The 114,728-nt window shown below is 61.3% G+C and carries 105 protein-coding genes (2 of these 105 only partly in view); 49 read left to right on the top strand and 56 right to left on the bottom strand.

Going from position 1 to position 114,728, the window contains the following annotated elements:
* From KKO72_RS01045 to KKO72_RS01010, 8 genes are all read right to left on the bottom strand, one after another.
* A protein-coding gene (locus tag KKO72_RS01045) for a YDG domain-containing protein (RefSeq protein ID WP_214934546.1) crosses the window boundary here: on the bottom strand, positions 1-2,939 show its 5' portion. Its footprint begins 2,425 nt before the window's first position; the window shows 2,939 of its 5,364 coding nt (coding positions 1-2,939); it begins with the start codon at positions 2,937-2,939; its stop codon lies off the left edge, out of view.
* Between the two features lie 392 nt (positions 2,940-3,331).
* The gene (locus tag KKO72_RS01040) at positions 3,332-5,380 is read right to left on the bottom strand and encodes a TonB-dependent siderophore receptor (RefSeq protein ID WP_371736793.1); all 2,049 of its coding nucleotides are present in this window, start codon (positions 5,378-5,380) and stop codon (positions 3,332-3,334) included.
* A 268-nt stretch (positions 5,381-5,648) separates the two neighbouring features.
* Positions 5,649-6,179 (bottom strand): DNA-deoxyinosine glycosylase, encoded by a 531-nt coding sequence (locus KKO72_RS01035; RefSeq protein ID WP_214934541.1) that lies wholly within the window; start codon positions 6,177-6,179, stop codon positions 5,649-5,651.
* Entirely contained in the window at positions 6,176-7,399 is a 1,224-nt protein-coding gene (locus KKO72_RS01030; protein ID WP_214934538.1) for an ROK family transcriptional regulator, read from the bottom strand. The genes KKO72_RS01035 and KKO72_RS01030 overlap by 4 nt, the downstream gene beginning before the upstream one ends.
* Positions 7,396-7,848, bottom strand: a complete 453-nt coding sequence (locus KKO72_RS01025; protein WP_214934535.1) for an RbsD/FucU family protein — start codon at positions 7,846-7,848, stop codon at positions 7,396-7,398. The genes KKO72_RS01030 and KKO72_RS01025 overlap by 4 nt, the downstream gene beginning before the upstream one ends.
* Before the next feature lie 22 nt (positions 7,849-7,870).
* Positions 7,871-8,668, bottom strand: coding sequence for an ATP-binding cassette domain-containing protein (locus tag KKO72_RS01020; protein ID WP_214934532.1), 798 nt, complete (start codon positions 8,666-8,668; stop codon positions 7,871-7,873).
* Entirely contained in the window at positions 8,668-9,624 is a 957-nt protein-coding gene (locus KKO72_RS01015; protein WP_214934529.1) for an ABC transporter permease, read from the bottom strand. The genes KKO72_RS01020 and KKO72_RS01015 overlap by 1 nt, the downstream gene beginning before the upstream one ends.
* Before the next feature lie 153 nt (positions 9,625-9,777).
* The gene (locus KKO72_RS01010) at positions 9,778-10,764 is read right to left on the bottom strand and encodes a substrate-binding domain-containing protein (protein WP_214934526.1); all 987 of its coding nucleotides are present in this window, start codon (positions 10,762-10,764) and stop codon (positions 9,778-9,780) included.
* Positions 10,765-10,926: 162 nt separating this feature from the next.
* Between KKO72_RS01010 and KKO72_RS01005 the strand changes: the two genes are divergently transcribed.
* Together KKO72_RS01005 and KKO72_RS01000 are read left to right on the top strand one after the other, a co-directional pair.
* Entirely contained in the window at positions 10,927-11,922 is a 996-nt protein-coding gene (locus tag KKO72_RS01005; RefSeq protein WP_251140364.1) for a PfkB family carbohydrate kinase, read from the top strand.
* A 141-nt stretch (positions 11,923-12,063) separates the two neighbouring features.
* Positions 12,064-12,711 (top strand): nucleoside/nucleotide kinase family protein, encoded by a 648-nt coding sequence (locus KKO72_RS01000; RefSeq protein WP_251140363.1) that lies wholly within the window; start codon positions 12,064-12,066, stop codon positions 12,709-12,711.
* Positions 12,712-12,714: 3 nt separating this feature from the next.
* Here KKO72_RS01000 and KKO72_RS00995 read toward each other — a convergent pair whose 3' ends face one another.
* From KKO72_RS00995 to tsaE, 3 genes are all read right to left on the bottom strand, one after another.
* Complete coding sequence (locus tag KKO72_RS00995) at positions 12,715-13,269, bottom strand: hypothetical protein (RefSeq protein ID WP_214934520.1); 555 nt, start codon at positions 13,267-13,269, stop codon at positions 12,715-12,717.
* Between the two features lie 111 nt (positions 13,270-13,380).
* A complete protein-coding gene (locus KKO72_RS00990; RefSeq protein ID WP_214934518.1) occupies positions 13,381-14,802 on the bottom strand; it encodes an N-acetylmuramoyl-L-alanine amidase in 1,422 nt (473 codons plus the stop codon).
* 62 nt (positions 14,803-14,864) lie between these two features.
* Positions 14,865-15,380, bottom strand: coding sequence for a tRNA (adenosine(37)-N6)-threonylcarbamoyltransferase complex ATPase subunit type 1 TsaE (gene tsaE, locus KKO72_RS00985; protein WP_214934515.1), 516 nt, complete (start codon positions 15,378-15,380; stop codon positions 14,865-14,867).
* On the opposite strand from tsaE, the gene queG reads away from it, so the two are divergent.
* The 19 genes from queG to KKO72_RS00890 all read left to right on the top strand — a co-directional run bounded on the left by queG (position 15,360) and on the right by KKO72_RS00890 (position 36,879).
* Positions 15,360-16,457 carry a tRNA epoxyqueuosine(34) reductase QueG gene (queG, locus tag KKO72_RS00980; protein WP_371736792.1) on the top strand — a complete coding sequence of 366 codons (1,098 nt, stop codon included), beginning with the start codon at positions 15,360-15,362 and terminating at the stop codon, positions 16,455-16,457. The two genes, tsaE and queG, sit on opposite strands and share 21 nt — an antisense overlap.
* An 86-nt stretch (positions 16,458-16,543) precedes the next feature.
* On the top strand, positions 16,544-17,650 hold the full coding sequence (locus tag KKO72_RS00975) for a dipeptide epimerase (RefSeq protein ID WP_214934512.1): 1,107 nt from the start codon (positions 16,544-16,546) through the stop codon (positions 17,648-17,650).
* Positions 17,643-18,653 (top strand): succinylglutamate desuccinylase/aspartoacylase family protein, encoded by a 1,011-nt coding sequence (locus tag KKO72_RS00970; protein WP_214934510.1) that lies wholly within the window; start codon positions 17,643-17,645, stop codon positions 18,651-18,653. The genes KKO72_RS00975 and KKO72_RS00970 overlap by 8 nt, the downstream gene beginning before the upstream one ends.
* Before the next feature lie 74 nt (positions 18,654-18,727).
* Positions 18,728-20,344 (top strand): ABC transporter substrate-binding protein, encoded by a 1,617-nt coding sequence (locus tag KKO72_RS00965; RefSeq protein ID WP_214934507.1) that lies wholly within the window; start codon positions 18,728-18,730, stop codon positions 20,342-20,344.
* 46 nt (positions 20,345-20,390) lie between these two features.
* On the top strand, positions 20,391-21,407 hold the full coding sequence (locus KKO72_RS00960) for an ABC transporter permease (protein ID WP_214934503.1): 1,017 nt from the start codon (positions 20,391-20,393) through the stop codon (positions 21,405-21,407).
* On the top strand, positions 21,404-22,339 hold the full coding sequence (gene nikC, locus KKO72_RS00955) for a nickel transporter permease (protein WP_251140362.1): 936 nt from the start codon (positions 21,404-21,406) through the stop codon (positions 22,337-22,339). The genes KKO72_RS00960 and nikC overlap by 4 nt, the downstream gene beginning before the upstream one ends.
* A complete protein-coding gene (locus KKO72_RS00950; protein ID WP_214934500.1) occupies positions 22,336-23,193 on the top strand; it encodes an ABC transporter ATP-binding protein in 858 nt (285 codons plus the stop codon). Before nikC ends, KKO72_RS00950 begins: the two co-directional genes overlap by 4 nt.
* Positions 23,190-24,002 (top strand): ABC transporter ATP-binding protein, encoded by an 813-nt coding sequence (locus KKO72_RS00945; RefSeq protein ID WP_214934497.1) that lies wholly within the window; start codon positions 23,190-23,192, stop codon positions 24,000-24,002. The genes KKO72_RS00950 and KKO72_RS00945 overlap by 4 nt, the downstream gene beginning before the upstream one ends.
* Positions 24,003-24,244: 242 nt before the next feature.
* The gene (locus tag KKO72_RS00940) at positions 24,245-24,874 is read left to right on the top strand and encodes a response regulator (RefSeq protein WP_214934494.1); all 630 of its coding nucleotides are present in this window, start codon (positions 24,245-24,247) and stop codon (positions 24,872-24,874) included.
* Between the two features lie 3 nt (positions 24,875-24,877).
* Positions 24,878-25,363 carry a two-component system response regulator gene (locus KKO72_RS00935; protein ID WP_251140361.1) on the top strand — a complete coding sequence of 162 codons (486 nt, stop codon included), beginning with the start codon at positions 24,878-24,880 and terminating at the stop codon, positions 25,361-25,363.
* Positions 25,360-26,490: a sensor histidine kinase KdpD gene (locus tag KKO72_RS00930; protein ID WP_214934491.1), complete on the top strand. Its 1,131-nt coding sequence runs from the start codon at positions 25,360-25,362 to the stop codon at positions 26,488-26,490. The genes KKO72_RS00935 and KKO72_RS00930 overlap by 4 nt, the downstream gene beginning before the upstream one ends.
* A 92-nt stretch (positions 26,491-26,582) precedes the next feature.
* The gene (locus tag KKO72_RS00925; RefSeq protein WP_214934488.1) at positions 26,583-26,828 is read left to right on the top strand and encodes a TIGR04438 family Trp-rich protein; all 246 of its coding nucleotides are present in this window, start codon (positions 26,583-26,585) and stop codon (positions 26,826-26,828) included.
* A 132-nt stretch (positions 26,829-26,960) separates the two neighbouring features.
* Complete coding sequence (gene ilvD, locus KKO72_RS00920) at positions 26,961-28,820, top strand: dihydroxy-acid dehydratase (protein WP_214934486.1); 1,860 nt, start codon at positions 26,961-26,963, stop codon at positions 28,818-28,820.
* A 21-nt stretch (positions 28,821-28,841) separates the two neighbouring features.
* Positions 28,842-29,654 carry a prolipoprotein diacylglyceryl transferase gene (gene lgt / locus KKO72_RS00915; protein ID WP_214934484.1) on the top strand — a complete coding sequence of 271 codons (813 nt, stop codon included), beginning with the start codon at positions 28,842-28,844 and terminating at the stop codon, positions 29,652-29,654.
* 92 nt (positions 29,655-29,746) lie between these two features.
* The gene (locus tag KKO72_RS00910; protein ID WP_214934483.1) at positions 29,747-30,565 is read left to right on the top strand and encodes an enoyl-CoA hydratase/isomerase family protein; all 819 of its coding nucleotides are present in this window, start codon (positions 29,747-29,749) and stop codon (positions 30,563-30,565) included.
* A 46-nt stretch (positions 30,566-30,611) separates the two neighbouring features.
* A complete protein-coding gene (locus KKO72_RS00905) occupies positions 30,612-31,268 on the top strand; it encodes an AMP-binding protein (protein WP_251140360.1) in 657 nt (218 codons plus the stop codon).
* Positions 31,269-31,398: 130 nt separating this feature from the next.
* On the top strand, positions 31,399-32,547 hold the full coding sequence (locus KKO72_RS00900; protein WP_214934481.1) for an FIST signal transduction protein: 1,149 nt from the start codon (positions 31,399-31,401) through the stop codon (positions 32,545-32,547).
* Positions 32,544-35,765, top strand: a complete 3,222-nt coding sequence (locus KKO72_RS00895; RefSeq protein ID WP_214934479.1) for a PAS domain-containing protein — start codon at positions 32,544-32,546, stop codon at positions 35,763-35,765. Before KKO72_RS00900 ends, KKO72_RS00895 begins: the two co-directional genes overlap by 4 nt.
* Before the next feature lie 70 nt (positions 35,766-35,835).
* The gene (locus KKO72_RS00890; RefSeq protein WP_214934476.1) at positions 35,836-36,879 is read left to right on the top strand and encodes an HD domain-containing phosphohydrolase; all 1,044 of its coding nucleotides are present in this window, start codon (positions 35,836-35,838) and stop codon (positions 36,877-36,879) included.
* Between the two features lie 61 nt (positions 36,880-36,940).
* Here the strand turns inward: KKO72_RS00890 and KKO72_RS00885 are convergent, their stop codons facing one another.
* Positions 36,941-37,384 (bottom strand): universal stress protein, encoded by a 444-nt coding sequence (locus KKO72_RS00885; RefSeq protein ID WP_214934472.1) that lies wholly within the window; start codon positions 37,382-37,384, stop codon positions 36,941-36,943.
* A gap of 77 nt (positions 37,385-37,461) precedes the next feature.
* On the opposite strand from KKO72_RS00885, the gene KKO72_RS00880 reads away from it, so the two are divergent.
* The 7 genes from KKO72_RS00880 to KKO72_RS00850 all read left to right on the top strand — a co-directional run bounded on the left by KKO72_RS00880 (position 37,462) and on the right by KKO72_RS00850 (position 43,621).
* Positions 37,462-39,813 (top strand): cation-translocating P-type ATPase, encoded by a 2,352-nt coding sequence (locus tag KKO72_RS00880; RefSeq protein WP_214934469.1) that lies wholly within the window; start codon positions 37,462-37,464, stop codon positions 39,811-39,813.
* Entirely contained in the window at positions 39,813-39,947 is a 135-nt protein-coding gene (gene ccoS, locus KKO72_RS00875; RefSeq protein ID WP_078365925.1) for a cbb3-type cytochrome oxidase assembly protein CcoS, read from the top strand. The genes KKO72_RS00880 and ccoS overlap by 1 nt, the downstream gene beginning before the upstream one ends.
* Before the next feature lie 89 nt (positions 39,948-40,036).
* Entirely contained in the window at positions 40,037-41,473 is a 1,437-nt protein-coding gene (ccoN, locus tag KKO72_RS00870; protein WP_180130968.1) for a cytochrome-c oxidase, cbb3-type subunit I, read from the top strand.
* Positions 41,474-41,485: 12 nt separating this feature from the next.
* Positions 41,486-42,112, top strand: a complete 627-nt coding sequence (gene ccoO, locus KKO72_RS00865; protein ID WP_214934466.1) for a cytochrome-c oxidase, cbb3-type subunit II — start codon at positions 41,486-41,488, stop codon at positions 42,110-42,112.
* Between the two features lie 14 nt (positions 42,113-42,126).
* Positions 42,127-42,270 carry a cbb3-type cytochrome c oxidase subunit 3 gene (locus KKO72_RS00860; RefSeq protein ID WP_207160680.1) on the top strand — a complete coding sequence of 48 codons (144 nt, stop codon included), beginning with the start codon at positions 42,127-42,129 and terminating at the stop codon, positions 42,268-42,270.
* Between the two features lie 24 nt (positions 42,271-42,294).
* The gene (ccoP, locus tag KKO72_RS00855; RefSeq protein WP_214934463.1) at positions 42,295-43,197 is read left to right on the top strand and encodes a cytochrome-c oxidase, cbb3-type subunit III; all 903 of its coding nucleotides are present in this window, start codon (positions 42,295-42,297) and stop codon (positions 43,195-43,197) included.
* A gap of 142 nt (positions 43,198-43,339) precedes the next feature.
* The gene (locus tag KKO72_RS00850; protein WP_214934460.1) at positions 43,340-43,621 is read left to right on the top strand and encodes a nitrogen fixation protein FixH; all 282 of its coding nucleotides are present in this window, start codon (positions 43,340-43,342) and stop codon (positions 43,619-43,621) included.
* A 3-nt stretch (positions 43,622-43,624) separates the two neighbouring features.
* Here KKO72_RS00850 and fnr read toward each other — a convergent pair whose 3' ends face one another.
* Entirely contained in the window at positions 43,625-44,335 is a 711-nt protein-coding gene (gene fnr, locus KKO72_RS00845; protein WP_078366994.1) for a fumarate/nitrate reduction transcriptional regulator Fnr, read from the bottom strand.
* Between the two features lie 146 nt (positions 44,336-44,481).
* Between fnr and hemN the strand changes: the two genes are divergently transcribed.
* From hemN to KKO72_RS00810, 7 genes are all read left to right on the top strand, one after another.
* Positions 44,482-45,879, top strand: coding sequence for an oxygen-independent coproporphyrinogen III oxidase (hemN, locus tag KKO72_RS00840; RefSeq protein WP_214934458.1), 1,398 nt, complete (start codon positions 44,482-44,484; stop codon positions 45,877-45,879).
* Between the two features lie 9 nt (positions 45,880-45,888).
* The gene (locus KKO72_RS00835; protein ID WP_214934455.1) at positions 45,889-46,569 is read left to right on the top strand and encodes a sulfite exporter TauE/SafE family protein; all 681 of its coding nucleotides are present in this window, start codon (positions 45,889-45,891) and stop codon (positions 46,567-46,569) included.
* A gap of 72 nt (positions 46,570-46,641) precedes the next feature.
* Complete coding sequence (gene dusA, locus KKO72_RS00830) at positions 46,642-47,631, top strand: tRNA dihydrouridine(20/20a) synthase DusA (RefSeq protein WP_214934452.1); 990 nt, start codon at positions 46,642-46,644, stop codon at positions 47,629-47,631.
* Positions 47,632-47,866: 235 nt separating this feature from the next.
* A complete protein-coding gene (smc, locus tag KKO72_RS00825) occupies positions 47,867-51,391 on the top strand; it encodes a chromosome segregation protein SMC (protein WP_214934449.1) in 3,525 nt (1,174 codons plus the stop codon).
* Positions 51,388-52,425, top strand: coding sequence for a cell division protein ZipA C-terminal FtsZ-binding domain-containing protein (locus KKO72_RS00820; protein ID WP_214934446.1), 1,038 nt, complete (start codon positions 51,388-51,390; stop codon positions 52,423-52,425). Before smc ends, KKO72_RS00820 begins: the two co-directional genes overlap by 4 nt.
* A 6-nt stretch (positions 52,426-52,431) precedes the next feature.
* Entirely contained in the window at positions 52,432-54,687 is a 2,256-nt protein-coding gene (gene ligA / locus KKO72_RS00815; RefSeq protein ID WP_214934444.1) for an NAD-dependent DNA ligase LigA, read from the top strand.
* The gene (locus KKO72_RS00810; protein WP_214934441.1) at positions 54,684-55,277 is read left to right on the top strand and encodes a peptide deformylase; all 594 of its coding nucleotides are present in this window, start codon (positions 54,684-54,686) and stop codon (positions 55,275-55,277) included. The genes ligA and KKO72_RS00810 overlap by 4 nt, the downstream gene beginning before the upstream one ends.
* 83 nt (positions 55,278-55,360) lie before the next feature.
* On the opposite strand, the gene KKO72_RS00805 is transcribed toward KKO72_RS00810, so the two are convergent.
* Entirely contained in the window at positions 55,361-57,961 is a 2,601-nt protein-coding gene (locus tag KKO72_RS00805) for a [protein-PII] uridylyltransferase (protein WP_214934439.1), read from the bottom strand.
* A 28-nt stretch (positions 57,962-57,989) separates the two neighbouring features.
* Entirely contained in the window at positions 57,990-58,799 is an 810-nt protein-coding gene (map, locus tag KKO72_RS00800) for a type I methionyl aminopeptidase (RefSeq protein WP_214934437.1), read from the bottom strand.
* Positions 58,800-59,121: 322 nt separating this feature from the next.
* Here map and KKO72_RS00795 point away from each other — a divergent pair, with 322 nt between their 5' ends.
* The 6 genes from KKO72_RS00795 (at position 59,122) to pssA (ending at position 65,574) form a co-directional block, all read left to right on the top strand.
* Entirely contained in the window at positions 59,122-59,412 is a 291-nt protein-coding gene (locus KKO72_RS00795; RefSeq protein WP_214934434.1) for a hypothetical protein, read from the top strand.
* The gene (locus KKO72_RS00790) at positions 59,396-59,809 is read left to right on the top strand and encodes a hypothetical protein (protein WP_214934431.1); all 414 of its coding nucleotides are present in this window, start codon (positions 59,396-59,398) and stop codon (positions 59,807-59,809) included. Before KKO72_RS00795 ends, KKO72_RS00790 begins: the two co-directional genes overlap by 17 nt.
* 127 nt (positions 59,810-59,936) lie before the next feature.
* Positions 59,937-64,031, top strand: coding sequence for a phosphoribosylformylglycinamidine synthase (gene purL, locus KKO72_RS00785; protein WP_214934428.1), 4,095 nt, complete (start codon positions 59,937-59,939; stop codon positions 64,029-64,031).
* Between the two features lie 60 nt (positions 64,032-64,091).
* The gene (locus tag KKO72_RS00780; RefSeq protein ID WP_214934425.1) at positions 64,092-64,427 is read left to right on the top strand and encodes a hypothetical protein; all 336 of its coding nucleotides are present in this window, start codon (positions 64,092-64,094) and stop codon (positions 64,425-64,427) included.
* Between the two features lie 24 nt (positions 64,428-64,451).
* Entirely contained in the window at positions 64,452-64,889 is a 438-nt protein-coding gene (locus KKO72_RS00775; RefSeq protein ID WP_214934422.1) for a GNAT family acetyltransferase, read from the top strand.
* A gap of 55 nt (positions 64,890-64,944) precedes the next feature.
* Positions 64,945-65,574, top strand: a complete 630-nt coding sequence (gene pssA / locus KKO72_RS00770) for a CDP-diacylglycerol--serine O-phosphatidyltransferase (protein ID WP_214934419.1) — start codon at positions 64,945-64,947, stop codon at positions 65,572-65,574.
* A 2-nt stretch (positions 65,575-65,576) separates the two neighbouring features.
* On the opposite strand, the gene KKO72_RS00765 is transcribed toward pssA, so the two are convergent.
* Together KKO72_RS00765 and KKO72_RS00760 are read right to left on the bottom strand one after the other, a co-directional pair.
* Entirely contained in the window at positions 65,577-66,626 is a 1,050-nt protein-coding gene (locus KKO72_RS00765) for a PHB depolymerase family esterase (protein WP_214934416.1), read from the bottom strand.
* 55 nt (positions 66,627-66,681) lie between these two features.
* The gene (locus KKO72_RS00760; protein ID WP_214934413.1) at positions 66,682-67,530 is read right to left on the bottom strand and encodes a DMT family transporter; all 849 of its coding nucleotides are present in this window, start codon (positions 67,528-67,530) and stop codon (positions 66,682-66,684) included.
* 191 nt (positions 67,531-67,721) lie between these two features.
* On the opposite strand from KKO72_RS00760, the gene KKO72_RS00755 reads away from it, so the two are divergent.
* Together KKO72_RS00755 and rlmB are read left to right on the top strand one after the other, a co-directional pair.
* Positions 67,722-68,882: a dienelactone hydrolase family protein gene (locus KKO72_RS00755; protein ID WP_214934409.1), complete on the top strand. Its 1,161-nt coding sequence runs from the start codon at positions 67,722-67,724 to the stop codon at positions 68,880-68,882.
* A 62-nt stretch (positions 68,883-68,944) separates the two neighbouring features.
* Positions 68,945-69,715 carry a 23S rRNA (guanosine(2251)-2'-O)-methyltransferase RlmB gene (gene rlmB / locus KKO72_RS00750; RefSeq protein WP_214934406.1) on the top strand — a complete coding sequence of 257 codons (771 nt, stop codon included), beginning with the start codon at positions 68,945-68,947 and terminating at the stop codon, positions 69,713-69,715.
* A gap of 73 nt (positions 69,716-69,788) precedes the next feature.
* Here rlmB and KKO72_RS00745 read toward each other — a convergent pair whose 3' ends face one another.
* Genes KKO72_RS00745 through KKO72_RS00725 form a run of 5 tightly spaced genes read right to left on the bottom strand, consistent with a single transcriptional unit; the run spans position 69,789 to position 75,764 of the window.
* The gene (locus tag KKO72_RS00745) at positions 69,789-70,256 is read right to left on the bottom strand and encodes a CreA family protein (RefSeq protein ID WP_214934401.1); all 468 of its coding nucleotides are present in this window, start codon (positions 70,254-70,256) and stop codon (positions 69,789-69,791) included.
* A 44-nt stretch (positions 70,257-70,300) separates the two neighbouring features.
* The gene (locus tag KKO72_RS00740) at positions 70,301-73,537 is read right to left on the bottom strand and encodes a PAS domain-containing hybrid sensor histidine kinase/response regulator (RefSeq protein ID WP_214934398.1); all 3,237 of its coding nucleotides are present in this window, start codon (positions 73,535-73,537) and stop codon (positions 70,301-70,303) included.
* A 9-nt stretch (positions 73,538-73,546) separates the two neighbouring features.
* A complete protein-coding gene (locus KKO72_RS00735; protein ID WP_214934396.1) occupies positions 73,547-74,143 on the bottom strand; it encodes a chromate transporter in 597 nt (198 codons plus the stop codon).
* Complete coding sequence (locus KKO72_RS00730; protein WP_251140381.1) at positions 74,140-74,808, bottom strand: chromate transporter; 669 nt, start codon at positions 74,806-74,808, stop codon at positions 74,140-74,142. Before KKO72_RS00730 ends, KKO72_RS00735 begins: the two co-directional genes overlap by 4 nt.
* A 5-nt stretch (positions 74,809-74,813) precedes the next feature.
* On the bottom strand, positions 74,814-75,764 hold the full coding sequence (locus KKO72_RS00725) for a triacylglycerol lipase (RefSeq protein ID WP_214934393.1): 951 nt from the start codon (positions 75,762-75,764) through the stop codon (positions 74,814-74,816).
* Positions 75,765-75,873: 109 nt separating this feature from the next.
* Between KKO72_RS00725 and KKO72_RS00720 the strand changes: the two genes are divergently transcribed.
* Entirely contained in the window at positions 75,874-76,452 is a 579-nt protein-coding gene (locus KKO72_RS00720; RefSeq protein WP_214934390.1) for an MOSC domain-containing protein, read from the top strand.
* An 18-nt stretch (positions 76,453-76,470) separates the two neighbouring features.
* Here the strand turns inward: KKO72_RS00720 and KKO72_RS00715 are convergent, their stop codons facing one another.
* From KKO72_RS00715 to KKO72_RS00700, 4 genes are all read right to left on the bottom strand, one after another.
* Entirely contained in the window at positions 76,471-77,637 is a 1,167-nt protein-coding gene (locus KKO72_RS00715) for a hypothetical protein (RefSeq protein WP_214934387.1), read from the bottom strand.
* A gap of 195 nt (positions 77,638-77,832) precedes the next feature.
* A complete protein-coding gene (locus KKO72_RS00710) occupies positions 77,833-78,111 on the bottom strand; it encodes a hypothetical protein (protein ID WP_214934384.1) in 279 nt (92 codons plus the stop codon).
* A gap of 56 nt (positions 78,112-78,167) precedes the next feature.
* A complete protein-coding gene (locus KKO72_RS00705) occupies positions 78,168-79,073 on the bottom strand; it encodes an acyltransferase (protein ID WP_214934381.1) in 906 nt (301 codons plus the stop codon).
* Positions 79,074-79,212: 139 nt separating this feature from the next.
* Positions 79,213-80,787 carry a methyl-accepting chemotaxis protein gene (locus KKO72_RS00700; RefSeq protein WP_214934378.1) on the bottom strand — a complete coding sequence of 525 codons (1,575 nt, stop codon included), beginning with the start codon at positions 80,785-80,787 and terminating at the stop codon, positions 79,213-79,215.
* A gap of 317 nt (positions 80,788-81,104) precedes the next feature.
* Here KKO72_RS00700 and crcB point away from each other — a divergent pair, with 317 nt between their 5' ends.
* The 3 genes from crcB (at position 81,105) to KKO72_RS00685 (ending at position 84,368) form a co-directional block, all read left to right on the top strand.
* The gene (crcB, locus tag KKO72_RS00695) at positions 81,105-81,482 is read left to right on the top strand and encodes a fluoride efflux transporter CrcB (RefSeq protein ID WP_371736797.1); all 378 of its coding nucleotides are present in this window, start codon (positions 81,105-81,107) and stop codon (positions 81,480-81,482) included.
* A 27-nt stretch (positions 81,483-81,509) separates the two neighbouring features.
* Positions 81,510-81,833 (top strand): DUF190 domain-containing protein, encoded by a 324-nt coding sequence (locus KKO72_RS00690; RefSeq protein ID WP_214934373.1) that lies wholly within the window; start codon positions 81,510-81,512, stop codon positions 81,831-81,833.
* 129 nt (positions 81,834-81,962) lie between these two features.
* Entirely contained in the window at positions 81,963-84,368 is a 2,406-nt protein-coding gene (locus KKO72_RS00685; protein WP_214934370.1) for a YgiQ family radical SAM protein, read from the top strand.
* Between the two features lie 36 nt (positions 84,369-84,404).
* On the opposite strand, the gene kdpE is transcribed toward KKO72_RS00685, so the two are convergent.
* From kdpE to KKO72_RS00630, 11 genes are all read right to left on the bottom strand, one after another.
* A complete protein-coding gene (kdpE, locus tag KKO72_RS00680; RefSeq protein ID WP_214934367.1) occupies positions 84,405-85,121 on the bottom strand; it encodes a two-component system response regulator KdpE in 717 nt (238 codons plus the stop codon).
* Entirely contained in the window at positions 85,118-87,865 is a 2,748-nt protein-coding gene (locus KKO72_RS00675) for a DUF4118 domain-containing protein (RefSeq protein ID WP_214934365.1), read from the bottom strand. The genes kdpE and KKO72_RS00675 overlap by 4 nt, the downstream gene beginning before the upstream one ends.
* On the bottom strand, positions 87,849-88,439 hold the full coding sequence (gene kdpC / locus KKO72_RS00670; protein WP_214934362.1) for a potassium-transporting ATPase subunit KdpC: 591 nt from the start codon (positions 88,437-88,439) through the stop codon (positions 87,849-87,851). Before kdpC ends, KKO72_RS00675 begins: the two co-directional genes overlap by 17 nt.
* Positions 88,440-88,566: 127 nt before the next feature.
* Positions 88,567-90,624, bottom strand: a complete 2,058-nt coding sequence (gene kdpB, locus KKO72_RS00665) for a potassium-transporting ATPase subunit KdpB (RefSeq protein ID WP_214934359.1) — start codon at positions 90,622-90,624, stop codon at positions 88,567-88,569.
* A 31-nt stretch (positions 90,625-90,655) separates the two neighbouring features.
* A complete protein-coding gene (gene kdpA / locus KKO72_RS00660; protein WP_214934356.1) occupies positions 90,656-92,455 on the bottom strand; it encodes a potassium-transporting ATPase subunit KdpA in 1,800 nt (599 codons plus the stop codon).
* A complete protein-coding gene (locus KKO72_RS00655; RefSeq protein ID WP_214934352.1) occupies positions 92,455-92,553 on the bottom strand; it encodes a potassium-transporting ATPase subunit F in 99 nt (32 codons plus the stop codon). The genes kdpA and KKO72_RS00655 overlap by 1 nt, the downstream gene beginning before the upstream one ends.
* A 319-nt stretch (positions 92,554-92,872) precedes the next feature.
* Positions 92,873-94,243, bottom strand: a complete 1,371-nt coding sequence (locus KKO72_RS00650; RefSeq protein WP_214934349.1) for a sensor histidine kinase — start codon at positions 94,241-94,243, stop codon at positions 92,873-92,875.
* Positions 94,244-94,257: 14 nt separating this feature from the next.
* Complete coding sequence (locus KKO72_RS00645; RefSeq protein ID WP_214934347.1) at positions 94,258-95,709, bottom strand: nickel-dependent hydrogenase large subunit; 1,452 nt, start codon at positions 95,707-95,709, stop codon at positions 94,258-94,260.
* Positions 95,706-96,719 (bottom strand): HupU protein, encoded by a 1,014-nt coding sequence (locus tag KKO72_RS00640; RefSeq protein WP_214934344.1) that lies wholly within the window; start codon positions 96,717-96,719, stop codon positions 95,706-95,708. Before KKO72_RS00640 ends, KKO72_RS00645 begins: the two co-directional genes overlap by 4 nt.
* On the bottom strand, positions 96,712-98,190 hold the full coding sequence (locus KKO72_RS00635) for a sigma-54 dependent transcriptional regulator (RefSeq protein ID WP_214934341.1): 1,479 nt from the start codon (positions 98,188-98,190) through the stop codon (positions 96,712-96,714). Before KKO72_RS00635 ends, KKO72_RS00640 begins: the two co-directional genes overlap by 8 nt.
* Before the next feature lie 107 nt (positions 98,191-98,297).
* Positions 98,298-98,474, bottom strand: a complete 177-nt coding sequence (locus tag KKO72_RS00630) for a hypothetical protein (protein WP_214934338.1) — start codon at positions 98,472-98,474, stop codon at positions 98,298-98,300.
* A gap of 24 nt (positions 98,475-98,498) precedes the next feature.
* Between KKO72_RS00630 and KKO72_RS00625 the strand changes: the two genes are divergently transcribed.
* Both KKO72_RS00625 and KKO72_RS00620 read left to right on the top strand, forming a co-directional pair.
* Positions 98,499-98,792 (top strand): type II toxin-antitoxin system Phd/YefM family antitoxin, encoded by a 294-nt coding sequence (locus KKO72_RS00625; RefSeq protein ID WP_214934337.1) that lies wholly within the window; start codon positions 98,499-98,501, stop codon positions 98,790-98,792.
* Between the two features lie 11 nt (positions 98,793-98,803).
* Entirely contained in the window at positions 98,804-99,211 is a 408-nt protein-coding gene (locus KKO72_RS00620) for a type II toxin-antitoxin system VapC family toxin (RefSeq protein WP_214934334.1), read from the top strand.
* Between the two features lie 15 nt (positions 99,212-99,226).
* On the opposite strand, the gene hypE is transcribed toward KKO72_RS00620, so the two are convergent.
* The 19 genes from hypE to KKO72_RS00525 form a co-directional block, all read right to left on the bottom strand.
* Positions 99,227-100,285, bottom strand: a complete 1,059-nt coding sequence (hypE, locus tag KKO72_RS00615; protein WP_214934331.1) for a hydrogenase expression/formation protein HypE — start codon at positions 100,283-100,285, stop codon at positions 99,227-99,229.
* 9 nt (positions 100,286-100,294) lie between these two features.
* Positions 100,295-101,470, bottom strand: coding sequence for a hydrogenase formation protein HypD (gene hypD / locus KKO72_RS00610; RefSeq protein ID WP_214934328.1), 1,176 nt, complete (start codon positions 101,468-101,470; stop codon positions 100,295-100,297).
* Positions 101,467-101,727, bottom strand: a complete 261-nt coding sequence (locus tag KKO72_RS00605; protein WP_214934324.1) for a HypC/HybG/HupF family hydrogenase formation chaperone — start codon at positions 101,725-101,727, stop codon at positions 101,467-101,469. The genes hypD and KKO72_RS00605 overlap by 4 nt, the downstream gene beginning before the upstream one ends.
* Positions 101,718-102,353: a hypothetical protein gene (locus KKO72_RS00600; RefSeq protein ID WP_214934322.1), complete on the bottom strand. Its 636-nt coding sequence runs from the start codon at positions 102,351-102,353 to the stop codon at positions 101,718-101,720. The genes KKO72_RS00605 and KKO72_RS00600 overlap by 10 nt, the downstream gene beginning before the upstream one ends.
* Before the next feature lie 34 nt (positions 102,354-102,387).
* Positions 102,388-103,524, bottom strand: a complete 1,137-nt coding sequence (locus KKO72_RS00595; protein WP_214934319.1) for a carbamoyltransferase HypF — start codon at positions 103,522-103,524, stop codon at positions 102,388-102,390.
* A gap of 5 nt (positions 103,525-103,529) precedes the next feature.
* Positions 103,530-104,552 carry a hydrogenase nickel incorporation protein HypB gene (gene hypB / locus KKO72_RS00590; RefSeq protein ID WP_214934316.1) on the bottom strand — a complete coding sequence of 341 codons (1,023 nt, stop codon included), beginning with the start codon at positions 104,550-104,552 and terminating at the stop codon, positions 103,530-103,532.
* Positions 104,553-104,581: 29 nt separating this feature from the next.
* On the bottom strand, positions 104,582-104,923 hold the full coding sequence (locus KKO72_RS00585) for a hydrogenase maturation nickel metallochaperone HypA (protein ID WP_078365877.1): 342 nt from the start codon (positions 104,921-104,923) through the stop codon (positions 104,582-104,584).
* Positions 104,916-106,088, bottom strand: a complete 1,173-nt coding sequence (locus tag KKO72_RS00580) for a nickel-dependent hydrogenase large subunit (protein WP_214934313.1) — start codon at positions 106,086-106,088, stop codon at positions 104,916-104,918. The genes KKO72_RS00585 and KKO72_RS00580 overlap by 8 nt, the downstream gene beginning before the upstream one ends.
* Positions 106,085-106,591 carry a [NiFe]-hydrogenase assembly chaperone HybE gene (gene hybE / locus KKO72_RS00575; protein ID WP_214934310.1) on the bottom strand — a complete coding sequence of 169 codons (507 nt, stop codon included), beginning with the start codon at positions 106,589-106,591 and terminating at the stop codon, positions 106,085-106,087. Before hybE ends, KKO72_RS00580 begins: the two co-directional genes overlap by 4 nt.
* Positions 106,588-106,830 carry a rubredoxin gene (locus KKO72_RS00570; protein WP_214934307.1) on the bottom strand — a complete coding sequence of 81 codons (243 nt, stop codon included), beginning with the start codon at positions 106,828-106,830 and terminating at the stop codon, positions 106,588-106,590. The genes hybE and KKO72_RS00570 overlap by 4 nt, the downstream gene beginning before the upstream one ends.
* Positions 106,812-107,696 carry a hydrogenase expression/formation protein gene (locus KKO72_RS00565; protein ID WP_251140358.1) on the bottom strand — a complete coding sequence of 295 codons (885 nt, stop codon included), beginning with the start codon at positions 107,694-107,696 and terminating at the stop codon, positions 106,812-106,814. The genes KKO72_RS00570 and KKO72_RS00565 overlap by 19 nt, the downstream gene beginning before the upstream one ends.
* Before the next feature lie 34 nt (positions 107,697-107,730).
* Entirely contained in the window at positions 107,731-108,195 is a 465-nt protein-coding gene (locus tag KKO72_RS00560) for a hydrogenase (protein ID WP_214934304.1), read from the bottom strand.
* A 25-nt stretch (positions 108,196-108,220) separates the two neighbouring features.
* Entirely contained in the window at positions 108,221-108,532 is a 312-nt protein-coding gene (locus KKO72_RS00555) for a HypC/HybG/HupF family hydrogenase formation chaperone (protein ID WP_214934302.1), read from the bottom strand.
* On the bottom strand, positions 108,532-109,167 hold the full coding sequence (locus KKO72_RS00550) for a HyaD/HybD family hydrogenase maturation endopeptidase (protein WP_214934299.1): 636 nt from the start codon (positions 109,165-109,167) through the stop codon (positions 108,532-108,534). The genes KKO72_RS00555 and KKO72_RS00550 overlap by 1 nt, the downstream gene beginning before the upstream one ends.
* A gap of 5 nt (positions 109,168-109,172) precedes the next feature.
* Entirely contained in the window at positions 109,173-109,916 is a 744-nt protein-coding gene (gene cybH / locus KKO72_RS00545) for a Ni/Fe-hydrogenase, b-type cytochrome subunit (protein ID WP_214934297.1), read from the bottom strand.
* 37 nt (positions 109,917-109,953) lie between these two features.
* Positions 109,954-110,556, bottom strand: a complete 603-nt coding sequence (locus KKO72_RS00540; protein WP_214934295.1) for a HupE/UreJ family protein — start codon at positions 110,554-110,556, stop codon at positions 109,954-109,956.
* A gap of 35 nt (positions 110,557-110,591) precedes the next feature.
* The gene (locus KKO72_RS00535) at positions 110,592-112,448 is read right to left on the bottom strand and encodes a nickel-dependent hydrogenase large subunit (protein ID WP_214934292.1); all 1,857 of its coding nucleotides are present in this window, start codon (positions 112,446-112,448) and stop codon (positions 110,592-110,594) included.
* A 26-nt stretch (positions 112,449-112,474) separates the two neighbouring features.
* Positions 112,475-113,551, bottom strand: a complete 1,077-nt coding sequence (locus KKO72_RS00530; protein WP_214934289.1) for a hydrogenase small subunit — start codon at positions 113,549-113,551, stop codon at positions 112,475-112,477.
* A gap of 247 nt (positions 113,552-113,798) precedes the next feature.
* On the bottom strand, positions 113,799-114,728 hold the 3' portion of the coding sequence (locus KKO72_RS00525; RefSeq protein WP_214934286.1) for a sensor histidine kinase. 465 nt of this gene lie beyond the right edge of the window; 930 of the gene's 1,395 nt are visible here — the last part of the coding sequence; the start codon falls outside the window, past its right edge; it ends in the stop codon at positions 113,799-113,801.

Below are 114,728 nucleotides of genomic sequence, written 5' to 3'. Positions count from 1 at the left end.
TTGGCCTTGGTGATCGAGGCAGTCAGGCCGGTCGGTTGCGCAACGACGTAGTTGCCCGCATCGGCACCGCTCAAGCTGTAGCCCGATACCGTCACCGTTTTATTGGTGCCGACATCCTTGGTCGCAAAGCTGCCGGACCCACTGCCACCCAGCGAAACATCATCGCCATTGACCATGCCGGAGTAAGCCACATTGGCGGTGTTGAGGGTGGCCGACGTGGTGGCGTCGTAGGTTTTGTCGGCGGCCGTGATGCCTGTCAGCGTGATGCCTTTGGCCGTCACGGTGTAGCTGCTGCCGCTGGTGCTCAGTACGTTGTAATTACTGCTCAGGCCACCGTTGTTGCTGCTACCCAAGCTGAGGCCGGTGATGCTGCCCAGCGTCGTACCGCTTTGCACGTTCTTGCTGGACAGATTGGATGCATCGCCTGAACCGCTGACCGTGAAGGTCTGTCCGGCCACGCCGGTGGCCGTCAGCGTGCTGCCTGCCACAGAGGTGGTGCCGTCATAGACCTTGGTACCGCTCAAGGTCAGGTCGGCCTTGTTGATGGTGGCCGTCAGGCCGGTCGGCTGGGTCAGGATGTAGTTACCGGCATCGGTGCCGCTGAGACTGAGGCCAGTAACGGTGACGACCTTGCTCACGCCGGCATTGGCATTGTCAAAGGTAGCCGTGCCGCTGCTAACTGAGACGCTGTCGCCGCCGATGATGCTGGCGGCGACACTACCGCTGTTGGAGAGCGTGGCCGTCGTAGTGCCGTCATAGGTTTTGTTGTTGGCCGTTACACCACTGGCGCTGATGGTTTTAGCAGTGATGGTGGCGGTCTTGCTGTCGAGACCGTTGATGTAGTAGTCGTTGTTGTTGTAGCTGACGACAGTGGCGCCGTCGCTGTTCGAGCCGGTGGCGGCACCGTTACCTGAGGCAGTAACGCCAGTGATGGTCACAACTTTGTTGGTGCCGACGTTCTTGTTGGCAAAAAAGCCCACCGCACTGCCGGTATCAAGCGTCAACCCGTTTGGCAAGGTCTGCGAGGAAGCCAGGCCAGATAAGGTCGCCGTCGTACTGCCATCGTAAATCTTTGAGGCAGCCGAGCCGGTCACATTGATGGCCATGTAGGCATTATATTGTTGAGCGAGTACGTAGTTGCTATAGTTCGTCGGCGTGAGATAGCTGGTTGGGTTGTAATAAATAGAAGCGGTGCTTGCACTCTCGGTAAGAATAACAAAATTGTAATTAGAATCATCAAAAATGACTGTGCCTGTGCCCGTGGCGCTGTTGTCTGCCCTCAGTACGACGTTCCCGGCCCCGCCGCTACTGGACACGATTGCCCCACCGGTATAGTTGCCGTTGATATATTTAAAATGAATATCGCGATAGGCACTCAGTGTGAGCGTAGAGCTGCTGTTCCAATTAGTGGTCGTGCTATTAATGGCGCCGATGCTATCAAGAACGATGATATCGCCATTGCCAGACGTTCCTGTACACGTCGTGCCCGTGCAACTGGCCGAAGACCCGGTGGTCTTGATGGTCACATTGCCGTTATTGAGCGCATTCGTCAGAACAGTCGTATCGACATTGATAGCGTAGGAATTGCCCCAGATATTGGTATCGCCGATCGTAATATCATCCGGGTCCAGCAGCCAGTTTCCGCGCTTGCCATGGGTTGCAGCCGTATTGACTGAAGCGCTGGCCTTGATATTCAAGAGCTTGCCTGAGGTCTCCACCTCGCCGCCGTTGCCAGAAGTGCTGCCGCCGCGTGCCGTGATGGTGCCGTTGAACTGCGTGGTGCCGTCCGACCAGACCGCGACATTGCCGCCATTGCCGGTGGTGATGGCATCAGCTTTGATCGAGGCGCCGGCTTCGACCGTGGTCTTTTTGGCATTTTGCTCGGTGCCGGTGCCGAGGAAATTCCCTCCGACCAGTGACGTGCCGCCGCCGCTATCGCCAGACACATCAATGACACTGCCTGCCGCCAGCTTGACCGTGCCGCCAAGCACCTTCACGGTGCCGCCGGTTTCGCCAGCATTGGCACCGGTGGCAGCAAGTGTGCCGCTATTGGTCGCGGAGCCAGCACTGCCCGCCTCCAGCACAATGGCGCCATTGACATTCTGGACGCTGCGCGCCTCGATAATGCCGGTGTTATTGACCACACTGGCCAGCACCGCATCCTTGGCACCGGCTGAGAGCCATACCGCGCCGCCGTCGGCCTTGATCAGGCCGCCATTTTCGGCCAGATTATTCAGCGTACTCTGGTTCACTTGCAACTTGACCAGGCTATCGCCCGAAAACGACAGCGTGACATCATTGCCCGCACCCAGCGCGACCGCACCCGCCGTCGCATTGATGGTGCCCGCGTTGCTGACTGTATTGCCGATCAAGGCAACATAACCGCCATTGGCAGCATTGATGGTGCCTTGATTGATGATGCTGCCACTACCGGTGCCGCTGAAATTGCGCGTTGCGCTGGTCAGGCTGGCATCGCTGATATTGAGCGTCGATGCCACCAGGCCACCGACGTTGATTTGCGATCCGGCACCAAACAGGATGCCGTTGGGATTGATCAGGTAGACCTGGCCGTTGGCATTGAGCTGGCCGTAGAACTGGGTGGCACTGGTGTCGCTGATGCGGTTGACTGCAATCGAGCTGGTGGATGGCTGGATGAAATTGACCGTTTCATTGCTGGTGGTGTTGAAGGAGCTCCAGCTCAGCGACAGGTTCTGGCTCGATTGCGTCACCGTGGTGGTGGTGCCGCTCTGGCTGACGCTGCCGCTGCCGGCCGTCACTTGGCCGCCGGTCGGTGCCGCCATGGCAATATGCGTGGCGGCCAGCAAGGCGCTGGCGATGAGCTTGCGACTGGTCGCCTTGCCCTTGCCCTTGGTACGTTCCGAGACGATTACCCAGGTCTGGTGCACATGGCTCCAGATGAGTCGATAGATTCTGTTCATGGATGCATGGTGCATGCTGGCTTTCCTTGGCTGACGGTTATTAACTTGAGGCATCAATGGCATGCCGCTTTACAAAAGTATATGAACTAATTGGCATGCCGTTTGGCTCAAGGACATCCGTCAATTGGCAGTAAATCTGCCCAGAAATCCAGAAATCCAGAAACCCTGCGATCAAGCTCCGGCTTTTAGTGGTGGCTTTGACAGCGCTCAGTGTCAACGGCCGCTCTAAGATTTGTAACGCCACGCCGATTCGCCGTGCACATTCGGGTTTTGTGGAAAACCTGCGCAGCTTGGGTGCGCAGGTTGAGTGGACCAGCGAAGAGTGAGCCACTCGTTCGCTATCCAATAAATAGCTACTAGCCCAGGTTATGAAAGGGCTAGAGGCATTTTTCTTATAAATCCATCTTGAACATCAGCTTGGCTGTGCGCGGTGCGCCCGCAGCCAGTCGGGTGCCCCCGGCGGCCCAGTATTCCTTGTCGGCCACGTTGTCCATGTTGAATTGCCAGGTGGTCTGATGGCCCCACAAACGGGTGGTGTAGCGCGAACCGATGCTGAAGGTGGTCACACCGCCCAAAAAGGCTTCATTCGCGTTGTTCACTGGTCGCGGACCGGTGTAATAAGCCCCCCCATTGATCGACAGCCCGGGCACACTGGTCAGCGCGTAAGACAGGAAGGCGCTGCCGGTTCGCTTGGCGGTGTTTTCCGGGCTTTTGCCGTTGAGGTTGGCGCTTGTGTCCTGGAATTCAGCATCCAGCCATTGGGTGGATGCCTGCCAGGCCAGCTGTTGGGTGAACTGCCCCTGAGCCGACAGCTCTAAGCCCGTATAGTTTTGCTTGCCATCGGCGGTGTGGATGTTGCTGGCGTTGGTGTAGTAACCTGGTTGTTGGATGTCAAACAGTGCGGCCGACACCAGCATGCCGCCACCTGAGCGCCAGCGCATGCCCACTTCTTTTTGACGGCTCATGCCCGGCGCCAGACGCTCGCCTTCGTTGGCAGTTTTCGCGGGTGCGGTGTCGCCTTGTTCGAGCCCATTGGCAAACGAGGTGTAGGCCGACAGCGACGGCGTGACCTTGTAGACCAGTGCCGCCATGGGGGTGGTTTTGCCATCGTCGTAATGGGTGCTGCCCTGGTCACTCTTGTAGTTGCTGTGGCGCAAGCCAAACATGGCCAGCCATTGTGAGGACAGTGTCACCTGGTCCAAGGCATACACGCCTGTGTCTTCGGTGGCGAGCCCCAGCGTGTTGGGGCTGGTCGGGACAGCACCCAAGGTCACCGTGGTGATCGGGATCGGGTTGTACAGGTTTTGCGAAGCGATGGTGTAGCTGCGCTGGTAAATTGGGTCCTGGTTGTAACGGGTACGCGTCGCCCCTAAAGTGAGGTTGTTCTGGAACCCGGCGGTGGTGAAGCTGCCAAACAGCTCAGCCCGCAGCAAATCGGTGGTGGCCTGAAGGGTCTGGATGTTGCCCCTGATGCTGCCGCTGCCCGTCGCCACATTGCTCAAGGTGAAGATCGGGAGCTGCCGGTCACGCTCAACCTGGGACTGGCCAGCTTCCAGCGTCAACACCCAGGTGTCGTCCAACACGTAATCGGCGCGCACCTGTACGTTGCGGGTGTCTGTTTCAAAACTAGACCAATCCGGGCCCACCAGCTGTTTCGCGTTCACCGCACGCGGCAAGGTGATGACACCGTTGACTGCGGTCGGCAGGTTCACACCCACTTGCTCGGTGGTTTGGCGGTGCTCGTAGTCCACGTCCATTTTCAGCGTCAGACGGCTGTTGACCCGCCAGTCAAACGCGGCGGAGACAAAGCTGCGTTCACCGTCGTCCACGCCATTCAGGTACGAGCCCAGTGCGCCACCCGCCGCGTTGACGCGCAGGCCGTATTGCTGCTCGTCGCCAAACCGGCGGCCCAGGTCCATCGTGGCCAGGGCGGTGCCGTATTGGTCGACCTCCATACCCACGGTCGTCACCGGTGTTGCACCGGCACGTTTGGTCACAAAGTTGACAACACCCGACGGTGTGGTGAAGCCGTAATACAAGGCCGAGGCACCCTTGAGCACCTCCACACGCTCTTTGTTCTCCATCGGGATTTGCGAAAAGTTCAGCACCGGCACGGAACCATTGATGCGGTAGTTGGTGCGGTTTTCAACGCCAACGCCGCGAATCACCAGCTGGTCCCAGGTTTCGCCGCCGTTTTGCTGGCGTGTCACGCCGGCGGTGTTGCGCAGTGCGTCGTACACACCATCGGCACCCTGCAGGTCCAGCACATCACGTGTCACCACATTCACGGTGGACGGCACCTCCATGATGTCTGAGCCACGGAAGCTTCCGGCTTCTACCGTCTCTGGCACAAAACCATCGGCGGTGATGGCGATCACGGACACGGTTGACAGGTTTGATTCAACGGCTTGCTGGGCGTGGACGGTGTGGGCGCCATACATCACAGACAAAAGCAGGGGGATTTGGCGGAGCCGGCAAGTGCAAAACATGGTTGAAAAGAGCGCGAAGATTAAAAAATTATGAACGGCGGATTCTATCCATGCAAATGACAATTGTTTGCATTTGACGCGAGATCACCCTTTGGCCGTATCCGAAGCGCTTGTTGATGGCCTCAGACGTGTGATGGCTCACAAGGCCGTGTCTGGGCCTGCGTTGGTCAAGTCTGAATGAGGATGGGGTTGGTGTGGGCGTCTGTGTTGACGCCGCCGTTCACAACAGATCGGCCAGGCCGATCACCTCGCGCCACACGGCCAGTTTGCGCTCAAACGACCAGCTGGCGTTGGCCGGGCTGGTGGAGGGCAGCCGGTAAACAGGCAAACCCAGGCTGCGGGTCAGCCGCGCATGTTTGAAACTTTCGCCGCCGTTGTGGGCGATCACCTGCAGCTGTGGGCAACGCTGCATCAGTCCGGCCAGGTCGTTGGCCTGGGGCTGCTGGATGGCACTGTCCAGGCTGCCCGAGCGTTCACAGGAGGCATACACGTCCCACAGCCCGATGCCTTTGTCGAGCATCCAGTCAATGCGATTTTGATAGCTGTCTGCCCTTATTTCATAAGGGCTAGATGGCCAAATCGCTTGAAGAATACGCCAGAAGGCATTTTGCGGGTGGGCGTAATACTGCTGGCGCGCCAGCGAGGTGGCACCCGGAAAACTGCCCAGCACCAGCAGCCGGGTGTGGGGCGCCACCAGGGGCGCCAGGCCCAGCAGCCGTGTGGGCTGTGCCAGGGGTTCGTCGCTGGTCAATTCCCCACCTTGAGGAACAGGTCGCGGTCCGGCGCGAAATTGGCATGCAAGGGCAGCAGGGCGCCACCGAGCGCGCGGGCGTCGGGGCCGACTTCACCGGCGATCACGTTGGCGCTCCACAAACCTTCCCAGTTGTAGTGGCGCAGCGCGTCCTGGGTGGCGGCGATCAGCTCAGAGAGCAGGGTGCGGCTGAACGAGCCGTCGATCACCACCGCGTCAATGTCCAGAAAGGCGGTGCCGCTGATCACCGTGTGGGCCAGGGCGTTGGCAGCGTGCTGGATCCAGCCGCGGGTCTCGGACTCGAACGGCGTGCTCAGCGCCCGCTCGTCGTAGGCCGCATGCGGGTCGAGCTGTTGGGCTGACAGGCGCTGTTCCAGCTCCCACAACGAGGCATGGCCGATCAACTGCTCGGGGGTTTTGGCCAGCCGCGCCAGCCCCATCGGCAGCGAGGCCACCGCACCCGCGTTGCCGTGCACACCCCCATGCAGGTGGGAGTTGATCACCAGCCCGCCACCCACAAAGGTGTCGACAAACAGGTACAAGAAATTCTTCAGATCGCGCCCGCGCCCGGCCACCAGTTCGGCCACACAGGCGGCTGAGGTGTCTTTGGTGAAACTCACCGGCACCTCGGTCATGGCCTGCACCTGGGTCTGCAGGTCGGTCTGGTTCCAGGCCTCGGCCTGCGCCTCGGACAAACCCAGCATGCGGTACCAGCCACCCATCTGAAATGGTGCTGCCAGGCCAATCCCCACCAGCCGGTGTTTGAACGGCCCGAGTGAGTTGTGCAAGGTGCGCATGTGCTTGGCTACGGTGGGCAGCAGGGTGCTGATGTCGGGAAAGGCATAGTCCAGCCGCCGCCGCTCACGCACCTGGCCGGTGAAGTCCACCAGCATCCATTCCGCGTTGCGACGGCCGATCTTGATGCCCATCGAAAACGCGCCGTCCGGGTTCAAGGCCAGCGGAATCGAGGGCTGGCCGATGCGCCCGCGCACCCGGCTTTGCTTGAGCACCAGACCATCGTCTTCGAGCCGGGTGGTGATCAGGCCAATGGTTTGTGCCGTCAGCCCGGTCAGACGGGCCAGGTCGGCCTTGGGCAGGCAACCGTTGAGCCGGATCGCCTGCAACACCACCCGTTCGTTGAACTGGCGCATGCCCACATGGTTGGAACCACGGGGGCGCAGCAGCGGCGGGGTGGCTGTGTCGGTCTTGTCGGGTGTCATGGCCTCAGGTCTTCGCCGAGCACCCCTTTGCGCAAAATGAAGTTGCCAAAAGGCTGCAGTTCACCGGTCAGCACCACCGCATGGGCCGTGCGGGTGCGCTCGTAAAAGGCGTAGCGCTCGATGTGTTCCACACTCTGGTGCGCCAGCAAGTCGGGGTTGATGACCTCGATCACCTCGCGCTGCAGCGCCGAGCGGTAATCTGCGGGCTGGTCACTGACCCCCATGAAACCCACAGGATGGTCCACGTCGGCCGCCAGCGGAAAGAGGGCTGTCACAGCGCGCACCACCTGCAGCATGGAGCTGCCCGGCAAGCGAATGACGGGTTTGCCGGCGGCAAAGCGGGTGGCGCTGAAGTTGGCGTCTGCCAACACCAGGGCCTCGTCGTGGCCCATTTCCATCAAGATTTTCAACAGCTCAGGGGTGAGCAGCGGGTCGATTCCTTTTAGCATGCAAGTCTTTCTGTGGGTGTGATCACGCAAGTGCTTCGGCGGGTAACTCGTCCACCGTTTTGGCACCGGTCATCACCGCCACCGTGTCACTCATGCTGATGGTTTTGGGGTTGACCACGGCGGCGCGTTTTCCCAGGCGCTGGATATGGATACGGTCCGCCACCTCAAACACATGGGGCATATTGTGGCTGATCAAAATCACCGGTAACCCCTTGTCACGCACCCGGCGGATCAGCTCCAGCACCATGTTGCCCTCCTTCACACCGAGAGCCGCAGTGGGTTCGTCCATGATCACCACATGCTGGGCAAACGCCGCCGCACGGGCCACGGCCACACACTGGCGCTGGCCGCCTGACAGCGTTTCCACCGCCTGCGTCATCGAGCGGATGCCGACCTTGAGGTCGTTCATGCGTGCAATCGCCTGATTCAGCATTTCTTTTTTATCGAGCAGGCGCAGCAACTGTCCGATGAAGCCGGGTTTGAGGATCTCGCGGCCCAGGAACAGGTTTTCGGCAATGCTCATGGCCGGGGCCACCGCCAGGTCCTGGTAAACGGTTTCAATCCCGGCCCGGCGTGCGTCGATGGGTGACCTGAAATGCACCTGCTTGCCGTCGAGCAGCACCTCACCCTCGTCGGGTGTGTTGGCGCCCGACAGCACTTTGATCAAGGATGACTTGCCAGCGCCGTTGTCCCCAATCACCGCCATGATTTCCCCGGCGCGCAACTCGAAGTCGACACCATCGAGCGCCACCACTTGACCAAAGCGTTTGACAACGCCCTTGGCCTGCATGACCAGGGGCTGTGATGTGTTGATGGTCATTACCGAGCTCCTTTGCGGGACATCTGGTCGGCGGCAACGGCGAGGATGACCAGCACGCCGGTGATTAAGGTCTGGTAGACCGAGGCCACACCCATCAGGGTCAGACCGTTGCGGAACACACCCACAATCACCGCACCCACCAGCGAGCCCAGAATGATGCCGCGCCCGCCAAACAGGCTGGTGCCGCCCAGCACCACGGCGGTGATCGCGTCCAGGTTTTCGGTGGTGCCCGCATTGGGGTCGCCCACACCGGTACGTGCCACCGAGAGCAGGGCGGCAATGCCGTAAAACGTGCCCGCCAGTGCATACACCACCACCAGCACCTTGTCCACGCTGATGCCGGTCAGGCGTGCCGCCTCCGGGTTGTTGCCCACCGCATACAGGTGGCGACCCGGCGCGGTTTCGCGCAACACAAACCAGGCCAGGCCGTACAGTACCAGCATGGTCACCGTGCCCAGGCTGACCTCGGTGCTGCCGATGTTGAAGGTGTTGCCCAGGAAGGTCATGGCCGGGGGCAGGTTGGTGATGGTCTGCGCCTCGGAATAAATCTGGGTGATGGCAAACGCGATGTTCAGGGTACCCAGCGTCACGATGAAAGGCGGGAGTTTCACACGTGTCACCAGCAGGCCATTGAGCAAGCCTGCGCAGGTGGTCACCAGCAGACCACAGACGATGGCCAAGTAGGGGTTCATGCCGTAGTCCACGGCAAATTTGGTCATGACCACGCCGCCCAGGGCCATCACCATGCCACAGGACAGGTCAATGCCCGCCGTCAGGATGATCAGCGATTGGCCAATCGCGATCACACCCACCACCATCACCTGCTGCAGCACCAGCGAGAGGTTCTCACCACTCAAAAAGCGGCTGGACTGGGTGGTGAAAAACAAACAGGTGACTGCCAGCGCGATCCAGGGCCCGAGGGCGCCCCAGGGAATGGTGGGCTTGGATGAATTCATGGGCAATGCCTCAGCGAATAAGGAAAGGGGTGAGATCGGTCACACACAACAAGGCATGTTCAGGACAGCAGCCGGAAACCGGGCCGGTTTGGCCCAGGCATCCAGACCGGCTGCATGGCGTCACGCGTCCGCCATGCTGCTGTCACAAGTGGCTTACTTGTTGCCCCAGCACAGGTCCAGGCCAACCTTGGTGTCCTTGCTGTCTACGCCTGCAATGGCGTTCTTGGCGATCAGGGTCACGCCGGTGTCCACATAACCCGTGGCCTTTTTGCCGGTCTTGGCGTATTCCACCCCGGCGGCCACACCCATCGAGGCCATCTTGAGCGGGTATTGCTGAGAGGTCGCGGTGATGATGCCCGCGTCAGTGTCCTTGATGCCTTGGCAGCCGCCGTCCACCGAGAGGATCAGCACACCTTTTTCCTTGCCAGCCTTTTTCAGCGCGTTGTAGGCGCCGGCCGCAGCAGGTTCATTGATGGTGTAGACGACATTGATGCCGGGGTCTTTTTGCAGGCAGTTTTCCATCGCGGTCTGGCCCTTGGCGCGGTCACCGTTGGTGTCGTTGGCGCAGACGATCTCGGGTGCGGTGGAGAGTTCATTGGACTTGGCGTCATTGGCTTTCAGACCAAAACCACTCATGAAACCGTTGTGGCGTTGCGCCCCCACCGGGTGGCCCGGGAACAGGTCGAGCATCGCGATCTTGACCGGTTTGCCCGCCATCGCGGCCTTGGCGTATTGGCCAATGAGCACCCCGGCTTTGTAGTTGTCGGTGGCAAATAACGCGTCAGCACCGTCAAACGGGCTGTCCAGTGCAATCACCTGCACGCCTTTGGCCTGGATTTTTTTAACGGTCGGGATGATCGCGTCACCGGCCGAGGTGATCATGATGGTCTTGGCTCCGGCCGAGGCCATGTTCTCCAGCGCGGTGATCTGGCCAGCTGTGTCACCGTCGATCTTGCCCGCCGCAGACATCAGCTTGGCGCCGGCTTTCTCAGCCTCGGCCTTGGCACCCTCTTTCATCTTGACGAAGAAGGGGTTAGTCTCGGTCTTGGTGATCAGGCCGATCACCGGGGCGTCGGCAGCAAAGGCGCTGCCCACGGCCAGGGTCAGGGCGCTCAGGATCAGGGGGGTGGAGAGTTTCATGGTCTTCCTTCAGAGAGTGACCATGCGGTCGGGTTGGGTTGTCTTCACTGTGTTGGCCCCGGATGTGTCCCCGGGTAAGCACGCTTGTTGAACCAGCGTGGCTGGAATATAGTCCTGTCAAAGTTATTAAATCAAGTTGTTTTAGTTATGGAAAACCCTAACATGCAGCAAATACATGCACAGATCCAGGTGGCCACCGCCGGGGAGGCGTTGATTGACCTGATTGCGGCGGACGATGGCCGTTTTGAGCCTTGTCTGGGGGGCGCGGTGTACAACCTGTCGCGGGCGTTGGCGCGCCAAGGCATTGCAACGATGTACCTCAACCCGCTCTCCAAAGACCGCTTGGGTCGCCAGCTGGCTGCCGCCCTGGTCCAGGACGGGGTGGTTCTGGCGCAGCCCAAACCGGTGCAGCAGGTCACCTCTTTGGCGGTGGTGAATCTCGATGCCAGCGGCCACCCCAACTACGCGTTTTACCGCGAAGGTGTGGCGGACCGCGCCACCAATGCCGTGACCCTGACCCAGGCCTGCAGCCAGGCCGAGAGCCTGGCGCTGGTGTGCACCGGTGCACTGGCGCTGTCACCGGACGATGCCGAGACTTACCTGCCCTGGCTGGCTGCCCAGCGCCAGGCTGGGCGCACCGTGGTGATTGACGCCAACCTGCGTCCCTCGGTCATGCCCAACCTGGAGCTGTACCGCCGCCATGTGCTGGCTGCCCTGCAGTTTGCCGATGTGATCAAGGCCAGCGACGAAGACCTGAACTGCCTGGCCCTGCCCGGCGACAGCCCCTTGGCACAGGCGCGCCACCTGCTGCAGGCGTGCCGTGCCAGTGTCATCGCCCTGACTCTGGGCAGCCAGGGCGCGGCCTTGTTGACCCGCCATGGCCAGCTGTTCACCGCCCGGGAGTCGGAGCCCATCAGCGTGGTCGATACCGTGGGGGCAGGGGACTGTTTTCTGGCGGGGTGGGTGGTGACCCTGTTGCAGCACCACCTGCCAACCGACTGGGGCTCTGGCGCCGTCTCGCCCGAGGTGGCTCGGGACCTGTTGTGCAGTGCCATCGCCAGCGCCAGCCTGTGTGTGATGCAGCGCGGCTGTGTGCCACCAACCCGCTCCGAGGTGCTGGACCGGCTGGAGACGGTGGCGCTGGATTTTGCTGGCTGATGTGTGTTTGGCTGAGCCCCCGCTCATGACCGGGCGGCCGGGCTCTCAACTTGCGCAGGAATCCTGGTAAAAACAGATAGGAAATAGGCCTCTAGCCCTTATGTAACAAGGGCATCCAGCTATTTTTTTTGAAAAGTGACCATGCTTGCCAATCCCCCCATGTTTTCCATTACCTTGCCCGACCTTGTCCAGCAACGCATCCGCCACTTGCTGGCCAGCGGCAGCCGCAAGATCCTGGGCATCGTCGCCGCCCCAGGTGCAGGCAAATCTACCCTGGCCCAGGCCATCCAGACCCAGTTTGGGGAGGCCGTGCAGGTGGTGCCGATGGACGGTTTTCATCTGGCCAATAGCGAGTTGCTTCGCCTGGGGCGCCGCAGCCGCAAAGGCGCGCCTGACACCTTTGACGCGGCGGGTTATGTCAACCTGATACGCCGCATCCACAGCCAGCGCCCGGACGAGCTGGTGTATGCCCCCGAGTACCGGCGCGAGGTTGAGGAGGCCATTGCTGGTGCCATTGCGGTGCTGCCACAGACCGAGCTGATCGTCACCGAAGGCAATTACCTGCTGCTCGACGATGACCCATGGTGCCAGCTCCCCGAGGTGCTGGACGAGACCTGGTATCTGGATGTGCCCGACGACCTGCGCGAAGGCCGCCTGCTGGCGCGCCACATGCGGTTTGGCCGCACCGAGCAGCAGGCGCGCGACTGGATCGCCAGCACCGACGCGCCCAATGCGCTGCGCATCGCCCAAGGCCGGGCGCGAGCGGATGTGTGTGTGCCCTGGTGGTGAGTCTTACAGCACCCGAAACAGCTTGTCCTTGAGGGTTGGCAGATCCTTGGCTGCGGCCATGGTGCTCAGCCACAGGGGGTAGACCTGGCGCAGCTCTGTCGCAGTGTTGCTCTCGCCGACCGCTTTGACGAGCGACATGCGCATGTGCTGGCCAAACTCCATGTTGACGGTGTTGATCATGAAGTTGCGTGCCATCACCAGCTCCAGGGCGCTGCGCTTCTCTGGTGGTGGCAAGGTCGCGAGATCGGCCTGGGCACCTGTCGACGCTGTGGCTGCTTGCGGCGTGCCAGACCTGGCAGTGGGTGGTGCCGTCAACGCGCCGACCACCTCGATACATTGTCGCTGCAGCAAATCCCCCAGCAGTTCAGCCACCGGGTGACCCGCCACAAACATCGCCAGCTCCTGACCGCTGCGTTTGCCGTCCACCAGGATCAGCAGGCGCCGCGTCAGGGGTGGCAGACCCAGGGTGCGGGTGGCCACCTCGTGTTGCCCCAGCGCGGTTTTGGCCAGGACGGCGGTGAGGAGATCGATGTTGGCAGGAGGCTGGGTGTTGGGCATAAACAGGGCAGGCGCTCTCAAGAACATGAAAGATCACCCACATTGTGTGGCTGTTTCCCAAATTCGGGGTTAACCCTGAACCCAGCGCCCCGGCTCAGCCCGGGTTGAAGCTCACATGCTGCGGTTGCGCGCCAGCGGCGGGTTTCTGGCGAAATAACCCTCAATGCCTTTCATCAGCGCATCGGCCAGCTGCTCCTGGTAGGCATCGCTGTTGAGTTTGGCCTCTTCGACCGGGTTGCTGATGAAGGCCGCCTCCACCAGCACACTCGGGATGTCGGGCGCCTTGAGCACCGCAAACGCGGCCTGTTCCACCTTGGGTTTGTGCAACTTGCCGACACGTTTGATCTCACCGAGCATGGCGCCGCCGAGTTGCAGGCTGTCCTTGATCTGGGCGGTAGTGCTCATGTCCAGCAGCGCACGGCGCACCTGGACATCTTTGGCCTTGACGTTGAGGCCACCAATCAAGTCGGCCTTGTTCTCCTTGTCAGCCATCCAGCGTGCCGCCGAGCTGGAGGCGCCGCCCTGGCTCAGCGCAAACACGCTGGCGCCCTGCGGGTTGGGGGTGAAAAACGCGTCGGCGTGCAGGCTGATGAACAGGTCGGCCTGTACCCGGCGGGCCTTGTCGACCCGCACACCCAGCGGCACAAAAAAGTCGGAGTCGCGCGTCATGAAGGCGCGCATCGCGTTGCCGTTGACAGTGCTGTTGTTGATGCGTTCACGCAGCCGGTGCGCCAAGCGCAGCACCACGTCTTTTTCACGCGTGCCACCCGGGCCGATGGCGCCCGGGTCTTCGCCACCGTGGCCGGGGTCGAGCGCAATGATGATCAGCCGGTCGGTGACTTGTGGGCGTGGCACCGACATGTACGGGCCATCCTGGTTTGACAAACCTTTTTGGCCGCTAACCCCTGTAGATGAAGGGCTGCCAGCTACGGTAGTGCTAGCGCCAGGGGTCTGGCTGCTGCCGGGTTTGGGGGGCAGGGCGACGGGTTTGGTTTTGTCGGTTTTTTGGGCAATCAGCTCACCCAGCGGGTCGGCAGCTGCGCTGGCTTTGGGGCTTTGTGGCGACGGGCTGGTGGCGTCTTTCATACGCTCGGCAATCAGCTCTTCGAGCGGGTCTTGCACCACCGTGGGGTACAGGTCAAACACCAGCCGGTGTTTGTAGGCGGCCACGGGTTGCAGGTTGAACACCTGGGGTGCCACCGGCTGTTTCAGGTCCACCACCAGACGCACGACACCCGGGCCAAACTGGCCGACACGGATGCCGTTGATGGTCGGGTCGGTTGGGCCGACCTTGGCCACCAGTTCCTTGAGTGCGGGGTTCAGGTCGATGCCGCGCACATCCACCGCCAGACGTGGCGGGTTGGGGATGAAGTTCTGCGTGAACGTCAGCAGTGCGTCGGACTCGATGGTGACCCGCGAGTAGTCTGGCGCCGGCCACACCCGCACCGCCAGGATGGTGGCGCCACGCGCCAGCTGCTGCGCACCCAGCAGCAACACCAGCGCGCCACTCTGGACAAAATCACGGCGCTTCACAGATCGTCCTCATGGCGGGTAGATCTACCCGGCTTCACCACGGTTCTAAGAAAAATAGCCATCTAGCCCTTGTCCTGATTGGGTATATTGCTATTAAAAGTAGATAACAGGGCCCGTCCGATGGCGCTGTGTGCGGTGGCTGTGACCTGGCGTGAGCTGTCTTCCTGCGCCTCCAGCTGCAGCACCAGATCGGCCCGTGGCAACTGCCCGGCCACCTTGTCAGGCCACTCGGCCAGCTTCAGACCCGGGCTGGCAAAGATGTCGCGAAACCCGGCGTCTTCCCATTCCTGCGGGTTGCTAAAGCGGTAAAAGTCAAAGTGCCACACCGCCAGCTCGGGCAGTTCATAAGCCTCCACCACCGCGTAGGTCGGGCTTTTGATGCGGCCCACCACGCCCAGCGCACGCAGCAGGTGGCGCACCAGCGTGGTTTTGCCCGCACCCAGGTCACCGCGCAGCTCGATGAAGGCCTGGCGCAGCGCGGGCTGCTTGACCAGCGCGTGCGCAAAGTCTTGTGTGGCGGCTTCATCGGGCCAGACCAGGGTTTTTACAATCGGCAGGTGAACAGTTTCAGAACACATAACAAGGGTGATGACTGGGTCTCCAGGATCCGGGGCTGGGCACGTGAGCTGGGATTTTCCCAAATTGGCGTGACCGGGGTCGATTTGTCCTCGGCAGAGCCCGGATTATCGGCCTGGCTGGAGGCAGGCTGGCATGGCCAGATGGCCTACATGGCGGCACACGGCCTCAAGCGCGCGCGACCGGCCGAACTGGTGCCCGACACACTGAGTGTGATCACCGCACGCATGGACTACTTGCCCAGCAACACACCCGCTGGCTGGCAGAGGGTGGAACTGGACCGATCTAATCAGCCAACACAAGGCATTGTGTCGCTCTACGCCCGAGGTCGTGACTACCACAAGGTGATGCGCCAACGCCTGCAAAAGTTGTGTGAGCAGATGGTGCTGGAGTTTGGCCCGCTGGGTTACCGCGTTTTCACCGACTCGGCGCCGGTACTCGAGGTGGAGCTGGCCAGCCGCAGCGGCCTGGGCTGGCGTGGCAAACACACGCTGGTGCTTAACCGCGAGGCCGGGTCGATGGCGTTTCTGGGTGAGATTTTTGTCGATATGGCCTTGCCACCAACTGAGCCGGTCAGCAGCCACTGCGGCAGCTGCAGCGCGTGCCTGGACGTGTGCCCGACCCAGGCCATCGTTGCGCCGTATAGGCTCGATGCCCGCCGCTGCCTGTCCTACCTGAGCATCGAACACGCCGGGCCGATCCCTGAGGAACTGCGTGTACCGATGGGCAACCGCATCTACGGCTGTGACGACTGCCAGCTGGTCTGCCCGTGGAACAAGTTCGCCCAGACCAGCCCCTTGCCCGACTTTGACGCTCGGCCACAGCTGGTGGAGCAGCCGCTGGTGGCGCTGTTTGCCTGGACTGAAGACGCGTTTTTACGCCACACCGAAGGCAGCCCGATCCGGCGCATTGGCCATGAGCGCTGGCTGCGCAATCTGGCGGTGGCCCTGGGCAACGCCTTGCGGGTGGCCTCCTCAGAGCTTGATCAACAGCTCTTGTCAGAGGCTTTGCGCAGCCGACTGGCGCATCCCAGTGAACTGGTGCGTGAACACGTGGCCTGGGCGCTGGCGCAGGCCTGACACTGTGACAGGCTGACTACAATTTGCTGACAACAGTCTTGTCCCCAAGCTCTGCCCGTTCAAGACAGCTCAACCCAGGAAAGCCCATGCTGATCAAGCGCATCACGGTTGGTGAGATCAAAGTTCCGCTCAAAGTCCCGTTCAAAACCGCCGTGCGCACTGTCACCGAGGTGCATGACCTGGTGATCACCATCGAGACCGACACCGGCCTGGTCGGTTATGGCGAGGCGCCTGCCACCGCTGTCATCACCGGTGATCTGATGGGCTCGATGCGTGCCGCGCTGGACCTGCTGGCGCCGCGCCTGCTGGGCCGCAAGTTGATGGACTTCAACGCTTTGTTGCTGATGATTCAACGCAGTGTGATTCACCACAGCAGCCTCAAGGCCGCTCTCGAAATCGCTCTGTATGACCTGCGCGCCCGAGCTCTTGGGGTGCCGCTCTACCAGTTGCTCGGTGGTGGTGACCCGCAGCTCAAGACCGACATCACGATCAGCGTCAATGATGTGGATGTGATGGTCAAGGACGCGCTGCGGGCGGTGGCTGAGGGTTTTGACTGCCTCAAGGTCAAGGTCGGCGGCCACACCTGGCAAGACGATGTTGACAGTGTGCTGGCAATCGAGCGCGCGGTTGGCCCGCATGTGGCGCTGCGGCTTGATGCCAACCAGGGCTGGACCGCCAAACACGCGGTGCTGGTGATCCAGGCCATTGAAAAAGCCGGGGTGGCCTTGGAGCTGGTCGAGCAGCCAGTCAAGGCCGACGATGTGGCGGGCCTCAAGTTTGTCACCGAGCACACGCTGACCCCTGTTCTGGCCGACGAGGCGGTGTTTTCCACGCGTGACGCGCTGCATATTCTGACCACCGGTAGCGCCGATATCGTCAACATCAAACTCATGAAAACCGGTGGCATCAGCCAGGCCATCGAGGTGGCCAGCCTGGCGCGCCTGCACCAGCGCACCTGCATGGTCGGTTGTATGCTGGAGAGCGCCATCAGTGTCACCGCTGCCGCGCATTTTGCGGTGGCGTTTGACGATGTGGTGTCCTACATCGACCTGGATGGCCCGCAGCTGTGTGCCAGCAGCGCGGTGGACGGTGGCATGCGCATGAACGGCCCCTGGATCACCTTGCCGGATGCGCCAGGACTGGGCATCACGGCTGTGCATGGTTTGACACATATGAAGGTTTTTGATGTCTGATTCTCTGAAACACCCTGCCGCGCAGGTGTATCCCACCAGCCAGTTGCGCATCCACCAATTTGCCGCGCTGGCACCCGGCCCGCGCCTGATCGTGCTGGGCGCAGTGCACGGCAACGAGGTGGCTGGCAGCCGCGGTATCGAGCGTGTCGTGGCTGAACTTGATAGCGGTGCCCTGCAACTTGCCCGTGGCTCGGTTACCTTGGTGCCGGTCACCAACCCTTTGGCCTACCAAAAGGTGCAGCGCAACGGGGATCGCAACCTGAACCGCAATCTGCGCCCCAACGATAGCCCGCAAGACTACGAGGACGGAATAGCCAATGTGCTCTGCCCCTTGTTGGCCGGGCATGAGGTGCTATTAGATTTGCATTCTTTCCAGGCGCCGTCACAAGCGTTTGCGATGCTCGGACCACAAGACAACAGCGGTGATCTGGAACCCTTTGCCCACGCTGCCCAGGAGCAGGCGCTGGCGGTGCGCCTGGGCGTCAACCGGGTGGTGGAGGGTTGGTTGTCGACCTATGCGGTGGGTGTGCAGCAGCGTCTGGCTCGCACCCCGGTGCAGGACCGGGCTGGGTTGCTCAGCACCGACCCGAGTTACGGTGTCGGCACTACCGAATACATGCGCAGCCAGGGTGGCTACGCGATCACCCTCGAATGTGGTCAGCATGATGACCCGGCCGCGCCCGGTGTGGCCTACCGTGCCATTCGCAATACGCTGGCGCATCTGGGGCTGGTCGACGAAGTAGCACCACCACCTTGCCAGGAACTGGAGTTCTTGCGGCTGACCCAGGTGGTGGATCGTTTTCACGTGGACGACAGCTTTGTGCGCGCCTGGTCCAGCTTTGATCCGTTGCGTGCTGGCGATCTGGTCGCGACCCGCCACGACGGCACACCGGTACTGGCTGCCACCGACGGCTACATCGTTTTTCCCAATGCCAAAGCCACCCCCGGCAACGAGTGGTTTTACCTGGCACAGCCCAGCGCACGTGATCTTGGCGCCGCGTGAGCCTGCGCACTTGTTCAGGCCTACTGGTCCGTTTGTTGCTTGATGCGTTTACCTCTAACTTGAAAGTCTGATTCATGAACAGTTCTCTTCCTGTCTTGACCCGTCGGCAACTCGGTACGGTGGCGGGTGCTTCTGCGCTGGCCTTGAGCCTGGGCTCGGTCTCTGCACTGGCTGCCACGCCGGTCGACACCTTGGTGGTGGCTTTTGCCATTGACGACATGATCACCTTGGACCCGGGTGAAACTTTTGAGTTGTCCACCTCCGAGATGATTGGTAACACCTACAGCCAGCTGGTGCGATATGAGGTGACTGACCCGACCAAGCTGTACGGTGATCTGGCCAAAAGCTGGAAGGTCTCGGACGATGGCAAGACCTACAGTTTTGAGCTCAAACCCGGCCTCAAGTTTGCCTCGGGCAACCCGCTGAGCGCCGAAGACGTGGTGTGGTCCTTGCAACGCGCGGTGATCATGGACAAAGGTCCGGCTTTTATCCTGGGGCAATTTGGCTTTACCAAGGACAACGTCAAGGACAAGATCAAACAGACCGGCCCTTTGAGCCTGACCATCGACACCGACAAAGCCTACGCACCGACCTTTGTGCTCAACTGCCTGACGGCTACCGTGGGCTCGATTCTGGACAAAAAGCTGGTCTTGTCCAAAGAGGTCAATGGCGACCTGGGTGCCGCCTGGATGAAGACCAACTACGCTGGCTCCGGCCCGATGAAGGTGCGTGAATGGCGCCCCAACGAAGTGCTTGTGCTTGAGCGCAACGACAACTACTACGCCGACAAGGCAAAACCAGCGCGTGTGATCTACCGCCACATCAAGGAGTCCGCCACCCAGCGCCTGATGCTCGAAAAAGGTGATGTGGACATTGCCCGCAACCTGACGCCGCAGGATCTGGCAGCGGTGACGGCCAACAAAGACATCAAAACCACCGCCAGCCCCAAGGGCACGGTGTATTACATCAGCTTGAACCAGAAAAACCCGATCCTGGCCAAACCCGAGGTGCGCGAGGCGCTCAAGTGGCTGATGGACTATTCGGCCATTGGTGACACCATCCTCAAGGGCATTGGTGTGATCCACCAGAACTTCCTGCCGGTGGGGATGCTTGGTGCCAGCACAGTGAACCCGTATAAGCTCGATGTGGAAAAGGCCAAGGCCTTGCTCAAGAAGGCCGGTTACCCCAATGGTTTCAAGATCACCATTGACATGCGTACGGTGCAGCCGGTGCAGGGCATCACCGAGGCTTTCCAGCAGACGGCCAAACGTGCGGGCATCGACATCGAGATCATTCCCGGAGATGGCAAACAGGTACTGACCAAGTACCGCGCCCGCACCCATGACATGTACATTGGCCAGTGGGGCACCGACTACTGGGACCCCAATTCCAATACCGACTTTGTGCGCAACGCCGACAACTCGGACAACGCCAAGGTCAAGTCACTGGCCTGGCGCAACGCCTGGGATGCACCAGCCCTGTACATGCAGGCCGATGCTGCGGTGCTGGAGCGTGATCCGGCCCGGCGCAAGGCGATGTACGAAAAAATGCAGGCCGAGTTCCGCGCCACCAGCCCCTTCATCATGATCTACCAGATGACCGAAGTGGCGGCGTACCGCAGCAATGTGAGCGGCTTCCGTATCGGTTCCACCTCGGACACCAACTACGTCTACCGCGCTGCCAAGCGCTGATGTCTGACCTGAGTGGCGTCACCCTGCGGTGGCGCCAATTGATGCCATGAAATTCTCCCGAGCCCTGGGGCGGTTTGCCCTGGCCATTGTGCTGACCTACCTGGGTTTGCTGGCGGTCACCTTTTTTATTGGCCGCGTGATTCCGGTCGACCCGGTGCTGGCGGTTGTGGGTGACCATGCACCCGAGGCGGTGATGGCGCGGGTGCGTGAGGAGATGGGCCTGAACAAGCCGGTGCTGGAGCAGTTTGGCATTTACGTGGCCAAGGTGCTTCGCGGTGATTTTGGCACCTCGGTGCTGACCTCGAACCCGGTGCTTGACGATATTCAACGCACCTTTCCCGCTACCTTTGAGCTGGCCACACTGGGCATCCTGATTGGCGCTGGTTTCGGTGTGCCGCTGGGTGTGTGGGCGGCGGTGCGCCGGGGCGGGCTGGCCGACCAGCTGGTGCGGGTGATGGGCCTGATTGGGTATTCGGTACCGATCTTCTGGCTGGGTCTGATGGCGCTGGTGCTGTTTTACGCCAAGCTCGACTGGGTGGCCGGGCCCGGGCGGGTGGATGTGACCTATGAGTACATGTTCACACCCAACACCGGCATTCTGCTGCTTGACACCGCCATGCAAGGCCAGTGGGAGGCATTTCGAAATGTGTTCTCGCATTTGATCCTGCCAGCAAGTCTGCTGGGCTATTTTTCGCTGGCCTACATCAGCCGCATGACACGCTCCTTCATGCTCAATGAACTGAGCCAGGAGTATGTGGTGGCGGCGCGCGCCAAGGGTTTGTCCGAGGCGCGCATCATCTGGCGCCACGCCTTGCGCAATGCGATGGTGCCGCTGGTCACCGTGATCACTTTGTCGTATGCCGGGCTGCTGGAGGGCTCGGTGCTGACCGAGACGGTGTTCGCTTGGCCGGGCCTGGGCCTGTACATCACCAATTCGCTGCAAAACGCCGACATGAACGCGGTGCTGGGCGGCACCATTGTGGTGGGCTCGGTGTTCATTGGCTTGAATTTGCTGTCCGACCTGTTGTACCGCACGCTGGACCCCAGGACCCGTCAACGATGAGCCGCCCACCCGAGATGACTATTGCGCAAGCCGGTGGCTTGCATGCCTGGCTGATGTCGGAACACCCAAGCTCGCGCCGACAGGCGGCGTTGGGCCGAGCCTATGGTGGCTGGCGCAGCTTTGCACGCAACCGGCTGGCTTTGCTGGGTCTGTTGATTGTGCTGGCGCTGGTGGGTGTGGCGTTGTTTGCCAACCAGCTGGCACCGTTTTCCCCGTTTGAGGGTGACTTGCGCAGCACGCGGCTGTTGCCACCATCCATGGTGAATTGGCTCGGTACCGACGACCAGGGGCGCGACATCCTTTCACGGCTGATTTTTGGCTCGCGCATCACCTTGTTTGTGGTGTTCCTGGTGGCGGTGCTGGCCGCGCCGATTGGCCTGCTGGTGGGCACTGTAGCCGGTTATGCGGGCGGCTGGGTGGATGCGACGCTGATGCGCATCACCGACATTTTTCTGGCGTTTCCGCGGCTGATCCTGGCGCTGGCGTTTGTGGCGGCTTTGGGACCTGGGATTGAAAACGCGGTGATCGCGATTGCCATCACCTCCTGGCCCGCCTACGCCCGCCTGGCGCGCGCCGAAACCCTGACCATCCGCCAGACCGATTACATCGCTGCGGTGCGGCTGATTGGTGCCTCACCCTGGCGCATTGTGTTTCGGCACATCATGCCGCTGTGTGTGTCCTCGGTGATTGTGCGGGTGACGCTGGACATGGCGGGCATCATCCTGACCGCTGCGGGTCTGGGATTTCTGGGCCTGGGGGCGCAACCGCCCAGCCCGGAATGGGGCGCGATGATTGCGAACGGCCGCCAGTATGTGCTGGACCAATGGTGGGTGGCAGCTGCTCCTGGCGCGGCCATCTTCCTGATCAGCCTGGCGTTCAATTTGTTGGGTGACGGCCTGCGCGATGCGCTGGACCCGAAAGGTGTCAAATGAACCAGACCAACTCATTCCAAGAGCCGATGCTGGTGGTCGATGACCTGCGCGTGTCCTTCCCGAACCGTGATGGTGGTTGGGTCGAAGCGGTGCGCGGGGTCTCGTTCACACTCGGGCGCGAGCGCCTCGGCATTGTGGGCGAGTCCGGCTCCGGCAAGTCACAGACCGGGCGCGCCATCCTGGGGCTGACCGCGCCTGAGGGCCGGGTTAGCGCCAAACGACTGGCCTTCAACGGGGTTGATCTGCTGAAATGCTCGCCCAAACAGCGGCGTGAGCTACGGGGTGGTCGTATTGCCATGGTGTTACAAGACCCCAAGTTTTCGCTGAATCCGGTGATGACCATCGGCAAACAAATCATGGAAACCTTGCTCGCGCACACCCACGTGTCGGCGGCCGAGGCGCGGGTGCAGGCGCTGGCAGCGCTCCAGTCGGTGCAGATTGACGATCCTGAACGCGTCTTCAAGCTCTACCCGCACGAGATCTCCGGTGGTATGGGCCAGCGCGCCATGATTGCGATGATGCTGATTGCCAAGCCGGATTTGCTGATCGCGGATGAGCCCACCTCTGCGCTGGATGTGACGGTGCAGTTGCAGGTGCTCTCCATCCTGGACAAGCTGGTGGTGGAGCGTGGCATGGGTCTGGTGTTTGTGTCACACGACCTGCGGCTGGTGTCGAGCTTTTGTGACCGCATTTTGGTGATGTACGCAGGCAAGGTGGTCGAGGAGTTGCAAGCCGGGGGCCTGGCCAAGGCACAACATCCGTACACCCAAGGCCTGCTCAACTGCCTGCCCAAGCTCGGCGACGACCGCCATCCCTTGCCAACGCTGGATCGCCAACCGGAGTGGGCTTTATGAGTGTGACCTTTGAGGAGCAGGTGGTGCCTAGCTTGACAAGTCCTGGCCAGTCGGTCGGTCTGGAAGTGCAGCACCTGCACGTTCAGTACGGTGAATTTGTTGCCGTGGCGGACACCAGTTTTCAGGTTTTGCCCGGTGAGAGTTTTGGCATCGTGGGCGAGTCAGGCTCGGGCAAGTCCACGGTGTTGCGCGCGATCTGTGGCCTGGCGCCCAAAACCGGCACGGTACAGCTGCTGGGCCAGGCCGGGCAAAGTTTGCCCGCACCGGGTAGCAAGCCTTTCAGGCGACTGGTGCAGATGGTGTTTCAGGACCCCTATGGCTCCTTGCACCCGCGCCACACGGTGGACCGGATTCTGGCTGAGCCGCTGGCTATTCACGGTATGGATGATGAGCAGGCCCGTATCGAGCGGGCCTTGGACGAGGTGGGCCTGGGCCGGGGTTTTCGCTTTCGTTACCCACACCAGCTCTCTGGCGGCCAACGCCAGCGCATTGCGGTGGCGCGTGCGCTGATACTGGAGCCACAGATTCTGCTGCTGGACGAACCGACCTCGGCGCTCGACGCTTCGGTGCAGGCCGAGGTGCTGAACCTGCTCGAAGACCTGCGCCGCCAGCGGGGCTTGAGCTTCATCATGGTCAGCCATGATCTGGCGGTGGTGACCCATTTGTGTGACCGCCTGATGGTGATGCAGCGTGGCAAAACTGTGGAGCTGCTCAGCTCAGACGATCTGGCCGCGCACCGCGTCAAAGACCCGTACACCCAAAACCTGATGCTGGCCTCAGGCGGCTTCAGGCGCAGCGCTGTGTGCTGAGGCCGTTGGTGCCGTGTTTTGAGCATGAAATGACCTTTTGACCCTTATTCAATAAGGGCTGGTTGCTATATAAATTGCGTTATCGTAGGCGCTTGTGTTGTAGATCAGCAAAGCATGGATGGCTGGCCTGCTCTCTGGCATCTACGGCTGAGTAGCTAGAAAATGTTGATTTCGTCAATTGTCATCTGGCGGAATATATAAAAATATGCTATTATTTAACAATAATTTCAACAGGAATCAGCATGACAGAGGGCACAGTCAAAAAGTCGTTTTGCACAACCCGCGAGGCAGCGGTTTTGCTCGGCGTGTCGGTCGGCACGGTGCAGCTGTGGGTGGAAAGTGGTCTGTTGCAGGCCTGGAAAACCTCGGGTGGTCACCGTCGGGTGCTGCGTGATTCGATTGACGGTTTGCTGCACAAAGGGGTGGATGTGTTATCCCCCGTCAGCATCGACCCGGCGCCTGCTGCGACAGTCCGCCCGCTCAATGTGCTGGTGGTCGAAGATGACGACAACCTGCTGCGTCTGTACAAGGCGCGTTTGACCCTCTGGCCGATCAAACCTGTGGTCAGTCTGGCCGACAACGGCGTGACCGGTTTGCTCATGATGGGGCGCAGCAACCCGGATTTGCTCATCACCGATCTGGACATGCCGGGGCTGGATGGGTTCAACATGCTGCGGGTGTTGCACCAGACCCCGGAGATGCGCCACGCCACCATCGTGGTGGTGACCGGCCTGGACCCGGCCGAGGTGGAGCGGCGTGGTGGTGTGCCTCCCGGTGTCGAGGTCTTGCCCAAACCGGTTCCCTTTGATCGGCTGCTGGCGATTGCCACCGCCGTGAGCAAACAACGTCTGAGTCCGGGTCAGGTCGCTTGAGCCATGGGCCGCAAGATCGAGCAGGTGACCATGCTCCATCCTGCGGACAGCCCCTTGGCTACAGGGCCTGACGGGCCAGGGGGTGGAGTCACCCCCACCATTTTGATGGTGGATGATCACCCGGACATTCGGCGCTTGTTGAGGGTGGCGCTAGGCAACACCTTTCGCATCATCGAGGCTGAGAGTGGTGTGGACGCGCTGGCAGCGATACAGCGCGAGCACCCCAGGCTGGTCCTGCTGGATGTGATGATGCCCGGTGAGCTGGATGGTCTGCAGGTGCTCGATGCCATCCGGGCCGACCCCAGCCACCGTGACACGGTGGTGGCCATGCTGTCAGCGCGAGGGCAGGCGCAGGACAATGACAGCGCACGTTGCCGCGGTGCAGACGCCTACTTTGTCAAACCCTTCAGTCCCTTGCAGGTGGTGTGTTGGGTCAAGGACAAACTCAAGCAGTCTGAGACACGACTTGGTTTGAAGGAGACACCATGAGCACACATCAGCCGCGCAGCCGGCGTGAGAACAAGCCAAGCGTGATGCCACCCGGTGCTGAAGCCATGGCGCAGGTGTTGGCCGATGTGTTGGCCTTGGCGCCTGAGGCTTGGGTGGCTTTTGACCGGCGGGGTTGTGTGAACCAGGTCAACGCCAAGTGGGTGTCTTTGACCCAGCTCCCGATCAAACAGATACAAGGCCTGGATGAAGCGCAGTTTTGGCAGCTGCTGTCCAGCCGGTGTGCCTCACCCCTGGACCAGGCGCAGCTGCAGCGGCGCCTGGCTGAGCCCGATTCACATGTGCCCCTGGTGCTGGACTTCGTCCAACCGCCGGGCGCGGTATTGCAGGTCACGCAGACCGGCAGTGATAACGGCACGGTGGCCAAGCTGCTGTGTTTTCGGGATGTGTCACAAGTGGTGGCGCGCGAGCGGCGCTTAACGGCTTTTTTGGCCAAGGCCGCCCATGAGTTGCGCAACCCGCTGGCCAATATCCAGGGTTTTGCTGAGGTATTGCTCCAAACCGACAACGACGAGGCCAGCCGCCGGGAGTTTGTGGGCATCATCCACCAGCAATCGCAGCAGTTGACCGAGCTGCTCAACGAAGTGTTCACCCTGGCGCACATCGAGGCGCACGGCTACACCCGTCTGCTGCCGTCGGTGGTTCCCTTGCCTGAGTTGCTGCAGTCGGTGCTGGATGCGCTGGTGCTGCCCGAGGGGCGTGATAAACCCCGTGTGACCCTGCCAGATGCTGATCTCTGTGTCCGGGTGGACGCCAAAAGAGCCAGCCAGGCGATTTTGCAGGTGCTCTCCAACGCCTACAAGTTTTCTCCCGCAGGGGGCGCAGTGACGGTTCATCTGGAGCCGGTGAAAGACGCTTCGGCGCGCTCTGAAGTGGCCATCCACATCAGCGATCACGGTGTGGGCATGAGTCCTGAGCAGCTTGCGCACCTGGGCCAGCGCTTTTATCGGGCACAAGTCTCTTCTAAACTGCCTGGCAGCGGTTTGGGCTTGTGTATCGTCCAGGAAATTTTGCGGGTGCTCGATGGCCGCCTGGAGGTTCAAAGCACGCCCGGCCAGGGCACCCGCGTCAGCCTGTATTGGCCAGCCGCTCAGGACAGATCGACCTAGCGCGTTTGACGCAGAACCGTGTTCTCTGCTGAGAGATCGCTGTTTGGGGGTACGCTCAGGGTTTGACGTGTTGTTGTGAAGGAGTGTTGGCCATGTATCTGTTGGGTTTGGGCTTGATCTTGCTGGTGCTGAAGTACATCGAGTGGGGCCCGGTGGCCTTGTGGTCCTGGTGGCTGGTGCTGGCGCCGTTTGCGTTGGCCGTGGCTTGGTGGGCCTGGGCCGACGCATCGGGCTACACCAAGAAAAAAGCCATGGAGCGCGATGACAAGCGCCGTGACGAACGCCGCGCCCGCACCAAAGAGGCGCTCGACGCCACCTACCAGAAGCGCCGCCGCTGACGCTCAGACCACGGGGCAGGGCGCTGACCCCTCTGGCCGGATGGCCTTGGCGCCTGGCGTCCATAGCCCGTGCGACATAATCCCCCACTTGTTTTTCCACAGTTTTGAAGCCTCTTTTGGCGAACCATCACCATGCCCGCATACCGTTCCAAAACCTCCACCGCTGGTCGTAACATGGCTGGTGCCCGCTCACTCTGGCGTGCCACCGGCATGAAGGACGGCGACTTCAGCAAACCCATTGTGGCGGTGGTCAACTCGTTCACCCAGTTTGTACCGGGCCATGTGCACCTGAAAGACCTGGGCCAACTGGTGGCGCGCGAGATTGAAGCCGCTGGCGGTGTCGCCAAGGAGTTCAACACCATTGCGGTGGATGACGGCATTGCCATGGGCCACGACGGTATGTTGTATTCACTGCCCAGCCGCGACATCATTGCCGACTCGGTCGAATACATGGTCAATGCCCACTGCGCCGACGCCATGGTGTGTATCTCCAACTGCGACAAGATCACCCCCGGCATGTTGATGGCGGCGATGCGGCTGAACATCCCGGTGGTGTTTGTCTCAGGCGGCCCAATGGAAGCGGGCAAAACCCGGCTGTTGAACCCAGCGACACAAACCATGGAGTTCAAAAAACTCGACCTGATCGACGCCATGGTGATGGCTGCTGACGACAAGGTGTCGGACGCGGATGTTGCCGAAATCGAACGCTCGGCCTGCCCGACCTGCGGTTCCTGCTCGGGCATGTTCACCGCCAACTCGATGAACTGCCTGACCGAAGCGCTGGGCCTGTCCTTGCCGGGCAATGGCACGGTCGTGGCGACCCATGCCGACCGCGAACAACTGTTCAAACGCGCCGGTCACCTGATTGTGGAGCTGTGCCAGCGGTATTACGAGCAAGACGATGTGTCGGTGTTGCCACGCTCGGTCGGTTTCAAGGCGTTCGAGAACGCCATCACACTCGACATCGCCATGGGTGGCTCTACCAACACCATCCTGCACATCCTTGCGATTGCGCAAGAGGCCGAGATTGACTTCACCATGAAGGACATCGACCGCCTGTCGCGCGTGGTGCCGCAGCTGTGCAAGGTGGCGCCCAACACCAACAAGTACCACATCGAAGACGTGCACCGCGCCGGCGGCATCATGGCCATCCTGGGTGAGCTGGACCGCGCTGGCAAGTTGCACACCGACGTGCCCACGGTGCACGCCAAAACCATGAAAGACGCGCTCAATCAGTGGGACATCGCCCGCGCACCGAGTGAGGCGGTCAAGACCTTCTACCAAGCCGGTCCCGGTGGGGTGCCGAGCCAGGTCGCGTTCAGCCAGGCCAGCCGCTGGCCCAGTCTGGATGTTGACCGCGCAGCGGGCTGCATTCGTTCCGGTGAGCACGCTTTCTCGCAAGAAGGTGGTCTGGCGGTGCTGGTTGGCAACATCGCGCTCAACGGCTGCGTCGTGAAAACCGCCGGTGTGGATGACGCGCTGCTGGTGTTTGAAGGCCCGGCCCATGTGGTCGAGTCGCAGGACGAGGCGGTGGCCCATATCCTGGCCGACCAGGTCAAGGCAGGCGACGTGGTGATCGTGCGTTACGAAGGCCCCAAGGGTGGCCCCGGCATGCAGGAAATGCTCTACCCCACCAGCTACATCAAGTCCAAAGGCCTGGGCAAGGCCTGTGCGCTGCTGACCGACGGGCGTTTTTCGGGTGGCACCTCGGGTCTGTCCATTGGCCACGCCTCGCCCGAAGCGGCGGCGGGTGGTGCGATTGGCTTGGTGAAAAACGGTGACCGCATCCGCATCGACATCCCGAACCGCAGCATCAATGTGTTGGTGTCAGACGAAGAACTCGCCAAACGCCGCATCGAACAAGATGCCAAGGGCTGGAAACCCGTTTTGCCGCGCCCGCGCAAGGTGTCGGCGGCGCTCAGGGCCTACGCCAAGCTGGTGATGTCGGCCGACAAGGGCGCGGTGCGTGACCTGTCCTTGCTCGACGATTGATCTTCTGGCTGACCCTGACCCATGCTGATTCATCCTGAGATCAACCCGGTGGCCCTGCAGCTGGGGCCAATCGCTGTGCACTGGTACGGCCTGACTTATCTGGCGGCCTTTGGGCTGTTCATGTGGCTGGGCAATTTGCGTCTGCGCCATGAGCCGTTTGCCTCACTCACTGGCGCACAGGCCTGGAGCAAGCGTGATGTGGAAGACATCCTGTTCCTCGGTGTGATGGGTGTGGTGCTGGGTGGGCGCATTGGCTACTGCCTGTTTTACAAGCCGGACTATTACGCCGCGCACCCGCTGGAAGTGTTTGCGGTGTGGCAGGGCGGCATGAGTTTTCATGGTGGTTTGCTGGGTGTGATTGCCTCGATGCTCTGGTTTGCCCACAGCCGAAAACGTCCCTGGCTGCAGGTGGCAGATTTTGTGGCGCCCTGTGTGCCGACCGGTCTGGCAGCGGGGCGCATTGGCAACTTCATCAACGGTGAGTTGTGGGGGCGGCTGGCCAGTCCGGACCTGTCCTGGGGCATGGTGTTTCGTGGTGCGGGAGACGCGCCGCGTCACCCCTCGCAGATTTACCAGTTTTTGCTCGAAGGTCTGCTGCTGTTTGTGCTGCTGTGGCTGTATGCCCGCCAGCCGCGTCAGCGTGGACAGGTGGCGGCGGCCTTTCTGTTGGGGTATGGGGTGTTTCGTTTCATCGCCGAGTATTTCCGCGAACCTGATGCCTTCCTGGGGCTGCTGGGCTTGGGCTTGAGCATGGGCCAGTGGTTGTGTCTGCCGATGATCTTCGGCGGTATTGGTTTGTGGTTGTGGGCCCGTGCCAACTCACCCAAGGTATAAGGAAAATCATGCTCTAGCCCTTATATAAAAAGGGCTGGTAGCTACACTTTGCATAGTTAACTCGGCGTCTTCATCCGTTCAAGCTTGATCTCATGCCAGGCCATATTCGTTACCAACAAGACCCGCTGGTGGCGTCTGTCACGCTGGTTTACCCCGAACGTTTTAACGCGATGTCGCGCGCCATGTGGTCTGAGTTGCGCACGGTGGCGCAGGCCATCCAGCGCCACGACACCGTGCGCTGTGTGCTGCTCTCTGGCGAAGGTGCACACTTTTGCGCTGGTGGCGACATCTCCGAGTACACCTCCTTCCGTTTTGAAGAGGCCAGCCTGCGTGACTTTCATGAGCAGGACGTGTGGGGCGCTCTGAGCGCTTTGCTGGCCTGTGATGTGCCGATCGTGGCGCAGATCGCTGGCAACTGCATGGGCGCCGGGGTCGAGATTGCCAGCTGCTGCGACATTCGCCTGGCGGCTGCATCAGCCCAGTTTGGCGCGCCGATTGCCCGTCTGGGTTTCCCGATGGCGCCGCGCGAGGCCGCGCTGGTGGGCCGTGAAGTGGGGCTGGTGACGGCACGTCAGATGCTGCTGGAGGCGGCGGTGTTGGGCGCGCCCGATATGTTGCAGCGCGGCTTTCTGAGCCGGGTGGTCGCGGATGATGAGTTGGCAGCACAGGCCCAGGCCACGGTGCAGCGCATCATCCGTTTGGCGCCGCAGGCCGCGCGCCTGAACAAACAGACACTTCGTGCCTTAAATCCATCTCCAGCCCTTTTGGATCAAGGGCAGATTGCTACAAATACCACAGCATCCGGCGACCCGCTGCAGCCACTGTTGGTCAACGCTTATGCCTACGCCGACAGTGCCGAGCAGCGCGAAGGCATCACCGCGTTTCTGGCAAAACGTCCACCGGTGTTCTGAGCAGGTGCCTGACGATGCTGGCTGCTTGTTCCTGGGAGAGAAAGAGATGCCCCGTATGAGCCCTGCCTCGTTCAATCTCTACCAGGCCCTGCGCTCCGTGTTTCCGGCAGACCTGGACGGCACCGCGCTCGAGACCGACAGCGGCCTGGTCTACACCTGGTCCGATCTGGAGCGCGGCAGCGCCAAACTGGCCAATTTTCTGCAGTCGCTGGATGTGCCACCGGGTGCACGGGTGGTCGTGCAGGTTGACCCATCGGTCGAGGCGCTGATGCTTTACCTGGCCAGCCTGCGGACCGGGCTGGTGTTTGTGCCGCTTGACATGGCCTGCCAGGGTGCTGAGGTAGCGTCTGTCATTGGCGACGCCCAACCTGCCGTGGTGGTCTGCAGCGCGTCCCACTTTGGCTGGCTCAGCAAATTGGCGTTCCAGGCCGGCACCGCATGGGTCTTCACCCTCAACAACGACCGCAGTGGCAGCTTGCTGGAGCGCGCGGCACAAGCCTCAGACCAGCACCACCCGGTGGTCAGCTTGGCCGATGACCCGGCGGTGATCACCTATACCCGCAACACCACCGGCCACACCCATAAGCTGCTGCACACCCACGCCAACCAACTCGGCCGGGAGGGGGGGCCGCTGCCAGGTCTGGGCTTGGCCGCTCAACAGGTTCTGACCCGCCTCCAAGCTGAGCTGGCCAGGGCCCAGTAACCCACAGCGTGGGCGCTGCTGGTCAAACGGCCTCGCCGAGCCAGGGACAAAGTGCCAAAATCTGCGGTGGGCGCCATGTCGCAGCACACAGAGTCGTTAGCATCATCGACACAAGACAAAGGGACAAGCCATGCGTGTTATCCAAACCGTCCTGCGGCAAGCGAGCGATCTGGCCGAGATGCTGGTCGCCTGGGGTGATGTCAAGCCGCAGCTGGTTCTGGCCTTTGGGTCGGTCCACTGGCTCAAGGCCTTGCACACCTCGCTGGCTGGCCAGTTGACCCCGGGCACGCGCCTGGGCTGTACCTCGGCGGGCGAAATCTCCAACCAGGGGGTCACCGACGACAGCTGTGTGGTCACCGCCATCCGTTTTGAGTCGGTTCGGGTGTTGGCGGCCAGCGCCTGTCTGGCGCAGATGAGTGAGTCGTTTGTCGCCGGTCAGCGCCTGGGGCAGCAACTGCCGAAGGCTGGTCTGCGCCTGGTCTGGGTGCTGGGGCAGGGCATCCATATCAATGGCAGCGCCCTGATTGCCGGTCTGGTGGATGTGCTGGGTGATCAGGTGCTGATCACCGGTGGCCTGGCCGGTGATGGGGCGGCGTTCAAGACCAGTTTTGTGCTCGACAACAGCGGTGTGCACCCCGATCGGGTGAGCTGTGTGGGCCTGTATGGTGAGCAGCTGCAGGTGGCGCATGGCTCCTTTGGCGGCTGGGAACAGTTTGGCCCGGCGCGCAAGGTGACACGTTGCCAAGACAATGTGTTGTTTGAACTCGATGGTGAACCGGCGTTGGAGATTTACAAGCGCTACCTGGGTGACCACGCCCGCAACCTGCCCATCTCGGGTTTGTTGTTTCCGATGGCAATGCTGGGGCAGGACCAGAGCGACGTGGGGCTGATCCGGACCATTTTGGGTGTCGACGAAGCCCAGGGCAGCCTCATTCTGGCGGGTGATATTGACCCGCAGGGCTATCTGCGGCTGATGCACGCCAGCACCGACGCGCTGGTGGATGGCGCCGAGACCGCCGCACGTTTGGCCAGCGCGTGTGCCTCGTCCAGCGCAGAAGGGCTGGCCCTGCTGGTGAGCTGTGTCGGGCGCAAACTGGTCATGGGAGACCGCGTGGACGAGGAGGTGGAGGCGGTGGCCGATGTCTTTCGCCAGAAAGCCACGCTCGCGGGGTTTTACTCGTATGGCGAGATTTGTCCGATGTCCGGTGCGCTGGACTGCAAGCTGCACAATCAGACCATGACCATCACCTACCTGACAGAAACACCGGTGACATTGTGAGCAATCCCCATGCCATGCACAAGCTGCTCAGTCGCCAGATCAGGCGTTTGCTGGGTGTGGACGATACACAGGTGCCGTCCGTGCTGGTCGAACTGGTGCAGCTGTCGCGCAGCCCGGGCGTGTCCGAACCTGCAGCCCGTTTGCTGGCGGGCATGGAGGGGTTTTTGGCGCGGGTGCTGGACACCTACGAACAGAATGACCGGGATCTGGAGTTAAAAACCCGCAGCCTGCAGCTCAGTTCGGTGGAGCTGTCGCATGCCAATGACCGCTTGCGTCACGAGCTTGACAGCCGCACCCGCGCGATGGAGTCCCTGCGCGAGACTGCCAATGGCCTGATGCGGCAGATGGGGCCGTACTCCCTGGTGCTCAAGGATGACAGTCTGGAGTCGTTGTCCAAACTGATGTCGGATCTTGTAGCCCAGCGCGAAGCCAGCCAGCGTGAGCTGCAGGCCGCTCTGGCCGACCTGGCCAACCAGAAGTTTGCGCTGGATCAGCATGCGATTGTCAGCATCACCGACTTGGCAGGTGACATCACCTATGCCAATGACAAGTTCTGCCAGATCAGTGGTTACACGCGTGAGGAGTTGCTTGGGCGCAACCACCGCATGATCAATTCCGGCAGACAACACACCAGCTTCTTCAAGCACCTGTGGCAGACCATCCTCAAAGGCCAGGTCTGGCATGGAGAGATCTGCAACCAGGCCAAAGATGGCAGTATCTACTGGGTGCAGGCCACCATTGTTCCCTTGCTGGACGACGGTGCGCCACGCCAGTTCATTGCGATCCGCACCGACATCACCGCGCGCAAAGCCATGCAGGCGGCGATGGCACAGGCCGAAGAGCGCCTGCGCCGCATCACCAACGCGGTGCCTGGTGTGGTGTTTCAGTGTGAGGTGGGCGCCGGTGGCATCCGCTACACCTTCTTGAGTGAGCGGCTGAAGGAAATTCGTGGCTTGGAGCGTGATGCGCTGATGCGCAATGGCGCCATCAGTTTTGATCAGATTCTGGAGCCCGATCGCAGCCGCTGTTTGTCAGAAGTGATGGTTGCAGCCCAGCGTCGCGAGGCCTGGAGCGCTGAATACCAGGTGTTGTTACCTGACAAGCACAAACGCTGGATTCGCGCTGAGGTGCGGCCCGAGCCGCTGCCCGCTGCGGATGGGGCCACGGTGTTCACCGGGATTTGGCAGGATGTGACGGTCATCCGTGAAGCCAGTGAGCGGCTGCGTGAAGTCACTGAAAACATCCCGGTGGTGGTGTTCCAGTACCGGCTGTGGGCCGATGGTCGCCAGAGCTTCCCGTTCTGCAGTTCGGTGATGGAACAGATTTGCGGGGTGTCACACCAGACCATCATGAACGACGCCAGCAGCTTCTTTGCGCTGATTCACGCCGACGACCAGCCGGCCTTTGTGCAGGCGTTCAAGAATTCGGCACGTTTTGGTGCCCGGATCTCCCTCGACTTCAGGTTGCGCCACCAGCAAACCGGTGCGCTGATCTGGGTGCATGGCGAGTCCATGCCCAAGGCCGCCGACGACGGCGGGGTGTTGTGGAACGGTTACCTGGCCGATATCTCCCAGGCCAAACAGGCTTCCGAGGATTTGCAGCGCGCCAAAGAGGCTGCCGAGGTGGCGAGCCGGGCCAAGTCGGATTTTCTGGCCAACATGAGCCATGAGATCCGCACCCCGATGAACGGCGTGATTGGCATGACCGAACTGGTGCTCGACACCGAGCTGAGCACTGAGCAGCGTGAGTACCTGGAGATCGTCAAGCTGTCCTCGGACACCTTGCTGCGGGTCATCAATGACATCCTGGACTTCTCCAAGATCGAAGCCGGCAAGTTGCAAATCGAGGCGATCCCGTTCCAGTTGCCGCAAATGCTCAATGAAACAATCAAACAACTGGCTGTGCCCGCCCAAGCCAAGGGCCTGGCGCTGGTGTGTGATCTGGACCAGCGTGTTCCCCAGGCGCTGGTGGGTGATCCGGGCCGGTTGCAGCAGATCCTGATGAACCTGATGGGCAATGCCATCAAGTTCACCGACCATGGTGAGGTGGCGCTGTCTGTGCGCGCGGAACCCGCGCCGGGCGGACGGGTGCGCTTGCGCTGCTCGGTTAAGGACACCGGCATTGGCATTGCCCAAGCCAAGCTCGACAGCATTTTTGAGGCCTTTTCCCAGGAAGACAGCAGCATCACCCGGCGTTTTGGTGGCACCGGTCTGGGTTTGTCCATTTCTTCGCGCCTGGTGGCCGCCATGGGGGGCCAGATGTCGGTGCGCAGCGCACTGGGGGCGGGCAGCCAGTTTGATTTTGATGTGCTGATGGACTACGCAACATCCACCATGGCGTGCCAGCCCTTGCCGGGTGCAGAGGTATCCTCCTCTGACGCTGCCTCCTTGCCGGGCAACAACAGCGCCGCCAAAACCACGGTGGCGCTGGACATCTTGCTGGTGGAAGACAACGAGATCAATCAGAAGCTCGCCCTGGTGCTGCTCGGGCGCGAGGGGCACCGGGTCACACTGGCGGGCAACGGCCAGATCGCCCTGGACATCCTGGCGCAGCGGCGGTTTGACCTGGTCCTCATGGACATGATGATGCCGGTGTTTGACGGGCTGCAGGCCACCCGTTGTTTCCGTGCCACCGAGCGGGGGCGCCGCACCCCCATCGTGGCCATGACGGCCAATGTGATGCCGGGTGACCGTGAGCGTTGTCTGCAGGCAGGCATGGACGATTACCTGTCCAAGCCGATCTCGACTTCTGAGCTGAATCGTGTTTTAGCCCGCTTTGATGCTGGGTTATCAGCTGTTGAAAACGTAGCAACCAAGCGGTCTCATCCAGCCCGCCTGAAACCTGCGGCCGCAGCGGGTGCCGGATTTGATTACGCCCAGGCGCTGTGCCAGGTTGACCAAGAGGTGCTCGCGATCATCACGGATGCTTTTTTGACGCAGTGGCCTGGCGATCTGGAACAGATGATGCAGGCGCTGGCGCAGATGGACTGGCCTAACCTGCTCAACAGCGCCCATGCGATCAAAGGTGTCATGGGCCTGTTTGGCGCGCGCCCAGCCGAAGACCTGGTGGGGGAACTGGAGCAACGGGTCTGCGCCATGCAGGGCACCGGGCCGCAGGGTGATGCTCAGGCGGTGCATGCCACCCTGGTGTCTCTGGCTGCTCAGATCGAGCATCTGGTGGCGGCACTCCATGGGCGCCAGAGTGCGGTGGTACATTAAAACGAGCTTGTGTTCCAAGTCCTGTCAGCGCTCTGTCCGCAAGGGCGCCAGATTCTGAGAATGTTTGACCATGACCTACAAGGTACTGATTGTTGACGATGCCGAAATCAACTTGATTTTGTTCGAGGCGCTGCTCAAACGCATGGGCAACTGCGAGAGTCGCTGTTTCACCAATGCCGTGGCCGGACTGGCATGCGCCAAAACCGATGACTTTGACCTGATCATTGTGGACTACATGATGCCGGACCTCAACGGCATGGAGTTCATCACAGCGTTGCGGCTGACCCCCGGGCGGCAGAACATTCCGGTCCTGATGATCACCGCCAACGACCAAAAGCAGGTGCGTTACCAGGCGCTGGAGGTAGGTGCGACCGATTTTTTGACCAAGCCGGTGGACAAAATCGAGTTCATGGCCCGTGTGAAGAACATGCTGGACCTGGGCGCCAGCCGCAAGGTGTTGGAAAACCGCGCCGCCTGGCTGGCAGAAGAGGTGCAAAAAGCCACCGCAGCGATCCGAGAGCGCGAGCGCGAGACCGTCATTCGTCTGTCCAAGGCGGCCGAGTACCGCGACCCCGAAACCGGCGCCCACATCCTGCGTATGGCGCATTATTCCGAGCTGATTGGCCGGGGTTTGGGTTTGTCAGACGCCGACTGTGAGTTGCTGCTGGAGGCCGCGCCGATGCACGACATTGGCAAGGTTGGCATTGTTGACAGTATTTTGCTCAAACCCGGGCGCCTGACCCCAGAGGAGTTTGAGGTCATGAAACAGCACGCGGTGATTGGCCACGAGATCCTCAAAGGCAGCGCCTCGCGGGTGTTGCAGGCTGGGGCGGACATCGCCCTGGGCCACCACGAAAAATTCGACGGCTCGGGTTACCCTGCTGGTCTCAAAGGGGAAGCCATCCCGATCTTCAGCCGCATCGTGGCCGTGGCGGATGTGTTTGACGCTTTGATGTCGAATCGGCCCTACAAAGAGGCCTGGTCACTGGAGCGTGCCAGAGCACACATCCAGGCCCAGGCGGGCAGCCACTTTGATCCGGCTTGTGTGGTCATGTTTTTTAAACACTGGGACCGTGTGCTGGAGATTCAACAGCGTTTCAAAGACCCGGACTGAGGCCCAGAACCATAAATATGGATAGCAACCAGCCCTTGTTGTAAAAGGGCTGGAGGCCAATTTAACGCAAAACCAGCACCGGGATGTGGGAGTGTGTCAGCACTTGCTGGGTTTCGCTGCCCAGCAGCAGGCGTTTGACACCCTTGCGGCCATGGGATGCCATAACGATCAGGTCGCAGTGGTGTTTCTTGGCGGTCGAGATGATGGCGTCGGAGACGATGTCGGATTTGACCGTCACCGCCAGGGTTGTCACGCCTTTGAGTTCGGCGTCTTTTCTCACCTCGTCCACCACCGCCTGACCTTCTTCTGCCCATTGTTGTTCAATGCGACCGACCTCGGTGGCCTGAAGCGCCAGGCCACCTTCAAAATAACTTTGCGGGTACTGTGGCACCACCTTGATCACCACCAACTCCGCCTGGCACAGCGCCGCCAGCGAAATGGCGCTGTTGACGGCGGTTTTTGACAGGGGCGAACCGTCTGTGGCCACAAGAATCTTTTTATACATGGAGATTTCCTTTGCAGATCAAAAAAGAGCGCGTTCCTATACTATCAGCCGATTTTGCTACTGCTCAGGTATTTTTGATGAGTTTTCCTTCCGACGCTGACCGCCTGCCCACCCAACTGGATGCTGTCGCTGGCCGTGGCGCGGCAGCGGCTGTGCCCCAGCTTGATGTGCTGGAGGACTTGCAGGTTCTGGATGACGAGCAGGAGTGGTCTGCCTTCAGCCGCCCGGACGTCGGCCACGCGGGGTGCTGGGAGTCCAATGTCATGATCGAAGGCATGCACTGTGCAGCCTGTGCCCTGACGGTGGAGGACGCACTCAAGCGGGTTCCCGGTGTGTTGTCTGCCGATGTGAGCGCTAGCAGCCAGCGTGCCAAGGTGGTGTGGGACGCGCAGTCGGTGCGGCCGTCGCGCTGGATGCAGGCGCTGGCGGGATCGGGTTACCGGGCGCTGCCAGCCAATGACACGTTTGCCCGGGAGCGGCGCCGGGTCGAGGCACGCAAGGCCTTGTGGCGTGTGATGGTGGCCGGCCTGTGCATGATGCAGGTCATGATGTACGCCTACCCGGCCTACGTGGCCGAACCGGGCGATTTGTCGATGGAGATGGAGCAGCTGCTGCGTTGGGCCTCGTGGGTGCTGACGCTGCCGGTGATCTTGTTTTCCTGCAGTCCGTTTTTTGCCAACGCCTGGCGCGACATCGTGCACCGTCGTATCAGCATGGACCTGCCGGTGGCGCTGGGCATGCTGATCACTTTTGTGGTTAGCACCGCAGGCACCTTCGAGCCGCAGGGCATGTTTGGTCATGAGGTGTACTTTGACTCCTTGACCATGTTTGTTTTCTTTTTGTTGGCCGGGCGCTGGTTTGAATTGCGTCTGCGCGACCGCACCGCCGGTGCGCTCGAAGCCCTGATGAACCGTTTGCCCGACAGCGTGTTTAGGCAACAAGCCGATGGCGTGTTCGAGCGGGTGCCGGTGCGGCGGCTGCAGCGTGAGGACATCATCCAGGTGCGCCCTGGTGAGGCCTTCCCGGCCGATGGGGTGGTGGTGCGCGGCCAGACCTCGGTGGATGAGTCGCTGCTGACCGGTGAGTCAAGGCCGGTGGCGCGTGCCGAGGGTGATGCGGTGATCTCGGGCAGCCACAACTTGGCTGGCGTGGTCTTGGTCCGGGTGGAACGCCTCGGTCAGGAAACCCGTTTTGCACAGATTGTCAGCCTGATGGAAAGCGCCTCCACCAGCAAACCCCAACTCGCCCGGATGGCCGACACCGTGGCCAAGCCGTTCCTGATCGGGGTGCTGATTGCGGCTGCGCTGGCCTGCGCCTACTGGTGGGACACCGACCCGGAACATGCCCTGATGGTGGCGGTGTCGGTGCTGGTGGTGACCTGTCCTTGCGCCTTGTCGCTGGCCACCCCGGCTGCGATGTTGTCGGCGGCTGGTGCGCTGGCGCAACGGGGTGTTCTGGTGCGCCGGCTCGATGCTTTTGAAGCCCTCGCCGCAGTTGATACCGTGATGTTTGACAAAACCGGCACACTCACGCGCGACGCCATGGTGCTGGGCGCCATCCAGTTGGCAGACGGGCTGGACCCACAGCAGGCGCTGGCCATGGCGGCCGCGCTGGCACAGCAATCCCTGCACCCGGCGTCGCGGGCACTCGAGGTGGCGGCAGCACAGCGCGGTTTGTTGGGTCGCTGGCAGGTGGCCGATGTGGTGGAGTTGCCAGGGCGTGGTTTGAGCGCCAAGCTGGCCCTTGCAGGGGATGCCAACTCGGCCATCGAGGTGCGGCTGGGCTCGGCCGAACACTGTGGTGTGGCACAAGCTGATTCAGACACCTTGAAGGTCCACCTTGTGGAAGCGCAGCGCTGGCTGGCCAGCTTTGAGCTTCAGGAAGACGTTCGCGCCGATGCGGCAAGCACCATTGCCAGCCTGAAGGCGCGTGGTCTGCAGGTTTCGCTGTTGTCGGGTGATGCCAGTGACGCGGCCCGCCTGGTGGCAGGGGCGGTGGGCATTGATGTGTTTAAAGGCCAGTGTTCACCGCAGGACAAGCTCGACTTTCTGCGTCAGGCTCAGCTTGACAAGCGCAAGGTGGCGGTGGTGGGGGATGGTCTCAACGATGGTCCCGTGCTGGCCGGTGCGCACGCCTCGTTTGCATTTGGCCAAGCGGTGCCGCTGGCGCAGGCTCAGGCCGATTTTCTGGTGTCGGGCAGTCGGCTGGGTGATGTCGACCAAGCGATCGGCCTGGCCCGACGCACCATGACGGTGGTCAGGCAGAATCTGTGGTGGGCGGCAGCCTACAACGCGATTTGTGTTCCGCTGGCTGTGGCGGGTTGGTTGCCCGCCTGGCTCGCTGGTATCGGCATGGCCAGCAGCTCCCTGCTGGTAGTGGCCAATGCCCTTCGGCTGTCCCGCTTGCAGCCGATCAACAAGGAGATTTGATGGACATCATGTATTTGTTGGTCCCGCTTTCGGTGGTTCTGGTGTTTTTTATCATTGGCGGTGTCTGGTGGGCGATATACCGCGGGCAATTTGAGGATGTTGACAAAGAAGGCGAGAGAATACTCAAAGATTGAAGGGGAATTCAAGGGATAATTGACATGTGTCAAATCGGCGGCGCAAGTGAAACAAGACACTTTGCGCCTCAAACTAAGAAGAGGTGAACATGGCATTTGTAAATTCGCAGGCGACGACGTACAGCGATAAAGTTGTACGGCAGTTCGCCATCATGACCGTGGTCTGGGGTGTGGTGGGTATGCTGGTTGGCGTGATCATTGCTGCACAACTGGCATGGCCTGAGCTGAACCTGGGTATTTCCTACCTGTCTTTTGGTCGCTTGCGACCCTTACACACCAATGCTGTGATTTTTGCGTTTGGCGGCTGCGGCTTGTTTGCGACGTCTTACTACGTGGTCCAGCGGACCTGCCATGTTCGGCTTTTTGCCGAGAAGCTGGCGGCCTTCACTTTCTGGGGCTGGCAAATTGTGATTCTGTCGGCCGCGCTGTCCCTGCCACTGGGTTTTACCAGCGGCAAGGAATACGCTGAGCTGGAATGGCCGATTGACATCCTGATCACCGTAATCTGGGTCTCGTACGCCATCGTGTTTTTTGGCACGGTGGGTACACGCAAGGTCAAACACATCTACGTGGCCAACTGGTTCTTCGGCGCCTTCATTTTGGCGGTTGCTTTGCTGCACCTGGTCAACAGTGCGGCAATTCCGGTGGGTGCCATGAAGTCTTATTCTGCTTACGCAGGTGTGCAAGATGCCATGGTGCAATGGTGGTATGGCCACAATGCGGTGGGTTTCTTCTTGACCGCAGGTTTCCTGGGCATGATGTATTACTTCATTCCCAAGCAGGCCGGTCGCCCGGTGTATTCGTACCGTCTGTCGATTGTTCACTTCTGGGCGCTGATCTTCACCTACATGTGGGCGGGTCCCCATCACTTGCATTTCACTGCGCTGCCTGACTGGACCCAGTCGGTGGGTATGGTGTTCTCCCTGATCCTGTTGGCTCCCAGCTGGGGCGGCATGATCAACGGCATCATGACCCTGTCTGGTGCTTGGCACAAACTGCGTGACGACCCCATCCTGCGTTTCCTGATCGTTTCCCTGTCGTTCTATGGCATGTCGACCTTCGAAGGCCCGATGATGTCCATCAAGACGGTGAACGCATTGTCTCACTTCACCGACTGGACCGTGGGCCACGTGCACTCGGGTGCTTTGGGCTGGGTGGGTATGGTCACCATGGGGTCCATGTATTACCTGATTCCTCGCCTGTTTGGTCAGAAGCAGATGTACAGCGTCAAGGCCATTGAAGTTCACTTCTATACAGCCACGATTGGTATCGTGCTCTATATCGCAGCTTTGTGGATTGCCGGTGTGATGCAAGGTCTGATGTGGCGTTCGATCAATGCCGATGGCACCTTGACCTACACCTTTGTTGAATCCGTCAAGGCCAGCTACCCGTTTTATGTCTTGCGCTTGGTGGGTGGTTTGTTGTATCTGGGCGGCATGATCGTGATGCTTTGGAACACGATCAAAACAGCGACCAGCGGACGGGCTGTGTCAGTCAACATCCCTGCTGTTGCAGCGCACGCTTGAGGAAAAAATATCATGGCGAATTCAAATAACGAAGGTGGTTTTTCCCACGGTGCCATCGAGTCCAACAATGGCTTGATGATTGTTTTGATCCTGATTGTTCTGTTGTTTGGTGGTTTGGTGGAAATTGTTCCGCTCTTCTTCCAAAAGACAACCACTCAACCAGTTGCGGGTTTGAAACCCTATACCGCGCTTGAGCTGGCGGGGCGCGATATCTACACCCGTGAGGGCTGCTACAACTGTCACTCGCAGATGATCCGTCCGTTCCGGGCTGAAACGCTGCGTTATGGCCACTACTCGCTGGCGGGTGAGTTCGTTTACGACCATCCCTTCCAGTGGGGTAGCAAACGCACGGGTCCCGACCTGCACCGTATCGGCGGCAAGTACAGCGACCAATGGCAAATCACCCATTTGAACAACCCGCGTGATCTGGTTCCTGAGTCGATCATGCCTGCATACCCCTGGTTGTCCAAAGCCATGGTGGATGCAGACAGTCTGCCAGCTCACATGAAAGGTCTTCGTACGGTTGGTGTTCCCTACACGGATGAAGACATCGCTGGTGCAGCTGAGGCTGTGAAAGGTAAAACCGAGATGGAAGCACTGGTTGCTTACCTGCAAGGTTTGGGTCTTCACGTCAAATAAACCGGGATGCAGTGATGGAAATTGATGTCAACACTGCAAGAGTTGTGGTTACTTTGCTGAGCTTTGTCATGTTCATCGGGATCATGGTGTGGGCTTATTCCAGCAAGAACGCTTCTGAATTCGACGAGGCCGGGAAACTGCCTTTCGATCAGGACTGACTCAGACACTGAGAGGTAAAAGAAATGAGTGATTTTGTAAACGGATTCTGGTCCATGTATGTCGCGGGCCTGGTCGTTGTGAGTATTCTTGCGTGCCTGGTTTTGCTGGTCATGTCGGGCAAAGCCAAGGCCATGACCGCCAGTGACAACACCACCGGTCATGTGTGGGATGACGATTTGCGTGAAATGAATAACCCGCTGCCCAGGTGGTGGAGTTATTTGTTTGTGCTGACCGTGATTTTTGGTTTTGGCTACCTGGCGCTGTATCCTGGATTGGGAAGTTACCCGGGCCTGCTGGGTTGGACCTCTAGCGGTCTGCATGCCGCCGAGATCAAACAAGGTGAAGAACAGACGGCACCGGTGTATGCACGTTTTGCCAACATGACGCCTCAAGACATCGCCAAAGATCCGGCGGCGATGGCCATTGGTGAACGTCTGTACAGCAACAACTGCGCTCAGTGTCATGCTTCTGATGCCCATGGCAACAAGGGTTTCCCTAACCTGACCGATGGCGATTGGCTGCACGGTGGTACACCTGAGAAGATCACTGAGACCATCCAGCTGGGTCGGGTTGGCAACATGCCTCCGATGGCCGCAGCACTTGGTACTGAAGAAGATGTCAAGAATGTGGCTCAGTACGTGTTGAGCCTGTCAGGCAGCCCGCACGATGCGGCCAAGGCCGCTCTTGGCAAAGAGAAGTTTGCTGTCTGTGCCGCTTGCCATGGCGAAGATGGCAAAGGTATGCAAGCCCTGGGCTCCGCCAACTTGACAGACAACATCTGGCTGCACGGTTTTGGTGAAAAGGCCATCATCGAACGTATCAACAACGGCGTGGTCAATGTCATGCCCGCACAGGCCTACCATCTGACTGAACCACAAATCAAAGTGTTGACGTCTTACATCTGGGGCCTGTCCAACAAGCAATAAGCATGTTGGTTCTGGGTGGGGTCTTGGCCCCATCCGCGCCAGAGCTAGACGCATGATGAGAGGGAAACAGCCATGTTTCCCTCTTTTTTTGTTACAAGGTCAATTGTTCTTTGCAGAACCTGAGGATGAAAGAGGAATACCGATGAGAAATGAGTCTCTGAACGACGACAAACCCTGGTGGTCTTACGGTCACGTGTGGCTGGTGATCAGCGGCCCGGTTGCCGTCATTCTTGCGTGCATCGTGACTTTTTATTTCATTGCCAACAGCCCGAACCAGATTGTGTCGGGCCAGGACATTGAAATCGAACACATCAGGTCGTCAAAAACCATCGAGAGTGGTGACGCACCAGCGATGATGGCGCGCAACCATGCTGCCACGGGTGTCATCCCCGCCCCCAAAGCGTCCCCTGAGTTGTCGAAGTAAGGACTACTTCGGGTTGACGATGTCTTGCAGCGCGCTGGTGTTGAGGATGTGCACGTGGCGCTGCTTGACAGCAACGATACCGTCCTCGACAAACCGCGAGAAGGTCCGGCTGATGGTCTCCAGTTTGAGGCCCAGGTAGCTGCCAATCTCTTCACGGGTCATTCGCAGGATCAACTCCGACTGTGAAAAACCGCGTGAATGCAGGCGCTGCGCCAGGTTCAGCAAAAAGGCTGCCAGACGTTCTTCGGCCCGCATGCTGCCCAGCAGAAGCATCACACCATGTTCTCTCACAATTTCACGACTCATGATCTTGTGAACGTGGTGCTGCAACGCATTGACCTCTCTTGACAGCGCTTCAATCTGGGCAAAGGGCATGGCACATATTTCGGCATCCTCCAAAGCCACCGCATCGCAGGAGTGGTAGTCATTGACGATGCCATCCATGCCAATGATCTCCCCGGCCATCTGAAAACCTGTGACCTGATCGCGCCCGTCTTCAGAGGTGATACACGTCTTGAAGAAACCGGTGCGTATCGCATACAGGTTGGTGAAGCGTTCACCGTTATGAAAAAGGGTCTCACCACGCTTGACCTTGCGCCTGGAGCCAATCATTTCATCGATACGATTGAGTTCGTCCTGGGTCAGGCCAATGGGCATACACAGCTCGCGCATATTGCAGTTGGCACAAGCGATTTTGATGGTCTCATAGTTCATGATCACGATTTTGACATTGTTCTTCACCAACAGCTGACAAATGTCAAATTGAGCTTATTCGGTTTCTCCCTCTTGGTTGATCAATATCAAGTGCCAAAAAGAGGGCAAGCGGCACAGTTACAGCGTCTGAAATAAGGGAATTTTCAATGATCGAATCTGCAGCAGAACCCATCTCCGAAGCATTGATCCGGCAGTACGATGTGTCCGGGCCCCGGTACACCTCCTACCCAACCGCTGATCGCTTCGTTGAGGCATTTACCGCTCAGGATTACGCTCTGGCGCTGGAACAGCGTCGTTCTGGCGCTGCCGCGTTGGCGCTGCCACTGTCTCTGTATGTTCACATCCCGTTTTGCGAGGCCCTGTGTTACTACTGTGCCTGCAACAAGATCATCACCAAACACCATGATCGCGCCGCGGCTTACCTGCGTTACCTGAGCCGGGAAGTCGACCTGCACACCCAACACATGGGTCTGGGTCAGGCCGTGTCACAACTGCATTTTGGTGGTGGTTCCCCCACCTTTTTGTCAGACGCTGAATTGCGTGACCTGATGGCCTTGTTGCGCCGCAGTTTCAAGCTGCTGCCTGGTGGGGAGTATTCGATCGAGATTGACCCCCGCACCATCGACAACCAACGTTTGGACGTGCTAGCCGAGCTTGGCTTCAACCGGCTGAGTTTTGGTATCCAGGACTTCGACCCGGCGGTGCAAAAAGCGGTGCACCGCATCCAGCCGGCAGAACAGGTGTTTGCGTTGGTGGCTGCAGCGCGCGAGCGTGGTTTTGAGTCGGTCAATGCGGACTTGATCTATGGTTTGCCTGAACAAACCCCCGAGTCGTTTGACCGCACCCTGGCGCAGATTGTGGAATTGCGGCCCGAACGCATCGCTTTGTATGCCTACGCCCACTTGCCCGAACGCTTCAAACCACAGCGCCGGATCTCCTCGGTCGAGATCCCCACCGCTGCCGCCAAGGTCTCGATGTTGGCGCGCTCCATGGCGGCCTTCATGGCGGCGGGTTATGTCTACATCGGTATGGACCACTTCGCCTTGCCCACGGACTCGCTGGCCATTGCCAAGCGCCAGGGGCGGCTGCACCGCAACTTCCAGGGGTACAGCACCCAGCCCGATTGCGACATGATTGGCCTGGGCGTATCGTCGATTGGCCGGGTGGGCGCCACTTACAGCCAAAACGCCAAAACGCTGGAAGAGTATTACGACTTTCTCGACCAGGGGCAGTTCCCGATTGTGCGGGGTCTGGCGCTGTCGCGTGACGACCTGGTACGTCGGGGTGTCATCATGGCGCTGATGTGCCAAGGGCAGCTGTCCTACGAGTCCATCGAGTCGGCCTATCTGATCGATTTCAAACAGTACTTCGCCAAAGAAATGGAAGTGATGGAAGCACAGGTGGAGCAGGGCTTGGTGACGCTGGAGGAGTCCGGTATCCAGGTGACCACCAAGGGCTGGTTCTTTGTTCGGGCGGTGGCCATGGTGTTTGACCGCTATTTGCAAACTGACCGTACACGCACCAAGTTTTCCAAAATCCTCTAACCTGAGGGCATGCAAACAGCCCTCGCCACCACCGCCTTGTTCATGGGACTCGCAGGCGGCCCCCACTGTATTGCCATGTGTGGCGCGGCTTGCGCCGGTATCGGGCGTGCCGCAGGTGAACGTCAGCTCTCGGCCATGTGGGTCTTTCAAGGCGGCAGAATCCTTGGTTACGCGGCCATGGGCGCGCTCGCCGCCGCGTCGATGCAGGGCCTGGGTTGGATGACGGTACAAAGCGCGGCCTTGCGGCCGGTCTGGACACTGTTCCATGTGGCGGTGCTGGTGATGGGACTGGTCCTGCTGTGGAACGCGCAGCAACCCATCTGGCTTGAACAACTTGGCAAAAAAATCTGGACCAAGGCGCGCAGCCTGGTGGTTAGCCGGGGTTTGTCGGGCACCCTGGCTCTGGGGGTGTTGTGGGCTCTGTTGCCCTGTGGCCTGTTGTATTCGGCGCTGCTGGTGGCGGGTTTGTCGGGCCATGTCCTGGACGGTGCCCTGGTCATGGCCTTGTTTGCACTGGGCACCACGGTGTCAATGATGCTCGGTCCTTGGTTGTGGCTGCGTTTGGGGCGCAACAGCCAGGGCGATTGGGGTGTCAGGCTGGCTGGCCTGGCTCTGGCGGGCAGTGCGGCCTGGGCTTTGTGGATGGCTTACGCCCATAACCAGGCGCCTTGGTGTTTTCCACCCGGATAGCTTGCTGACCTCAAAGACGCGGCGTTTGTTCTGCTGGATTGGCTCCAGCGGCTGGCTGGGATAATCCAGCCCATGCAACCCAAGTTTTCCGTAGAACCCCAAAGATGGCGTTTGTCCGTGGCGCCCATGCTCGACTGGACTGATCGCCATTGCCGTTATTTCCACCGGCTGCTGTCGCGCCAGGCCCTGTTGTACACCGAGATGGTGACCACCGGCGCGCTGATCCATGGCGATGTGGCGCGCCACCTGCGTTTTGACGTTGAGGAGCAACCCGTCGCCCTGCAATTGGGTGGCAGCGCCCCCACCGATCTGGCCACCTGCGCCAAATTGGGCGCTGACTGGGGTTATTCGGAGATCAACCTCAACTGCGGTTGCCCGAGTGAACGGGTGCAGCGCGGCGCTTTTGGCGCCTGCCTGATGGCCGAGCCACAACTGGTCGCGGATTGCGTCAAGGCGATGGTCAATGTGGTCGATGTGCCGGTCACCGTCAAACACCGCATTGGCATCGACCAGGTGGAGAGTTATGACTTTGTCTGCGATTTTGTGGGCGCGGTCAGCCAGGCCGGTTGTTCGACCTTCATCGTGCATGCGCGCAATGCCTGGCTCAAAGGCCTGAGCCCCAAGGACAACCGCGACATTCCGCCGTTGCGTTACGACTGGGCCTACCGCCTCAAACGTGACTTCCCACAGCTGACCATCGTGCTCAACGGCGGTATCACCACCACCGAACAGTTACAGACCCATCTGGCCCAGGTCGATGGGGCCATGCTCGGCCGCGAGGCCTACCACAACCCCTGGTGGCTGACCGAGTGGGATGCGCTGCTGGGCGCTGCGCCGGCAGCTGTTGGCCTCAGCCGCGAAGCGGTGGAGCAGCAGATGGTGGACTACATGGTCCGTGAACACGCCGCCCACGGCACCCCCTGGCCAACGATGGCCCGGCACATGCTGGGCCTGCGCCATGGCCTGCCGGGTGCGCGCCATTGGCGCCGTGTCTGGAGTGACCACAGCCTCAAAACCTTGCCCCCAGCCCAGGTCATGGCCATTGCCCATGGGCACAAATAAACATAAGAAATTGGCTTCTGGACCTTTATTTGAAAGGGCTAGATGCTATGGTTTTGTTGACAAACGATGCTGTTTTTTTCGTGGCCAGACTGCTATCGCCCGCACCAGTGGGTGGCTGTGTGCCAGGCTGCGTCACAGCTGTGCCAAGTCAGGCAAGTTATCATGACGCCGTTGTGGCAGGCCGCCTGTGAAACGCTGATGCCTTCCCACCTTTAGCCCAGAATCCTCCCCACCCGTGCGTCTCAATTCCATCAAGTTAGCCGGCTTCAAGTCGTTTGCTGAGCCCACCAATTTTCTGTTGCCCGGCCAACTGGTCGGCGTGGTGGGCCCCAACGGCTGCGGCAAATCCAACATCATGGACGCGGTGCGCTGGGTGCTGGGTGAAAGCAAAGCGTCCGAGCTGCGTGGTGAGTCGATGCAGGACGTCATCTTCAACGGCACCACCACCCGCAAACCCGCCAGCCGCGCCAGTGTTGAACTGGTGTTTGACAACGACGACCACCGCGCCGGTGGCCAGTGGAGCCAGTTTGCCGAGATCGCCGTCAAACGTGTGTTGACCCGCGACGGCACCAGCAGCTACTACATCAACAACCAGGTGGTGCGCCGCCGCGATGTGCAGGACGTGTTCCTGGGAACCGGCCTGGGGCCACGCGCCTACGCCATCATCGGCCAAGGCACCATCAGCCGCATCATCGAGAGCCGCCCTGAAGAGCTGCGCCTGTTCCTCGAAGAAGCCGCCGGTGTCTCCAAGTACAAGGAACGCCGCCGCGAGACCGAAAACCGCCTGCACGACACCCGCGAGAACCTGACCCGGGTTGAGGACATCTTGCGCGAGTTGAACGCCAACCTGGACAAGCTGGAAAAACAGGCCGAGGTCGCGAAAAAGTACAACACCTTGTCTGCAGCCGCGTCACTCAAGCAGCACCAGCTCTGGTTTTTGAAGCGCGCCGAGTCCGAGACCGACCAGACCCGGGTCCATACCGAGGCGCAAGAGGCGGTCAATGCACTTGAATCTCGCATGGCCGACTTGCGCCATGTGGAGGCTGAGCTCGAAACCGTGCGCCAGGCCCACTATGCAGCCGGTGACCAGGTCAACCAGGCCCAGGGCAAGCTCTACGAGGCCAGCACCGAAGTCGGTCGCCTGGAGGCTGAAATCCGTTTTGTGGTCGAAGGCCGCCAGCGCGTCGAGCTGCGCCTGGCCACCTTGCAAGAACAGGCCGCTCAATGGGCCACGCGCAGCCAGGACGCGCAGACCGAGTTGGAAAACCTGTCCGAGCTGGAGCTGCTGGGCGAGGAAAAAAACGAGTTGCTCGCCGCCCAGGTCGAAGACCAGGCCCAGCAGCTGCCCGAACTCGAAGAAGCGCTGCGCCAGGCGCAACGCGCTGCCAACGAACAACGCGCTGGTGTGGCCCAGGTGCAGCAGCAGATTGGGGTGCTGGCCGCTGAGCAGCGGGGTATTGAAGAACAAACGCGCCAGCTCGGCACGCGCCGAGAACGCCTGCAACAAGACCGCCAGAACCTCACTGCGCCCGACGAGGTCGCATTGCTGGACCTGCAGGCCCAGCTCAGCAACGCGCAGGAACAGGCCGAGATCGAGCAGGCCCGCCTAGCCGAGTTGCAAACCAGCGCCCCCGAGCTGGACGAACAACGCCGCTTGCAGCAGCAACTTGTCAACACCGAATCCGCCAGCCTGGCTGATTTGTCGGCCCGGCTGGAGGCGCTCAAGGCCTTGCAAGAACGCGTCAAGACCGACGGCAAGTTGCAGCCCTGGTTCAAGAAACATGGGCTGGACCATTTGCAAGGCCTGTGGAGCCAGCTACACATTGAACCCGGTTGGGAAAACGCGCTGGAGTCCGCCCTGCGTGAGCGCCTGAGTGCGCTCGAAGTCAGCCGCCTGGAACTGGTGCGCGCTTTTGCCCAGGACGTGCCCCCTGCCAAATTGGCCTTCTACAGCCCGGCCACCCCGGTGGCCACTGCGCCCGCGACCACGTTGGTGCGCTTGGCTAGCCTGCTGCGTGTGCACGATGCTGGCCAGCAGGCGGTGCTGGACGACTGGTTGCAAGGCTGCTTCACGACCGAGAACCTGGAAGACGCGCTGAGCCGCCGCGACAGCCTCTTGCCCGGCCAGACCATTTTTGTCCGGGCCGGTCATGCTGTCACACGCAGCAGCGTGAGTTTTTACGCACCCGACTCCGAGCAGGCAGGCCTGCTGGCTCGCGCGCAGGAGATCGAGAACCTGGACCGCCAGCGCCGTGCCCAGGTGCTGATCCACGAAGAGGCCCGCACCCGGCTGGCACGCGCCGAGGCCGCGTATGCCGACGCCTCGCAGCGCCTGCAAACCGCGCGGCGCGAGGCCACCGAGGTCCAGGCGCGGGTCCACACCCTGCAGGTCGACACCCTGCGTCTGAGCCAGGCCGCCGAGCAAGCGCGCCAGCGCAGCGCCCAGATCTCTGAGGACCTGGCCGAGGTGGACGCCCAGCTCGAAGACCTGCAAGAGCGCCGTGTCAGCGCCGAGGTCCGGTTTGAAGAACTCGACATGCAACTGGCCGACACGCAGGAGCGCCACGCCCAGCTTGACGACGCGGTGATCAGCGCCGAGCGCCGTTTGAATGAATGCCGCGAGCAGCAGCGTGGCTTGGAGCGCCAGATGCAGGAAGCCAGCTTTGCGCTGCGCAGCCTGGGCGCGCGCCGTGCCGAGTTGTCACGCGCTATTGAAACCGCAGCGCAACAGTCAGATTCTGTGAGGGCTGAGGCCCAAAGAGCCCAAGATGAGTTGTTGCGTCTGAACGACGCCGCGGCGCAAGGTGGCCTGCAGCAGGCACTGGCCGAGAAGTTGGAGCGTGAAAAACACCTGGGCGCCCAGCGCAGCCTCTACGACGATCTGACCGCCAAATTGCGCGCCAGTGACGAGCGCCGCCTGCAACTGGAACGGGCACTGGACCCACTGCGTGCACGCATCACCGAGTTCCAGCTCAAGGAGCAAGCGGCCCGGCTCGGCTTTGAGCAATACACCCAGCTGCTGGCCGATGCCCAGGCCGATCTGGCGGCGGTGGCGGCCTCGGTGGCTGACGGCGCGGTGCGCTTGACTGGTCTGCAGTCTGAAATCGACCGGCTCAACCGTGAAATCACCGCGCTGGGTGCGGTGAACCTGGCTGCGCTGGACGAACTGGCGGTGGCGGGGGAACGCAAGGCTTTTCTGGATTCGCAGAGTGCCGATTTGGTGGAGGCCATGAACACGCTGGAGAGCGCCATCCGCAAGATCGACGGTGAAACCCGCGAGTTGCTCTCGGGCACCTTCAACACCGTCAACGAACACTTTGGCCGCATGTTCCCCGAGTTGTTTGGCGGCGGCAATGCACGCCTGGTGATCAGCGGTGACGAGATCCTGGATTCGGGCGTGCAGGTCATTGCCCAGCCGCCTGGCAAAAAGAACCAGAGCATTGCGCTGCTGTCGGGGGGAGAGAAAGCCCTGACCGCGATTGCGCTGGTGTTTGCCATCTTCCAGCTCAACCCGGCGCCGTTTTGCTTGCTCGACGAGGTCGATGCGCCGCTGGACGACGCCAACACCGAACGTTATGCGCGGCTGGTGAAAAGCATGAGTCACGAGACACAGTTCCTGTTCATCAGCCACAACAAAATCGCCATGGAAATGGCACAGCAACTCGTGGGTGTCACCATGCAGGAGCAAGGTGTCTCGCGCATTGTGGCGGTGGACATGGACATGGCCCTGAATCTGGCCGATCAAGGGGAAATAGGATGAATTCGTTGCAATTGGGGCTGGCCGCGTTGGGTGGTCTGCTGCTGCTGGGCCTGTTGGGTTATTACCTGTGGCTGTCGGGCAAAAGTCGGCCACGCCAGCCGCCAGCCGCGGCCTCCGTTGACACCCAGCCCTTCGAGCGTGAACCCACGCTCGACATCGCCGCGCTGGACGGCAGTTTTGAGGACCCCGGTTTTGTCATCCCTGCGCCCGAGAAAAAACCCGCGCTGGACAGCCTGCTTGATGTGATCGCCCCCATTGCGTTGGACGCCCCGGTCTCGGGTGACGCGGTGCTGGCGGCACTGCCGCCGACCCGGCGCGTGGGCAGCAAACCCTTTGCGGTGGAAGGTTTGAACACCAGCACCCAGCGCTGGGAGGCGCCCCACGCTGGCCAGCGTTACAGCCAGCTGCAGGCCGGTTTACAACTGGCCAACCGGGCTGGTGCGGTGAACGACATTGAGTTTTCAGAGTTTGTGGTCAAGGCCGAAACCTTTTGTGAGCTGATCAACGGCACGGCCGACTTCCCCGAGATGCGCCGCGAGGTCACCCGCGCGCGCGAACTGGACCAGTTTGCCAGCGACCACGATGCACAGATTGTGTTTGTGCTGCGCGCCCGGCGCTCAGCCTGGAGTGCCAGTTATGTGCAGCAGATGGCGACGCGCCTGGGTTTTGTGCCGGGTTCGATGCCTGGGCGCATGGTCCTGCCCGGTGCCAGCGGCCCGGTACCGGTGCTGAGCCTGAGCTTTGATGCGCAGGCGGCGCTGTCCGAGGACATGGCTCAGTCCGCTTTGCGTGATCTGACCCTGGCGCTGGATGTGCCGCAGGTTGATCGCAGCGAACAGGCCTACACCCGCCTGTGTGAATGTGCCCAGGTGCTGGCCAAGGAGATGGACGGCATCGTCACCGACGACCACGGTGTGGCTCTGCCGCCCGAGGCCATGTCGGTGATTGCCGCCGAGCTGGAACAGCTCTACGCCACGCTGGAGCAGCGCGAACTCAGCGCCGGTTCGGTGTTGGCGCGCCGCTTGTTTTCTTAACAGACCATGCAGACACCCGATTTGTTTGCCGCACCGCCGGATGACACTCTGCGCCTGGCCGAGCTGCGCCAGCTGTTGCACACCCACGCCCACCGTTATTACGTCGAGGATGCACCGACCATCCCCGATGCCGAGTACGACCGGCTGTTTCGTGAGTTGCAGGTGCTCGAAGCCGCCCACCCCGATCTGGTCACCCCAGACTCACCCACCCAGCGTGTCGGCGGCAAAGCGCTGGACCAGTTCAACCCGGTGCGTCATGTGGTGCCCATGCTCAGCATCCGCACCGAAACCGATACCAGCGCCAGCGGTGCCGAAAACTTTGACGCCCGCATCCGCCGCGAGCTGGGTCTGACTGAGAGTGACCCAGCTGTGGGTTATGTGGCCGAGCCCAAGTTTGACGGCCTGGCGATGAGCCTGCGTTATGTCGACGGTGTGCTGGTGCAGGCCGCCACTCGGGGCGACGGCGAAACCGGTGAGGACGTGACCCAAAACATCCGCACCATTGGCCAGATCCCCTTGAAGTTGGTTGCCCCCACGCTCGGCACTGACGTGTCCTCGCTGCCCCCCGAGGGGGCGCGTTTCGCCTTGGGGCGGCCCGGCGGCGAAACCTGCCAGCCCGTTCCTGCCGTGCTGGAAGTGCGGGGTGAGGTCTATATGCGCCGTGACGACTTTGAGGCCCTCAATGAGCGCCAGCGCCAGAAAATCGCCGCCGGAGCCAAGGGTGAAAAAACCTTTGTGAATCCGCGCAACGCGGCTGCCGGTGCGGTGCGCCAGCTCGACCCGGCGATTGCGGCGCAGCGGCCCCTGAGCTTTTTTGCCTACGGCCTAGGTGACATCACCTCACCTGATGCCGGTGGCCCGGTGTTTGCCAGCCAGTTCGAGATGTTACAAACCCTCAAGTCTTGGGGTTTTCCGGTTTCAGCCCTTGTTAGACAAGGGCAGGGTGCTTCTGATTTGGTAGCATATTACACCAAAATTGGAGAGCAGCGCGTCAGCCTGGGGTTTGACATCGACGGTGTGGTCTACAAGGTAGACAGCCTGGCTTTGCAACGCCAGCTTGGTTTTGTCACGCGTGAACCGCGTTGGGCAGTGGCCCACAAATTCCCGGCGCAAGAGATGTTGACCACCGTGCTGGCCATCGACGTGCAGGTTGGGCGCACCGGCAAACTCACGCCGGTGGCCAAACTGGCGCCGGTGTTTGTGGGTGGTGTCACCGTCACCAACGCTACGTTGCACAACGAAGACGAGGCGCGCCGCAAGGACGTGCGCGTGGGCGACACCGTGATCGTGCGCCGCGCAGGGGATGTGATCCCCGAGGTGGTGTCGGTGTTGCTCGACAAACGTGTGGGAGAGCCAGAACCCTTCACCATGCCGCACACCTGCCCGGTCTGTGCCAGCGCAGCGGTGCGTGAGGAGGGTGAGGCTGACTACCGATGCACCGGCGGGCTGTTCTGCAGCGCCCAGCGCAAACAAGCCATATTGCACTTTGCCCAGCGCCGCGCGGTGGAGGTCGAAGGCCTGGGCGACAAGCTGGTGGACCAGTTGGTGGAGCGCGACGTGGTGCGCACCTTGCCGGATCTGTACCGCCTGGGCTGGCGTGCGCAGGCGGAATTGCTGGCGATCAGTCAGGAACAACTTGCGACCGAGTTGGATCCGACCAAGCAACAGGCTCTGGCTTTGTCCACCTTGTCGGAGTTGGACCGTATGGCGGTCTTGTCCGCACAGAATCTGCTCGATGCGCTGCAGAAATCCAAGCAAACCACGCTGCCGCGTTTTCTGTTTGGCCTGGGCATCCGTCATGTGGGCGAGGCCACGGCCAAGGAACTGGCGCGGCATTTCGGTCAGCTTGATGCGATCATCTCGGCGTCTGAAGAACAGTTGCTCGAAGTCGCTGATGTGGGCCCGATCGTCGCCACAAGCCTGCGCACGTTTTTTGCGCAGCCGCACAATGTCGAGGTGGTCGAGCAGTTGCGCGCCTGCGGTGTGACCTGGCCCGAAGGCCCACCCGCCGAGCGCGCACCCACCCCTTTGAGCGGCAAAACCTTTGTGCTGACCGGGACCCTGCCCACGCTGGGTCGCGAAGACGCCAAGGCGCTGATCGAAGCCGCTGGTGGCAAGGTGGCGGGCTCGGTCAGCAAAAAGACCAGTTATGTGGTGGCTGGCACCGAGGCTGGCAGCAAACTCGACAAGGCGTTGGCGCTGGGTGTGCCGGTGTTGGACGAGGCCGGCCTGCAAACCCTGTTGCAAGGAGTAAACGAATGACCGTACGAACCATTCTCAAAATGGGCGACCCGCGCCTGCTGCGCCTGGCCTTGCCGGTGGTGCATTTCGACTCGGACGAGTTGCACCTGCTGATCACCGACTTGCTCGACACCATGCTCGCCAACGACGGCGCCGGGTTGGCGGCGCCGCAGATCGGGGTGGATTTGCAGGTGGTGATTTTTGGCTCGAACCAGATCAACCCGCGTTACCCCGATGCGCCCGTTGTGCCGCGCACCGTGTTGATCAACCCGACCATCCTGCCGCTGCCGCCAGGCCTGGACGACCCCAGCGTGTCGGGCGTGCAGGCCGATGGTGCGCCGCTGCTGCCGCAGGTGGTGGAGGATTGGGAGGGTTGCCTGTCGGTGCCGGGCCTGCGCGCCAAGGTGCCTCGGTATGAACGCATCCGCTACACCGGGTTTGACCAATATGGTGACCCGATTGACCGCACGGTGTCGGGTTTCCACGCCCGCGTGGTGCAGCACGAGTGTGACCACTTGGTGGGCACGCTGTACCCGATGCGGGTGCGGGACTTCAAGGCCTTTGGTTTCACCGAGGTGTTGTTCCCTGGGCTGGATGCGCCGCAGGATTAAGCTTTTGCCATCCGTTTTCTATCAAATAGATAGCTATTAGCCCTTATGGAATAAGGGACAGAGGCCAAAAAAGCTGATGAGCTTTAGCTCAGGGTGTCGATCAACTCGGTCTCGATCTGGATCTGGTTGCGGTTGTGCTGCAGCGCCGCACCCTGGATCAGGAAGGTGTCTTCCACCCGCTCGCCCAGGGTGTTGATCTTGGCCAGGTTCAGGTCCACCTTGTGGCGCGCCAGCACCAAAGCCACGCTGTAGAGCAGACCGGCGCGGTCGCTGGCCGAGATGTTGAGCAGCCAGCGTTGTGCCTTTTCGTCGGGTTTGAGGCTCACACGTGGTGTGATCGGGAAACTCTTGACCCGGCGTGACACCCTGCCCCGGCTGGGTGCGGGCAGGGCGGCGCTGGTGGCAATCACATGGCCCAGCTCCGACTCGATCATGTTGACCAGTTCGCGGTAGTGGGCGGTCAGGTGCGTGGCCACCACCTGGAAGGTGTCCAGCGCGTAACCGTTCTGGGTGGTGTGGATGCGCGCATCCAGAATGCTGAAACCACGCTGGTCAAAAAAGCCGCAGATGCGGGCAAACAGGTCGGCCTGGTCAGGCGTGTAGACCAGTACCTGCAGACCTTCACCCACTGGCGAGGGCCGCGCCCGCACAATCGGTGCGGTGCCACCCAGCTGGCGCGACAACATGCGCGTGTGCCAGGCGATCTCGACCGCATCGTGGCGCATGAAATAGCCCACATCGAGTGTCGCCCACAAGGCCTTGTGGGACTCAAACGGCTGCGCCAGCAGGGCCAACTCGATCAAGGCGTCGCGCTGACGCTCCTGCACCTCGGCGTGCACATCGGGCGCGTGGCCACCCAGCGCGCGTGAGGTGGCGCGGTACAGGTCTTCAAGCAGCTTGCCTTTCCAGGCGTTCCAGACCTTGGGGCTGGTGCCACGGATATCGGCCACGGTAAAGAGGTAGAGCGCGGTCAGCGCGCGTTCGTTGCCCACATGTTTGGCAAAGTTGGCAATCACATCGGGGTCGCCCAGGTCGGACTTCTGCGCGATGCGGCTCATGGTCAGATGTTCACGCACCAGAAACTCGATCAGCTCGGCATCTTCACCACCGATGTCGTGCTGTTTGCAAAAGCGCCGCACCTCCATCGCGCCGAGTTTGGAGTGGTCACCACCCCGGCCCTTGGCAATGTCGTGGAACAGCGCCGCCACATACAAAATCCAGGGTTTGTCCCAGCCGCTGGCCAGTTGTGAGCAAAACGGGTACTCGTGGGCGTGCTCCACCATGAAAAACCGCCGCACATTGCGCAGCACCATCTGGATGTGCTGGTCCACCGTGTAGACGTGGAACAGGTCGTGCTGCATCTGGCCGACGATGCGCCGGAACGCCCACAAATAGCGCCCCATCACCGAGGTCTGGTTCATCAGCCGCACCGCATGGGTCTGGCCACCGGGCTGCATCATGATCTGGCGGAAGGTGGCGCGGTTGACCGGGTCGTGGCGGAAGGCGCTGTCCATCAGGTTGCGTGCGTTGTAGAGCGCACGCAGGGTGCGGGCCGACAGGCCCTTGAGACCGTAATAGGTCTGGTAGACCAGAAAGGTGCGCAAAATGGCGTGTGGCTTGCGCTGGTACAGGTCGTCGCTGACCACCTCGATCATGCCGGCCTTGTCCAGAAAATCCTCGTCCAGCGGGCGCAGCTGGCGCACCGTGTGGCTCTGCGGGTTCAGCCGCTCTTCGATGTTGAGCAGCAGGATGTGGCTGAGCTGGGTCACCGCCTTGGCCGCCCAGTAGTACTGGCGCATCAGTTTCTCGCTGGGGCGCACAAAGGCGCGCTGGTCTTTCGCGATGTCTGGCGGCTTGTAGCCAAACGAGGCCGCCACGCTGGTTTGCAAGTCAAACACCAGCCGGTCTTCGCGCCGACCGGAGAGCAGGTGCAAGCGGGCGCGGATCAGGCGCATCACCGCCTCGTTGTGTTTGATCTGCCGCACCTCGAATGGCGTGGCCAGACCGGCTTTGGCCAGCGCACCCCAGTTGGCGCCCAGACCCGCCGCCTTGGCCACCCACAACACCGTCTGCAGGTCACGCAGGCCGCCGGGTGATTCCTTGCAATTGGGCTCGAGCGCGTAGGGGGTGTCTTCGTACTTGTGGTGGCGCTGCTCCATCTCCAGGGTTTTGGCGACAAAAAAGGCGTGCGCGTCGATGGTGGCGAAATAGGCCTTCTGAAAAGCCGCAAACAGGCTCTGGCTGCCGGTGATCAGGCGCGCCTCCAGCAGTGCGGTTTGTACCGTGACATCCTTGGCGGCTTCTTCCAAACAGTCGCTGATGTTGCGCACACTTGAGCCAATCTCCAGACCAGCGTCCCAGCAGCTGCCGATGAAGCCCTCAATCAGTGTCTTGAGCGCCGGGTCGGCTTCGGGCGAGACATCGTCGGGCAGCAGCACCAGCACATCCACATCCGAATGTGGAAACAGCTCGTTGCGGCCAAAACCGCCCACCGCCAGCAAGGCGCAGCCGCTGCTGAATCCCGCCTGCTGCCACAGCTGTCTCAGTGCATCGTCTGCCAGCCGGGACAGGCCGACCAAGGCGGCGTTGACACCACGTGTGGCGGCACCACTGCCAGCCAGTTCGGCCAGCAGCAAGGACTTGTCGGCGCGGTACTGGCTGCGCATGCGGGTGTGTTGAGTCATGGCGGGCAGGTGGGGTGGGGCGGGCAGCTCAGGCGCTGGGTGTCACAAAGGCCGGGATGGCCGGGCTGTTGGCCGACAGCGTTAGCACCTCGTAACCGGTGGGCGTGACCAGCACCGTGTGTTCCCACTGGGCAGACAGCGAGCGGTCCTTGGTGACGATGGCCCAGCCGTCGCCCATTTCCTTGATCTCACGCCGACCGGCGTTGAGCATCGGCTCAATCGTGATGACCATGCCGGCCTTGAGTTGGTCCAGCGTGCCCGGGCGGCCATAATGCAGCACCTGCGGGTCTTCGTGGAACTTGGCACCAATACCGTGGCCACAAAACTCGCGCACCACACTCAGGCCCTGTCCTTCGGCAAAGGTCTGGATGGCATGGCCGATGTCGCCCAGGTAAGCGCCATCGCGCACCTTCATGATGCCTTTCCACATGGCCTCATAGGTCAGGTTGCACAAGCGGCGGGCCGCCACCGACACCTCACCCACCATGTACATGCGGCTTGAATCGCCATGCCAGCCGTCTTTGATCAGGGTGACGTCGACATTGACGATGTCGCCCTTTTTGAGCGGCTTGTCGTTGGGGATGCCGTGGCAGACCTGGTGGTTGACCGAGGTGCAGATCGACTTGGGGTAGGGGTTGTGACCGCTGGGGGCGTAGTTCAGCGGGGCTGAAATCGCGCCCAACACCTCGGTGGTGTAGGCCTCGGCCAGGTCATTGAGCTCGTTGGTGGTGACGCCAGGTTTGACAAATGGCGCCAGGTAGTCCAGCAACTCGGCGGTCAGGCGGCCAGCCACGCGCATCCCGGCAATGCCTTGGGCGTCTTTGATGGTGATAGTCATGGGGCCCGATTATCCCCGAGGGTCTGGCCCCCTGTGGCAGTGGGGGCAGATGGCCCAGCGCTGGTTGGACCAGGCACCAAGGTTCTGCTATCGTGTTTCCGATGCCAAACCTACCCACCCCAAGCTGCCGCTGGCTTTCGCTGAGGCCGTGAAACAGATGCGCCCCTGCGTGTGGCTGCTGTTGACAGGTGTTGTGGCGGGTGGCCTGAGCTGGGCGCTGCCTTGAGGGCTGACGCTGGTATCGGTCACAGTCGCCAGTGTCTGGCAGAAAGAGGGGGTGAGGTGAGTCTGACAGGTGTTGACTTTTTGGTAGGAGCTCTTGATGGTTGAGGCAAGTGTCATCGCTGTCCTGGTGGCCACGGTGTTGCTGATGTTGTGGCGCTGGCTCGGCTCCAGGCGCTGGCTTGTGCTGGCGCTTGTCTGGCTGGTGTATGCGATCTACGAGGTCTTGATGGCCAAGCGTGTGTTGTGCAGCGGTGAATGCAATATCCGGGTGGACCTGTTGCTGCTGTACCCCTTGTTGTTGGGTGACACGCTGTGGGTGGCTGTGTCAGAGGCCAGGCGGGCCCTCAAACGCCGTCGGGAGATATCGCAGGATGGTGCCCGGCACTGACAAGCAGCCGCTTTGGACGCGGCCGTTGCGCTTGGCGCAGCTGGTGGTTGCAGCGGGTGTGCTGAGCCATCTGGCGCTGCTGCTGAGCGACTTTCACCCGGCTGGAAAGATGGTTTTTGCGCTGTTTTTTGTGGCCTGGGTGGCCTTGCCCTGGGTGTTGGTCTGGGGGTGTGCCCGGCTGGTGCGGAGCCGATCTGCGGCGACCTGGTGGGTGCTGGGCCTGGCGGCGCTGTATCTGGTGCTGGGAACCTGGGCCTATGTGGACACCCTCTACATTCACCCCGATCCGCAGGGCGCCTTGATCTTCCTGTTTGTGCCGCTGTTGGGGGTGTTGGCGGCGCTGATGCTGATGGCGGGTCTGTGGCTGGGCCGCCCTCGTCCCCCTGCACCGCTCTAGCGCAGCCCCAGGCCGATGGCGGGCAAGTTCGCCCGGCTAAAATTCGGTCCAGTTTCGGCCCCGTCCGGCCAGCGGCTTGCGCCGCCAGTGCTGTCCAGTTTTGTCCATCTCTTTCCAGGCCCCCACCGTGACCCTGCATCTCACCCCTTTTGAGGGCGGCAGCGCCCTCAGCGCCTTCCGTGTCCAGCAACTCCTGCCAGCCCTGCAAGCTGTGCACGACAAGATCAACGGCATTGCCGCACGTTATGTGCATCTGGTGGCCAGTGTGGAGGCACCTACACCCGCGCTCAAAGACCAGCTGGCCGCCTTGCTGACCTATGGCGACCCCTATGCCGGCCCGCAGGATGGTGCGCTGATTGTGGTGACACCCCGTTTTGGCACCGTGTCGCCCTGGGCCTCCAAAGCCACCGACATCGCGCACAACTGCGGTCTGGCCATCAAACGGGTCGAGCGCATCGTGGAATACCACGTGTCGCTCAAAAGTGGTTTGTTGTCCAAGCCGACCCTCAACACCGAACAACTGACGCAAATCGCCGACCTGTTGCACGACCGCATGACCGAGAGTGTGATGTTCGAGCGCGCCCAGGCCCTGGACCTGTTCACCGAACTGCCCGCCACACCGATGGCCCATGTGGATGTGCTCGGCGGTGGCAAGGCCGCGCTGCTGGCCGCCAACACCGAGTTTGGCCTTGCGCTGGCGGCCGACGAGATCGACTATTTGGTCAACGCCTTCACCCAGTTGCATCGCAATCCGACCGATGTCGAGCTGATGATGTTCGCCCAGGCCAACAGCGAACACTGCCGCCACAAGATCTTCAACGCGCAGTTCACCATCGACGGCGTGGCGCAAGACAAGAGCCTGTTTGGCATGATCCGCCACACGCACCAGACCAACCCGCAGCACATGCTGGTGGCGTACTCTGACAACGCCTCGGTGATGGCCGGGGCGCAGGTCGAGCGTTTCAGTGCCAAATCGGCCTCTGGCCCTTATGGTGTGAGCGCACCCAGCTATCAAAAGGAAAGCGCCACCCAACACATCCTGATGAAGGTGGAAACCCACAACCACCCGACTGCCATCTCGCCGTTCCCCGGCGCGGCCACCGGTGCCGGCGGTGAAATCCGTGACGAGGGCGCCACCGGGCGTGGCTCCAAGCCCAAGGCGGGTTTGACCGGCTTCACCGTCTCCAAACTCGACTGGGGCCAAACTGCGGCTTATGGCAAACCGGCCCACATCGCCAGCCCCTTGCAAATCATGACCGAAGGCCCGCTGGGCGGCGCCGCCTTCAACAACGAGTTTGGTCGCCCCAACTTGCTCGGTTACTTCCGCGAGTACGAACAGTCTTTGAGCTACACCGCCAAAGACGCCCAAGGTTTGGCCACGACGCAGACCGAGCAGCGCGGTTACCACAAACCCATCATGCTGGCCGGTGGCCTGGGCGTGATTGACCAGAGCCAGACTCACAAGATCGAATTCCCCGCTGGCAGCCTGCTGATCCAGCTCGGTGGCCCAGGCATGCGCATCGGCATGGGTGGTGGCGCTGCCAGCTCGATGACCACCGGCGCGAACGCCGCACACCTGGACTTTGACTCGGTGCAACGTGGCAACCCCGAAATCCAGCGCCGTGCTCAGGAAGTCATCAACCAATGCTGGTTGCAAGGCGCGGCCAACCCCATCCTGGCGATCCACGACGTCGGCGCCGGTGGTTTGAGCAACGCATTTCCCGAGTTGAGCAACGACGCCCAACGCGGCGCTTTGTTTGACCTGCGCTCGGTGCCGCTTGAAGAAAGTGGCCTCGCACCCAAAGAAATCTGGTCCAACGAAAGCCAAGAACGTTATGTGTTGGCCATCGGCCCCGATGCCTTGCCGAGCTTCCAGGCTCTGTGTGAGCGTGAACGCTGCCCGTTTGCCGTGGTCGGTGTCGCCACCGAGGCGCGTCAACTGGTGGTGGGTGATGTGGACCTGGCCCAGCGTCAGGTGGTCCAGACCGAGGCCGACTTGCCGGTGAACATGCCGATGAACGTGCTGCTGGGCAAACCACCCAAGATGCACCGCGATGTGGCTTCGGTCGAGCGTGTGTTTGCCCCCGTGAACCTGACAGATGCCACCTTGCAGCAAGCCGCCATCGACGTGCTGGCGCACCCCACCGTGGCGTCCAAACGCTTTTTGGTCACGATTGGTGACCGCACCGTGGGTGGTTTGAGCCACCGTGACCAGATGGTGGGCCCCTGGCAGGTGCCGGTGGCCGACTGCGCGGTGACGCTGGCCGACTACAAAGGCTTTGCCGGTGAAGCCATGGCCCTGGGTGAACGCACCCCGCTGGCCACGGTGAACGCACCCGCCTCGGGTCGCATGGCGGTGGCCGAGGCCATCACCAACCTGCTGGCCGCACCGCTGGAGCTGGACCGCGTCAAGCTCTCAGCCAACTGGATGGCCGCTTGTGGTGAACCCGGCGAAGACGCCGCGTTGTACGAAACCGTGAAAGCCGTTGGCCTGGAGCTGTGCCCAGCCTTGGGCATCAGCATCCCGGTGGGCAAAGATTCACTGTCGATGCGCACCCAGTGGCAAGCTGACGGTGCCGCCAAAAAGGTCACCTCGCCGGTGTCCTTGATCGTCACCGCCTTTGCCTCGCTGGCCGATGTGCGCGGCACCCTCACGCCGCAGTTGAACGCGCTGGACGACACCTCGCTGATCCTGGTCGACCTGGGTCGGGGCCAGAAGCGCATGGGCGGCAGCATCCTGGCGCAAACCCTGGGCCAGATGGGCGATGCCGTGCCCGACCTGGATCAGCCGCAAGACCTGATCAACTTGGTCAACGCGGTCAATGCCTTGCGCGCCCAGGGCCAGATCCTGGCCTACCACGACCGCAGCGACGGCGGCCTGTTTGCCAGCGTCTGTGAAATGGCCTTTGCCGGTCATGTGGGTGTGGCGCTCAATGTGGACATGCTGGTCACCGAAGGCGACGGCATCTCCGACAGCCGCATGGACGTGGGCGACAGCAAAAACTGGGCAGGCCAGATCAGCGGACGGCGCGACGAGCTCACGCTCAAAGCCCTGTTCAACGAAGAACTCGGTGTGGTGCTGCAAGTGCGCACAGCGGACCGCAGCGCGGTGCTGCAAACCTTGCGTGAGCACCACTTGAGCCAACACAGCCACATCATCGGCAAAACCCGCCCGGTGGCGTCTGAGATTCAGGCCGGGGTTGGCGAGATTCAGGTCTGGCGCGATGCCAAGGCCATCTTCAGCGCCAAGCTGGCCGACCTGCACCAGGTGTGGGACGCCACCAGCTGGAAGATCTGCCAGCAACGCGACAACCCCGCTTGTGCCGATGTCGAACATGCCGCCGCTGGCCAAGCGGCAGACCCGGGGCTGCATGTTTATCTGCCAAATCGGGCTCTAGCCCTTATAGAACAAGGGAAGGTAGCTACTAACACGATAGCGTCCCCCGCCATTGTGCTGGCCCGCCCCAAGGTGGCGGTGCTGCGCGAGCAGGGCGTCAACTCGCATGTCGAAATGGCCTACGCCTTCACCGAGGCCGGTTTTGAAGCCTTTGACGTGCACATGACCGACCTGCAAACGGGCCGCGCCAAACTCTCGGACTTCAAAGGCGTGGTCGCCTGCGGTGGCTTCTCTTATGGCGACACGCTGGGCGCCGGCATCGGCTGGGCGCGCTCGATCACCTTCAACCCGGCGCTTGCCGATCAGTTCAAAGCCTTTTTTGCGCGTACCGACACCTTTGGCCTGGGCGTGTGCAACGGCTGCCAGATGTTTGCCGAGCTGGCCGACATCATCCCCGGCGCACAAGACTGGCCACGTTTCACCACCAACCAGAGTGAACGTTTTGAAGCCCGCCTGAGCCTGGTGGAAGTGTTGGAATCGCCATCGCTGTTCTTCCATGGCCTGGTAGGTAGCCGCCTGCCGATTGCGGTGGCGCACGGCGAAGGTTTTGCCAACTTCAAGTACCGGGGCAACGCCGACAAGGCGATTGCCGCCATGCGTTACGTGGACAACAGCGGCGCAGCCACCGAAGCCTACCCGTTTAACCCGAACGGCAGCCCTGGCGGCCTGACCGCCGTGACCACGGCCGATGGCCGTTTCACCGCCATGATGCCGCACCCCGAGCGCGTGTTCCGCAACGTGCAGATGAGCTGGACCGACCAGGATGTGTCAGGTTTGAGCCCGTGGATGCAGCTGTGGCGCAATGCGCGGAAGTGGGTGGGGTAGCACAACGGCGAACAGGTGAACCCGGTCAAGAGGCTGTCTTACGTGGTGCCGTTTGGCATCATGGCTGCTGTCGGTTACTTCACCTCGGTCTCATGGTGGGCCATGGCCATGATGTGTGGCGGTATCCTGTTTGTCTGGGATTGGCTTTGGGGCGATTTCAGACTGTTGGACATGCGTTATGGCCTTGCCTTGATGACCCTCGGGCTGGCTTGTTTGGTGATGTCGTATTTTTTTGCAGCAGGACTGGACGTGTCGCTGACCGATTTTCAACGGTTGGGTGACCATCTCTCGCGCCGTGTACGCTGGTTGTATCGGCTGCCTGCCATCAGCCTTGGTGTGATGATTTATGGGGTGTTGATCTGGTCAAGAGCATGGTCCGATGGTGATAATGTTTAGCCTCATCACATGCCTTGAACGACCATGCACACCATCATCGAGTACAACGACACGGCCCACCGCCGCCAGGTGATTGCTTTGTGGGAAACCGTTTTTGGTTACGAAGACAGCCACAACAAGCCGGGTCTGGCGATTGACAAGAAGCTGGCGGCGCCGGACGGCCTGTTTTTTGTGGCGGTGGCAGATGACACCGTGATCGGGACGGTGCTCGCCGGTTACGACGGTCACCGGGGCTGGTTGTATGCGGTGGCAGTGCATCCCGAGCACCGCCAGCAGGGGCTGGGCAAGGCGCTGGTGCGGTATGCCGAACAGGCGCTCACCGCCCGTGGCTGCCTGAAGATCAACCTGCAGATCATTGCGGGCAATGCCTCGATGGCGTCTTTTTACGAGGCGCTGGGTTATGAGCTTGAACCACGTGTGAGCATGGGCAAAAAAGTGGTCGAGAACCTGCCGCCGACTTGATGGTTTGCATCGAGGGTTTGGTCAGCGGGTGGTCAGAGTGGGTTAACCTCCGGGTATGAGTACCAACGATCCCAAAAAACCTTTTCAGATGATTCGCGAGTTCACGCTGGCCGACTGGTTCACGCTGGGCAACGCGATTTGTGGCACCGGGGCCATGTTTTCGATCATGACCTACCTGCAAACCGGTCTGGTGACCCACGTCTACTACGCCTGCTGGCTGGTGCTGGCGGCCTTCATTTTTGATGTGCTGGACGGCCGTATTGCCCGTTGGCGGCAAAAAACCTCGGTGCTCGGCCGTGAGCTCGACTCTTTGGCCGACGTGATCTCGTTTGGGGTGGCGCCCGCCTTGATTGCCTATGGTTGTGGCATGCAGGGTCTGTATGACCGTGTCATCCTGACCGCTTTTGTGGCCTGTGGGGTGTCGCGCCTGGCGCGCTACAACGTGACGGCCGAGGCCTTTTCACAAGATGGCCAAGGCAAGGTCAAATATTTTGAGGGCACACCCATCCCGACGTCTTTGCTGCTGGTGGGGGTGCTGGGGCTGGCTGCCTCGCAGGGCGCCTTGCACCAGGCGCTGTGGTTTGGCAGTGTCAGCATTGCGGGCTTCACTTTGCACCCCTTGGTGCTGATGTTTGCGGTGTCGGGCTCGCTGATGGTGAGCCGCATCCGTATCCCCAAATTCTGATCCTAGCTCCCTCGCCGCTGGCTCAAGAAAAAGCGCAGCATCTCGGCGCTGGCGTCCACACCTTGTGGGTTGGTGAACGAGCCCTCTGCGCGCCCGCCTGACCAGGCATGCCCGGCGCCATGTAACTGCCAGTATTCCACCGCCGCCCGGCCGGGCTGGGCGGGCCAGATGGAGCGGGTGTAGGCCTGACCCTGGGCACTGAGCCCGTGTTCCAGCTGGGGCTGGCCTGGGACCCGACCCCGGGCACTGGCCACCAGTTGTTCACCATTGTGGGGGTGCACGGTGCTGTCGGCATCCCCATGAAACACGATGGTGGGCAGGCTGATGGCAGGTGTGTCCGATGTGCGACCACGTTTCATGACCATCAGCGCTTGCGCCACGTTGCTTGCCGCGCCCGCTGGCAGGCCCGAATGCACACCGACAGCGGCAAAAATATCCGGGTAGGCCACTGCCAGCACCGCCGCCATGGCGCCACCGGCCGACAGCCCGGCCACATACACACGTTGGGCATCGATGTTGTATTGCTGGGTGATGGCCTGTGTCAGGCTGGCGATCAGGGCGGGTTCACCGGCGCCGCGTTGCTGGTGCTGGTGTTGGAACCAGTTCCAGCAGGCAGACGGGTTGGCATCAGCGGCCTGCTCGGGGTACAGCACAAAAAGGCCCAGGGCCTGGGCGCACTGGTTCATGCCGGTGCCTGCGGCAAAGTCGTCCGGGTTTTGTTTGCAGCCATGCAGCATCACCACCAGGGGCAGGGTTTTGCCAAGGTGTCCGGGTGGCACGTAGAGTTTGTAGCGGCGGGTCAACTGCTGGTGGCTGTGGCTGCCGCTGATGAATTCGCCCTGGCTGAGCTTGGCCGTGCCAGCGGTGTTGACCTCAATCACACCGCCATCGCGCACATCGGGTGCGGCAGCCGGGCTGGCGCTGGGTGTGAGCGCGGCCCCGGGCTGTCGGCCGTGTAACAGGCGCTGGATGGCCGCAGTGGCTTCTGCCAGGCGGCCGGATTGGGTCAGTTGGCTGGCTTGGCGCAGCAGCTTGTGCAAGGTGTTGTTCATACCCTCTTTCCAAAATGGGGTGGCGCAGGCGAGTGGCATGCCCCGCTGGGCCAGATCAGGGCCGCTCAATCAACACGGCAGCGGCTTTGCGTTCATGCCGCACCACATACAGACCGCTGGCGATGATGATGGCACCACCCAGCAGGGTGTAGTGGTCGGGCAGGGTGTCCCAGATCAGCCAGTCCACACCCAGGCCCCAGGCCAGAGCCGTGTATTCAAACGGCGCCACGGCCGAGGCCTGACCATGCCGAAAGGCCTCGGTGATGGCCAGCTGGCCACCAAAACCGGCCAGCGCAAGCGCCGTGAGCAGCCAGAGGTCGTCCGTGCGGATAGTGACCCAGTTCGGTGCCGCCAACGCCCCGGCGCCCAGCGCCACCATCACCATGATCCACAACATCATGCTCTCGTTGGAGTCGGTGCGGCTGGATAGCCGCGCCGCCACCGCCGCCACCGCGTAACACACGGCGGCTGCTAACACCGCCAGCCCGCCCCAGCTCACCAGCCCGTCGGTGCCCGGACGCAATGCGACCACCACACCCACCATGCCAGCCAGCACCGACCACCAGTGCGCACGTGGCACTTTCTCGCGCAGGACCGGGGCCGCCAGCAAGGTGATCAGAATCGGGGCGATAAAAAACAAGGTGTAGGCATTGGCCAAGGGCAGCTGTTTGACGCCGAAGGTGAACAGGCTCAGCATACAAATGCCCAACACACCGCGCAGCAGGTGCAGCGGCCAGCGGATGCGCAGCAGCGTGTGCCAGCTGCCACGCCACTGGATCCAGACCAGGATCAGCGGCAGCGCCACCCAGCCGCGCAACGCGGCGACCTGCAGGGCCGGGTAATGGGTGGACAGCACTTTCAAGATGGTGTCCATGAAAGCAAAAAAGCCCACAGCCACCAGCATCGCGGAAATGCTGCGAAGGTTGCCGTGGTGGGAATGGGTATGAAGGGGTGTCGATGTAGAGCTCACCACAGGACTGTAACGCCAGAACATGACCACTTGGGGGCAGGCGGCTAGGACAACACACGCCGCCCATGGGGTATGGTAGAGGCATGTTATCGGTCACAACCACAAAAGGAGACACGTTCGTGCCCATGCCTAAGCCTTCCATCCGTCGTTTTCTGCTCTGCAGTGTGCTGTCGATGGGGTTTGTTTCCCCCTCGTCGGCCGCAGATACCGACTTCCAGACCGTCGGCATCCAGAACAACATGCCGGCTTTTTTTGAGGCCATCAAGGCCAAGCTCGACTTCAAGCTGGCCTGGACCCCGCAGGTCAAGGACCTTGCCGCATGGCGCCAGGCCGGTCGCGACAAGATGTGGGAGCTCACCCTGCAGTCGCCCGACAAAACGCCGTTCAACGCTGTTGTGCTGGACGAACAGGATCGTGGCAGCTACCTGGCCCGCAAGATGGTCTTCAACATCACGGCAGAGAGCCGTGTTCAGGCCTTGCTGCTGGTGCCCAAAGGCAGCGGTCCTTTCCCTGCCGCGCTGATGCTGCATGACCACGGTTCGAAGTTCGACATTGGCAAGGAAAAATTGATCCAGACCTGGAACAACGATGCGCGCCTGGAATCCTCCAAGGCCTGGGCAATAAAGTTCTTCAGCGAGAGATTTCCCGGCGACGAGCTGGCCAAACGTGGTTATGTTGTCCTGGCGACCGATGCGCTGGGCTGGGGCGACCGCGCCGCACTGACCTTTGAGACCCAGCAGGCCGTGGCTGCCAACAGTTTCAACATCGGCACCTCGCTGGCTGGCATCATGGCGCTTGAAGACACACGCGCTGCCGAGTTCCTCGCCGCACAGCCGGGCGTTGACAAGAAAAAGGTCGCAGCCATCGGTTTCTCGATGGGCGCTTTCCGTGCCTGGCAAGCCGCCTCGTTGTCGGACGCCGTCACCGCCAGCATCGCCGTCAACTGGATGGCCACCACGCAGGGCCTGATGGTGCCGGGCAACAACCAGCTCAAAGGCTCATCGGCCTGGAACATGCTGCATCCGGGCATGCAACGCTACCTCGACTTCCCCGACGTTGCCAGCCTTGCCGCCCCCAAACCCGCGTTGTTCTTTGCGGGGGAGAAGGACGGGCTGTTCCCTGTCGACTCGGTCAACGCCTCCTTTGACAAGATGCGCAAGGTGTGGGGAGCCTGGAAGGCAGAGCGCAACTTCGACGCGCGTTTGCTGCCCGGAACACACGAGTTCCTCGCCAGCACGCAGGACGCTGCCTACGACTGGCTGGACCAGCAGTTCAACGGCAAGTAGGTCACCCCGGGTGGTGTGCCCAGGCGGCTAGCCAGCCGGTGTGTGCCAGCGATAATGGCGCCATGTCTACCCCCAAAGTTCTGTTCGGCTTCCATGCCGTGGGCGTGCGCCTGAAAACCGCGCCGCAATCCATCGTCGAAATCTATTTTGAGCCGACCCGGCGCGACGCCCGCATGCGCCAGTTCATCGACAAGGTCAATGAAGCCGGTGTGCGCCTGATCGAGGCCGACGGCATGCGCCTGGCCAAGCTGGCTGGCAGCCATGGCCACCAGGGTGTGGCCGCGCGTGTGCATGAGCTGGCGCAGGTGACTTCGCTCGACGAGTTGCTGGAGCAACTGGAAGCTGCGAACCTCGACAAACCCGTGGCCGAGCGTGAACAGCCGCTGATTTTGGTGCTCGATGGTGTCACCGACCCGCACAACCTGGGCGCCTGTCTGCGTGTGGCCGATGGTGCTGGTGTGCATGCGGTGATTGCGCCCAAGGACCACGCGGCCGGCATCAATGCCACCGTGGCCAAGGTGGCCAGCGGTGCGGCCGAAACCGTGCCGTATTTCATGGTGACCAATCTGGCGCGCACTTTGAACGAACTGAAAGAGCGCAACATCTGGATCATCGGCACCAGCGACGTGGCACCGCGCACCCTGTACCAGACCGATTTCAAAGGCCCGGTGGCGCTGGTGCTGGGCGCCGAAGGTGACGGCATGCGGGCGTTGACCGCCAAGACCTGCGATGAGCTGGTCAGCATCCCGATGCGTGGTGCGGTCGAGAGCCTGAACGTCTCGGTGGCCAGCGGCGTTTGCCTGTATGAGGCGCTGCGCCAGCGCTCAGCCTGAGCAGAACACTGTTTTATTGATAGCTACCAGCCCTTTCTGTATAAGGGCTAGCGGCCAATTTGCCTTGTAAAAATTATTTGACCGGGATCGGCTGGTTAGCTGGCACCGGCACCGCCGTCACGCTGTTTTTGGGGCTGCCGTCAATGATCTTGTCGGAGTACACCAGATACACCAGCGTGTTGCGCTTGACATCCACCATACGCACCACGCGCACGTGTTTGAAGAGGAAGGACGAGCGGGCGTTGAACACCTCGTCCTGTTTGTCCACTTTCTCCTTGAAGCTGATCGGACCGACCTGGCGGCAAGCCACAGCGGCGTCCGAGGTGTCCTCAGCCAAACCCAGGGCACCGGCGTAACCGCCGGTTTTGGCGTGCGACAAATAACACGACACACCGTCCACCACCGGGTCATCAAACACATCCACCACCACCTTGTCGTTGGGGCTGAGCAGCTTGAAGGTGGTGCTGACATCACCAATGGTTTCGGCGCTGGTCGCCAGTGTGGTGCAGCCAAGTAGGACCGATAAGAGTAATTTTTTCATAGCATACTGTCCTTGTATTGATTGGGCTTGAGGGTGATTTGGCATCAAACCTGGGGTTGGGGCAGGCTGGCGGGTGCGAGTGCCGGACCGACCCATTGTTCCAGCACACGGCGCAGCTGCTCGGGCTGGATCGGTTTGCTCATGTAATCGTCCATGCCAGCGGCCAGGCAGCGTTCGCGGTCACCCTGAATGGCATTGGCGGTCATCGCGATGATGGGCAGGCGAGGCAGCCCGTCGGCCTGCAAGCTGCGGATCGCTGCAGTGGCCTCAAAACCGTCCATCAACGGCATCTGGCAGTCCATCAGCACGGCGGCATAACGTGGGCCGCTGCCCGCCATAGACTGGGTCAGTGCCTGCACGGCCAGCTGGCCGTTGTCCACGATGTCGAGCGGGTAGCCCAGCTTGCTGAGTAGCAGCTTGGCCACACGCTGGTTGACCAGGTTGTCCTCGGCCAGCAGCAGGTGCGGGGGCGTGCTTGGGGTCTCTGTGGGTGGCTGGTCCAACTCAGAGGCTGCGTCCGTGCTGGGAATGAACAGCTGCGAGTCAACAAACTGCGGCAACTCGTGTGGGTTGACTGGGTCCAGCGTCAACAGCGGCAGGCTGAACCAGAAGGTCGCGCCCTGGCCGAGTTGGCTGTTGACACCAATCTCGCCGCCCATCAGTTCCACCAGGCGTTTGCAGATGGCCAGGCCCAGGCCGGTGCCGCCGTATTTGCGGGTGGTGGAGCTGTCGGCCTGGGTGAAAGATTGGAACAACCTGGCCTGGGTACTTGGGCTGATGCCGATGCCGGTGTCGGTGACCTCGATGCGCAGCTGCTGGGCGTCGTTGTTGTGGACCGGCCGGGCTGTCAGGGTCACGCTGCCAGACTCGGTGAACTTGATGCCGTTGCCCACCAGGTTGAGCACAATCTGGCGCAGCCGGGTCGGGTCACCCAGCAGCCGTGGCGGCAGGCCGGGGTCGATCTGGCAGGACAAGCTGAGGGACTTTTCCCGTGCCTTGATGCCGAGCATCTCCACAGAATTGGTCAACACCTGGCTCAGGTCGAAGCTGGTGAGTTCGATGTCGAGTTTGCCGGCCTCGATTTTCGAGAAGTCCAGGATGTCGTTGATGATGTCCATCAGCGCCTGGGCCGACTCACGCAACATGCCGGTGAAGTCGCGCTGCTCATCATCGAGCGGGGTGTCGAGCAGCAGCTCGGTCATGCCAACGATGCCGTTCATCGGGGTGCGGATCTCGTGGCTCATGGTGGAGAGGAACTCACTTTTGAGCCGGGAGTTTTCCAGCGCCTGGTCACGCGCCTCGCGCAGCGCGGCCTCGGCTTGCTTGCGCAGCCCGATGTCGGTCAACACACCGATGAAATGGCTGACCTGCGCCTGCTCATTGTGCACCGGTGACAGGTGTAACTCACCCACATAACTGGTGCCGTCCTGGCGCTGGTAGTTCACCTCCTGGGTCAGGCTCAGGCCCAGGTTGATGGCTTGGCGGATGGGTTCGAGCTCGGCTTCGGTGTTGTCCGGGCTGCGCAGAAAACTCAGGCGCCTGCCGATACATTGCTGTGCTGAATACCCGGTGATGCGGCAAAAACCCGCATTCACATACAGGATCAGCGGGCCTTCGGGGTGGGGCGTGGCATCCATGATGTGGATGCCCTGGTTGGTCTCGCCAATCGCCGACTCGATCAGCTTGAGCTGGGTGCGGGTATGGACCTCGTCGGAGATGTCGCGTTTGATCGCGACAAAGTGGGTGATCTGACCGTTGTCGGTGATGGGCGTCACCGTCATCTGTTCCGGGTAAAGCGCACCATTTTTGCGGCGGTTGCTCAGCTCACCCTCCCATGGTTTGCCGCTGAGCAGGGTCTGCCACATGTGGTTGTAGAAGGCTTCATCATGCATGCCGGAGCGCAGCATGCTGGTGGGTTGGCCGATGGCCTCAAGCGCGCTGTAGCCGGTGATCTGGGTGAAAGCCGGGTTGACGTAGTTGATCACCCCGGCGCGGTTGGCAATCACGATGGCATTGGCGGCCGCGTCCAGCGCGGCTTGCTGCAGCCGCAGCTGTGAGCGTGCCGCCAGCCGCTCGGTGATGTCCTGGAACGACAGCAGGGAGCCAGCCAGCTGGCCTTTGAGTTGCAGGGGTCTGGCGCCAAAAGACACCGGGATCACATGACCGTCACGGTGCACCAGGTGGTCTTCCCCGTGCAAGGTGTTGCCTTGTGTCAGCGCGGCGTACAGCGGGCACTCTGAGGCCGGGTAGGCTGAACCATCGGGCCGGGTGTGATGCAGTGCAGCATGGGCATTCTGGCCCAACAGGTCGGCCGCAGGCCAGCCCAGGAGACGAACGGCGGCGGCATTGACGTAGGTGATGTTGCCGTCCAGATCGGTGGTGTACACACCGTCGGCCAGGGTGTCCAGAATGGCCGCGTTCTGTGCGCGTTGCTCGTCGGTTTCCTTGCGGGCACGGTGGGTGTCTTTCAGCGCATGGGCCAGACGGCGCATGAACAGCAGCACCAGCGCGCCGCCCAGCACCACCACCAGGGCAATCAAGCTGGTTTCCATCTGCCGCAGTTGCTGGCTTTGCCGCACCAGATCGACCTGCAGGGTGCGCAGGCGCAGGTCACCCTCTTTGAGCAGCTGGTTGGCACCGACGTTGATGCGCTCGAACTGCGGGGAAATCTGTTTGAGTTCAGCCGCCAGCACTTTTTCGGTGCCCAGAAATTCGGCGGAGCGACCGGCGTTTAACGCCAGCCAGCGCATCGACAGCAGCGGTAGCAGTGCATTGGTGCGTTCGCGGATCTGGTTGATCTGCGGCCGCAAGCTGGCCAGCGCCTCGGTCATCGGCTGGCTGCCGGGCTCAGGCTGGAACGTGGTCTGGTGCGTCATTTCACCCGGCATATCGAGGGCCAAACGCTGGGTGCGGCCGCCGTTTTGCAGCACATCCAGGTTGTGCAACAGCTCGTCCAGATGCTGGTCGATGTGGTTGAGGGTGTCGGCCACACCCGCTTCATCGGGTGTGATGGCGAGCCGGTAAAACTCTTTCTCGACCTGGCTGCTGCTGCGCACAATCTCCTCACCCACCATCAGGCGTGCCCGCTCGTTGTCACCCCGCTCACGGATCTGCGTTTCCAGGTGGTCAAAATAAGCGCGCAGCCCAAACACCAGCAGCAGGCACAGCAGCGTGATGCCCACCAGCCAGCGGGTGGAGGTGTTGATCGGTGATGCTGCCCCGGCCCCAGGCGGCTGCGCCTGGGTTGCTAGATACTTTGACGAAGAGCGCGGCTGGGTCATGGCCGGATGTTAGACCAGGCCCCACCAGCCCAGCAGGGCACCTGCACCCAGCAGCCACAACAAATGCAGTTTGGTGCGCCAGACCAACAACGCACAGCTGGCGGACAGCAGCCACAGCGGCCAATGGTCTGGCGTGTTGCCCGGATTCAGGGCCAGGATCGCGCCAGTGGCCAGCAGCAGCCCCACCACCACCGGCGCCATGCCTTGTTTGAAGGCCCGTACCGCGCGCAGATCGCGGTTGTGGTGGGCCCAGCGCGAGGCCATCAGCGTGAGTGTGGTGCTGGGCAGCAGCACTCCCAGCATGGCCAGTGCCATGCCTGCCAGACCATAGGCCCAGGCCAGCTGGCTGCCCGCTGCTGCACCACTGGCGTTGAGCCCTACGTTCCAGCCCAGCAGCGCCACAAACAACACGTTCGGGCCGGGCGCGGCCTGCGCCAACGCCACCGAGGCGTTGAACTGGCTGTCGAGCAACCAATGCTGATCGTTCACCAACATGCGGTGCATGTCGGGCAGGGTGCTGACCGCACCACCAATGGCCAGCAGCGAGAGCGACAAAAAATGGGTCAGCAGCAGCAACCAGTCGGCCGCCGTCATGGTGATGATCATGGTGCATCTCCCGTGTGGGCTGGCTGTGAGCCCGAGTCCGGGTCCGGTTCAGCTTGGGCTGGGCGGGGTCGGGCCAGCAACCGGTATGCCCACAGCGCACCCAGGCCTCCCAGCAGCAGAAGCACCCAGATCAGGCGCATCCGCAGCACCGCAATGGCTACAAAAGTAAGAGCTATTACCCCCCATTGCATAAGAGCTGGAAGCACATTTGTCTTCAAAGACGGCAGCAGCTTCAGGCCCACGGCGGCAATCATGCCTGCAGCCACCGCACTCATGCCACGCAGCGCTCCTTGCACCTGGGGCAGGTCTGAGACACCGGCAAACACCACCGCCACCACCAGCACCATCAGCAGCGGAAAACACAGCAGCCCGGCCAGGGCTGTCAGCCCGCCGCGCCAGCCAAAATACCGATCCCCCAGCATCAGCGACAGATTGACCACATTGGCACCTGGCAGCACCTGCGCCACCGCCCATTCCTCGACAAATTCCTCGCGGCTCAGCCAGCGCCGTTTGTCCACCAGTTCACGCTGCACCACCGCCAGCACACCGCCAAAACCCTGCAGCGACAGCCAGGTGAAGGCCCAGAACAGCTGGCTCAGGGACAGCGGGCGCGAGCGACCCAGCAGGGCGAGGTCGCCGTCCTTCATGTCCGAATAGTTGGTCATGCCCCTCACGCTGTCACTCCCTCGAGCGCCTGCTTGCTCAGCTGCTTGCAGGTCCAGTTGATCACATGTGGGTGGCGGCACATTTCCAGGTGACCGATGCCGCTGAACTCGGTGACTGCCACGCCGGGCAGCACCTGCGCGGCTTGTGGAAAACAGATGTTGTCGTTGAGGTTCAAGGCAATGTGCATCAGGGCGTGTTGCGCAGCTCCCTCGCTGGTTTGCAAGGCCTGAATCCAGGGGCTGTGCCAGTGCATCTGCACGCCGTTGGGGGTGGCCACCGGCTGCGGGATACGTGTGCCCTGGTGGGGTGTGCCCAGTGTGAGGATGCGCGCCACACGGCCCAGCTGCGCCGTGTTCTGGGTGCGCAGCCAGGCCCGGATGGCCAGCCCGCCCATGCTGTGGCCCACCAACGCCACCTGCGGCGCACCGGTCTCGGCCTGCAGATGCTGGACCGCAGCCTCAATCACCGCTGCGTAGCCATCGATGGAACCAAACAGCGGCTCCAGGTCCACAGCCAGCACCGTATGCCCGGCCTGGCGCAAGGCCAGCGTCATGTCATCCCAGACGCGGTGGTTACACAGGTAACCATGCACCAGCACCACGGGCACGGCGCCAGCGCCTAGTTCGCCAGGGGGCGTGGCCAACGGCATCTGCACCCCGTTGGGGCGGCGTGGCCAGGGTTGGCGCAGCATGAAAACCAGCACTGCCGAGATGTATTCGGCCCACAACACCCGCCACCACAGTGCCGCTGGCCCCCCTGTACGCGACTGGATGAGGGAGGACAGGATCACCAAAAACTGTAGCAGCAACGGGAGGCACAGCATGGTCAAGGGCAGCCAAATCAGGGACAAGGCGCCACCGCTTTGCTGGGTTGCCTCGATGGCCAGCCAGCTGCCCAGCACGGCACCACACAGCAGTTGAAACAGGTAAATCGCACGCAGGAGGAGAGCTAGCATGGTCGGGCAAGGGGGTGGGATGGGTCACAATTGTCGGCGATTGAACCGCCGCAGCATGGGCCCGCCATCATGGCGGGCTCCACACCTCTTTTTTACATCCAGCCTCAACATGCCCCAAGTCATCAGCCTCCAGACCGGCAGCGCCCGGCGCGTCTTGATCAACGGCCGAACCGTGATGACGGCGATCCACAAACAACCCGTGGCGGGCCCGCTGCCGGTGTTGCCATTGGGTGTATCGGGCGATGAGCAGGCCGACTTGTCGGTGCACGGCGGGCTGGACAAGGCGGTGTATGCCTACCCGTCAGAGCATTACCCGCTGTGGCAGGCCGCGCGCCAGGCGGCGGGGCTCACCGGGATTGATGAGACTTTGCCGTGGGGCAGCATGGGTGAAAACCTGACGCTCTCAGGTCTGCTGGAGTCTGATGTGTGGGTCGGTGATCTGCTGTTGTTTGCCAACTGTGTGCTGCGTGTGACCAAACCACGCGAGCCCTGTTACAAGTTCAATGCGGCCATGGGCTTCAACACCGCCGCCAAAACCATGGCGCAAAACGGGTGCTGCGGTTTTTATCTGGCGGTGCAAGAGCCGGGCAGCCTGCAGGCGGGCGACAGCTTTGAGCTGGTGCCTGGGCCCCGAAGCATGGGTATTCCCGAGAGTTTCAGGGCCAAGATGTTCAAGCATCAGCGCTGAACTGTGACTGCTGGCGCGTCAGGGCTTGGCCACCTGGACTTTGCCGACATAGTTGCCCTTGCAAGCGGTGCCTTTGCAGTCGGTGCTGAGCATCTGCGTGATGAGTGGGCCAGCGTAGTTGCGCGCGCCAAAGTGGCCGACACCGCCTAGATCTCGCGGGACCAGTTGTTTGATGTCCTGGTCGACCGAGTCGACCCATGAGGGTGTGGGGGACGCAGGATCGGCACCCAGATTGAGCTGTGCCCGCACATTGCTTGACGCCTCAAACAAAGGGCCGCTTGTGCATTTCACGGGCGCCGCAAAGGGTGGCAGTGTCAGCGGGCAGTGGATGTCGTCCTGTGGGCCAGCGCTGATGGTGTAGAAGCTGACGTCGGGGTGTCGCTGTGGTGCGTGTCGCAGGCTGTGCTCACCCTGGACCGCCGTCCAGCGGTTGCGGCCACCCCACCAAGGAAAATCTGGGTAGAAACCAAACTCGTAAAAAGCACCGGCCTGGCCGCTGCGCTCGGCCTGGCAGGTTGATGCGGCGTAAATACCCCAGATGCAGGAGTTCAAGCCGTGGATGCCGCCAGCAATGTTGATGAAACGGCGAACCGACGCCCAGGCCTTGTCGTTTTTGCCGTTCTCTGGGTCGGAGTGGTAATCCAGTGCCGCCAGACTCATCGACACACCGAGCGAGTGGCCCACGATGTCGACTTTTGTGCTGCCCGAGTAGGCTTTCACGGACTCAATGAACAGCCAGATCACCTCATATTTGCTGGGTTGATGGAAGTTGCTGGCGGTGTGGCTGAACTCCTGTTCTTGTTTGGCAGGGTCAAGGTAAGTGACGCCAAATACCTCGCAGTCGTTGTAACCATGCGCCTTGAGTTCCTGGTAGACCGAGGGCCGCTGCGACTTGCCCGCGCGCTCCGGTGCGGGCGAGGCCCAGCCGATGGCGCTGTCGCCATTGCCGTGCACCAGCACCACCGGCGTGTGGGAGATGTGGCCCTTGCAATTGTCAGCCCCGCCAAAACCACCAAATGGCGCCTGGGGCACAAAACCACCGGCGAACTGCGCTGGCTGGCGCAAGGCATTGATGCATTTTGGAAAGTTGAAGCCGCCGCATTCCAGCGCAAGTGCATTGCCGACGCTGAACAGGCTGATCAGGGCCAGACAGGGGGAGAAGGTTTGCAAGACACGTTGTCGCATGTTGCCCTCCGGTACAGGATTGGTGATCCACTTCGGCGAAGGCCAGTTGGGGCGCTGCCCCTAAGGGCTGCTGCCGTGGCCTCCAGTCTTCATGATAAATCTGCTGTTTGGGCGTGGAGGTGAAAACGCTGCTTGCTGTCAGGGTCGGCTCACCAGGTGTGTGTTGCGTGCCACAGGTGAGTGGCCAGGGCAGGCTTAGGGGCGACGGGTTGCCCGGTACCGGCGATAAAAATCTGCACCGTGGGCCAAGCCAGCCAGAGCCAGACACAGCAGTACCGGCCCACTGAGGGACTGCGGCTGCGACACCCGATACGCCAGCATCAGCAGAAAACCGGGCACCAGACCCAAGCCCAGGTCCAGCCACGGCAAGCCACGGCCACTGCGCTGGTGAATCAGTCCGAGCACAACAAACTCCACGACCGTGAAGACGAGGATGAAGTCCAGAAAATGGGGTGACAAGGCAAGGTCGTTCATGCGCGGGAACCTGATTGCTACATTAACAGCAGCACATTGTGCAGGCGTTTTCTGGGCTAGAGCGTGTTTTTGTTCGCATTGATGCGGGAGATCAGCGCGTCTTTGTCGGCCCAGAGCTGGTTGACCCACTGCTGAACGGTCTCGCGCAGCGCCTGCTCGTGGCTTTGCCCCGGTGCGGGGGTGGCCTCAGGCACAGGCAGGGTACGCGCCTGCACCACCACCCGGCTCACTCGCCCCATCAGGAACTGGGTGAACGTTGGGCGGCCCTGTGGGTAGACAATGGTGATGTCGAGAACCGCGCCAAATTTTTCACCCATGGCGTCCAGTGCCAGAGTGACACCACCTGCTTTGGGCTTGAGCAGGTGTTGGTAGGGTGATTTCTGGCGCTGTTGTTTGGCCGGTGTGAAACGGGTACCTTCCAGGAAATTCATGACGCTGGTGGGGACCAGTGCGTATTTTTCGCAGGCCTTGCGGGTGGTGGCCGCGTCCTTGCCACGGGCTTCGGGGTGCTGTTTTAAATAGGCCTCGCTGTGACGGCGCATGAACGGAAACTCCAGCGCCCACCAGGCCAGGCCCATGATCGGGACCCAGATCAGCTCTTTTTTGAGGAAAAACTTGAGCAGCGGGATGCGCCGGTTCAGCACATGCTGCAGCACCAGAATATCGACCCAGCTCTGGTGGTTGCAAACCACCAGGTACCACTGGCGCGGGCTCAGGTCCTGGATGCCGCTGACCTGCCAGTCGAGTTTTTGCGTCAGACGCATCCAGGCGCTGTTGCCCGCAATCCAGGCCTCGGCAATACGCAGCAACAGCGGGTCAATCAGCAGCCGTACCGCCTTGAAGGGCAGCAGCAGTTTGATGACGGACGCGCCCAGCAAAATCGGAACCCACAACAGGATGTTGAGCAGCATCAGGATGCTGGCCAAGATACCGATCAGCGGGGCAGGTAAAAAGTGGAACATGTTGCCATCCTGGACGGCTGACGCCAGCGTTGGCGTCAGGATGTCCTTGTCAGGAGATTCTCAAGCTGTCAGACCTCTTGGTAAGCCTGCTTCGTCAGCACGACGAGCAGGCTGCATAGCGCGCAACCCAGTCTTACTCTCAGTAGGCAATCCTGGGAACGTCCAAGCTGCTGGCATGCGTCATGGGGGGCAGCTTGTATTTCTCAACCAGAGCCAGCAGGCGGGTGGCCTGCTCAGTGAGTGAAATCGCTGCAGCGCTGGCCTCTTCGGCCATGGCAGCGTTCTGCTGAGCCAGATCCTCCAGCCCTTGCATGGCTTCACGGGTTTCGGTGATGGTTTGCAGCTGGGTGGCCGCATCGTGGTGGATCACGCCCATCATTTGAGACACTTGGCCGATGGATTCACTGATCTTGTGGGTGGAATCACCGGCGATGACCACCTGTTGTGAGCCTTGTTCCACTTTGGCCTGAGAGTCCTGGATCAAAGCCCGGATGTCTTTGGCGGCCACCGCACTGCGGCTGGCGAGTTGGCGCACTTCGGTGGCGACCACCGCAAAACCGCGTCCTTGTTCCCCCGCGCGCGCAGCCTCTACCGCCGCATTGAGCGCCAAGATGTTGGTTTGGAACGAGACGCCGTCGATCAGGCCGATGATCTCGGCGATTTGACGCGAGGCGGCATTCACACTGGCCATGATGGCAACCGCCCCTGAGACCACCTGTTCACCTTGTGCCGCATCGTTGCGGGCCGAGTCGGCAAGCCGGTTGGCGTTGCGGGCAGATTCTGTGGTCTGTTCGACCGAGCTCACCAAGGTCCGCATGGCATGGGCGGCACGCTGCAAATTGCTGGCGGTGTCTTCAGTGCGTGAACCCAGCTGTGTGCTGCCCTGGGAGATCTCATTGGCGCCTTGCATGATGGAGCGCGAGCTTTGCACAACGTCATAGGCCAGCTCACCCTGCTTCACACGCAAATCTTCCAACGCCATCAGCAACTGCCCGATTTCGTCGCGACGCACTGAGAGCACGGGCTCAGACAAGTCGTGGTCGGCCATGCGTCTGGCAGCTTGCACCGCCTGTTCCACACCTTGTGTGACGTTATGGGTGATCCACCAGCCCAGGCTGGCAGCGAGCACGAGCGCAATGGCCGCGCCCGTCAGCAAAATCAGATGGGTGGAGGTACTGAGCCCTGCAGAACTCTGGGCGGTCAAGAGGCTTTGCTCTTCGTCCCAGGCGGTCAACCGCTCGGAGCTGACTTTCCATTCCTCCAGCAGGGCAGTCCACTTGGGCAAGTCCGAAATGAACATCAGACGGATGTTAAAACCCACAGCATCCTGGCCACGGTCCCCGCCCTCCTGGGTTGCTTGCTTCACCAATTCCTGCATGGCAGCGCTGCGCTTTTCAACGTCATCAAGCAATGCAATGCCTGCGGGGTCGGAGATCATGGCGCGCGCCTTGGTTGCGCTGTCACTGAAGTTTTTTTGGATGCCGGCCAGCTGGGCGAGTCCTTTGGCGTTGGCATTCTCCATGGAGGTGCCAATCATGCGCAGGCTTGTGCCGAAATTGCTGACACTGCGCTCAATACCCCTGACCGCCTGGCTGCGTTGTGCACCTGTGCCAGCTGCAGCATCCAGTGCACTGCCCATGGTCTGGACACGCTGCATGGCAATACCTGTCAGAAACAGCAGGATCAGCAGGATCAGCCCGAAGGCCAGCATCATGCGGTGTGATAAACGTAAAGAACCAAAGGAGTTTGTATTTGTCGTTGACATCGAAATTTTGCCTATCCTGGACCATACAACGTGCGTTGCTGGTATGTAAATCTCATGATCCAACCTCTTCGCGGGTGTGATGATCCCTTGGTAGAAATGTAACTCAACCGTGTCATGTGTCGATCAATGTGCTGAGCCAGACGTCACCACGTTTTGTTGCGGATTGGTGTCACACACCTATCTACCATACCAGAACTGGGCGCATCGATGCAAGGCTTGACCGCAGGTAAGATGGGCGGCTTTTGGGGGCTCATGGGGTGGCTGTGTTGATGACGTCAATTCTTCCGATCAGTCTGGGCGCGGCATTCGGCGCGGTGCTGCGCTGGCTGATCAGCACCCGGCTCAACAGCCTGTGGCCGTCCTTGCCACCGGGTACCCTGGTGGCCAACTTGGTGGGGGGGTATCTGATTGGGGTGGCCCTGTCCTACTTTGCGCTGCACACCGAGCTCTCACCACAATGGCGATTGCTGGTGATCACCGGTTTTCTGGGCGGGCTGACGACGTTTTCGACCTTTTCCGCCGAGGTGGTGACACAGTTGCAGCAGGGCAACCTGTTCTGGGCTTTTGCCACGATCAGCACCCATGTACTGGGTTCACTGGCCATGACGTTCCTTGGCATGGCCACGGTGGCGGCGCTGTCCTGAAGCCTGCCATCTACCGGGGAATTTCTGATGAACGGTTACCAAGTCACATTCTTCACCCAGCAGGACCGCCGCAACCACGGCTTGCCGCTGGCCGACTGGCTGATCAAGGCGGCGCGTGATCTGGGCATTGCCGGTGGCACCGTGCTGGCTGCGTCGGAAGGACTGGGTCATGACCGGCGCCTGCATTCAGCCCATTTTTTTGAACTGGCTGACCAACCGGTCGAGGTCACGTTTGCCCTGTCTGAGCTTGAGGTCAGCGCGCTGTTTGCGTTGTTGGCGCAGGAAAATGTCCGCCTGTTTTACACCAAGGTGCCGGTGGAATACGGCGTGATCGGCACCGCCAGCCGCTGACCGGCCAGCGGGTTTCCGCCACCTTGTCGCGGTCGTGCGCCTAGCGCGCCTTGGGTCTCAGGCCCTGATGGCCGTGTTGACAAGCCCAAAACCTTACACTCGGGCGCTTCCCAATCCCCTGAAGTGTGCATGAACGCCCCTGTCGACGTGTCTTTTTTTCCGCGTGCCGCCAAGCCGCTGACCAGTTACCGCAAGTTCTGGGCGGCACGTTTTGGTACGGCCCCGCATTTGCCGATGAGCCGCGCCGAGATGGACAAACTGGGCTGGGACAGCTGCGACATCGTGCTGGTGACGGGTGACGCGTATGTGGACCACCCGAGTTTTGGCATGGCGGTGATTGGTCGCATGTTGGAGGCGCAAGGGTTTCGCGTTGGCATCATCGCCCAGCCGGATTGGCAAAGTGCAGAACCGTTCCGGGCCTTGGGCAAACCCAACCTGTTCTGGGGCGTGACCGCGGGCAACATGGACAGCATGATCAACCGCTACACGGCGGACCGCAAGATCCGCACCGACGACGCCTACACCCCCGGTGACGTGGGTGGCAAGCGCCCGGACCGCGCGGCCATTGTCTACAGCCAGCGCTGCCGCGAGGCGTTCAAGGACGTGCCGATCATTCTGGGCGGCATTGAAGGCAGCCTGCGGCGCATCGCGCACTATGATTATTGGAGCGACAAGGTCCGGCGCAGCATCGTGGTGGACGCCAAATGTGATCTGCTGCTGTACGGCAACGCCGAACGCGCTTTGGTCGAGGTGGCGCACCGCCTGGCGGCACGTGAACCCATCGAAAAAATCACCGATGTGCGCGGCACCGCCTTTGTGCGCCGACCCGATGACGACAGCCGCCTGGGCTGGTTCGAGATCAACTCCACCAGCGTGGATGAGCCCGGTCGCATCGAGTCCCACATCAACCCGTACCAGACCACCAGCGAACAGGCTGCAGGGCAGGGCAGCAGCTGCGCCAAGGAAGACGGGCAAGGTGTTACAGATTCAGTAGCTGCCGGCCCTGAAGATACAAGGGCTGAAGGTCAGTTTTCCTCAAACAGTCCAGTGGCCACCGCTGCCGCCCAGCCGCTGACCTTTTACGTCAACCCCGCGCTGCCCAGCGGCAAGCTCAAACTGCCTCCGCGTGACCGATCCGTGATCCGGCTGCCCAGCTACGAGCAGGTCAAGGCCGACCCGGTGCTGTACGCCCACGCTAACCGCGTGCTGCATTTGGAAACCAACCCCGGCAACGCCCGCGCTCTGGTGCAGGCGCATGGTGAAGGTGCCACGGCGCGCGACGTTTGGATCAACCCGCCGCCGATTCCGCTCACCACGGCCGAGATGGACTATGTGTTTGACCTGCCGTACGCGCGGGCACCACACCCGAGTTATGCGGACGAGAACGGCAGCCATGACGGCGCCACCAAGATCCCGGCCTGGGAGATGATCCGCTTTTCCGTCAACATCATGCGCGGCTGTTTTGGCGGCTGCACCTTTTGCTCGATCACCGAGCACGAAGGCCGCATCATCCAGAGCCGCTCGGAAGACTCGATCATCAAAGAGATCGAAGACATCCGTGACAAGGTCAAAGGGTTCACCGGCACCATCTCCGACCTGGGTGGCCCCACGGCCAACATGTACCGGCTGGGCTGCAAAAGCCCCGAGATCGAAGCCGCCTGCCGCAAACCCAGTTGTGTATATCCGGGCGTCTGCCAGAACCTCGGCACCGACCACCATCCGCTGGTGCAGATTTACCGCCGTGGCCGTGCGCTCAAGGGCATCAAAAAAATCCTGATTGGCTCGGGCGTGCGCTACGACCTGGCGGTCTTGAGCCCCGAGTACGTCAAAGAACTGGTGCAGCACCATGTCGGTGGTTACCTGAAAATCGCGCCCGAACACACCGAGCAAGGCCCACTGTCGAAGATGATGAAGCCGGGCATTGGCACCTACGACAAGTTCAAGACGCTGTTTGACAAATTCACCGCCGAGGCAGGCAAAAAGCAGTTCCTGATCCCGTACTTCATCGCTGCCCACCCCGGCACCACCGATGAAGACATGATGAACTTGGCGATCTGGCTCAAAAAACACGGTTTCCGCGCCGACCAGGTGCAAACCTTCTACCCTAGCCCGATGGCCACCGCCACCACGATGTACCACACCGGGCGCAACCCGCTGCGGGGTGTGCGCCGTGAGGTGCAAAGTGACGACGACACCGTCGACGTGGTGCGTGGTGAAAAACGCAGGCGTCTACATAAGGCCTTCCTACGCTATCACGATGCGAGCAACTGGCCCTTATTGCGCGAGGCTTTGAAGGCCATGGGACGTTCAGATCTGATTGGCAACGGCAAACACCACCTGATCCCGACCTGGCAGCCGCTGGGGGACGATGGTTACCAGAGTGCCCGCAAAAAGAACTCGACACCGTCGGGCGCCAAACCTCAGAGCGCCGTTGCTGCCAAACCGGTCAAAGGCCGGATGCTGACCCAGCACACCGGTCTGCCGCCACGCGATACCGGCACCAGCCGCGCCAAACCGTCGCGTCGCCCGCGCTGATCGCTCGGCGGGTGGGACGGTGCTGAACGCTGCGTCTTAAGCCTCACAGAGCAAGCGGTAACCCACCCCGGTTTCGGTCAGTAAATGTTGGGGCTGGGCCGGGTCGGCTTCGAGCTTTTGCCGCAGATGGCCCATGTAAATGCGCAGGTAGTGGCTCTGCTCGGCATGGGACGGGCCCCACACGTCGCGCAGCAGCTGTTTGTGGGTGATCACGCGCCCGACATTGGCAATCAGCACGGTGAGCAGGCGGTATTCGAGGGGTGTCAGATGCACCTCCACCCCGGCGCGGCGCACCACCCGCTCCACCCGGTTCACCTCCACCTCACCAAACACAAACACCGGGCTGGCCGAGGTGTCGGTGTCACCAGGTGCTTCGGCTGACACGGTCCTGGGTCGGCGCAGGTTGGCACGCACCCGCGCCATCAGTTCCCCCAGACCAAAGGGTTTGGTCAAGTAATCGTCGGCACCGGCGTCCAGCGCAGCAATTTTGTCGGCCTCGTTGCTGCGGGCTGACAGCACAATGATCGGCACATGGGTCCAGCCGCGCACATCGCGGATCAGGTCCAGGCCGTCGCCATCGGGCAGGCCCAGGTCGACGATCAGCAGATCCGGCTTGCGTGTGCCGGCATCGGCCAGCCCCCGCCGGGCGGTGTCGGCCTCAAACACTTGCCAGCCTTCGGCCTCCAGCGCGGCACGCACAAAACGGCGGATCTGGATTTCGTCTTCGATCAGGATGACGACGGGCTGGGTCATGACACTTCGGGTGGTGAGTTTCTGGGCAGGCTGAAGCTGAAGATGGCACCGGCGTCAGCCGCTTGCGCCGCGCTGATCTTGCCGCGATGGGCGTCGATGATAGCTTTGCAGATCGCCAGCCCCAGGCCCACCCCGCGGGTGGACGACTCATGGTGGCCGCGTGTGAATTTGGCAAACAGCTCATCTTCCCGGCCTTTCACGTGGTGCGGCAGGCCCGGGCCAAAATCACGCACACTGACCACCAGCGTGTTGGGTGTGACGCTGGCGCTGATGTGTATGGCGGGTTTGGCTGGCGGGGAACGCACACCGTATTTGGCGGCGTTTTCCAGTAGGTTGACCAACACACGTTCGATCAGGTGGGCATCAAAGGCCACCAGGGGCAGGTCCAACGGCAACTCGGTGCGCACCTGCAGCTCCCCCAGCGCATGACGGGCTGAGCGGATGGCGCTGCCCACAATTTCCTCCACCGACTGCCAGTCTTTGCGTAACTCGACCTGGCCACTCTCCAGGCGGGCCATCTCCAGCATGTTGGTGACCAGGGAACTCAGTTCGCGTGCTTCTTCACCGATGCTCTGGGCTGAACTGCGCTGCTCGGGTGTCAAGGGGGTCGAGGTCGCCAACACCTCGGCTTGCCCGACCAGGGCGGTCAAGGGGGTGCGGATGTCGTGCGACATGGCCGCCAGCAAGGTGTTGCGCAGCCGCTCCGACTCCATCTGCACCACGGCCGCCTGGGCCACCTCCACATAATGCACCCGCTCCAGCGCGATGGCGATCTGGCGGGCCATCGTCTCCAGCTGCTGGATCTGTTCGGGAATCAGCAACCAACGGGGTTTGGGCACCCGCACGGCCAGCACACCGCGCGTGCGCATGGGGGCCAGCAAGGGCACAAAATGCCAGGGACTGCCAGGCAAGGTGGCGGTGGCGGCACCGGCGCGCTGCCCATGGCGAAAGGCCCAGTCAGCCACGCTGGTGTCCAGCGTCTCGGGCAAATCGGCAGCTACATCCAGCTGGTCGTTGGCGTCCGGCAACAACACCCGCACCTCCCCACCAAATACACGGCGCACCAGACTCTCGGCACTCTCCACCACTTGGGAGGTGAGCAAAGCGCCAGACAAATCACGCGTTAACTCAAACAGCGCCTGGGCACGTTGTTCACGGCTGGCCGCCACCTGCGCGGCAAAACGCAGGTTGGCGGTCAAACGGCCAATCAGCAGGCCCACCACCAGCATCACGAGGAAGGTCATCAGGTACTGGATGTCGGTCACCGCAAACGAGAAACGCGGCTGCACAAAAAAGAAATCAAACACCGCCACCGACAACACCGCCGCCAGCATCGACGGCCCCCGGCCCAGCTTGACCGCTACCAGCACCACACAGAGCAGGAACAACATGACGATGTTGGCCAGGTCAAACAAACGCGCCAAGGGCAAGGCCAACAAGGTGGTGAGCAGACACATGCCCGCCGCCCAGGCATAACGTGGCGCACTCTGTGCCCAGCTGCTGTCGGGTGCATCGTCCTGCGCGGGGCGTGGCAAGGCCGGTGGCAATTTGCGCACACTCTCTGCGGCTCCGACCTCGATCAGATCGATGCCCGGGGCCAGGTTGGCCAACTGACGCGCCAATGTTGGGCGCCATGTCCTGCGCAGGTGCTGCCAGAGCGAGCTGCTGGGTCGACCCAGCACCAGGGTGGCGCAGTTCAAACCCTGTGCATGGGCCATCAAAGCCTGGGCCTCGTCCTCACCGGTCAGGACGGCGGTGCTGGCACCGAGTTCCTCGGCCAGTTTGAGCACGGTCAACACCCGATCACGCTCGGGCGCCGGGCGCCGTTGCAAGGCCGGGGTTTCCACATAGGCAGCAAACCAGCGCACATTGAGCTGGCCCGCCAAACGGGCAGCGCTGCGCACCGCGTGTTCGGCACCCGCTTGTGGCCCAACACACACCAGCATCGCACCTGAAGTGTTCCAGGCCGGTGTGCCGCTGGTCTGGCTGCTGAGGGTTTTCTGGGTGTGGCGTGTGCGGTAGGTGCGCACATCGTCACCCACGTGTTCGGCGGTGCGGCGCAGGGCGATTTCGCGCAAGGCGATCAAATTGCCTTTGCGAAAGAAGTTCTGGCTGGCCCGCTGCGCTTGCTGGGGAATGTAAACCTTGCCAGCCTTCAATCTGGCCAGCAATTCCTCGGCGGTGACATCCACCAGCACCAGTTCATCGGCGTCATCCAGCACGGTGTCGGGCACCGTCTCGTTGACCCGCACGCCGGTGATGGCCCCCACGGTGCCGTTCAGGCTCTCCAGATGTTGCACATTGAGTGCACTCCAGACGTTGATACCTGCATCCAGCAGCTCCTGCACATCCTGCCAGCGTTTCGGGTGCCGCGAGCCGGGGGCATTGCTGTGCGCCAGCTCGTCCACCAGCAAGATGTCAGGCTTGGCGGCCAGAGCAGCATCCAGGTCCAATTCCAGCAGCACTTGACCCCGGTAGGGCAGCTTGCGCAAGGGCAACAGCTTCAGATCGGTCAACAAGGCCATGGTTTCCTGACGGCCATGGGTTTCCACCACACCCACCAAGACCTTGTGCCCGGCCTGCTGCGCCTGGCGCGCCGCACCGAGCAAAGCATAGGTCTTGCCCACCCCGGCGCTGGCGCCAAAGTAGATGCGCAATGTGCCGCGCTTGACCGTCTGCTCCTCCTCGCGCAGCTGCGCCAACAGCGCATCGGGGTCGGGTCTGGTGTCAGTTGAGAGGGGCATGTCCAGAGTGTGCATCAAGCGCGACATTCAGTTGCAGGACGTTGACCACTGGTTCACCCAGCAGGCCCAGCAGCGGGCGCTGTGTGGCCTGGTCGATCAGGCCCTGCACCACTTGGGTGGGCAGTTGTCGCGCCTTGGCAACACGGTCCAGTTGGTACTGTGCGGCGGCTGGACTGATGTGGGGGTCCAGCCCACTGGCAGATGCGGTGACCAGGTCCACCGGAACCGCTGCTGTGTTGGTGGGGTCAGCCGCACGCAGCGCCGCCACCCGGGCTTTGACAGCGTCCACCAGGGCCGGGTTCATTGGCCCCAGGTTGGAACCACCCGAGGCAGCGGCATTGTTGGCCATGGGGCTGGTGGCAGACGGGCGGCCCCAGAAATAGGCTGGGGTGGTGAAGTGCTGCCCGATCAGCGTTGAACCCACGACCTGGCCGTCACGCAGGATGAGGCTGCCGTGGGCCTGGGCCGGAAACAGGTTTTTGGCCAAACCGGTGACCAGCAAGGGGTAGGCGATACCTGTCAAAAGAGAGAGCGCAACAAACAGCACCAAAGCGGGTCTGAGTATGTTTTTCATGGATGTTCCTGTGAATTGTGTCTTGGCAGGGCAGGGTGGCTGAATCTGTGAACAAATTGGCATCTAGCCCTTATATATAAAGGACAGATAGCTATTCTTTGAATAGTGTTAAATCGGTGGCGAAGAACTAGGCCATGTGCAGGCCCACCAATAACATGTCAATGAGTTTGATGCCAACAAAAGGCACCACCAAGCCACCCAAGCCGTAGATCGCCATGTTGCGACGCAGCAGCGCCGCCGCACCCACCGGGCGGTAAGCCACCCCTTTGAGGGCCAGCGGGATCAGAAACATGATGATCAAGGCGTTAAAAATCACCGCTGACAAAATGGCCGAATTCGGGCTGCCCAGCTGCATCACATTGAGTGCGCCAAGCTGCGGGTAGGTCGACACAAAAATCGCCGGGATGATGGCAAAGTACTTGGCCACGTCGTTGGCAATCGAGAAGGTGGTGAGTGAGCCGCGTGTCATCAGCAAGGCCTTGCCGGTCTCCACAATCTCCAGCAGCTTGGTCGGGTTGGAGTCCAGGTCCACCATGTTGCCGGCTTCCTTGGCCGCTTGCGTGCCGCTGTTCATGGCCACCGCCACATCGGCTTGAGCCAGCGCCGGGGCGTCGTTGGTGCCGTCACCGGTCATCGCCACCAGGCGACCTTCGGCTTGGTATTGGCGAATCAGCTTGAGTTTGTCTTCCGGCGTGGCTTCGGCCAGAAAGTCGTCAACACCGGCCTCAGCCGCAATGGCTGCCGCCGTGAGTTTGTTGTCGCCGGTGATCATCACGGTGGTGATGCCCATGCGGCGCAACTCGCCAAAACGCTCCTTGATGCCACTTTTGACAATGTCTTTGAGTTCCACAATGCCCAGCACCTGCTGGCCATCAGCCACCGCCAGCGGTGTGCTGCCGCGCCGTGACACCTCGTCCGAGGCGCGTAACACTTCGGCAGGCACCCTGCCGCCCAGGGATTCCACATGTTTGCGAATGGCATCCACCGCCCCTTTGCGCAGCTGGCGTGTGCTGCCGTCGGGTTGTTTGGCATCCATGCCGCTCATGCGGGTTTGCGCAGTGAACGGCACTTCCAGCACCTCACCGGTCAAAGGCTCGCTGGCGCCCAGACGCTGGGCCAGCACCACAATGCTGCGCCCCTCGGGGGTTTCGTCGGCCATGGACGACTGCGTCGCACAGTTGGCCAGTTGCACCTCAGACACGCCTGGTGCGGGCAGAAAGCTGGAGGCTTGGCGGTTGCCATGGGTGATGGTGCCGGTTTTGTCCAGCAACAGCACATCCACATCCCCGGCAGCCTCGACCGCCCGGCCAGAGGTGGCGATCACATTGGCCTGCATCATGCGGCTCATGCCTGCCACGCCCACGGCGGACAACAGGCCACCAATCGTGGTCGGGATCAGGCACACCAGCAAAGCGATCAACGCGGTGATGCTGACCACCGTGCCAGAGCCCACTGCACCCACACTGAAGATGGAGAACGGCAGCAGCGTGACGGTGACCACCAGAAACACGATCGTCAGCGCCACCAGCAAAATGGTGAGGGCAATTTCATTGGGTGTTTTCTGGCGCTTGGCGCCTTCGACCATGCTGATCATGCGATCCAGGAACGACTCGCCCGGGTTGACGGTGATACGCACCACCAACCAGTCTGACAGCACCCGGGTACCGCCGGTGACCGAGCCAAAATCGCCACCCGACTCCCGCACCACCGGTGCCGATTCACCGGTGATGGCACTCTCATCCACCGTGGCGACACCTTGGACCACTTCGCCGTCCAGCGGGATCATCTCGCCGGTGTCGACCAGCACCACGTCACCTTTGCGCAGGTTTTCCGCTTGCTCAGGCAGCCAGGTCGAACCGTGTGCCGGTTCCTTCAGCTTCTTGGCCCAGGTGCTGGTTTTGAGGCCACGCAGGGAGGCGGCTTGCGCCTTGCTGCGGCCTTCGGCCAGGCTTTCGGCAAAGTTGGCAAATAACACGGTGAACCACAACCAGGCCGAAATGGCCAGGATAAAGCCCGCGCCTTGTTCTGCCTGCAGCCCTAACAGGGTGGTCACGATGCTGCCCAGGTAAACCACAAACATCACCGGGTTGCGCCACTGCACACGCGGGCTGAGCTTGGTGAAAGAGGCCAGAACCGCAGGCTTGAGCAAAGCTGCATCCCACAAGTTCAGAGTTGTTGTTTTCATAAAAATGACTCGCAATTTGGGTAGATGGGTTTCATGCCGCTGGCCACAACATCAGGTGCTCAACCACCGGCCCCAGCGCCAGTGCGGGCACGTAGTTCAACAACCCCACCAGCAACACCGTGCCGATCAGCAGGAAGACAAACAGCGGGCCGTGGGTTGGCATCGTGCCCGCTGTCACCGGCAGCCGCTTTTTGGCCGCCAGCGCGCCGGCTATCGCCAGCACCGGCACGATCACACCAAATCGGCCCAGCCACATGGCAATGCCAAGCAGCGTGTTATAGAACGGTGTGTTGGCGGACAGGCCGGCAAACGCGCTGCCGTTGTTGTTGGCCGCCGAGCTCAGGGCGTACAACACTTCTGAAAAACCATGCGGACCCGGATTGGCAATGCCCGCCGTGCCAGCGCCTGCCATGAGTGCAATGGCGGTACCTGCCAGCACCAGGATCGGTGTCACCAGGATCGTGATCGAGGTGAGTTTCATCTCATGCACCTCGATTTTTTTGCCCAGGTATTCGGGGGTGCGCCCAATCATCAGGCCCGCGATGAACACCGCCAGGATGGCAAACACCAGCATGCCGTAGAGCCCGCTACCCACCCCGCCAAACACCACCTCACCGAGCTGCATCAGCACCATCGGCACCATCCCGCCCAGTGGGGTGAACGAATCGTGCATGGCATTTACCGCTCCACAGGAGGCGGCCGTGGTGATGACGGCAAACAGGGTGGAGGCATTGATGCCAAAACGGGTTTCCTTGCCTTCCATGTTGCCACCGGCCTGCAACAGGCTACTGGTTTGGTCCACGCCCAAGGTCGACAGCAGCGGGTTACCTGCCTGCTCGGCCGGTGTGATGGCGATCACCGCCACCACAAACAGCACCGTCATCGCCGCGAGAACAGCCCAGCCTTGGCGACGGTCACCCACCTCTCGTCCGAACGCAAAACACAGCGCGGCCGGAATCAGGAAAATGGCCAGCATTTCCAGCAGGTTGCTCAGGCCCGTCGGGTTTTCATACGGGTGGGCCGAGTTGGCGTTGAAGAAGCCCCCGCCATTGGTGCCCAGCATCTTGATGGCTTCCTGCGAGGCGACTGGCCCCATGGCCAGGGTTTGGGTGGTGGTTTGGGCGTCTTCCATCACCGGCTGGCCCTTGTCATCCTTCAGGGCTTGGCCGTCCGTGCCCAGCTTGGCTTGCTGGAAGGTGTTGACCTCAAGCGTGGTGACATCCTTGTAAGTGTCAAAGTTCTGCACCACACCCTGGCTCACCAGAGCCAGAGCCAACACCAGCGACACTGGCAACAACACCCAGGCCGTGATGCGGGTGATATCCACCCAGAAGTTGCCAATCACCCCGGTGGCGCGGGCAGCAAAGCCCCTGATCAGTGCAAACACCACGGCAATGCCGGTGGCGGCAGACAAGAAGTTCTGCACCGCCAAGGCCAGCATCTGGGTCAGGTAACTCATCGTGGACTCACCACCATAACCTTGCCAGTTGGTGTTGGTGACAAAACTGATGGCGGTATTGAAAGCCGAGTCCGGCGACACGGCCGTCATGCCCGCTGGATTCAGTGGCAACAAAGCTTGTCCGCGCTGCAACAGGTAGACGGCCAACACACCGAATGCATTAAATACCAACACAGCCAGGGCGTATTGCGCCCAACCCATGCTGCGATCAGCCTCGGTGCCAGCCCAGCGGTACAGCGGCGCCTCGACCCGGTGCATCCAGTTGGGCAACTGGCCAGAAGCGATACGCGCTAGCCAGACACCTAAAGGCCAAGCCGCAGCCAGCAACACCCCAAGAAAAAGAGCCAACAGGCCCCAGGCAGATGGGCCCATCAAAACTCCTCAGCGCACAGCAGCGCGTAAACCAGATACACCAGCAGCAAAGCCACACACAAGCCTGCCGCGCCATAGAGGGTGGGCAGGCTGATCATGCTGGCTGCCCCTTGCCAGCCTGACCCAGGCGCTCAAAACCTTTAACGAGCAGGGCGGTCACAGCCCACAACAAGGCCACACCGGCCAGAAACACCACATCCATGCACTTTCTCCTATCAAAAACGATGGGAGGAGCTTATTTTTGGGGACGTAAAAACGGGGAAGAAAGGGTGGATGGTGCTGTAAAAAAACTGTAAAAATGTGACGGGTGGGGCACCAATACCCAAGCTTTCACGCGCTGGGCCTCAGAGGTCTGGCCTTGCCGTCTTGTTCAGGCCAGCTGGCGTTGCAGTGCCGAGGCACAAGCCTGCGTGAGCGTCAAATGGGCGACGCTGATGGCGCTGTGGTTGGCAAGCGCAGCAAAAACTCCGCACCGCCCTGCGGGTGGTTGTGGGCGCTCAGGCTGCCACCATGGCGCTTGACAATGCCGTAGCCGATGGACAATCCCAGGCCGGTGCCTTTGCCGACTGGTTTGGTGGTGAAAAAAGGCTCAAAAATCCGGGACAAAACCTGGGGCTCAATGCCCGGGCCGTTGTCGTGTAACGAGATCACCACCCAGTCGTCCTCGCGGCTGGTACAGATGGCCAGTTTGGGTGCCGGGCCGCTTGGGCTGGACGCGGCGTCGTAGGCATTCTGGATCAGGTTCATCAGCACCTGCAACAACTGCCCGGCGTTGCCCATGACGGTGCAGCCCGCGCAGTCCTGAAACGTCACCTCAAAGTCCAGCTTCATGCCGGTACGTACCCAGTGGATGGCGCGCGCCACCACACTGTCCACGACGACCACTTCACGTTCCTCACCGTCGAGCACCGAGAAGCGTTTAAGACCGTCCACAATGCTCGCGGTGCGTTGGGCGCCCTCGATGGTGCCGTCCATCAAGGAAGGCAGGTCTTGCAGGATATGTTCGATGCGCAGCTTTTGCGCCAGGGCGGCCAGGTCCGGGTTGTTGCTGAAGGCGGCTTCGGCATGTAAGGCGTCCAGATACTGGCGCAGCCGGGTGGTGTAGCGGTTGAGCACATGCACATTGCCCAGCACAAAGCTGATCGGGTTGTTGAGTTCATGCGCCACACCCGCCACCAGGCGGCCCAGCGACGACATTTTTTCGGCATGCAACAGTTGCTGCTGGGTGAGTTTGAGCGCTTCGTGGGCCTCGTGTAATTGGTGATAGGCGCGCTTGATCTCGGCCATCGGCCGCCCGACAAACACATAACCCACGCAGCGCCGTCGGCCATCAAAACGCGGTGTCACGGTGAAATCCACCGGCACCGCCTGGCCCGCCTTGTCGCGCAGCAAAAGCTCCACCGTGTCACCGTGGCGCAAATGGGGTGTGCGCTGCATCATGTCTTGCAGCACGTCGGCACCCTGGCTGTTGTCCAACAGGCTGTGCATGGGTTGGCCCATCAGGGCTTCGTCGGTGTTGCCCACCAGGTCACACAGGGCCTGGTTGGTTTGTTCGATCAAGCCGTTTGCGTCAGCCGCCACCAGCACGTCCGACATCGACGACAGCAAGCTGAAAACCAGTTGTTGTGACGCTTCGAGCTGGGCGTTTTTTTGCTCCAGCGCCACCTCGTCGGCCAGCAGGCGCGAATAGACCTCGTCCATCTTCTGGATCACGTCCAGCCAGGCGCCTTCGTCCAGCCCTTCCTGCGGGGGCTGTGTGGCGCTGAGGTCTGGCCGCGGCAGGTCCATACTTTTTTGCCTGGTTAATGCACGGTGCAGACCATACAAGGGTCAAACGAGCGCACGATGTGTTGCACCGCGACCGGGGTTTTGTCCCCCTCGGCCACCGGCGCACCGACCAGTGCGGCCTCCAGTGCCCCCGGTGTGCCTAAACTGTCGCGTGGTGAAAAGTTCCAGCTGGTGGGCGCAATGATCTGGTAATTGGCAATATGGCCGTCGCGGATGGATAACCAATGGCCCAGGCTGCCACGTGCCGCCTCGCACAACCCGTAAACATCGGCGTGGTCGGGCAGGTGGCTGTCCACACAGCAGGTGGCCTCGGGCACGAAGGTGCGTAAGTAATGCTCGGCCAGTAACACCAGCTGGGCCAGTTCCAGGGACCTGGCCAGCACACGGGTCAAAACATTGCCACGGCTGCGTTGCCACAGGGCGCGAATCAGTGGCTGGCCGTTGGCCAGCTGGCGCGCCAGGGCACCGGTTTCCAGCACTTGGCCATCCAGGCGAGGGGCTTTGTTCCAGGTGTAGGCCTCGGGTTTGTCCATTTTCGGAAGTGTCAGGCCCACCGCAGGTGGCAGAGCTGCACCGCTGTCAGCCAGCCAGGCGTGGCGGGCATCTTCGGTGATTTTTGCGATGTTGACCGTTTGCAGGGTGTCACCGTTCCACACGCCGGGAGCCATGGCGTAAGCGCCGTCGTGCTCGGCAAAGGCACCGTAGCTCATGGTCAGATCCGGGCCACGGCCCAAGGTTTCCAACCCCAGGTCTTGCGCGATGGACAAAAACAGCCGCAAGTCGCCGCGCAGCGGCTCGCGCTCGCGCCATTGGGCCAGCGCCTCTTCACTGTCCAATGCAATCATCGCTTCCAGCGGGGCCGCATACAACACGCGCTCCAGAAAACCGCGCATCTCGGCCACACGTGCGCCAAGCCGGTAACGCTCGGAGCTGCTGATGCCTCGGGTGGAGCCGCCGGGCACGATGGATTGGGTGTGTGGCCACTTGCCGCCCAACGTGCCCATGATGTGCAGCCAGCGCTGCCGCACCGCCAGCGCTTCACGGGCGTGTTCGCCCGACACGGTGGAGAACCGTTGCAGCGCCTGCGCATGCCAAGTGCGCCCGGCATACACCTCGCGGGTGAAGTCGGGCATGAAGAACAGGTAGAAGTGCGTCAGGTGGTCGGCCGCGTTTTCGCAGGCCAGCATCAGGTTGGTCAGCAGCACCCCGTTGGGTGGGGGTGTCACACCGCAGGTCGCTGCCAATGCCCGTGCGGCGGCAACCGACTGGGTGACCGAGCAGATGCCGCAGATGCGCGGCACATACACCAAGGCGTCCAGCGGGTGTTTGCCTTGCAATATTTGCTCGAATCCCCGGTACATGGTGGCGTTGACCCGGGCCAGCGTGACCTGGCCGTCTGCCACCTCCAGACTGACTTCCAAATCCCCTTCGACCCGGTTGAAGGGCCCTATCAGCAAACGTGTCATTTCAGGCGTGTTTTCTTGATCATGGGTGCCATCACGATGTGGCTCGATGTGGCGTTGAGTTTGACGCGTTTGGGCGTGGCCGATTTGGACAGCGAGGCCAGCGCCACAAACCAGGCTTTGTGCATGTCGGTGGGCAGGCCGATGGGAATGCCCGCGATTTTTGGGGTCTGATCAAACCGGTGGCCAGGTTCCTCAAAACCAGGCTCGGTGCAGCTGATGCAGGCGTAACCACCGCGTATGCAAGAGCCTTCACCGTTCCACAGGCGGATGTTGCAGTCGGCATGCGCCTGGGTGCCTTTGCAGCCCCGGTTTTCCATCATGCAGCCCAGGTCGCCTGGCGCTTCGGCGCTGGCTTTGTATTCGTAGTATTCGTTGCGGGTGCAGCCGTGGTGCACCAGCTCGTCGCTGTAAAAACGCGGCCGGCCCAAGGCATCGAGCTGCTCTGCCTGCATCGGGTGTGGACCCGCCAGCGCGGCCAGGGTCTCCAGCACCCAGCCTGGATGGGTTGGACAGCCCGCGACGTTGATCACCGGCAAACCGGCGCTGCTGCGCCAGTCGCTGCCGAGCAGGCCTCCTGCCTGGTCACCTTCGTATTGCAGGCCGCAGGCATCGGTGGGGTTGCTGCCGGCGGCGGTGATGCCACCAAAAGCGGCACAGGTGCCAATCGCCAAAACATGCTGCGCCACGGCGCTCAGGCGGCGTATCCAGGTCATCATGGGTATCTGGGTGCCCGCCATCAGGTGAAAGCGGCCACTGCCTTCCGGACCACGCAAGATGGAACCCTCCACAAACAGGGCGTGCAGAGTGATTTTGCCGGTCAAACAGTCGTCCAACACCGCCAGCAACTCCTGGCCGGTTTCCAGCGAGAGGGAAGGGTGCCACAGCAGGTTGATACCCGCCTGGCGCAGCTGGCCCCGAAAGTCCGCCGTGTCAGCACACAACAGCGACATGCTGCAACCGCCACAGCCACCCGACTGCAGCCACAACACGTTAAAAGCAGGTTCACGCATCGGTTTGCCCCTCCATGCCAAAACGCGCCAGTTTTTGCCGCAAACCGACCCGTGACAGGCCCAGTTCTTTGGCGGCGTGGGTTTTGTTCCAGCGGTGGCGCAACATGGTTTCGCGCAGAATCACCGCCTCGATCGCATCCAGGCGTTCCTGCAGGCTGCCACTTTGCGCCAGCGGGCTGCCCTGCGCGGTGGCGGCCTGGCCCGGCTGCCCGTAGAGCACCCGTTGTGAGAATGAAGTGGCTGACACGGTTTCACCATCCGACAGGGCCACAGCGCGATAAATCTCGTTTTTTAACTCGCGGATGTTGCCGGGCCAGGGGTGCGCCAGCAAATTGGCCGGTACATCTTTGGCAAACCGCACATTCGGGTGGCCCAATTCCACCCCAGCGCGTGACAGCAAGGCTTGGGCAATCGGCAAGATGTCGGCACTGCGTTCACGTAGCGGCGGCACCGACAAGGTGATGCTGGCAATGCGGTAATACAGGTCTTCACGGAAGCGCCCGGAGCGCACGTCTTGCTCCAGGTCGCGGTGGGTGGCGGCAATCACCCGCACATTGATGCCGACCGGGCGGCTGGCGCCCACCGGGCGTACCTCACCCTCTTGCAACACCCGCAGCAGCTTCACCTGGAAAGCCGGAGAGGTGTCGCCAATTTCATCCAAAAACACCGTGCCCCCATCGGCACGCTGGAACAGGCCCACATGGTCTTCAAAAGCCCCGGTGAAGGAGCCGCGTTTGTGGCCAAACAGCTCGGATTCGAGCAGCGTGTCAGACATGGCGGCGCAGTTTTCCATGACAAAAGCACGTTCGCTGCGTGGGCTGGCGTAATGGATGGCGCGGGCCAGCAACTCCTTGCCGGTGCCCGACTCACCGGTCACCAGCACAGCCAGGTCATAACGCGCCACGCGTGCCGCCATGTCACACACCGCGTCCAGCGGGCTGCCGGGCGCACGCACCATGGTGTCAAAGTCGAACGCTGCTTGGGCTGTGGCCAGTGACAGCTGTTTGAGCTGGCGCAGCACCGGCGCGCTGGTGCGCAACTCCAGATTCAGGCGCTGGGTTTGCAGCTGCAGGCTACGGGCCTCGACCGCGTTGCCCACGGTGGTCAGCAGGTGCTCGGGCAGCCAGGGTTTGGGCAGGTACTGGTAAATGCCGGCCTCGTTGATGCCGGCAATGATGTCCTGTGAGTCGGTGTAACCCGAGATGATGATGCGCACCGTGTCGGGCCACAACTCACGCACTTGCCCGAGGAACTTGACGCCGGTCGTGCCCGGCATGCGCTGGTCACACAGAATCACGCTGACCTCATGCTGCTCCAGCAGCTTGCGCGCCTCTTCTGCCGAGGTGGCGGTCAGCACCGAAAAATCTTCTTCCAGGTTGCGCCGGATGGCGTCGAGCGAATGGGTCTCGTCGTCCACCACCAGCACCAGCGGCAGCACGATGTTTGAGAAGGGCAGGTCTGGGCTATTCATGTGGCTTTGGGTGTGGCGTACGCGAGTTTCAGTTTGCGCTGCTGCACCAGGTGGCGGGCTGTCCAGGTGGCTGGTTTGTTAAAGAAAAAATGATGCCAAGCCACATGTTAGCTGAGGCGATAGCTATAAAAATAGGGGTTCATCCGGGTGCGTTCTTCCTTGTTGTCGTCAAGCTTGATCCAACACATTTCATCATGTTCGCCCGCCACCTGCCTGGTTTCTGAGCGCTGTGTCAGAGCGGGTTCGCCAGGCAGAGTAAGTTGATACTTGTCTAAAATGTACATTTGTTATGTGCATGAAAGGTGCTTATGTCTATTTCAATCGCCCAATCGCGCCAGCAACTGTCGTCCTTGATTGCACTCGCACAGCAGCAGCCTCAGTTCATCACCAACCGCAATAAGCCGGTGGCGGTGCTGGTGTCTGCCGATTACTTTGCGCGCAACCAGGCCGGCGTGCACACTGAGGCACAGAGCCTGTTCGACCGGGTAAAAGGCCTGCGGGAAAAATTTGCGCCGCAGGACGATACCGGGCTTGATGCAGCAGCCTCAGCTTCACGGCAAAACGCATGGCAACGTGGCAATGCGTTTTCTGACACTGTCTGAAACGTATCCCTATGAACGCCACCATTGTTTTAGCGGACACAAATGTCATCAGCGAATTTGTCAAAAAGAACCCTGACACGCGCGTGATGCAGTGGCTGCAGGCGGTGGAGTTGATGGCTATTTCGGCCGTCACCTTGGAAGAAGCGCACTTCGGCCTGGCCTGGCAGCCCAATACCCGCAAACTTGCCTTGTTCAATGCGCTGGTGGCGCAATTGCATGCGGTTTACCCCATCACGCCCGCCATAGCGCAGCGCGCTGGCGCGATGCGTGGGCAGTTTCAGGCCCAATGCATTGCTCGTAGTACCCCCGACATGCTGATTGCCGCCACGGCCATGGAGCACCAACTGGTGCTGGCCACGCGTAACGTGCGCGACTTCATGGGCTGCGGTGTGCAAGTGGTGAACCCGTTTGATGAATAGTGGGCAGGTCAGACACTAACAAATCCGCGGCAACTGTTCACCACTGAGCCAGTCCACCACCCGGCGGCCACCAAAACGCGTGGCCATTTGCACAAAACCATGCGCGTCTTCCGTGACGGTGCCAATGCGTTGTGCGCCTTGCCCCAGCGGGTGAGCCCGCATGGCTGCCAGCAGGTTGTCGGCCACCTCGGGCGCGCAGATGGCAATCAGTTTGCCTTCGTTGGCCACATACAGCGGGTCCAACCCCAGCAGTTCACACGCGGCTTCCACCTGCGGCAGCACCGGAATGTCGGCCTCGTTGATCAGCATGCCCACGCCGGACTGCTGCGCAATTTCATTAAGGGTGGTGGCCAGGCCACCGCGCGTGGGGTCGCGCAACACATGCAGCTTGTGTGTGTCGGGCAGGGCTTGTAACATGGCTTGCACCAGGGTGTGCAGGGCAGCAGTGTCGGAGGTGATGGCGGTCTCAAACGTCAGCGACTCGCGCTGCGACATCACCGCCACGCCGTGTTCACCCAGGGTGCCAGAGACCAGAATCACGTCGCCCACCTTGGCCTGGCGGCCATCGATGCACAGGCCCAGCGGCGCCACACCGACACCGGTGGTGCTGATGAACACACCGTCACCTTTGCCTTTTTCCACCACCTTGGTGTCTCCGGTGACGATGGGTACACCTGCCTCACGCGCGGCGGCGGCCATGGATTCCACAATGCGTTTCAGTTCAGCCAGCGCAAAACCTTCTTCAATGATGAAACTGGCCGCCAGGTAGAGCGGTTTGGCGCCCGACATGGCCACGTCGTTGACCGTGCCGTGCACCGCCAGGCAACCAATGTCACCCCCCGGAAAAAACAGCGGCGAGATCACATGCCCGTCGGTGGCCATCACCAGCCGGCCTTCAGAGGGCAAGGGCAGCAGGGCGCCGTCATGGCCTTGGCGCAGGTACTCGTTGTCAAAAGCTTTGGCAAACAACTCGTTGATCAGCTGGGCCGCAGCACGGCCACCAGCGCCATGCGTCATGTCAATGTGGCCGTGTTTGAAGTCGATTGGGCGCAGGTAGTTTGGGGAGCTGGACATGGCAAATGGCTAGGCTTGGTTTGCTATTGATTTGAAAGCTTTTGGCCCTTTATCTACAAGGGCTAGATCGCGAAAACGTCCATAAGAGTAGTGCGCGGCACAGGCGCCTTCGTTGGACACCATACACGAGCCCATCGGGCTCTCGGGTGTGCAGACGGTGCCAAACAGCTTGCAGTCTTGCGGGCGTTTGACGCCGCGCAAAATCGCGCCGCATTCACATTGTTTGTGGTCTGGCACGCTGGCATACACCAGCTCAAACTTGCGCTCAGCGTCCCAGGGGGCAAACTCGGGACGGATTTTCAGCGCGCTGGTGGCCACCTCACCCAGGCCGCGCCACTCAAAACTCTCGCGCAGCTCAAACACCTCGGCCATGATCTGTTGGGCGGCCACATTGCCGGTGGGGGTGACCACTCTGGAAAACTCGTTTTCCACCTCGGCGCGGCCGCTGTTGACCTGGCGCACCAGCATCAAAATGCCCTGCATCACATCCAGCGGCTCAAAGCCGGTGATAACCACCGGCTTGTGATACGTCTGGGCAAACGGCACGTAGGGCTGTGAACCAATCACGATGCTCACATGCGCCGGGCCGATGAAGCCGTCCAGCGGCACCGAGCCGATCTCGCGGGCTTCAGCTGAGGCCAAAATGTGGGTGATCGCCGCCGGGGTCAAGACATGGCAGCACAACACGCTGAAATTGCGCAAGCCACGCGCCTTGGCATCACGCAGCACCAGCGCGGTGGGCGGTGTGGTGGTCTCAAAACCGATGGCAAAAAAAACCACCTCGCGCTCCGTGTGCTGCTCGGCTAGTTTGAGTGCGTCATGTGCCGAATACACCATGCGAATGTCAGCACCACGCGCCTTGGCCTTGATCAGCGAGAGGCCGTTGGACGCGGGCACGCGCATGGTGTCGCCATAGGTGCACAACATCACGCCCTGGTCCAACGCCAGACGGATGGCCAGGTCCACCCGGCCAATGGGTAAGACACACACCGGGCAGCCCGGCCCGTGGATCATGCGCACATTGGGCGGCAACATGTCCGCGATGCCGTAGCGCGAGATGGCGTGGGTGTGGCCGCCGCAGAACTCCATGAAGTTGTAGGCGAGGTCCGGTTTCACCTCGGTCGCGATCTTGTCGGCGATGTGGCGGGCAGAGTCACCGTCGCGGAATTCGTCGATGTATTTCATAGCACTTCACCCATGACTGGCAAGGGCTGTGGGCTGTTTTGTGCCTCAGACAATTCGGCAAACAGCGCCAACGTGCGCTGGGCTTCCTCGGGGTCAATCTTGCCGATGGCGTAACCCACGTGGATGATCACGTAATCGTCCACCTGCGCATCAGCCACCAGGTCAATCGACACCTCTTTACGCACACCGCCCAGGTCAACAACGGCACGCTGACCGGGCAAGATTTCCACCACGCGGGCGGGGATGGCTAGGCACATGGGGGTTCCTTGGTTGCTATGTTGGAAGTATCAGGCTGCGCACGTCGGTGCAGTTTTGCCCGCCCTCGTCGCCAACCCTCAAGGAGCTCTGTGTTTCCGCTCGCGACTTCCAGGAGCATTTGAAGGGACAGAATAGGTCCCGGCACAATGCCTTCTTCATCGACATCTGCATCCGCATAGTCGGGGTTGCTTGGAATTTCTACGTTGACCACCCACCATACTTCAATCTTCCGCAGAAGTTCAACCAATACCGGGAACTGGTCTGTATGGTTTGACTCCGTTTGGCCAGTGACGACCTCGAAGAGTTTGTGAGCCAGGAGATTTCTGGTTTTTTTGAGCAATTCAAATGTTTCCAAGTCTTGGTCATTTATTACCTGGTATTCATGCACCCAACTCAGCGACGCGTAGAGCGCACTTCTGTTTCGTGACAGAACCTTCGTTTCGTACTCTTGCGAAACAGTTGACCCCTCTTCAGACCAACCAGTCGAGAAGAAATCTCGGATGCGATCAATCGCTGAGTTCTTGAGAATCTCAAAGGTGGTGATGAACATCGTCGCCATGAAAAGCGATGGCCTGACAAGTTCTGGATTGAGGAATCGTTCCCAACGTTCTTCGTATGAACTCATGTGATATCCAATTTGAGATCGCCTGAGTGCGCGGTTATTCGCACAGTCGGGGCGCGATTGACCACATGCTACGCGCCGCCACCCAAGCCTGCCCCAGCGCCAACCCGGCATCGCCACACGACAGGTTCCTGGTCTGCAACACATTCAAACCCGCCGCATCCAACTGCGCAACGATGGCGCTTTTGAGGATGTGGTTGAAAAAGCAACCACCGCCCAAAGCCACGTCGGTGATCTGGTGGGTGTGTGCCAGTGCCACGGTGTGTTGGCACAGGGCGGCAGCCAGCGTTTGGTGAAAGCAGAGCGCGGCATCATCCACGGCAGCGCGGTTGTGGGTGTCCACATTCAGCAGGCGCTTTAACAGCAGCGGGCGCAGCTCAATCACACCGTCGGGTGTGGTGTTCCACAGGGCGGGGTTGATGGGCGCAGCATCCAGTTTTTGCAGGTGGCGTGTGGCGGCTTGTTCCAGTGTGATGGCCGCTTGTGCCTCAAACTCTTGCCGCACGCTCAAACCCAGCAGCCCGGCCACTGCGTCAAACCAGCGCCCGGCAGCGGTGGACTGCGGGCAGTTCAGGCCGCGTTGCAGCATTGTGTGGATGGTGTGCGCTGCGGCGTCACCCACGGCGGGGGACAGGCGCGGCACGATGTGCTCGGCCATGCCACCGTGGTGCAGCAGGGCGGCTGCCATGCGCCAGGGTTCTTGTGCGGCTTTGTCGCCACCGGGTAGGGCCAGCGGGCTCAAGTGGCCCAGGCGTTCACAGCGGGCACCTTCCACCAGCAGCACTTCACCGCCCCAGGTGGTGTGGTCCGTGCCCAGTCCCACGCCATCGAGCGCGATGCCGATCACTGGGCTGTCCACCTCATGTTCAGCCAGCACGGTGGCGATGTGGGCGTGGTGGTGTTGTACGGCGACGGTGGGCACGCCCAGTTCATGCGCCAAGCGCAGGGCGAGTTGGGTGCTGAAGAAGTCGGGGTGCAGGTCGTGCGCGACCGCGTCGATGGGGCCGGTGGCTTGTGTCAGCAGCTGCTGCACCGATGCCTCCAGCGACAGACACGCCTGTGGGTCTGACAAGTCGCCGTGGTTGGCCGACCACAACACGGCATTGGGTGCCGTGGTGTCGAGTAAACAGGCGGCGTTCTTGAGGAACGCGCCACAGGCCAGAACACGTGCCACGGTGTTTACGCTTTGGCGGGCTGTGCGCTGATTTGCGCTTTGGCTTGCGCCAGCTCGACCTCCAGCTGGGAGATGCGGGCTTGCAAAGCGTCGGCGCTGGGGTGGTCTTGATCTTTGGCCAGCAGCCAGTCCAGCCAGGCGCCCATGCCTTGGCCGGTGGTGGCAGACAGTTCCAGGATGTTTATGCCGGGGTTGATACGGCGCGCGTAGGCTTTGCAGCGTTCCACGTCAAACGACAGGTGCGGCAGCAGGTCGATCTTGTTGAGGATCATCAGCTGGGCTGCGGCAAACATGTCGGGGTATTTGAGCGGTTTGTCCTCGCCCTCGGTGACCGACAGGATGGCGACCTTGGCCTTTTCACCCAGGTCCCAAAGGGCGGGGCAGACCAGGTTGCCAACGTTTTCGATGAACAGGATGCTTGGTGTTGTGTGGGTGTGGCTGTGCGAATGGGCGTGGTCATGGTCGTGTGCATGCCCGTGTCTGTGTCCGTGGGCATGTCCATGGTCGTGATCATGGCTGTGGTCATCGTGTGTTTCGTCGTGCGCGTGGTGTTGCGTGGCATGGAGGTCCAGTCGCGAAAACGCCTCGGCCACCATGGGTGCGTCCAGGTGGCAACCTTTGCCGGTGTTGATCTGGATGGCGGGTGCGCCGGTGGCGCGAATGCGGTCGGCGTCAAAGCTGGTTTGCTGGTCGCCTTCAATCACCGCCACGGCCACGCCGGGGTGCCGCTGTTTCAGGGCTTCGATGGTGGCGCACAGGAGCGTGGTTTTGCCAGAGCCGGGGCTGGAGACCAGGTTGTAGGCGGTGACGTCGTGCGACGCAAAGTGCGCCCGGTTTTGCGCGGCAATGGCGTTGTTGGCGCCCAGCACATCGGTCTCCAATTTGATGGCCCGTGCCTGGCTCATGCCGGGCACCGACACCTTGGCCGCCCCGGCACCAAAATGCAGGTCCCCGGTGGTGGGGTGAACGGCCACGTTGGGGTCTGACGGGGTGGCTCCGGTGTTGCTGCAACCGCAAACGACGCACATGTTGTCTTCCTTTTATTTTGTTGGTGAAATCAGATGACCTGCAATTCCATCACCCGCAATTCTGTGCCACCAGTGGCTTGTAGTTGCGAGCCGCCGCACAGCGGGCAGGGGTCCAGGCGGGAGCGAATTGCCACACTTTGGCAGCACGGCATACACCAGGCGGTGGCGGGTGGTTCGTCAATGTGTATGGTGGCGTGTTCCAGGCAGGTGCCGGGCGCGATGGCTTCGAGCGCAAATCGCAATGCCGACAGCTCCACACCACTCAAGGCACCGGCTTCCAGACGCAGATGGGTGACGCGCTCAAACGGGTCGCGCTCGCGGGTTTGCTCCAGCACACGCAGGATGCCGCCCGCCAGACTCAGTTCATGCATGGCGGCTCTCCAGATGCGCTGGTGCCGTCACCTTGCATTCCACGCAGGCATCAAACGCTGCAGCGAGCGCCAAGGCGGACGAGGTGTCTTCTGGCGCCAGGGCGGTCAGCGCCTGGGCGAGTGCACCTTGGGGGTGGAAGTTCCACTCGGTGGGTGCCACGACCCGGTAGTCCACAACGCTTCCTTGTGCATCCAGCTGCACCCAATGCAACAGCAGGCCGCGTGCCATTTCGCACCAGGCAATGGCTTGGCCGTCGCCCACAGGCTGCGCGCCACTGGCCAAGAGGGCGGGCAACTGTTGCGCTGGGGTATGGGGTTGGATGGCAGCGATCTCTATCAGCTCGGTCCAGCGGGCGGCCAGCCGTGTCCAGGCGCTGACTTGAGTGGTTGCTGTCTTGTGCTGATGGCGCAAGCGTGTCCATGGGCCGGTTTCGGCGCAAGCACCCTGCCAGCTTGGCGCTTGTGTGAAATTTTGGTCATTGGCAAGGGTGTTGGCCAGCGTCTGCATGGTGGCGGTTTGTAGAACCGGGTCGGTGCTGAGCAGGTCCAGGCGGCGTGAGCCAGGGGCCAGTGTGTTGGCCAACGTATGCCAAGTGTGCAGGTGTTGCGCCGGTGGCAGCTTCGGCGCGTGGGACAGGCACCACTGCGCCAGCGTTTTGTTATCACGGTGGCGAATCAGCCAGTGGCCAAGGGGTTGGCCCAGCAGGGCCTCTTCCAGCCAGCGCCTCAGTTGGGTGAGTGTCTCCCAGGCCTGGTCTGGCGTGACTGGGCTGCTTGCGTGGTTGATAGACAGAGGGCAGTTGTGCAACCAAGCTTGTGGGGCGGCTTGGTCTGGCAAGCTGGGTTGTCGGCGTGGCCAGTCCAGCGCCATGCTGCGTAAGTGGTCACGCGCTGTCGCCAACCACAACAACACAGGCGGGTCAACGGGCAAAGGCTGGTCGGGGTGCGGGCTGGCGGCATGCAGTACCAGACGCGCTGCGCGGCGATGCGCGTGTGAACACAGCGAGAACAGCTGTCCCAAAGTGCGTTCAACCGCTTCACCCTGCAGCCCACGCAGCAGCCGCCCGAGGGTGCCATGGCCCATGACCGGGCGATGACCTGTGATGCTGTGTAACTGGCCAGGGTGCAGGGTGTAGCTGCCAACCAGATCCATGGCGACGCTCATGCTTGTGGTTGCGTGGCTTGGGTGCCGCGTCCGAATAAAAAGCCGCGTCGGCTTGGCAGGGTTGGAGCGGTGCTGACGGTGGATGTCACAGTTGTGCGAAGCAAGCGAAGTATTTCGCTCGCAGTATCGGCTGCTGCGGCATGGTTGGCAAACTCAAACATCGGTGAAAACAGCGAGCAGACTTCAAACGCGCCCACGTCTGGCTCGAAAGCCCCGACAAACTCAAAAGACTGCTGGCCCACCGCCCGCTTGCCTTTGTTGCCGTTTGACAGCAGCGTTGCCCCTGGTAAACAGGCTTGTGCTGGCAAACGAACCAGGTTCATGAACCATGGGGTCACCAGCACGCCGAGCAACATCTCGGGTTCATCCGGAACGGGTGCAAAACCGATGGCCTGCACACGCAGGGCCGGGTTGTGTACCGGTACGTCGCGCATGCGGGTGCAGGCGATCTTTTTGAAAAGCAGCTCAAGCGCCGCGCCCCGGACTGGCTGGGTGGTGTTCATGACACCACCATGAACTGGTCCGCGGCACCGTCACATTGCGGGCAGCGCCAGTGCGCGGGCAAATCGGCAAAGGCGGTGCCGGGTGTGATTTGCCACTGTGGGTCGCCATCGGCCGGGTCGTAGACCCACCAGCAGATCTTGCACTCCAGCTTGGCGTGCGCGGGCAGGCGTGAGCTGTCGCCCAGGTAGCTGCCTTCAAACTGTTGACCGTTCACGCCGCTCAAGACTGGTTGACCCATAACAAAACTTCATGCAGGCGGTGCACTGAATCAAGCAGGTCTTCCGGTGCGGCGCAGGCGACTTCGGGCATGTCGGTCACCTCCACGGAGTTCAGGATCACCGCGTCTTGTGAGTTGTAATAGACCACCCGCCAGGTGTGCGGCACACAGCAGTTGGTGATGCGGCAGTTGCCATAACCGCGCGAGAGGATCAGTACCCGCCCGGTGCCCAGCTGGTGGTCCAGGTAAGCAATGTCCATCGGTGTCAGGGGCAGCAGGCTCAGATTTACCACGTGGGGGATGTGACCCGGCAGCCAGGTCTGACGCTGGTCTTGTAGCTCGACCAACACGCTGGGGGCGTTCATCACATCGGGTGGCATGGGCAAGGTGGCGGTACGGGTCTGGCTGCCGTCCAGTGCTGCGGTTTGACGCAGCACCTCAGGCACCGCGCCCACTTCAATCCAGTCGCTGACCGTGCCATCCGCTTGAGATGCAATGACGCGCCAGATACCGGCAAAAACAGATTCCTGGATTTGCAGTCCGGGTGTGCCGTGTTCGGCCAACACCTGTGCGCTGACTTCGCCTTCACCCAATACCTGGTTGATCAGGTGCAGGTCTGGTGTCGTCATGCCAGCCAGCGTGATGCGGGCTGTGGTGTGTTGGGGGGCGGCGCCTTCGGCCACTTTGCGCAGGGCGCCAAGCACCTCATGCAGCACTTGGACTGCACCCGCATGTTGGGCAATGTCTTCTGGCTCAGGCAACACCGGTGTGTGGAAGGTTTCCATGCCCTGTGGCATGGAGATGTAGTCCAGCGTCTCGTCTTCTGAATAACTGCCGGGGCCAAGATCGGCCACCACGGGAATGGGAAACGGTTTGATGTCAAACATGTGGGGCTCGCAATCTGGCAAAAGGTGAGGGCGCTCAGTGGCAGCTGGCGGTTGGCGCTTGGCTGCTGACCAGGGGAATGCCAATGGTGGGCGCGCGACCTTTGGGCGTGGCAAGGGCTTGGGCCAGCAGCGCCAGGTAGTCGGTCCAGTCGTGCATGCCTGACAGGGTGGTCACATAGTCACCATCTCTGAAAAACATCAAGGTGGGCCAGCGTTGCGAGCCGAATGTTTTGGCCAGGGCTTCTGCCGTGTCAGGCACAGCAACGGCCATGCCGAACGGGCGACCCACTGAGGCGCTGGCTTTTTGCAGTTCCGGCAAGACCACCGCCACGTCCACCGCTTCCGGGAAGCGGATCGGATCGCCAGCAAACAACAAGACGTGATCACCGTGCTGGTTGGCCAGCCAGGCCTCTAGGTTGTCAAAGTTTATCCATGGGGCTTGGTGTTTGTGGACCAGTTGAGCCAAGAGTGGCGGGGCGTCGATGTCAAAGTTGGTCATGGGTGGCTCCAAAGTGGGGTGTTGATCAGCTTTGTGTCATCTGTTGAATGGTTTGCACATCCATACCGGAGGGCAGAGAAAAGCCGGGTTCGTCCAGCAAGGTGCCTGGGCCACGGTGCCCCAGTGCAGACATCAGCAGATCCAGCGTGGCGTTGACTTCGGTCGCGCGTTCGGCGCTGATCAGTTCGCGTGCATCGTCCAGAAACACCAGCAACCATTGGCCGGGCGCGCAGTGCTCAATCAGGCTGGTTCTGACGCGTCGGTTTTCACCGCGCCCGTCAACCCAGGCAAAGCCGGGTTCAAGCGCTGTCACCTGCATCGGGATGCCAATACACATCAGAGCACCTTGGGCATAAAACGGTCGTCCCCCTGGCGGCAGGCCTGCTCGGCGCTGGGGCGCTCACGTTCATACCGCGCCAGCGTCAGCATGGGGCCCGTCAGGGCGGCGTCTTCTGGCAGGGCTTGGGCACGTCGTTGGGGTTGGGCACCCCAGGCTGTCAGGGTGTCAATGGCTTGGGTCAAGGCTGGCGTCATGGCCTGTCTAACGACGGAACGCAGGCTGCCGCCATAGTCTTCCAGCTCCTCCGGCTGGCAGCCGATCAACAGCACCTGGCCCGGATAATGCCCGGTGAGCTGGGCCAGACACAGCACCTCCTGAAAGCCGGTCTGGTGCAGGCTCATCTTTTTGGCACCCATGAATTTGGGCACGTCCTCGTTCTCGATCAGCTTCAAGCTGCCGGGTTCCAGGCCATAGTCAATCGCATCAAAAATCAGCAAACGTGTGGCCGACTGGACGTTCTGGATCAGGTACAGGCCCTGGGTGCCGCCGTCAATCAACTCCACATGGGGTGCAAACGTCCACTCGCGTTGCAGGGCCTCAATGCAGCGCACACCAAAACCTTCGTCGGCCCACAACACGTTGCCAATCCCCAGCACAACGATGTGTTCCTCAACCTGCTGTTGCATGGGCATGGTGGCTAATCTTTGAAGGTGCGAAAACCGGAGATCATGGTGCTCACAATACTTTGGCGGCCCATGATGTCCTCGCGAATGGCCGCGTAGATGTGCACGACGGCAAAAATCACAATCACCCACATGCCCATGTGGTGCCAGGTGTGGACGTCCTGGGACTGACCCATCAGCGGGATCACCCAGCCAAACAACTTGTCCGCCCAGGAGCCTGCCTGCAAGCCCTCGCCATACATGGCAAATCCTGTGCAAATCATGAACACGGCCGTGATGATGAACACAAAAACCATGGCAAAACGTGCCATCGGGTTGTGGCCGATGTAGGGGCCGGGGCGTGGGCCCATGAAGGCGTACCACTTGACCATGGACAACATTTCCACCCAGTAGGCGCGTTGCCACAGAGGCACCCAAAACAGCTCTCGCGCATGGTGGTTACCCACAAATGCCCAGTAGATGCGCCCGAGCAGGCCGATGGCCAGGACATAGGCTGCCGTGAAGTGGGTGAACCGGATGTAACCCATCAGAAAGTGGGCGCTGGCCTCGCCAGGCATGGTGGGCAAGGGTGAGCCAATCAGATAACCGGTGATGCACAGGACCGTGATGGCCGAGGCGTTGACCCAATGCCAGACACGTACCGGTGCTTCGTAAACGTAGACCGACTTGATGGAAGAACTCTTGGCCAACTCTTCCGCTTCGGTGGGCAACGCCGCTTGGAGGTCGTCTGCGGCGGGTGAAACGCTGTGGGTGTTCATGGTGTCTCCTCGTGAGGGGGCATGCGCCAGACTTGGATCAGAGTTGACTGAACAGATACAGGCCAGCACCACTGCAGAGCGTGCCCAAACCGGCCATGATCCAAGTCGACTTTTCAGCCACGTATTTCTGGATGCCCAAGCCGATGGCCACACCCCCAAAATGCAGGGTGGCCGTGGTCGCCAAGAAGCCCAGGGCATAGGCGGCGAAACCGGTTTCAGGTGTTTCGGCACCGTGCGCCAGTCCATGCAGGCAGGCAGCCAGCGCCACTAGGCCGAGGCCGGTTGCGACGGGCATCTTGAGGCGGCTTGCGACCAGCATGGCACCAAACAGCACCACACTCAGAGAGATCAGCTGTTCCAGAAACGGCAGATGCAAGCCAGCGGCCCCCAGGGCAGCACTGACAATCAATGACAGCATGAAGGTGGCTGGTCCCCACCAGGCTTTGTTGGCGGGCAGGGCTGAGACAGACCAGAGGCCCACAGCCACCATGGCCAGCAAGTGGTCTGCGCCGAATGGGTGGGTCAGGCCTTCGGCGATGCCAGACGTGCCGTGACCTGTGTGGGCCTGGGCCAGTGGCGCCGACAGAGCCAAGGCTGTCAGGCCAAGTCCGCGCCAAGTGGTTTGTGACAACAGTTTCATGAGGTTCTCCAATCTCGAAATAGGGTGTGGGTGACTCAACGTACTTTGACGTTGGCCATTTCCTGGCCGTCCGGGCTCATCACATGGGTGGAGCAGGCCAGGCAAGGGTCAAAGGAATGCAGCGTGCGCAAGATTTCCAGCGGCTGCTCGGGGTTGACCATGGGTGTGTTCATCAGCGAGGCCTCAAACGCCCCAATCTGGCCCTTGGCATCGCGTGGGCTCCCGTTCCAGGTGGTGGGCACCACACATTGGTAGTTCTCAATCTTGCCGTCTTTGATCTTGATCCAGTGGCCCAGCATGCCGCGTGGCGCAGCCACCGTGCCAACCCCTTTGGCCTCTTTGGGCCAGGTGGCCGGGTCCCATTTGTCGACATTGGCGGTGCTGCGGTCACCCGCCTTGATGTTGGCGACCAACTCGTTGAAATCGTCGAGCATCATTTCGCCGCAATATTGGCCTTCCAGTGCCCGTGCCAGGGTGCGACCAATGGTGGTGGGCAACAACTGTTTGGCGGTGTATTGTGTTTCTGGCAGACCCAAGGCCTTGGGGAAGACGCTGTTGATGACCTGCGCCGAGTACTCAATCTGTTCTTTGGGACGTTGCGCATAGGTGTTGCCCTTGCTGGCATGGGCATAGGCCAGGATGTAGCGCGACAAGGGCCCGACTTCCATGGCGTGACCGCGCCAGCGGGGTGATTTGATCCAGGAGTATTTGGCGCTTTCGTCAATTTCCTCGATGTTGGTCTTGCTGCCTCTGGTTTTGTCGCCCAACGCGTAGTGGGGTTCGGTGACACCATCCCAAGGGTGCAAGCCCTTGGTGTCGTCGGCATATTTGTACCAGCTGTGCGAGACAAACTCCTGCACCTGCTCGGGGTCGCGCGGGTCAATCGGCAGGATCTCGTCCCAGTTGCCGTTGAGAATGGCGCCGCCAGGCAGCTGCTGGGTTTTGGCATCCCCCATGACCTTTTCGTAGGTGCCGTAGTCACTGACATTGGTGGCGCTCAGGCCACCGCCATACAGCCAACCTGCTTGTTTGTAGATCGTGCCAATGGCCAACACGTCGGGGATGTAGACGTTTTTATTGAACTCGATCATTTCGTCAATACGTGCCTTGACGAAGTTGAGCCGCTCCATGTTGACGGGGGCACCCGCCGCGCCGTCGCCATCAAGGTTGATGGCACAGGGCACGCCGCCTACCAGGTAGTTGGGGTGCGGGTTTTTGCCACCGAAGATGGTGTGGATCTTGACCCAGTCCTTTTGCAGGTCCAGCGCTTCGAGGTAATGGGTGACCGCCATCAAATTGGCTTCTGCGGGCAAGACATACGCTTTGCTGCCCCAGTAGCCATTGGCAAAAGGACCCAGCTGTCCACTTTCCACAAACTTTTTCAGCCGGTTCTGGATGTCCCTGAAATAACCCGGTGAGGACAGGGGGTGGGACGGTGAGACCAGTTGTTGCAGCTCGCTGGTCTTCTTGGGGTCGGCTTTGAGTGCCGAGACAATGTCCACCCAGTCCAGCGCGTGCAGGTGGTAAAAATGCACCGCATGGTCATGCACCTGCAGCGTTTTGGCCATGATCTCACGGATCAGGTAAGCATTTTTGGGGATGGTGATGCCCAGTGCATCTTCGACGGCTCTGACCGATGTCAGGGCATGGCAGCCGGTGCAGACACCGCAGATGCGTTCCACAAAAGCCCAGGCGTCACGCGGGTCGCGGCCTTTGAGGATGACCTCCAGCCCACGCCACATGGTGCCGGTGGATACCGCGTTGCGGATGATGTTGTCTTTGTCAACGTTGACTTCACAGCGCATGTGACCCTCGATGCGGGTCACCGGGTCAACAACAATGCGCCGCCCGGTGTTGTCTAACTTGAAGCCTTGTGTGTCGTAAGCGCCCATGGTGTTCTTGTCCTTGAAATAGTGGGTCAGGCGTTGCTTGTGGGTTTGTCTTTGGCGACAGCCCGGCTGATGGCCGATACCGCCGCATGGGCGACGACTGCGGCACCAACAACGGCCGCCGCCGTGCCACCAATCTTGTCGGCGGTGCCTTCCACACCAAACTGGTGGATGGTGGTCAGGCGGTCATAGAACGAACCCTTGTCCCAGAAGCCATCTTCAGAGCAGCCGATACAGCCGTGACCGGCCTTGATCGGGAAGCTGGTGCCCTCGTTCCACATCACGGTGGAGCAGGCGTTGTAGGTGGTGGGGCCTTTGCAGCCGACCTTGTAGAGGCAGTAGCCCTTGCGCGCGCTCTCGTCGTCAAAGGCCTCGACAAATTGGCCGGCATCAAAGTGCGGGCGGCGGTAACACTTGTCGTGGATACGCTGGCTGTAGAACATCTTCGGGCGGCCCTGGCGGTCCAGCTCGGGGATCTTGTCAAAGGTCAGCATGTAGGTGATCACACCGGTCATCACCTCGGCAATCGGTGGGCAACCGGGCACCTTGATGATGGGTTTGTCGGTGATCACCTTGTGGATCGGTGTGGCCTGGGTCGGGTTGGGTTTGGCCGCCTGCACACAGCCCCAGGAGGCGCAGGAACCCCAGGCGATCACTGCCTTGGCGTCCTTGGCAACACGTTTGAGTTTGTCGATGAAGGGTTTGCCCGACTGGATGCAGAACATGCCTTCTTCGTTGAGCGGCGGGTTGCCCTCCACAGCCAGGATGTAGTTGCCCTTGTACTTGGTCATCACCTCTTCAAGAATGGCCTCGGCCTGGTGCCCGGCGGCGGCCATCAGGGTGTCGTCGTAGTCCAGCGAAATCATGGACAACACCACGTCTTTGGCCAGCGGGTGGGCGCTGCGGATGAAACTCTCCGAGCAGCAGGTGCATTCCAGGCCATGCAACCACAGCACCGGGGTGCGCGGTTTGGTCTCCATCGCGTGGGCGATCTGCGGCACAAAAGAGGGTGCCAGGCCGAGTGAGGTCGCGGTCAGTGAACAGTATTTGAGCAGACTGCGCCGGGATATACCCTGGCGACGCATGACTTCGTAGAAAGTCTCCATTGGCTTGTCTCCATCGTTTTTGTTGGACGATTGAGGTAGATCAAGTTGCGTGCCATTTGGGAAGACGCTAGGGTAAGTCCTGAGCAGGCAAGGCTAAGTGTTTGATTTGTTGTGCCTGTGGCCTGCGGTGTGGGTGGTGTCAGTTAGCAGCTCGCTGACTGAACTGGTTACTGACCAGTCAATGGTTTGTCCAAACTGGATACAGAATTTGCAGTCCAACCCTGCTATCCAAGCGGATGGTGCAGCGTCACGCCAGGGCCGCGCTGCCATGGGCCCGGCGCAACACGATGTTGGCGCACAGGCCGCCGCCGTTGGCGTTGCTCAGGTCAAAGGCGCCACCCATGCGCGAGATGGTTTGCTCCACAATCGCCAGCCCGAGCCCGGTGCTGTTGGCCGCCGAGCGGGCCGAGTCACCCCTGAAGAATGGTGTGGTGAGGTGTTTGAGCTGTTCGGGTGGCACACCATTGCCGTGGTCACGCAGGCGCAGCAGCACCTTGTCGTTGCTGTAACGTGCCGAGATGTCCACCCGCGCCAGCTCTATGCCCTCGGACTTGCCATAACGGGCGGCGTTTTCGAGCAGGTTGACCAAGGCGCGTTGCAACTCCACCGGGTCGGCCTGCACCATCAGGCCGTCTTGCAGCGCCAGCTTGAAGTCGAGGTCACTGCGTTTGCGCAGCGGCTCCAGACAGGTCTCGACCATGTTGTTGAGTGACACCGGCACCAGCCGCATGTCGCCTGGGCGGGCGTAGTCCAGAAATTTGCCGATGATCGCGTCGAGCTGCGCGATGTCACCCACCATGGCCTCGCGTGCCTGCGCGTCGGGCACGCTCATTTCTGCCTCCAGCCGCAGCCGCGCCAGCGGGGTGCGCAGGTCGTGTGAGATGCCTGCCAACATCACGGTGCGGTCCTGTTCGATCTGCGCGAGCTTGCGGGTCATGCGGTTGAAGCCAATGTTCACCGCCCGGATTTCCTGGGTGCTGACGGTTTCATCGAGTGTGCTGGCCTCAAAGTCACCTTCGTGCACCCGGCTGGCCGCTTGCGACAGGTCTTTGAGTGGCCGGTTGATCAGGCGCGCAATACCTGCGGCCCCTGCCAGTGACAACACTGCAGCGGTCAGCAGCCAGACGGTCCAGGTTTCCTGGGTTGGTTGGTCAAAGCGGTTGCGCTCGGTCTGCAA

The organism is Rhodoferax sp. U11-2br (assembly GCF_018619435.1).
GTDB lineage: Bacteria > Pseudomonadota > Gammaproteobacteria > Burkholderiales > Burkholderiaceae_C > Rhodoferax.
Note: the sequence above shows the minus strand (reverse complement) of the source record. Positions and strands in the feature narration are given on the sequence as shown.

Bases quoted from the DNA above. Each gene is read 5' to 3' on its own strand.
- KKO72_RS01040 (WP_371736793.1), bottom strand. From the start codon at position 5,380: ATGTATGGCGCCCACACCGTCCACGCCCAGCAAGCCGTTGAATCAAAC.
- KKO72_RS01030 (WP_214934538.1), bottom strand. From the start codon at position 7,399: ATGACACCCGACAAGACCGACACAGCCACCCCGCCGCTGCTGCGCCCC.
- KKO72_RS01025 (WP_214934535.1), bottom strand. From the start codon at position 7,848: ATGCTAAAAGGAATCGACCCGCTGCTCACCCCTGAGCTGTTGAAAATC.
- KKO72_RS01020 (WP_214934532.1), bottom strand. From the start codon at position 8,668: ATGACCATCAACACATCACAGCCCCTGGTCATGCAGGCCAAGGGCGTT.
- KKO72_RS01015 (WP_214934529.1), bottom strand. From the start codon at position 9,624: ATGAATTCATCCAAGCCCACCATTCCCTGGGGCGCCCTCGGGCCCTGG.
- KKO72_RS01010 (WP_214934526.1), bottom strand. From the start codon at position 10,764: ATGAAACTCTCCACCCCCCTGATCCTGAGCGCCCTGACCCTGGCCGTG.
- KKO72_RS01005 (WP_251140364.1), top strand. From the start codon at position 10,927: ATGCAGCAAATACATGCACAGATCCAGGTGGCCACCGCCGGGGAGGCG.
- KKO72_RS01000 (WP_251140363.1), top strand. From the start codon at position 12,064: ATGCTTGCCAATCCCCCCATGTTTTCCATTACCTTGCCCGACCTTGTC.
- KKO72_RS00995 (WP_214934520.1), bottom strand. From the start codon at position 13,269: ATGCCCAACACCCAGCCTCCTGCCAACATCGATCTCCTCACCGCCGTC.
- tsaE (WP_214934515.1), bottom strand. From the start codon at position 15,380: ATGTGTTCTGAAACTGTTCACCTGCCGATTGTAAAAACCCTGGTCTGG.
- KKO72_RS00975 (WP_214934512.1), top strand. From the start codon at position 16,544: ATGCTGATCAAGCGCATCACGGTTGGTGAGATCAAAGTTCCGCTCAAA.
- KKO72_RS00970 (WP_214934510.1), top strand. From the start codon at position 17,643: ATGTCTGATTCTCTGAAACACCCTGCCGCGCAGGTGTATCCCACCAGC.
- KKO72_RS00965 (WP_214934507.1), top strand. From the start codon at position 18,728: ATGAACAGTTCTCTTCCTGTCTTGACCCGTCGGCAACTCGGTACGGTG.
- KKO72_RS00960 (WP_214934503.1), top strand. From the start codon at position 20,391: ATGAAATTCTCCCGAGCCCTGGGGCGGTTTGCCCTGGCCATTGTGCTG.
- nikC (WP_251140362.1), top strand. From the start codon at position 21,404: ATGAGCCGCCCACCCGAGATGACTATTGCGCAAGCCGGTGGCTTGCAT.
- KKO72_RS00950 (WP_214934500.1), top strand. From the start codon at position 22,336: ATGAACCAGACCAACTCATTCCAAGAGCCGATGCTGGTGGTCGATGAC.
- KKO72_RS00945 (WP_214934497.1), top strand. From the start codon at position 23,190: ATGAGTGTGACCTTTGAGGAGCAGGTGGTGCCTAGCTTGACAAGTCCT.
- KKO72_RS00940 (WP_214934494.1), top strand. From the start codon at position 24,245: ATGACAGAGGGCACAGTCAAAAAGTCGTTTTGCACAACCCGCGAGGCA.
- KKO72_RS00935 (WP_251140361.1), top strand. From the start codon at position 24,878: ATGGGCCGCAAGATCGAGCAGGTGACCATGCTCCATCCTGCGGACAGC.
- KKO72_RS00930 (WP_214934491.1), top strand. From the start codon at position 25,360: ATGAGCACACATCAGCCGCGCAGCCGGCGTGAGAACAAGCCAAGCGTG.
- KKO72_RS00925 (WP_214934488.1), top strand. From the start codon at position 26,583: ATGTATCTGTTGGGTTTGGGCTTGATCTTGCTGGTGCTGAAGTACATC.
- ilvD (WP_214934486.1), top strand. From the start codon at position 26,961: ATGCCCGCATACCGTTCCAAAACCTCCACCGCTGGTCGTAACATGGCT.
- lgt (WP_214934484.1), top strand. From the start codon at position 28,842: ATGCTGATTCATCCTGAGATCAACCCGGTGGCCCTGCAGCTGGGGCCA.
- KKO72_RS00910 (WP_214934483.1), top strand. From the start codon at position 29,747: ATGCCAGGCCATATTCGTTACCAACAAGACCCGCTGGTGGCGTCTGTC.
- KKO72_RS00905 (WP_251140360.1), top strand. From the start codon at position 30,612: ATGCCCCGTATGAGCCCTGCCTCGTTCAATCTCTACCAGGCCCTGCGC.
- KKO72_RS00900 (WP_214934481.1), top strand. From the start codon at position 31,399: ATGCGTGTTATCCAAACCGTCCTGCGGCAAGCGAGCGATCTGGCCGAG.
- KKO72_RS00890 (WP_214934476.1), top strand. From the start codon at position 35,836: ATGACCTACAAGGTACTGATTGTTGACGATGCCGAAATCAACTTGATT.
- KKO72_RS00885 (WP_214934472.1), bottom strand. From the start codon at position 37,384: ATGTATAAAAAGATTCTTGTGGCCACAGACGGTTCGCCCCTGTCAAAA.
- KKO72_RS00880 (WP_214934469.1), top strand. From the start codon at position 37,462: ATGAGTTTTCCTTCCGACGCTGACCGCCTGCCCACCCAACTGGATGCT.
- ccoS (WP_078365925.1), top strand. From the start codon at position 39,813: ATGGACATCATGTATTTGTTGGTCCCGCTTTCGGTGGTTCTGGTGTTT.
- ccoN (WP_180130968.1), top strand. From the start codon at position 40,037: ATGGCATTTGTAAATTCGCAGGCGACGACGTACAGCGATAAAGTTGTA.
- ccoO (WP_214934466.1), top strand. From the start codon at position 41,486: ATGGCGAATTCAAATAACGAAGGTGGTTTTTCCCACGGTGCCATCGAG.
- KKO72_RS00860 (WP_207160680.1), top strand. From the start codon at position 42,127: ATGGAAATTGATGTCAACACTGCAAGAGTTGTGGTTACTTTGCTGAGC.
- ccoP (WP_214934463.1), top strand. From the start codon at position 42,295: ATGAGTGATTTTGTAAACGGATTCTGGTCCATGTATGTCGCGGGCCTG.
- KKO72_RS00850 (WP_214934460.1), top strand. From the start codon at position 43,340: ATGAGAAATGAGTCTCTGAACGACGACAAACCCTGGTGGTCTTACGGT.
- fnr (WP_078366994.1), bottom strand. From the start codon at position 44,335: ATGAACTATGAGACCATCAAAATCGCTTGTGCCAACTGCAATATGCGC.
- hemN (WP_214934458.1), top strand. From the start codon at position 44,482: ATGATCGAATCTGCAGCAGAACCCATCTCCGAAGCATTGATCCGGCAG.
- KKO72_RS00835 (WP_214934455.1), top strand. From the start codon at position 45,889: ATGCAAACAGCCCTCGCCACCACCGCCTTGTTCATGGGACTCGCAGGC.
- dusA (WP_214934452.1), top strand. From the start codon at position 46,642: ATGCAACCCAAGTTTTCCGTAGAACCCCAAAGATGGCGTTTGTCCGTG.
- KKO72_RS00820 (WP_214934446.1), top strand. From the start codon at position 51,388: ATGAATTCGTTGCAATTGGGGCTGGCCGCGTTGGGTGGTCTGCTGCTG.
- ligA (WP_214934444.1), top strand. From the start codon at position 52,432: ATGCAGACACCCGATTTGTTTGCCGCACCGCCGGATGACACTCTGCGC.
- KKO72_RS00810 (WP_214934441.1), top strand. From the start codon at position 54,684: ATGACCGTACGAACCATTCTCAAAATGGGCGACCCGCGCCTGCTGCGC.
- KKO72_RS00805 (WP_214934439.1), bottom strand. From the start codon at position 57,961: ATGACTCAACACACCCGCATGCGCAGCCAGTACCGCGCCGACAAGTCC.
- map (WP_214934437.1), bottom strand. From the start codon at position 58,799: ATGACTATCACCATCAAAGACGCCCAAGGCATTGCCGGGATGCGCGTG.
- KKO72_RS00795 (WP_214934434.1), top strand. From the start codon at position 59,122: ATGGTTGAGGCAAGTGTCATCGCTGTCCTGGTGGCCACGGTGTTGCTG.
- KKO72_RS00790 (WP_214934431.1), top strand. From the start codon at position 59,396: ATGGTGCCCGGCACTGACAAGCAGCCGCTTTGGACGCGGCCGTTGCGC.
- KKO72_RS00780 (WP_214934425.1), top strand. From the start codon at position 64,092: ATGGCTGCTGTCGGTTACTTCACCTCGGTCTCATGGTGGGCCATGGCC.
- KKO72_RS00775 (WP_214934422.1), top strand. From the start codon at position 64,452: ATGCACACCATCATCGAGTACAACGACACGGCCCACCGCCGCCAGGTG.
- pssA (WP_214934419.1), top strand. From the start codon at position 64,945: ATGAGTACCAACGATCCCAAAAAACCTTTTCAGATGATTCGCGAGTTC.
- KKO72_RS00765 (WP_214934416.1), bottom strand. From the start codon at position 66,626: ATGAACAACACCTTGCACAAGCTGCTGCGCCAAGCCAGCCAACTGACC.
- KKO72_RS00760 (WP_214934413.1), bottom strand. From the start codon at position 67,530: ATGCTGGTGGCTGTGGGCTTTTTTGCTTTCATGGACACCATCTTGAAA.
- KKO72_RS00755 (WP_214934409.1), top strand. From the start codon at position 67,722: ATGCCTAAGCCTTCCATCCGTCGTTTTCTGCTCTGCAGTGTGCTGTCG.
- rlmB (WP_214934406.1), top strand. From the start codon at position 68,945: ATGTCTACCCCCAAAGTTCTGTTCGGCTTCCATGCCGTGGGCGTGCGC.
- KKO72_RS00745 (WP_214934401.1), bottom strand. From the start codon at position 70,256: ATGAAAAAATTACTCTTATCGGTCCTACTTGGCTGCACCACACTGGCG.
- KKO72_RS00740 (WP_214934398.1), bottom strand. From the start codon at position 73,537: ATGACCCAGCCGCGCTCTTCGTCAAAGTATCTAGCAACCCAGGCGCAG.
- KKO72_RS00735 (WP_214934396.1), bottom strand. From the start codon at position 74,143: ATGATCATCACCATGACGGCGGCCGACTGGTTGCTGCTGCTGACCCAT.
- KKO72_RS00730 (WP_251140381.1), bottom strand. From the start codon at position 74,808: ATGACCAACTATTCGGACATGAAGGACGGCGACCTCGCCCTGCTGGGT.
- KKO72_RS00725 (WP_214934393.1), bottom strand. From the start codon at position 75,764: ATGCTAGCTCTCCTCCTGCGTGCGATTTACCTGTTTCAACTGCTGTGT.
- KKO72_RS00720 (WP_214934390.1), top strand. From the start codon at position 75,874: ATGCCCCAAGTCATCAGCCTCCAGACCGGCAGCGCCCGGCGCGTCTTG.
- KKO72_RS00715 (WP_214934387.1), bottom strand. From the start codon at position 77,637: ATGCGACAACGTGTCTTGCAAACCTTCTCCCCCTGTCTGGCCCTGATC.
- KKO72_RS00710 (WP_214934384.1), bottom strand. From the start codon at position 78,111: ATGAACGACCTTGCCTTGTCACCCCATTTTCTGGACTTCATCCTCGTC.
- KKO72_RS00705 (WP_214934381.1), bottom strand. From the start codon at position 79,073: ATGTTCCACTTTTTACCTGCCCCGCTGATCGGTATCTTGGCCAGCATC.
- KKO72_RS00700 (WP_214934378.1), bottom strand. From the start codon at position 80,787: ATGATGCTGGCCTTCGGGCTGATCCTGCTGATCCTGCTGTTTCTGACA.
- KKO72_RS00690 (WP_214934373.1), top strand. From the start codon at position 81,510: ATGAACGGTTACCAAGTCACATTCTTCACCCAGCAGGACCGCCGCAAC.
- KKO72_RS00685 (WP_214934370.1), top strand. From the start codon at position 81,963: ATGAACGCCCCTGTCGACGTGTCTTTTTTTCCGCGTGCCGCCAAGCCG.
- kdpE (WP_214934367.1), bottom strand. From the start codon at position 85,121: ATGACCCAGCCCGTCGTCATCCTGATCGAAGACGAAATCCAGATCCGC.
- KKO72_RS00675 (WP_214934365.1), bottom strand. From the start codon at position 87,865: ATGCCCCTCTCAACTGACACCAGACCCGACCCCGATGCGCTGTTGGCG.
- kdpC (WP_214934362.1), bottom strand. From the start codon at position 88,439: ATGAAAAACATACTCAGACCCGCTTTGGTGCTGTTTGTTGCGCTCTCT.
- kdpB (WP_214934359.1), bottom strand. From the start codon at position 90,624: ATGAAAACAACAACTCTGAACTTGTGGGATGCAGCTTTGCTCAAGCCT.
- kdpA (WP_214934356.1), bottom strand. From the start codon at position 92,455: ATGGGCCCATCTGCCTGGGGCCTGTTGGCTCTTTTTCTTGGGGTGTTG.
- KKO72_RS00655 (WP_214934352.1), bottom strand. From the start codon at position 92,553: ATGATCAGCCTGCCCACCCTCTATGGCGCGGCAGGCTTGTGTGTGGCT.
- KKO72_RS00650 (WP_214934349.1), bottom strand. From the start codon at position 94,243: ATGGACCTGCCGCGGCCAGACCTCAGCGCCACACAGCCCCCGCAGGAA.
- KKO72_RS00645 (WP_214934347.1), bottom strand. From the start codon at position 95,709: ATGACACGTTTGCTGATAGGGCCCTTCAACCGGGTCGAAGGGGATTTG.
- KKO72_RS00640 (WP_214934344.1), bottom strand. From the start codon at position 96,719: ATGCGTGAACCTGCTTTTAACGTGTTGTGGCTGCAGTCGGGTGGCTGT.
- KKO72_RS00635 (WP_214934341.1), bottom strand. From the start codon at position 98,190: ATGAATAGCCCAGACCTGCCCTTCTCAAACATCGTGCTGCCGCTGGTG.
- KKO72_RS00630 (WP_214934338.1), bottom strand. From the start codon at position 98,474: ATGTACATTTTAGACAAGTATCAACTTACTCTGCCTGGCGAACCCGCT.
- KKO72_RS00625 (WP_214934337.1), top strand. From the start codon at position 98,499: ATGTCTATTTCAATCGCCCAATCGCGCCAGCAACTGTCGTCCTTGATT.
- KKO72_RS00620 (WP_214934334.1), top strand. From the start codon at position 98,804: ATGAACGCCACCATTGTTTTAGCGGACACAAATGTCATCAGCGAATTT.
- hypE (WP_214934331.1), bottom strand. From the start codon at position 100,285: ATGTCCAGCTCCCCAAACTACCTGCGCCCAATCGACTTCAAACACGGC.
- hypD (WP_214934328.1), bottom strand. From the start codon at position 101,470: ATGAAATACATCGACGAATTCCGCGACGGTGACTCTGCCCGCCACATC.
- KKO72_RS00605 (WP_214934324.1), bottom strand. From the start codon at position 101,727: ATGTGCCTAGCCATCCCCGCCCGCGTGGTGGAAATCTTGCCCGGTCAG.
- KKO72_RS00600 (WP_214934322.1), bottom strand. From the start codon at position 102,353: ATGAGTTCATACGAAGAACGTTGGGAACGATTCCTCAATCCAGAACTT.
- hypB (WP_214934316.1), bottom strand. From the start codon at position 104,552: ATGTGCGTCGTTTGCGGTTGCAGCAACACCGGAGCCACCCCGTCAGAC.
- KKO72_RS00585 (WP_078365877.1), bottom strand. From the start codon at position 104,923: ATGCATGAACTGAGTCTGGCGGGCGGCATCCTGCGTGTGCTGGAGCAA.
- KKO72_RS00580 (WP_214934313.1), bottom strand. From the start codon at position 106,088: ATGAGCGTCGCCATGGATCTGGTTGGCAGCTACACCCTGCACCCTGGC.
- hybE (WP_214934310.1), bottom strand. From the start codon at position 106,591: ATGAACACCACCCAGCCAGTCCGGGGCGCGGCGCTTGAGCTGCTTTTC.
- KKO72_RS00570 (WP_214934307.1), bottom strand. From the start codon at position 106,830: ATGGGTCAACCAGTCTTGAGCGGCGTGAACGGTCAACAGTTTGAAGGC.
- KKO72_RS00565 (WP_251140358.1), bottom strand. From the start codon at position 107,696: ATGTTTGACATCAAACCGTTTCCCATTCCCGTGGTGGCCGATCTTGGC.
- KKO72_RS00560 (WP_214934304.1), bottom strand. From the start codon at position 108,195: ATGACCAACTTTGACATCGACGCCCCGCCACTCTTGGCTCAACTGGTC.
- KKO72_RS00555 (WP_214934302.1), bottom strand. From the start codon at position 108,532: ATGTGTATTGGCATCCCGATGCAGGTGACAGCGCTTGAACCCGGCTTT.
- KKO72_RS00550 (WP_214934299.1), bottom strand. From the start codon at position 109,167: ATGCCCATGCAACAGCAGGTTGAGGAACACATCGTTGTGCTGGGGATT.
- cybH (WP_214934297.1), bottom strand. From the start codon at position 109,916: ATGAACACCCACAGCGTTTCACCCGCCGCAGACGACCTCCAAGCGGCG.
- KKO72_RS00540 (WP_214934295.1), bottom strand. From the start codon at position 110,556: ATGAAACTGTTGTCACAAACCACTTGGCGCGGACTTGGCCTGACAGCC.
- KKO72_RS00535 (WP_214934292.1), bottom strand. From the start codon at position 112,448: ATGGGCGCTTACGACACACAAGGCTTCAAGTTAGACAACACCGGGCGG.
- KKO72_RS00530 (WP_214934289.1), bottom strand. From the start codon at position 113,551: ATGGAGACTTTCTACGAAGTCATGCGTCGCCAGGGTATATCCCGGCGC.